We start from the raw sequence: 115,343 nt of genomic DNA on the forward strand, positions 1-115,343 counted from the left end.
GTCTTTACAACTATCCTTTCTACTGCCACCCAGCTGGATAGCCAGAAAAACTCTGTGCCTATGCTTATCCTTTGTGGCAATAGGACCTAATCCTAGCAGAAATCGACATTCTTTTTCAGAAAAAAAAAGCGCTTATGTAAGAAAAATAAGCGCTTTTTTGCCCTGTGCAACACTGGTGTATCCGGTAAACTGGCGTAAACGAGTTGTATTTTTAGAAAACAAGCTTAAGCACCCTGCCCCAGGCTTAAGGATAAACCTCCATCCATAAAGTAGCTGGAGCCTGTAACGTAATCAGAATCTGAAGAGGCCAGGAAGAGGGCTACTTTGGCTATTTCTTCAGGCTTACCGGCTCTTTTCATCGGAATGTTTTCTTCGCTTTCCTTTCTGGCTTCCTTATCGTCCATCGCCTCCTGGTTCATGGGGGTCAGGATCATGCCGGGAGCTATGTTGTTTACATTGATGCCTTCTTCGGCCAGCTCCATGGCGAGTGTTCTGGTAAAATTACGTACCGCTGCTTTGGAGGCGCAGTATTCGGCAGTGCCGGCAGCTACTACTTCTTCGTGTACCGAGCTTACGTTGATGATCTTGCCCTTGCCGCCCTTTTCCCTGCGGTGCCTGATGAAACGCCTGGAGCAAAAGAAGGTGCCGTATAAGTTGGTGCGGATGCATTTATCAAAAACTTCAGTATCCATATCGGCCACCATAATGCCTTTACCATTGAGGGCTGCATTATTTACAAGGATATCAACAGTACCAAATTTTTCAATGGCCTGGTCAAAAAGCTTTTCCACCGACTGCTCATCGCTGATGTCTACCTTTAGCACCATACCTTTGGCACCTTCCTGCTCCACCTCTTTCAAGGTTTGCTCCCCGCCCTCTTGGTCGGAGTGGTAGCAAACAACTACACTGGCGCCCTGTCTTGCAAATTCCAGCGCCGTAGCTTTGCCTATGCCTGAGTCTGATCCGGTAATCAGCGCAACTTTTCCTTTTAGCTTCTCCATAACCTCTGTTTTATGATAGATTGATCTCTTCTGAAAACATTGATCCCGACTCTTGCAGCCTGCAGGAGACCGGGTAAAATAGATACTCGGCAGCGGTATTAATGTTTGTGACCAGCCGGTTGTATTTCTTATGTTATCAGCAGAAGAGCTGTGGCAGAGGGGGCGTGTCTGAACAAAGGCTTATACTTCCGGAACGGCATCAGTAATCAACCGGCAGCTGTTTCATATAGTCGTTAAGCACCATATGCTCACTTTTTCTGAAGGGCTGGCCGGTAGCCTTAACATGGCGGATGCGCGATACCCTGAAATCGCGGTACTCCTGCCGCTTATGGCACCAGGCTATCAGGTGCCAGTTAAGGGCATAAAAAACAAGCCCGATTGGCTCTACCTCTCGTATGCTGCTCTCTTCCTGCTTGTTTACATATTCGATTTCCAGGAGCATTTTTCCGGAAATAGCCTGCTGCAATATGGAGAGATAATCGAAGTTAAGCACAAAGCAGGAGGGTACCTGTAGCCTGATGTTGTTGTTCAGGAACTCTAGGTCTTCTTTCTGTGAGTGCCGCAGGCCTGCCTTTACTTTGGTTAGTGCGTTGGAATAGTGGGTTTGGATAGACTTATCGGCAAAGCCATAGACCAGGGTTTCCATTAACAGCAGTGCATTGGCTTCTTCTGTACTAAAAGATACCGGGGGCAAAAAATAGCCCTGCACCACGTAATAGCCTCTGTGTGGTTCAAAGCTTACAGGAACCCCCTGCTCACAGATCGCTTTAATGTCGCGGTAAACGGTGCGGATACTGATCCCAAACTTTTCTGATATCTGTTCAGCAGTAAGGTATTTTTTAGACTGCAGCAGGGTGAGTATTCCAAAAAGTCTGTCGATCCTGTTCATGCCCCTGGTGTTTGCTCCTGTTAAAAAATTTTAAAGCAGCATCAATTTAGCCTGAATTAAGCAGAAAGTCCATACCACAGCGCCAGGGGTGCAATCATTGGGGATCAGTCTATGTGCAGTTTTTTTGAAGCCTGAAGAATGGCTCTTTCAGTTAGCAGTGCCAGTGCTATGCCTGTTGTGTAGGTCATGGCAGTATACCAGAAACCAATTGTAGGGCTGATGGTGATTAAGCTGCCCTGTTGGGATGGATCTGCAAAGGAGATGAAGGGGGCTATTTCATAGGCAGATGACAGCAAGAGTAAAGCTGCACCTGCAACAACAGGCTTTACATTCCAAAAGGCTTTAATGGCAGCATACTGCATCACTATTAAAATAATGTTGCTCAGGGTAGCCTGTAAAAAAGGGTGCGTTATGAAAAGATCTGTACCTGTCAGTGCCAAAAGCAGAAATACAAGCACGCTTATGTAACTCCTGTTAAAACTAAACATGGGGTAAAAGTTTATTTAAGTTATATGTACCGGTAAAAAGTTTGAGCCTTGCAGCGCCAGCAAGGGCATTCTTTAGCATGACCACAGCCGGGCCAGAAGGGTTGGTCAGGAGCTGCAATATATTTTTCAGGAAAATATTTGGGGCAGCAACATTATTTGCCCTTTTTCAGGATTTATTCTTCATATTTGGTAAGAATGATGGTAGTAATATGCAGCTGCTTTTATGCTGGTAGCAACAGGTTTCTGTTTGTAACAAGTCGCATACCAATCAACGAATAACATATATTTTATGAAAGCATTTACGTATGCAGGGCTTCTGCTGCTGTTTATGTGCCTCGGTATGCATGCCTATGGGCAAACTGCAGGCAACTTGAGCCAGGTAGTAGTGCAGGGCAACAAATTTACCCTTGCCGATGGAACCCAGGTTGTTTTCAGGGGGCTTAATGCCAGCGACCCCGACAGGCTGTACAGGGCAGGTAAGTGGGAAAAAAGATACTTTGAAGAAATGAAAAAATGGGGTGCTAACCTGGTGCGGCTGCCCGTACACCCTACTGCCTGGCGCTCCAGGGGCAAAGATGAGTACCTGAAAATGCTGGATAAAGGTGTGGCCTGGGCCGGCGAACTGGGTATGTATGTGGTAATAGACTGGCACAGCATTGGCAACCTTAAAAATGAAATGTACCAGAACCCCATGTATGAAACCACCCTTAAGGAAACTTACGAGTTCTGGAGAACCATGTCCGATCATTATAAGGGTAATACAACGGTAGCCTTTTTTGAGCTTTTTAATGAACCAACCGTAATGGATGGCAAACTGGGCAGCTGCAGCTGGCAGGAGTGGAAAGCGATTATGGAAGAAGCCATTACCATTGTGAGGGCAAACGGAGCCCGGGCTATTCCGCTGGTGGCTGGTTTTAACTGGGCCTATGATCTTACAGAGGTAGCCACAAACCCTATAAACGCCGAGGGTATTGCTTATGTAAGCCATCCGTACCCCATGAAGCGCGAAAAGCCATGGGAAGATCAGTGGACCCGGGACTGGGGCTTTGTGGCAGAAAAGTATCCGCTGGTACTAACAGAAATAGGCTTTTGCGGACCCGATGAAAGGGGAGCCCACGTGCCGGTAATCTCTGATGAATCTTATGGCGATGCCATTACACAATACAGCAATGATAGGGGTATCTCCTATGTAGTGTGGGTATTTGACCCGCAGTGGTCGCCCATGCTTATCCAGGACTGGAACTACACTCCAACCAGGCAGGGCAGGTACTTTAAAAGTGCCATGCAGCAATATGCAGCCGAAAACAAAAAGCAGCAATGATACAGCTGATTTGTAAAGGAAAGTGCTAAACACAGCAGGAGCCGTACCCGCTAAATGGGTACGGCTTTTTTGTGCTGCTGCTAGTTTGCCGTATGTAAAATATTACCAGCCCTATTCAATAATTTTCATTTGCCAGCAGTCTGTTCCTGTAAATCCTATTGTGTTTTTGGGGTGTTGCAGGAGGGGCGTTCTCCCATATAGGCCATCACACACCAGCCTGACGACATCTGCCGCGGCAGCCTGTATATTATTCGATGTGTAGCCAACAATTGTGCGTTGGTTGTTGTTATAACATAATTTACACTACTCAACTCTGCTGCTTTCTAATATTAAAAAATAAATAGTTGCAGGAGAAGCCCGTGCTATCGCCTTTTTATTTATTGCTCTGTCCAGATGCCTGCGCCTGCACATAAGAACAGTAAGAACAGATAGAGAACATCATGAGGAGACTCTACCAGTCAGTAAGAGAACCAGTATCTTCAATCCTGATCGAGCCCGGTAATTCTACAGCAAAGCTCAGGTATAAGGAGTTATTCTATGCCCTGATTCTTGTGCTGCCTGCGCTGCTTCCCTTCCTCCTGATTTCGCAATACAACCATCCTTCTGCCGATGATTTCTGCTACTCCCACCGGTCCAGGGATTTCGGCTTCTGGACGTTCCAGGAATACCTTTACACCACCTGGACTGGTCGCTACGGGGCTACAGCCCTGCTGTCGCTGAGCACCATTGATCCTGACAGCCTCCTGTTTTACAGGCTTATGCCTATCCTGCTGTTTGTTTCTTTTGGTGCTTCTATTTACCTGTTTCTTAAAAAGTTATTACCGGCGGCTGCCGCCACAGACAGGCTTGTGCTCTCCCTGCTGATATTCTTCCTGTACATCGTCAGGCTGCCAAACATTGCAGAAGCATTCTACTGGATTTCAGGATCGCTTACCTACCAGCTGGCCTCCACACTTTGCCTGCTGTTGTTTGCTCTTATCCTTCATCTCCATGAGCAGCATAAACAGCATAAAAGAGTCTTCTACACCATCCTGGGCAGTATTATTTGTATTGTAATTGTGGGGTTAAACGAAACCTCCATGCTGTTGCTGTGCTGTACTCTGTTTTTATGGCTGGCCATCCGCAGCTATAGGCAGCGCGGGCTTGATAAACCTTTACTCGTGCTGCTGCTGGTAACGATTGCCGCATCGCTGGTGGTAATTCTGGCGCCGGGCAATGCAGTTAGAATGTCTGCCAAACCCCAGAGGTTTGATGTGTTTTTATCTGTTTATGGGCCTATCAGGTATAGTATTACCTACATTGTACACTGGCTGCCTTTTTCAGTGCCCCTGCTGCTGCTGTTTTCAGGGCTGTTAGTGCGCATTGCCGGCAACATCAGGCAGTACTACAGGTTGCCGGTCGTAAGCAGAAAACACCTTTACCTGCTGGCTGCAACGGTTCTGGGTTTCATAGCCCTGGGTTTTCTGCCCAGTTTTTGGGGGCAGGGAGGAGCACCTCCGGCCAGAACAGTCAACCTCATCTATGTAGTATATATTTTTGGGGGGCTGGCCCTTGTTTTAGCCTTTCTGGTCTATTTACAAACCAAACATATCAGCATTCCCCGCCTATCTTCTGTTCAAAGGCTAATGCTGGCAGTGCTGCTATTAGGCATGCTGGTATTCTGGGGCAACAGGGTAAGCACAGCCTATCAGGATCTGGCAAAGGGCACTGCCCGTGCCTACAGCCAGGAAATGCAGCAGCGATACAGCCATATCCGCAGCTGTACAGCAGAAGGATGCATCGTTCCTTCGCTGGAGCACAAGCCTAAAACCATCTATGCCTACGATCTTGCCCCGGCCCCCACAGAGAAAACCTACTACTACAACCAGTGCTTATCGCATTTTTTTCATAAAAAGGACATCGGTATACTCTCTGAACAGACAGAAATGGATTTAAAAGAAATACATGCACAAACACAGGCTTCAGGCAGCGGTAGCCGGCATCCATGGGAGCTGGCCCGCCTGGAGGTGGTTTATGGCCTGTCAGAAAAGTATCTGGCGAACACCAGGAGTGCAGAGGTACGGGTGCTTGACATAGGCTGCGGAGACCTGTTTTTTAGCAGCACACTTGCGCAAAAGCTAAACGGGGGGAGGATCATTGCAGTGGACACAGCGCTAAAGCCCGAGGCACTGCCGGGCATTAACAGCAGGTACAGCGGTAGCAACATCCAGGTGTTTCAAAACCTGGAAGAGGCATCCCGCACTTTTCGTGAAGCAGGGCTAGTCTTTTTGCTCGATGTGCTGGAGCATATACACGATGATGCAGCCTTCCTGGAAGACTTGCGACTTTTTCCTTTCATCACAGAAAATACGGTACTGGTTATTACCACGCCAGCCTATCAGTCACTTTTCAGCTCTCACGATACCTTTCTGGACCATTACCGAAGGTACAGCAGCAGCTCACTTAGCGCTGTGTTGCAAAAATCAGGATTCAGCATTGTGGATAAGGGCTACTTCTTTTTTTCGCTGCTTCCCATACGTTTTATGCAAAGCATGTGGGAGAAACTGTATCCCCGGGCAGCGCAGCGTGGAGGTACCGATGCTGCCGACTGGCGGGGTGGTAGGTTAAGCACCAGGCTGTTTCAAAACCTGCTGCTCCTGGATTATAAGCTAACGTCCCTGCTGGGCAGGACAGGAATCAAAATCGGAGGACTATCAACCTATGCCATATGCAAAAGATCTGTATCATAATACCCTGCTACAACGAGCAGTTTCGACTGCCACGCGATGAGTTTCTGGAGGTTTTCCAGAGTACCAATTTCTTTTTCTGTTTTGTGAATGATGGCAGCAGCGATAAAACTCAGTATGTGCTGGAAATGCTTAGAAGTGGTAGAGAGGAGCGGGTGCAGGTAATAAGCCTGCCCAGGAATAAAGGTAAAGCAGAGGCTGTGCGAACAGGAGTGCTCAAAGCCCTAAGCTGGCACGACTTTAGTTATATCGGCTACTTTGATGCAGATTTTTCAACCCCGATCACAGAGGCTTTGCACCTGCTGGAAGAATCGGGAGAAGATAAACTGCTGATCATGGGCTCACGCGTTAAACGCCTTGGCGCAACCATAGAGCGCAATCTGGCCAGACACTATTTTGGCAGAATATTTTCTACCGTAGCCAGCCTTACTTTAAAAATACCTGTGTACGACACACAATGTGGGGCAAAGCTCATTAGCACAAAAGTTGCCCGGCAGCTTTTTACTGCTCCTTTCTTAACCCGCTGGCTGTTTGATATGGAAATTCTAGCCCGTTGTATTGAAATGTTTGGCAGAAAAGAAACCTGCACAACCGTGAGCGAAATACCACTAAAGGTGTGGAAAAGAAAAGATCACTCACATCTAAAGATCAGCCACATGCTGAAGGTGCCCTTTGAGCTGTATAAGATCTACTCGCACTATAAGCTGGAAAGCAGCGGAAAAACCAATCTGGTACCAATCCTGGCATCAGACTCCTGCATGGGTGCGCCAGGCATCAAAGATCAGCCACAGCACTAATTATCGGCAACCAAGCCAGGGTTTAGCAGCTTAACAATCTTTTGCTTCCTTACCATTTTCCTCCAGGAATTACAGCAGTTTAAACTGATTGCAATCCATAAATCATGTTAAATTAAAGACTGCTGTTCTTTGTTAGGCAACTTTGCTGCAAGTGAGTTTTTCAAGAAGGCAGGCAGGAGAGATGCCCGCCCTGTGCTGCCTTATTACTGATCCCTTTGTCCGCTACATCATCAACCTTATTTGTTCCGATACCGGAGCCTCCACTTTTACAGCATATAGTTAGACTTTACCGTGATTTAGATTTTTATGACTTCTAAATCTGCTGCTTTCTCACAGAAAAAGCGGGTTTTTCTTTATTTTAGATCTAAATACTAATTAGAAGGTATAATGGCGATTTATAAGCTGCAAATAAACGGACAAACATACCAGGCCGATGTAGAGCCGGATACGCCGCTACTATGGGTGCTGCGCGATCATCTGGGGCTGCTGGGCACCAAGTTTGGCTGCGGAATAGCTGTCTGCGGGGCATGTACAGTTCATTTTAACGACCAGGCCGTTCGCGCCTGTGTGTTCCCGGTATCTGCAGTGGGCAGTGCCAGCATCACAACCATTGAGGGACTGTCGGAGCAGGGTACTCACCCGGTTCAGCAGGCCTGGAACGAGGTAGATGTTGCCCAGTGCGGCTACTGCCAGGCCGGCCAGATCATGACCGCTGCAGCGCTCCTTAAGCGCAACCCTAACCCCAGCACCGAAGAAATAGATGCCGGTATGAATGGCAACATATGCCGCTGCGGAACCTACCACCGCATTCGTGAAGCAGTAACCCTTGCAGCAGCCAAACTAAAATAGCCATGTCGAGCCAACCTAATACAAGCAGACGGAATTTTCTTAAGCAGTCGCTCCTGGCAGGGGGCGGACTCCTGATAGGCTTTAAACTTTACGGTGCCGGCCTGGCACCTGCTGGCGAAATAGAAAATGCAGCGCTGGCTGCCGGGAGTGTAGATTTCAACAGCTTTTTATCCATTGCCACCGATGGTACCGTAACCATTTTCTCCCCTAACCCTGAAATAGGGCAGAATATCAAAACCTCCTTTCCCATGATTGTGGCCGAAGAGCTTGATGTGGACTGGAGCAGGGTAAAAGTGGTGCAGGCAGCCCTTGACAGTAGCAAATATGAGCGCCAGGTAACGGGAGGCAGCGGGGCAATTCCGCACTCCTGGAAGCGCCTGCGCGAGGCTGGTGCCACTGCCCGGCAAATGCTTATGGAAGCAGCTGCCAAACGGCTAAAAGTGCCTGTTGGCGAACTTAGCACCCAAAACAGCCTGGTGATGCATAAAGCCAGTGGCCGGCAGCTTGGCTATGGAGAACTGGCTGCCGATGCAGCAAAACTGCCTGCTCCGGCTAATGTAAAGCTGAAAGACCCGAAAGATTTCAAGCTGATCGGCAAGGCAATCAACAATGTTGATAACGGGGACATCATCACCGGGAAGCCACTTTACGGAATAGATTTTTACCGGGAAGGTATGCTCACGGCTATGGTTCAGCGCCCGCCAGCTTTTGGTATGAAAGTTAAATCTGTTGATGCCGCCGCTGCCAAAGCCATGCCGGGCATTGTAGATGTGGTACGCTTTGATGATAAAGTAGCAGTAGTGGGCAAAAGTACCTGGCAGGTAATGAAAGCCCGCAAAGCACTGAAGGTGGTGTACGAAAAAGGGGCAGCCCTTGAAAGCAGCACAGACCACGACCGGCTGTTCAAAGAGCTTTTAGATAGTAAGGAGGCAAGTGTGCGCCGGCAGGATGGCGATGTGGAAGCAGCTTTTAAACGTGCGGCAAAGGTGGTAAAAAGTGAATACCAGTGCCCCTTTCTGCCACACAGCCCGCTGGAACCCATGAACTTCTTTGCCCATGTACGAGCCGATGGTGTTGAGCTGGTTGGCCCCACCCAGACACCGGACCGTGCCCGCGGGGTAGCTGCCCAGATCACAGGCATTGCCCCGGAAAAAATTACCGTGGAGATGACGCGCATGGGCGGCGCCTTTGGCCGCCGTCTAATGGCTGATTATGTGGAAGAAGCTGTACAGGTATCGAAGCTGGCGAAAGCCCCCGTTAAAGTTATCTGGACCCGGGAAGACGATATGACAGGAGGTAATTACCGCCCGGCGGTTCGCTATCGTTTCGAGGCCGCACTGGATGCCAGCGGCAACATGATTGGCTATAAACTACGTGGTGTTGGTATTAACGCAGGCAACCCTACCCGGGAGCACAATTTCCCCTCCGGCTCGGTAGAGAACCTCCTGATTGATTCCGTTGAACATCAGTCGCCCATTACCACAGCGCCTTGGCGTGCGCCCATTACTAACTTTCTGGCTTTTGCAGAACAGTCTTTTATCGATGAGGTGGCCCAGGCAGCAGGCAAAGACCCTGTGCAGTTCAGGCTGGAGCTGATGGAAAAAGCCAAAAAATCGCCTGTTGGTAATATTGGCTACGATATAGACCGGATGCAAACTGTTACCCGTATGGCTGCCGAAAAAGCAGGCTGGGGCAAAAAGCAGGGGGTACACCAGGGCTTTAGTGTTTACTATTCTCACCGCTCCTATGTAGCCCAGGTAGGAGAGGTGGCGCTGGAAGGCGGCAAGCCTGTGCTTAAGAAAATATATGCGGTATCGGACTGCGGACAGGTTGTAAACCTAAGCGGTGCCCGCCAGCAGGTAATAGGGGGTATTGTAGATGGTCTGGGACATGCCATGTACGGTAACATGACCTTCAGGGAGGGCGCTCCCGAGCAGCAGAACTTCAACAACTATCGCCTGATTCGCCTGAAGGAAGTTCCGGAGGTAGAAATCCATTTTGTAGACAATGGCATAGAGCCTACAGGTCTGGGAGAACCTGCACTTCCGCCTACCGGTGCAGCCGTGGCCAATGCTATCTTCAAAGCAACCAGCAAGCGTATGTACAACCAGCCATTTCTCGAGCAGGATGCCATGAAAGGGCTCTCTCAATAGTAACTTTGTTTGCAGTAGTCTAAAACTATGTCTGGAGAGAACTGGCCTCTCCAGACATAGTTTTTTTTCTGTTGTAGTCCAGGTAAAATACCTGCAGGCATTCCGGTTAGGGTTATTTTAGTGCTGCTCTTTCAAATTCAAAAGGAATTTCCATACTGCCTCCTGAAATTACAGCCTTGATCTTATTCCCAGCTTTAGCATATACTATTTTCTTAGGGAACTCATTTTCCTGATTTTCACAGGCAAAGCTTTCCCTCTCAACATTTGTCAGTTTAAATACTGTTGGTTTGGATTCTCCTTTTCCTGTTACTTCAAAATTCCAACCAGTCTCTGATTTAACCAGCCGCACATGTTCCTGCCATACAGTATCGTTGTTCTGCAATGTGAAGCCGAACCCCTTATACTCGGTATCATTTTTCATGTTCCAGGTTTCAAAAGTTTTTCTATCCTCTTCTTCATTAATACTTTGCCAGTTTCCTACCAGCCAATCAAAGTTTTCGCTGGTATTTAGGGTTGCCTCATTAACAGCTGTAGAGGTAGAGGTATCCTCATTTTTACAGGAAATTGTAAAAGCAATCCACATAACTAAAACTAATCTTATCATGGTATTTTTAAAGCTTGTAGGGGGCTCGTTCATTCAGAGAAACAGTGGCTATTTACCGCTGAGTCTGGCCAGACGATAAGTTAGAGGTTTGCTTGTTCAATGGCAAAGAGCTGTTACAGCCTTTGCATTATTTATTTTCTAACTGAGTGTCGGATGTTTAACAGCATTTAGCGCAAAACCTATCTCAAAGTATAAATAAGCGCATAGCAGTACTGGCTATCCTATTTACCTTCCCAACCTTTACCACCGTCTGTGTTTGTTTCATAATACGGATAATCCAGATGCCGATCTTTATCTTCAACCTAACCTCTTTGAGAAAACTGATGCCAAAAAGCCACATTATTAGCTTTGTTGAATATAATTGTATTTTTTACGTTTATATTTAGAAAAGCAAGACCGGTAAACTAAGGCTGCTTAAACACTATCAGCACAAACAAAATGAACCACTTTAAATTTTTAAAACTTATCCTGGTATTAACGCTCATTTTCAGTGGATTGGCGGTAAATGCGCAGAAGCCGAAGAAGAACCAGTTCAACAACCCATTGGCCTTGCAAAGGGCAGATCCACATGTGACGAAAGCTGCTGACGGTACTTATTATTTTATTGCCACAGTACCTGAGTACGACCGCATTGAATTACGCAAGTCAAAAACCATCAATGGCATAAAAGAAGCAGAACCGGTGGTAGTATGGCGCAAGCATGATACAGGCCCCATGGGTAACCACATCTGGGCTCCCGAACTGCATCGCATAGATGGAAAATGGTATATCTATTTTGCAGCTGGCTCGGCCGAGGACAAATGGAAAATACGCATGTACGCCTTGTCGAACGAGTCGGAAGATCCAACAAAGGGCGAATGGAAAGAGGAAGGACAGATTGTGGCCAAAAGAGATGAGTTTTCCCTGGATGCCACCACCTTTGAACATAAGGGCCAGCGTTACCTGATATGGACTGACAGAGCATCGGATACGGTGGTGAACACGGGCATTTATATTGCAAAGATGACCAGTCCTACCACCTTAGATGACAAACAGGTAGTGATTTCACAGCCTGAATATGAGTGGGAAATCCAGGGGCACAGAGTAAACGAGGCTCCTGCAGTACTAATCCGCAAGGGGAAGGTTTTTGTGACCTTCTCTGCCAGTGCCACCGATGCCAACTACGCCATAGGATTACTTTGGGCCGATGCAGACGCCGACCTTCTTGATCCTGCCTCATGGAACAAACTACCTGAACCTGTTTTTTCTACCAACGAAAGCCTTAAACGGTTCGGCCCCGGGCATAACAGCTTTACAGTGGCTGAAGATGGCAAAACTGATGTGATGATTTATCATGCCCGCGACTACAAAGATATTGATGGAGAGCCTCTGTACGATCCCAACCGCCACACACGTGCCAGGGTACTGAAATGGACCAAAGATGGTATGCCTTATTTTGGCCAGGACCTGGGCGACAATGAAATGGCATCAGAAAAGGGAAAAAAGTAAAGAAACAATAGCATTTTCAGGCTTTTACAATAGGTGTTGAGCCAATATTGGGGTTCAGGGGGTGCTCCTGAACCCCAACTCATTTTAGCTTTCCTGTTAAATATGTTGGTTGCTTTCCTGTTAAATCGTTTGGTTATTTGAACAAACAACTGTGAACAGCTGCATGTGATTGCCAAAGGTTAAATTCTTTGTAGCTCGTTCAAAATCAATACCAAGGGTGTTCCTTCAGCTTAATGACTTACTGGCCTATTCAATTGTGTGCTGGCTTTTATTTAAATAGTAACTGTGAAAAATCAACCAGATTACGTCTCCAAACCATCCAGGTGTGCTGGCCGGGGGTAATCACTTCATCGAACTCCACGCCAATAGATTTTAACCATAACTTATATTCCATAGAAAAAGCAAATTCTCCGTCCCGGTCTCCGGTTGCAATCCATAGTAGTTTAATCTTATTATTGATGTTGGCATCTAATTCCGGGAATACTTTTTTGAAAAGTGGTGCATCTAGCAATAACTCCGGTTGTTGAACGGTGCTGCGGTCCCGGTTCATGCCATACATCACCACCGCTGAACTAAAACCGCCAATGTAAGCAAACACATCAGGGTTATTCAATCCAATAAATAAGGATTGTCCGGCGCCCATAGATAACCCGGTTATGGCTCTATCTTCAGCTTTACTTCCAACATTATAATTCCTTTCTACAAAAGGAATTACTTCAGTTAACAATGATTTTGTGAATGTTTCAAAGGCTCCTCCATAACCTTGTGTGATATTTTCAGGATCTCCATAGCCCAACGGGCATACGATGACCATAGGAGCTATTTTGCCCTGTGCAATTAAATTATCGAGAATGAAATTAGCCTTTCCGGCTGTAAACCAGGATTCTGCATTTTCGGTTAAACCGTGCAAAAGGTACAGGGTTGGATATTTCTGTTTGCGCTTTGGGTTATAGCCAGGAGGGGTATAAATGTAAAAATCGCTCTGATCGCCAATGATGGCAGATTCATAAAAGTGTCTCGTGATTGCACCGTGAGGCACATTGGTTTGTTCCCAGGGTTCTGGATTTTCTGCTGGTATTTGAACTATACTGTTTCCAACCCTCATTTTGTAACCGGTAGTAATTTCCGGATTTACCGGATCCGGTACATTCAAGCCATCTATTGAAAAGCTATAGGGGTATACATCCGGAGCAAGGGGAGACGTTGTGACCGACCACATGCCATCAACTTCTTTTTCCATGGCTACAGGCTTCAATCCTGAAATATGTAAGCTTACTTCTTCTGCCTTAGGGGCGTCTATTCTGAATGTTACGCTGTTATCCGGATGTACCTCGGGCGAAATAGCTAAAGTTCTGCCAAAGAATTGCATGCGGCCTTCTTGTGGAGCTTTATTGTTGTTCAGCATTTCAACACCTCCAATCCAGGCCATTGCATCAGGACCTTCAAAGCCAGTTATTTTTCTGGTGATCTCCAGGGTGGTCAAATCAATTTCGGTAATAAAGTTTTCGTTGGTTGTTCCAATAAATATGTGCTTGCCATCAGGATTGATAAAAATGGGTTCCGTTCCTGCACCTAGCTGGAAGTTCTTAACGGTTTTATGTGTCTTTGTATCTACAATAACAGCATTACCTTCCCGGGAGCCAGCTGCTACTACATATTTTCCGTCTAAGGTGAACTGCAGTCTTGCAATTCCTCCTATTTCGGGAACATCAAACTTTTCTGTCACTTTTTTATCGGCTATATCCACCACAGCTATTTCTCCTTTTCTGCGGAGGCCAATCCAGGCTTTGGTGCCATCCGGGCTCAATGCCACACCCTCCGGGCTCTCACCGACTGATAGAATGGTATGTTTCTATGAACCGCCTTGTAAGGGATCCTCACCCTGTAAATCATAAATGGAGACAGTGCCGGAACCCCTGTTCGTGGCAACTATATGTTTGCCGTTATCCGTAATCACCAACATGTGCGTTTGGTCTTGTCCGGTTCCGTTAATCCAGCTTAGTTTGTCCTTTTCGGGATCGTAGGCACCAATTACTCTCGATCCTTCTGCTGTAAAATAGAATAAGCCCTTGTGGTAAACTGCCCCGTGCGGATTCCAAAGATTCCCTAAATCTATCCTCCGGATTTCCTTCTGTTGGGCAATGTCAATCAGGGATAGGGTATTGCTGGGCTCACGGTAGCTCCCGGTATTGGTAACGAGCGCGTACTTTTTGTCTGTAGATACAGCTACTTCATGAGGTTCATTTCCAACTGGAATTGTTTTTAAGATCTTGCCTGATTTGGAATCTAAGAAGGCTAAACTTCCCGGGAAATTACCATTACTTTTGATTTTGTTAACCACTAAAACATCCGGACTTTGCGCGATGGCACAGAACGGTGTTACTATCAGCAGCAGTAACAGTCTGACGATGTCTTTCTTCATGTTGCTTTGACTGTATTTTCTTTCAAAGGTTTAATTAGCTTTAGATACAGTTCGGAAAGTTGTTATAGTCCTGGTATGCACACAACTGAATACTGCCGGTGAGCATACTCCGGCTGATCTGTAAGCATGCAATAGGATTTTCAGATATCCTTGAACGAGCTATCGAAAGGCTGGATTTCAGAAGAGCCAGGTGGGTGAAGAAAAAATGATCCTCAACGGTAGAACCAGTGTTTGGCCACCATGGAATGGCACCCTGATCAACTACATGGGCCTGTCAAAAATCAACACCAGGGGCATCCTTTCAGCTGATAAAAAGATGCTCATGGCAGCAGCTGCCTATAACCTCAAGAAATGGATAAACTTCTGTTCCATTACCAGGCCGCCGGAGCGGACGAAAAACAGCCGCTTTGGTAGCCCCTGTAGTGGCTGTGCCGGCTGTTTTTTGTGAAACTTGATCTGGCGGGAAAATTTAGAAGTAGTTGGCCTTAGGAAAATGAACAGTAAGCCTACTTTCATAGAGTTTTGCAATAGTTGCTGTTGTTAGGCGTAGTGTCTTTTTTATTGTAAATGCCTGGGTTTTTGTTTTTGGCCTGCATGTTCTACTATTTCAATGATTCGTTTTTGTCTTGTCTCTGAACGTTTAGCAAGTACAAGCCACTGCAAAATTGATTTTCTGACTGATTTACTTAAGCTTAGGAAAAAGTCTTTTGAATTTGGTTTTTTTTCAAATTCCACCTCTAGGTCTTGCGGAATAATCAGTTCTTCAACTTGGTCCAGGATTGTCCAGGAGCCATTTTGTTTGGCAACTTCAATGCTTTTGCAACCTGCTTCTGTCATCAGGCCACTTTCAATGAGTTGTTGAACTTTTCTTTTGTTGATTTTTGACCAGGTGCTGTTAGGTTTTCGCCTGCTGAAAAACTGATGTGATGTCTCTTTATCAATCTTTATTTTTTTACTATCTATCCACCCAAAGCATAGAGCTACATCTACCGCCTCGCTCCAGGAGATAGATTTTTTATCTGAACTTTTATTATAGAAAACAAGCCATACAGCTTGTTTGGAAAGATGGTTTTTTTCTAACCATTTTCGCCAATCTGTACGGCTTGCCGGATAAAATATTTCTATCTCGCTTTGTTGCATATTACCTCACAACGGTGGCTTCAAGCTCTACTGTTAAAGTTGCAAAAAGTCCTTTCACTTCAAGTAGTGTAGTAGCCTGTTGGATTCCGTGCTTATGAATAAACGGCACATAAACATCCATACAGGTAGTAAAAAATTCCTGCGTAGAGGTTGTGTACACATTCAGTCTTACAATGTTTTTGCATTCATAGCCCGATTCGCTGATCAACTGTTCTACATTAGCAATAGTTTGTATCAGTTGTGAACGCATATCGCCCTGGCTTGGAACGCCCGTGGCATCTATTGCTACTTGTCCTGAACAGTATAGTGTGCCTGATGCATTTCTTACTTCAACTGCCTGTACCGAATTAGTGTTTTTTCCCCAGGCCCAGGGATCGAATGTTTGTTTTTCCATTTTGTATTGTTTTAAAATCTATAATACAAAGATGGAGCAGGGTAGTGACAGCCTTATGTCAGGGGTTGAAATGCATCAATGGAATTTATCAAAAAATTCCTGTAATGTCATTTTATGTTGTTCAAACTTCTCCGGTAGAATTTCCATTTTTGTTATTCTATCTAAACGGAAATATCTGAATGCTGAACGTAGACGGCACCAGGCGATGAGGAGCCAGTTCTCAGTTGTGCTTACCAGTGCAAATGGCTCAATTTTTCTGCTGGTTTTTTCGCCTTGTTCGTTGGTGTAATCAATTTTTATCAGGTAAAAATTGGTTAGCGCGAATTGCAACTGTGAAACATTACTGCTGTTTCTTTCTCTGTTGATGTTCTGTTCAAAGCGGGTTCTGTCGGCCAGCAAATTTGCTTTGTCTTTCTCCGATTGACGAAGTACCGCTTTTATTTTGTCGATTGCTTCCGTATAGTCCCTGATAAAAGAAGTGTCTTTGTTCTTCAAAACCAATTGTTCGGCAAGAATCAAAGCATTTGCCTGGGCTTCTGAAAACATAACAGGCGGAAGCTTATAACCTTCCATTAATGTATAGCCTTTTCCGTCTTCTGTGATGATAGGAATGCCTGCTTGTTCTAAAGCCCTAATGTCACGGTAGATTGTTCTTACGCTAACATTGAATTTTTCTGCCAGATCAGTCGCTGTAGAAAGTCGTTTGGTTTGCAGTTGTGTTAGAATGGCAGTCAGCCGTGAAAGTCGCTTAGTGTCATTATCTTTCATTTTTCTGTCTGACCTATGGAGAATTGCATGATTTGTGGCATTAAGCCTAAGGTATTGGGTATTGCCGCAGTTAGGGATTAAACGCACTTACGCTAAATACAGCACCAATGTACAAAAAATAGGGCTGACGAAGATGATAGCATGTTAAACCCACTGCAGCAATACCTTGTTATGAGTTGCTTTTCTTTTACCAGGGAACCTCGCCAGTTTCAGGATTGGTTTCTTCGCTAAAGTATTTTCCTGTTGGTCCGTTGTTGTCAATTAAAGCATATTTCACAACACGGGCTGCAGCATCTTCAATCGTTCCTGTTCCCTTATGATGATTAAAATCGGTTTTTGTATATCCTGGGTCAATCGCATTGACTTTAAAAGCCGTATCACGTAACTCGTAAGCCAATGTAACAGTGTACATATTCAAAGCCGCTTTTGAGGAAGCGTATACTGCAAATTTCGCATAGTGGTAAAATCGCCAATCCGGGTTGCTTTGAAGGGAAAGGGAACCGACACTTGAACTTACGTTGACAATTCTTGGCTCGGGCGACTTTCGCAACAAATCAAGAAAAGCTTGTGTAACGCTTACAACGCCATACAAATTTGTGTCGAATACATTCTTGAAATTGCTAATGTCGGCATCTAAAGCACTTTGTGGTAAGGTTCCGCTAATGCCGGCATTGTTGATAAGCACGTCTAATACGTCTGTTTTTTTGCCTAATTCAGCCCGTGCAGCATTAACTGACTGCTGGTCGGTTACATCCAGCTGTATGACTTCAACATTGGTAAACCCTTCGGATTTGAGTTCTTTTAAAGCATTCAAGCCATTCTCCAGACTTCGGCTTCCCAGGTAAACATAATAGCCTTTTTGTAATAATTGCCTTGCCGATTCTAAGCCGATGCTTTTATTGGCCCCTGTAATCAATACTGATTTACTCACTTCTTCAATATTGTTCTCCTTGTGTTCGTGATTGTTTGATTTCATATTTGTTGTTTTTAATTGTACAGTGCAAATATGCCCCGCTCAAATATGAAATCATTTGCCATTTGGCAAATAGCAAATCAGTGGATGTTTTTTCTGATTCTGCTTAGCGAAGAGTGTGTAATTCCCAAATAAGATGCTATGTATGAGAGCGGAACGCGGTTTGCAATGTTTGGATATATCTCCAGAAACTTCAGGTACCGCTCGGTGGCATCTACTGTAACTAAAGGACTTCTCCGTTCGATCTTTTGGATTAATGCTTTTGAAATTATTTTATGAACAATAGTGTCCCATCCAATGATCGTATTCAAAAGTTCCTGCCAATCCTTTTTATTAAAACAAATGAATTTACAGTCAGTCAAAGCCTGCACATAGGCAGATGAGCAGATTTCATTATCAAAGCTCTCTATATCTACAACAAGATTGTTTTCATCAATGAAGTATTTGGTAATTTCATCGCCCTTGTTATTGTAATAGCATACCCGGGTAACGCCTTCAACGATAAATCCAATCTGGCGCGAAACTTTCCCTGCTTCAGAGAAATAGTCGTCTTTATGAAGCTCCAGCTCAAATGCTTTGCTTTTGATGAGGTCTATTTGCTGCTGGTTTAAATTACCAAACTGCAGTACGTATTTTATAAATTCCTTCATATTGCAATTTAGCAGATGTGATTTGCTAAGTATTTGTCATTTGGCAAATAAGCTCTATATGTGTTAACCTTATAGTGACGTCCGTTGAATAAAGCAGTCGCTGCTCACCGCCGCTTCATGATCCGCCGCAAAGTATTGATTTTGTAGGCAAATGGCAAAGAGCTCTGACAGCCCTTGCTTTATTCTGTTGTGTGCGCCCGGTATGGGCATCTGGTACCTAAGGTATCAAATTATTCCAGGGGGTGCAAGTCCCCTACAGGCGAGTTGGTGAAGCCTGTTAGCAAGTGGCAAGCTGGTTTGGGGTGACCCATGCAGTGAAGAAAGTCAAACGGCAAAATCCGGTACTGACGAACAGAAACGGCATACGGAGGCTGGGAAGAGAGGGTAAGGCAGCACATGATGTCAACGCCCCTGGCCAACAAGCTCTTTTCAGTAGATGCCGCAGGGATCGGAGGAAGGAATATGCCCTTACCCGGGGAGGTCTCCTGGTGTCGTGTACATTGGGAGAAGTCACGGGGCCGCCCGGCGGCAGAGGCCATAGTAGTTGGAGGTAACGAGCTGCCAAGAAGATGGCAGAGGTCTCACAAACCAATGAAGGGCTGAACGTTAAGTTGCCCGAAATTCGATAGGGAGGTTTAAACTTCGAGTTTTCTAGCCCTATCTTAAACTACGGCTAAGCCATAGTCGGTGTAAAGAGCAACTATGGTATGCTTAACGAACCGCCTGGTACGAGACCCGTACGCCAGGTGGTGTGAGAGGTGCACCGGTGAGCTTAACGGCTCATCGGCCGCCTACTCGATTATGTACTGGTTATTTTTTAATTTATCCTTTTTTCAAAAATAACTGATAATTCTCCCTTATCTATTTGATACGTAAGTCTTCCATTATCATCATAAAAATTACACTTAAAGGTGTATATGCAATTAATTTATTTTTAGGAAGAGTTCTTATTTCAATCAATTTTATATTGTCAAATTCACTCTTTTTGGATCTATAAGAGTTTTTATCCATAGTTAATACTAAATGATAATCTTCATCGATTCTATAATCACCAATTCTAAAAAAGTTATCAAAGTCAATCTCTCTAATATCTTTTGTAATAAGAGATATTCTATTTATGTTATTAAAGACTTGAAAACTATATCTCACTGAATCATTGAAAGCTGAATGATCAACTAAACCTTGTTGATAATTATATTCTGGTAAATTCCATATTTCGGTCTCACCTCCTATAATTCCAGTAAAATAAGCTGGTCCTGAGTTGCCATTTTGAAAACTTATTTCATCCATTTGACAACTAATAGCAATTGTCAAGAATACTATTAACAATCCAGATTTTATTGATTTTAATATCATATGAGTAATTTTCGATTTGTTATTAACTTGTACATAACTATTGGCTAATTGCGGTATCTACTATGTATCTGGTCATTATCGCATTTTTGGGTATTATGTTGCTGGTGATAGAAGTTATAGCAGACTCTGCTCTAACATAACACACAGGCAGCTCAAAAGCAAATGGAGCGGGAGGCGTATCAGGTGGTGGTAAGTTTTTAATTATGTACCCGGCGGCAGCTGTCTATATGAGTATTTTCATAATATTTTCTTTCTTCCGTTCCGGCAACGTTTTTCTAACGCATTTGAAGCCATTACAGCTAAAATTTAAATTTCAAGCCCTTCTTAAACAAATTTCTTCTATATCTTATGGCACCATTAGCGTTCAAACATACGTTCAGACTACATGAAGAGGATTTTATTACCCCTACTGGCGGCGGCTGCCCTGCTACTGCAGCCGGCACTGGCGCAGGAAAACTTCCCCGTGAACGGGGTAAGCGATAACCGGCCCCAGCGTTACGCCTTCACGCACGCTACGGTCGTGCAGGATTACCAAACCAGGATTGAAGATGCCACCCTGCTTATCGAAAATGGCAAAGTGGTGGCTGTTGGCAAAAACGTTACCATCCCCCCAGGCACCACCGTGCACGACCTCAAAGGTCGCTGGATCTATCCTGGCCTGGTTGAACTTGATGCCAGCTATGGACTGCCCCCGGTGGAGGAGAAGCCCAGGGCTTCCCGGGCAGATGGTCCGCAGATGGAAACCAATACCCCCGGCGCTTATGCCTGGAATGAGGCCATCAAAGCAGAGTATAGTGCCGTTTCTGATTTCAATGCCAAAGACAGCGAGGCCAAAGCCCTGCGCGACCTGGGCTTCAGCACAGTACTCACCCACCGCCACGATGGCATTGCCCGCGGTACTGGTGCCCTGGTAACACTGGCCGATGATAAGTCACACAATGTGATTATCAACCCCCGCGCTTCCGCACACCTCTCGTTCGATAAAGGCAGCTCCCGCCAGGATTATCCCGGCTCGCTGATGGGTGCTATTGCCCTGCTGCGCCAGATTTACCTGGACTCCCGCTGGTACACCAGCCAGCAGGAGAAACCTTTTGTGGACCGCTCTCTTACTGCTTTCAATGAGCAGCAGCGCCTGCCGCAAATCTTTGAAGTAAAAGATATGCTTTCGGTGCTGCGTGCCGATAAAATTGGCGATGAATTCGGACAGCAGTACATAATCCGGGGTGCAGGTGATGAGTACCAGCGCCTTGATGCTATTAAAGCAACAGGGGCCAGGCTGATTATTCCACTTAACTTTCAGCCAGCCTACGATGTGAGCGATCCGCTCGATGAAATGAACGTGAGCCTGGCCGATATGAAACACTGGGAAATGGCTCCCTATAACCCAATGCTGCTGCAGCAAAAAGGGATTGAGTTTGCCCTTACTACCGATGGCCTGAAAGAGAAAAAAGACTTCTGGACCAACTTGCGCAAGGCAGTAAAATATGGCCTGGACAAACAGACAGCCATTAAGGCACTTACCCATACTCCCGCCCAGCTGCTTGGTGCCGGAAACAAAGTAGGGGCACTGCGTGGGGGAATGCTGGCTAACTTTATCATTACCTCCGGCGATGTGCTGGAAGATGACGCAACAATCTACGAAAACTGGATCGGCGGCAAGCGCTATGAACTGAAAGCCATGCCTGCCCAGGAACTGGCTGGTATGTACCGGCTCGACCTGGGAGGCAATACTTACAATATTGAAATTAGCGGCCCCGCAGATAAGGTAAAGTTCAGGCTGATGGAGTCTGATACGACCGGCCATGATATGAATGCCCTGGTAGGGGAGAACCTGATCAACCTTACCTTTAGCCCTGCTCCCAAAGATACCAGCCGCACACAGCTGGTACGCCTTAGCGGCTGGTGGGACGGAAGGAACTGGAAAGGCCTTGGCCGTAACGAACAGGGGCAGGAAATGCCTTTTACCCTAAGCTACACCGGTCCGGCAAAAGAGCGCAAACAGGCGGATAAAAAGCCTGCCGCTGCCCTGCCCAAACCAGGCGAAATACCACAGCCTTTCCTGGCCTACGGGCAGGTAAAACCACTGGAAGCTAAAAGATACCTGATCAAAGGTGCTACCGTATGGACGAACGAAGCCGAGGGCATTATGCAGAATGCCGATGTGCTGGTTGAAGACGGCAAGATCAGACAGATAGGCACAAACCTTTCTGCAGCAGGTGCAGAAGTGATAGACGGTGCCGGCAAACACCTTACCTCTGGTATTATCGATGAGCACTCCCACATTGCCATCCAGGGTGGTGTGAACGAAGCTTCACAGTCGGTAACTGCCGAGGTGCGCATTGGTGATGTGATCAATTCTGAAGACATCAACATTTACCGTCAGCTGGCGGGTGGTGTAACGGCAGCGCAGCTGCTGCACGGTTCTGCCAACCCGATTGGCGGGCAGTCTGGCCTTATCAAGCTCCGCTGGGGTAAAGCGCCGGAAGAAATGAAGATACAGGGTGCCGATGGCTACATTAAGTTTGCCCTGGGTGAGAACGTGAAGCAGGCAAACTGGGGCCCTCACTATACCGAGCGCTTTCCGCAAACACGCATGGGCGTAGAGCAGGTAATGGTAGATGCCTTTACACGCGCCAAAGCCTACGAGCAGGCCTGGAAAGATTACAACGGCCTCTCCAGAAGAGCTAAAGCCAATGCAACAGCACCACGCAAAGACCTGGAGCTGGAAGCCCTGCTGCAGATACTGAACGGCGAGCGCTTTATCACCAGCCACTCCTATGTACAATCGGAGATCAACATGCTGATGAAGGTGGCCGAAGATTTTGGGTTTACCATCAACACCTTCACACACATTCTGGAGGGTTACAAAGTGGCCGATAAAATGGCGAAGCATGGCGTGGGTGCCTCTACCTTTGCCGACTGGTGGCTGTACAAAATGGAGGTGCAGGAGGCAATTCCCTACAATGCAGCCCTGATGCACAACCAGGGTGTGGTAACGGCCATCAACTCCGACGATGCCGAAATGGCCCGCCGCCTGAACCAGGAGGCTGCCAAAACCGTGAAGTACGGCGGCATGACCGAAGAAGATGCCTGGAAAATGGTGACACTGAACCCGGCTAAACTGCTGCACCTCGATGGCAGCATGGGCTCTATCAAGGCTGGTAAAGATGCCGACCTGGTGCTCTGGAACGACAACCCGCTTGCCATTTATGCAAAGCCGCTGAAGACTATGATAGATGGCGTGATCTATTACGACCTGGAACGCGATGAGCAAATGCGCCGCGAACTGCAGCAGGAGCGTGCCCGCCTGATCCTGAAAATGCAGGAAGAAAAGAAGAATGGCGGTGATACCAAACCTGTAGCCGTGAAACAGCAAAAGGTATGGCATTGCGAAGACCTAAGCGGTCTTAACCATGTACACCACAGCGAACACGAGGCTCATTAATCTATCATCAAACATCACTCCCCTGAAAAGGGGGAACTGTTAGCTAAAGCATGAAAAAACTAATTTTATATACAGCCTTACTAGGCTTGCCGCTGCTAAGCCAGGCACAGGCACCTGCGCCGGCACCAGCCCAGCAACAGCCCATTGCCCTCATGAACGGGATTGCCCACCTGGGCAATGGCCAGGTAATTCAGAACAGCGCCATCCTGATCAGGGACGGTAAGATAGAGAATGTGGTGGATGCCACCAACGCTCGCCTGGCGCTGGATGGCTACGAGGTGATCTCTGTAGAAGGACAGCACGTTTACCCGGGTTTTATCCTGCCCTACACCAACCTGGGCCTGCGCGAGGTAGATGCCGTTCGCTCTACCATAGACGATGCCGAGGTAGGCGATTTTAATCCTAACGTACGTTCCCTCATTGCCTACAACACCGATTCAGAGGTAATCCCTACAGTGCGTACCAATGGCATTCTAATGGCCCAGGTAGCGCCACGTGGTGGCCTGATCTCCGGCTCTTCTTCTGTTGTGGCCCTGGATGCCTGGAACTGGGAAGATGCCGTGGTGCAGGAAGATGATGGCCTGTGGATGAACTGGCCCTCCATATACCGACGTACCGGCTGGTGGGCAGAGCCGGGCCCAATCGAAAAGAACAAGAACTACGACAAGCAAAAGGCCGATATTGAATCTTTCCTGGGCAGTGCCGTTGCCTACAGCCAGGGTGGCAAACCAAAAGAAACCAACCTGAAGCTGGAGGCGATGAAGGGACTTTTCGATGGCAGCAAACGCCTCTATATTACCGCTAACTATGCCAAGGAAATAGTGGAGGCGGTAAAAACAGCCCAGAAGTATGGCGTTAAAAATATAGTGGTGGTGGAGGCCGAAGATGCCCTTTATGTTCAGGACTTCCTGAAGGAAAATAACATACCCGTGCTGGTGGCTAACCTGCACCGGCTGCCCGACCGCCCCGAAGATGATGTGGATTTGCCTTATAAGCTTCCTGCCCTGCTCCAGAAAGCGGGTATAACGGTAGGCCTGCTCTATGATGACCTAAAAAGCAGCCGTAACCTGCCATTCTTTGCCGGTACAGCTGCTGCTTATGGTGTAGAAAGGGAAGAGGCGCTTAAAATGATCACCTCCAACACAGCCAAAATTCTGGGTGTTGATGATAGGGCCGGTACCCTGGAAAAGGGGAAAAGAGCAATCCTGTTCGTATCGCAGGGCGATGCGCTGGATATGCGCACCAATAATGTGAGCATGGCCTTTATCGATGGTCGTAAGCTAAACCTCACCAGCCGCCACATTGAGCTGTACGAAAAGTTTAAAAACAAGTACGAAGCACAACCCGGACAGTAAAACTTACAGATATGAAAAAAGAAAAGCGGCTCTGCATGGGGCCGCTTTTCTTTTTGTATCAGATCCTGAAATATATCTGGCAGGAGAGCTGCTTTGATCAATATAGGTTTAGGTTAGCGGGCTAGCTGATTTTTAAGCACCTGGTTCTCCTGCTGCATTTGTGCAAGTTCTGCTTCACGCTGTTCTATGAGTTGCTGGTACTCGCGGGCCTTTCTGCCCATTTCTTCCTGGGTGGCCTGCAGCTCTTCCATGTTCTGGCGCATTTCTTCTTCCTGGGCCTTCATTTCTTCCGACTGGTACTGCAGGTTTTCCATGAGGCCTTTCATTTCGGTAGAGGAACGCAGGGTAATAATGGCCGAGGCTATGATCTCCCCAATCTTCTGCAGGAAATCAAGCTCATGTGGTGCAAAGGTCCTGAAAGAAGCAATCTCCAGGATTCCCTCTACCTGGTCATTGAACTTCAGGGGTACTATTACAATGCTGCTGGGGTTGGCTTCGCCCAGGCCAGAGGTAATGGTTACATAGTTTTGCGGAATATGGGTAAGGTAGGTGAGCTCTTTCTCGAGGTAAGTCTGACCAACCAGTCCTTCGCCGGGCTCCAGTGTTTTGTGCAGGTACTTTTTTCTGTCGTAGGCATAGCAGCCATAGAGCTGCAGCACCACCTCTTTATTGCCTTTATCTTCCACAAAGAACAGCGAGGCCTGGTTGGCGCCCAGGTATTTCACTACCGTAGAGGTTATCTTGTCAGATAGTTGCTGCACATCGTCCTGGTGCTGGCGTACCAGCTCTGCAAACTTAGAGATGCCCTCGGTAGCCCACATCCTCATCTGGTCTTCCTGCTTAACCTTTACCATCTGCTCCTTCATCAGCAGGAGCTCACCGGCAAGATTTTCTTTGTTTGCGGCCAGGTTCTCTTCGTTCAGCCCTTCCCATTTAATATCAAAATTGCCTTTGGCAATGCCGGAAATAAAGCTTGTGGCCTTTTGCAGATTTGTGATCAGCAGGGCTATTATTTTCTTTTCATCCAGTTCTGCGGCTTCTTCTCCGGATTTGAACAGGTATTTGTTATTGTTTTCATAGAGCTCCCGGAAAAGCCTTTTTCTGCTTTCCCGCTCGCGCTTAAGCCGGATCAGCACAATGAAAACAGTAGGAATACCCAGTAGAAAGAGCAGCGCTTTTACAATCGTGGATATAAACATCAGTCTTTCGGTGCTTGCGTGGCTTGCATCCAGAATGGCCTGTTCTTTCTTGTCCAGTGCCTCGTTAAATGTTTTATAAACAATCCACACGTCGTAGCCGGGATCTTTTTCAATTGTTTCCCTGATGGCATCCAGGTTATCCTGCTTACGCCACTCAATCATCTGGTCAATTACCTTGTAGTAGTTGCTGAAAGCCGTCTCCACTGGCAGGATCTCGTCGGGGTTAATGCCCTGTCTGGCCATAATGGTCCTGACTTTTTTAAAGTGCTGGGGCAGGGAGTCGAGTGCCTCCGTATAGGGGTTTAGTAACTTTTCATTGGGCATAATATAGTAGCCCCTGAAACCCAGGTCGCAGTTGTTAAGGTTTCTGATAATGATGCCCATGGTAAGCTGAACAGCTTTGACATCCCTAACGGCAGCCTCGCTTTGTTCGAACACCATTCTGTTGTAATAGTCCAGTATGCCGTTGCTGGCAATAAAGAACAAAATGAAATAGAGAGAGAAGGTAATGGAGTTAGCCTGAATATTCTTTAGCCACTTCATAGTATTATTAGTTTTGGATATCCTCAACAGGCAAAGCTATTTCAAATCATAGTGTTATAACATTTATTAGAGCCCTGAATCTTACACAAGTGAATTTAACAGCCTTAAATAACGCATAGCGAGCATTGCAAAAAGTAATAAAGACAAGTGGCTTGATGTGAGAATTTTAAAGAACCGCTAAACTGATACTTTGAGGCCAGCGCCGGAAAATAAGCCGCAGATGCTAACGGGGCGTATACAATTTCTTAAAAAATATGCTAAAACAAATGTGGTGGCCAGTGCCTAAAGCTTTGGCAGTGCTTATCAATAGCTGGTCAGGGGGCTGTAGCAGACAGCAGTTAAACCACTTATGTTTTATGCGTAAACCTACTCCTTTTTAAGCCCCATTCTTTATGCCACAGCCTGTTTACAGGATGCCACAGCCTGTTAACAGGCTGCGGAACCTTTTAATATAAAATTACTGATGCCAGGCTTATGATAACCTTGTTTGTATAAAGTAGTTCTTCTAAAGTAGTTCTTCCGGGGTAGATTAACCTGCTGTTTATCAATACCTGAAGAATAACATGAAGATTAATATTTAGGATGAGGAATAGATTTTTTTCGATAGCAAAAAGAGTAATCAAGGATACCATTCAGAGGTTTTCGGCGGCAGACCCTATTGTATATAGTGCTGCTATTGCTTTTTTCACCATTTTCAGCATGCCTTCCATCCTCTTTCTTGTTGTAAAAGTGGCCAGTTCTTTAATAGGGTCGCAGCGGGTGCTTGATGAAGTGTTTGCACAGGTAGAGGAGAAGGTTAACAGCGAAAGTGCCCGGCAGATACAAACAATTCTGGAGGCAGGCTTTGAGTGGGGGTTAACCTCTTTCAGGGGGATAATTAGTTTACTCCTGCTGCTGTTTACAGCAACAGTTGTTTTCAATTTCATAAAAAAAGCGCTCAACAGTATCTGGAATGTAAAGCCAAAGCCCAGAAAAGGGGCCCTGAAGTTTGCCGTCGACAGGCTCTTCTCCCTGATGCTCATACTGGTGCTTAGCATTGTAATGGTAGCCAGCCTGTTGCTGGAGTCGCTTATCGCTGTATTTTCAGATGAGTTCAGCAACGAACTGCTTGGTCTTACACCCTACCTTACCCAGCTCCTGCACACGCTGGTATCGTTTGGGCTGATGACAGTTATTTTTGCGCTGCTTTTTAAATTTCTGCCAGATATACGCTCTCCCTGGAAACCCATCTGGGTAGGAGCGCTTATTACTTCAGCCTTGTTTACCTTGGGCAAGTTTGTCATAGGCCGTATCATCAGCAGTACCGATATTACTACTACCTATGGTGCTGCAGGTTCACTGGCAGCGCTTTTGTTGTGGGTTTTTTACTCCTCGGTAATTGTGCTGCTTGGTGCTATCTTTACTAAAATCTACTACCTGAGCAAGGGTTACCAGGTGCGCCCTTCAGAAAATGCAGTAGCCATAGAAATACGAGAACTGGAAAGAGAAGACGTAGGAGAATCAGCCACAGATATGAACTAAGCTTGAAAGGCGTCTGATTTTTTTACAAATTACTGCCCAATCTTTTCTGCCTTGAATATTAAAGCTCTTGTTATTGCCCTGCTGGCAACAGTTATACTTGCCGCTGGTGGTTTCTGGCTGTACCAGCGCTATTTCACAAAAACAGATTTTCCATTACGTGCACTGGTGCCTGCAGATGCTGTGCTGGTATATGCCAGTAACCAGCCAGATGAGGCCTGGGATGGCCTGCGGCAGCATGCTTTTGGAGAGCTGCTGAAGGATATGCCGGCCATGCGCCGCTTTGAAAGCTACGAGCAGGAGCTAAAGCGCCTGCTACCTTCTTATGCAGCCCTGAAAAACCGAGAATTCCTGTTTTCGTTGCACATTACAGAGCGCAATAATTTCGATTACCTGCTCCTGATGCCCCTGCAGGGCGATAAAGACCAGCGCCTGCTCAGGGAGCTCCGTAAAGAAATTGAAGACAGCCCAGGCAACTACCGGCTCGACGAACGCCTGTACCAGGGTACTACAATCTGGGAGATCAGGGATCTGAACGGGGGCAGGACCTTTAGTTTCTTTGCTGATGAGGGCGTACTGGCAGGCAGCTTTACCTCCTTTTTAGTGGAGGGTGCCATTCGCCAGAAAGCTGCGGCAGGCACTGCCATTGTACCGGCCTGGTTACAGCCATCTGGCGGGGCTTCTTTTGAAACACTGGGCAGCCTGGCCGTTAACCTGCAGCAACTGCCTGCTTTTCTGCGTGTTTTTTCCCAAACCGATAGCCTGGTGCAGGAGCTGGTGCCACGCCTGCCTTATTACAGTCAGCTGGATGTTGCTGCTGCAGAAGAGGGATTGCTGGTGTCTGGCTTTATAAAACCTGAAAATCCGGCGGAGGCAGACTTTCTGTGGGCCCTGCACGGGCAAAAACCACAGCCCATGCGGCTCGATTTTCTGGTGCCGCAACGTTCGGCCAGCCTTATATTTGTTGGCCTTAGCAACCCGCAGGAATGGCACAAACGCCTGCGCACCTATTGGGAAAGAAAAGCCCCCGGGCAGTGGGAGCGATGGCAGGTGCTCGATGCAAAAGCCGGAAATGCACAGGAACTGGCTGCCACCATTGGTAGGGAAGTGGGGCTGGCAACCATTCCCACGGCAGGCGCAGCACGGCCAGATCGCCTGCTGCTGCTGCACCTTAGCGACAGCAGCAGGGCTGCAGGCCTGCTTGCCGAAATGTCGGCACGGGTGGCCCTGCCGGATACCCTCTACAACGAGTTGTTTCTGCGCAGGCAGCTGCAGGAACTGCCCTACGATGAGTTTCCTGCCTCCCTGCTGGGCAGTGCCTACCTGGGGTTCAGGGGCTCTTCTTATTATACCATCATAGATGACTACCTGGTGGTGAGCAGCTCCATACCAGCCCTGAAGGAGATGCTGCTGGATATGCAGGCAGAAGAAAGCTGGCAGCGCTCTGTGAGGATAAACAAGTTTATGTCGCGCCTGGATCCAGAACAAAACTATGCGCTCTACCTGAATACCGCTACCCTCTGGCCCATGCTTTACAGGCGCCTGGCAGCACCCTGGAAGGAGTTCTGGGATAAGCATAACCTGGCGCTGCGGCAAATAGACCTGCTGTCGCTGCAGCTCTCTTCTGCAGAGGGTGCCTTTTATACCAATCTCTTTCTGCACCTCGACCGGCGGCCGGAACGACAGCTGGAGCAGATACAGCTGGTGCAAAAGGCCGCCAGCCAGCTGCAGTCGCCTGCGGTGCATGCGCCTGTTGGAGTATCGTACAGGCAGCAGCGCTCCGGCCACTGGCTGGTACAGGATTCTGCCCGTACGCTTTACCTGCTCAACAATGCCGGCGAAACCGTGCAGTCTGCCCCCTTGGGAGGGTACTGGCAAACACAGCTGACCGAGCTGGACCCGCAAAAGAACAACAGCCCGCATTATTTTCTAAGCACAGCTGATAGTGCCTACCTGTTCAGGCCAAATCTGCAGCCGCTCCGTCCTTTTCCGCTGGCACTGCCGGGGAACGAAAAAATACAGTGGACCAGCGTAGTAGACTATGATGGCTCCCGCCGTTACCGCTTTTTACTGGCTTCTGCATCAGGTAAGCTGTATATGTACGATCTGGATGGCATAAACCTGGAGGGCTGGCAGCCGGCAGATCTAAAGGGGAGCCTTAGTGCTGCTCCCGGCCACCTGCGCGTTCGCTCTAAGGATATTATCTATGCTTTTCAGCAAAAGGGTGGCGTGCATGCCTTTACACGCCGCGGAGAGTACCTTAAGGGCTTTCCGCTCTCGTTAAGCGATAGCCTGCTGGGGCCCGTGCACATACGGCAGGGCTCCGATTTCAAAAGCACCCGCTTTATTACCGTAACAGCTTCGGGATTACTGTTCGAATGGGATCTGGAGGGGCGTATCATTAACAGGAAACAACTCTACCGCCCCGATGCAAGGGCGCGTTTTTACCTGGTGCCCGATGCCAAAGGCAAGCGTTTTCTGATTGCGCAGCAGGATCGCTTCAGGCTGCGCCTGATGGATGAAAACGGCAGTGACCTGTTCGAAAAAGACTACCTGGGTGCAAGCAAACTGGAGGTGCAGTACTTCTCCTTCAGCAATGCAGCGGCCCTGGTAGCGGTTACAGACCCTGATCAGGAGTTTACCTACTTGTATGATTTAGGCGGGAATTTAATGCAAACGCAGCCCCTGAACAGCTGCTGCCCTGTAGGTTTGCAGTTAACAGGTGCAGGAGACTCTCTTCGTTTAGTGAAAGCTTACAATGCTGCTGTTGAGCAGCATGTAATGCCCGTCATCAATTCGTCAAAATAAGACTGGGCCTGTAGCCTTGCGTTTGCAGCGTAACCTCTGGCTCACGGTAAGCGTATATGAAGTACAATTTAGCTTCTGCAGAAGCAGAAGTGGTGTAAGAGCAATTAGAAAATTAAAGGATTTAATATGATGATAATTGCTACCTTAGCCCTTAAACAACTCCTCTTCTCCATGCTCCGGAAATTTTTATGGATGGCTCCAGTTTTGCTCTTATGCCTGTCTGCGCCAGTATATGCCCAAAGTGAACATCCCCTGGCACGCGCCTTTAGCAGTGCCATCAGCCAGTCGGATATGAACAGCCTTACTGCTCTTTTAGATGATGAAGTGGAACTGCAACAGCCCGGACACAACGGGACCTGCAGAAAAAATGTAGCCAGTGGCAAACTGGCTGACTTTCTGCGCCAAAATCCTCCGCAAAGCTTTATGCTCAAGCACCAGGGTTCTTCTGCCGATGGGCAGGTTTACGCCATTGGTCAGCTTACTACCCGCTCGGGCAGCAATTACAAAGTGCTGCTGCGTGCAAAGCCAAATGGCAACCAGCAGGGGGGAGGGCAGTATAAAATATTTAAGCTCGATTTTCTGCAGAGTATGTAATAGCCGCTAGGGCAAATACACATAGGCCGGTGCTTTTGTACCGGCTTTTTTGTTTTTCCAGCTTTCTGAAATCCAGGTTTCATCCGGGTAACAACTAACAGCAATTAGGTTTTCATTTGCCGATTGGATGCGGTATTTTTGCAGCCTGAAAGCAATCTTTCAAATCCCTATGAAATTATTCAGATCGCCCTTGGTGCTGGTATTGCTGTTTATAGCATCAGTAGCAGGCGCGCAGGATGAGCCTCTTAGCTACGCCAACCTCAGTTCTCCCTATTTTGCCGTTAAAACCCACCTCCAGTTTCTTGAAGAAGATTCCTATAAGCCCGAACAGGCTGCCAAGGTATTCAGGAGCCAGGGCCGTAAAGAATCGGAAAGAAAGCAGCTGGCTATACGCCTGCAGCAGATCCTGAATGGTGAGGGTATATACATAGATGTAGAGGAGCTGCCCCGGCAGAAAAACTACCTCGACAGTGCCTCAGGCCAGCATAAATATGTGCTTACCGCCCGCCACCCCGAAATTTACCTGGTAAGGGGCACAGATGGCCGCTGGCGTTATTCCGAAACCACTGCCAACGCCATAGACGAACTGTATAAGCAGGTGTACCCCTTTGGTGCACATAAGCTGCTGGACCTGCTGCCCCGTCTGGGGCCCAAAAAGTTTTTTGGCATTCATCTCTGGCAGTATATTACTATTTTGCTGATTGTTGTGCTGGGCTCTGCCTTCCACAAGCTCATGACCTTCCTGTTCCGCCGCGGAATTTCTGGTTTGCTCAGCCGCATGGGCTATGCAGAGCTGGCCAAGAGGTTTGTGCTCCCGGTGGCGCGCCCGGCTTCTCTTTTGTTTGTATTTATGCTGCTGGGTGTGCTGGTGCCGCTGGTACAGCTACCGGTGGTGCTAAGCAAATGGATTTTTCTGGTGATCAGGGCGGCCCTGCCATTCTTTGCTACTGTGGTATTTTACAGGTTAGTGGACCTGGTAGGCATCTACATGGAGCGTCTTTCGGATAGCACCGAAAATACCCTCGACGATCAGCTGGTGCCCCTGGTGCGTAAAGTACTCCGCACCTTTGTGGTGATTGTAGGAGCACTCTTTATACTCGATAATCTCGATTTTAATGTAACGGCCTTCCTGGCGGGTCTGTCAATCGGTGGTCTTGCCTTTGCCCTTGCAGCACAGGATACCATCAAGAACTTCTTTGGCTCCCTCATGATCTTCATTGATAAGCCTTTTCAGATCGGCGACTGGGTTACTTCAGGAGAAATTGATGGTACGGTAGAAGAGGTTGGCTTTCGTTCTACCCGTATCCGCACCTTCCGCAACTCGGTTACCTATGTGCCCAATGGCAAGCTGGCCGATGCCGTGGTAGATAACCACGGGCTGCGGCAGTACCGCCGCTTCAGCACAAAACTGGCCCTTACCTACGATACTCCGCCACAGCTGGTTGAGCTTTTTGTAGAAGGGCTAAGGCGCATAGTTGTTCAGCACCCGCACACCCGTAAAGATTATTATGAGGTGCATTTAAATGAGCTGGGGGCGCACTCGCTGGATGTGCTCTTCTACGTGTTTTTTACAGTGCCTACCTGGTCTGAAGAGCTTAAGGCCAGGCACGAGATTCTGCTGCAGATCATGAAACTGGCCGAAACCCTGGGCATACGCTTTGCCTTCCCTACACAAACACTGCACATGGAGACATTTCCCGGACACCCAAGCCTGATGCCTGGCTACAACCGCACAACAGAGGAGCTGCGGGCCGAAATGGACAAGCTTTTGTCGGTAAATGGAGGTGGCGTAGCAGTAAGGGTGTAGTGGGGCAGGGGCGAAAGGCCTGCGGGGGCACTTGGAGATGATCTTTGAAACCCCGACCTTTGAATACAGTTTTTTTAACTTTATTAACAAAAATTTTAGCTGAATGAAATTCGGAACCAAAGCCATACATGCCGGCGTAGAGCCAGATCCAGCCACCGGCTCCATCATGACGCCCATTTACCAAACCTCTACCTACGCGCAGGAGTCGCCGGGCAGGCATAAGGGCTATGAATACTCCCGAACCCATAACCCCACCCGCACAGCGCTGCAAAAAAGCCTGGCTGCGCTGGAGAATGGCAAGTGGGGCCTGTGCTTTTCTTCCGGCCTTGCTGCAATAGATACCCTGCTGAAGCTCTTCAAAGCAGGTGACGAGATCATCAGCACCGACGACCTCTATGGTGGTTCCTACAGGATCTTTAAGCGGGTGTATGAGGATTTTGGCCTTAAGTTTCATTTTGTGCCCATGCAAGACATGGATGCCATCAGGTCAAAGATCAACGCCAATACCCGTATGATCTGGGTGGAAACGCCTACCAACCCCCTGATGAACATTATCGACATTGAAGCATGTGCCAAACTGGCGAAGGAGCACAACCTGCTGCTCGCAGTAGACAATACCTTCTGCTCGCCTTACCTGCAGAGGCCCCTTGATCTGGGAGCCGATATTGTAATGCATAGCGTTACCAAGTACATTGGGGGCCACTCCGATGTGGTGATGGGAGCCCTGGTGCTGAACGATGATGCTATATTCGAGCGCCTGTCGTTCCTGCAGAATGCCTGCGGCGCAGTGCCAGGCCCGCAGGACTGCTTCCTGGTGCTAAGGGGCATTAAAACGCTGCACATACGCATGCAGCGGCATTGTGAAAATGGCAGAAAGGTAGCTGAATACCTGGAGCAGCACCCTAAGGTAGGCAAGGTGTACTGGCCGGGCCTGCCAAATCACCCGAACCATGAAGTGGCCCGGAAGCAAATGCATGATTTTGGCGGCATGATTTCCTTTACGCTGAAGGGTGATGTAATGGAAGATGCGATTGGCGTGCTGGAGCGCTTTAAGTTTTTCACACTTGCAGAATCCCTGGGAGGCGTAGAGTCTTTGTGCGGACACCCGGCCACCATGACCCACGCCAGCATACCGCGTGCCGACAGGGACAGAATAGGCCTTAAAGATTCGCTCATCAGGCTGAGTGTTGGTATCGAAGACATAGAAGACCTGCTGGCCGATCTTGAACAAGCCATCGGATAAGCGACTAACACCGGATAATTGAATAAACAAAACAGCCACCGCAGCCGGGTGGCTGTTTTGCTTATGGTCTTTTGAACCAAAAGACCGGTGAGTACTATGCTGTATAAGATATCGATATAGAAAAGTAGAGCTCGTTTGTTGCTGATTAACAGTGTATTGCAGCTTTGTATAACCAGGGTTCCTGCTTCAGAAGCTGCCTTGGTGCCAGGCATGGCGGCGGCTGTTGCATATCTGCTTTATTTTCAGTAATATACTTCCATAAAAGGAATACTATTGAATTCAGCAAAAATCTGTTTGGTTACTTTTTGTTTTTCCCTTTCAACCTTTTGCCCCGCTGGTGTGTCTTTTAAACATAGAAATGCTTAATGTACAGCGACAAGGAAATCGTTGAGGGATGCCTCCGTAACGACCTCAAAATGCAGCAGGCGTTGTACGACCGTTATTCCGGCCGCATGTTCGTTGTGTGCCTCAGGTACGCATCGGGCCAGCTGGAAGCGGAGGATATCTTACAGGAAGCATTTGTGAAAGTGTACCGGAAAATGGACACTTACCGTGAAGAAGCATCACTGGCGCAGTGGATCAAGCGTGTTGTTGTAAATACAGCCCTTAACCACCAGCGCAGTCGCCTGTACATGTACCCAATGGTAGATGTAGAAAATCTTCATGGCCTGGCAGACCAGGAAACTACACTTTCCGGATACAGTTATCAGGAGCTGTTAGAGTTTATCCAGGAGCTGCCCTCGGGCTGCAGGGTAATCTTTAACCTCTATGCGATTGAAGGGTACGGGCACAAAGAAATTGCTGAAATGCTGGGAGTATCAGAAGGCACAAGCAAATCTCAGTATGCCCGGGCTAAAAAGTTGTTACAACAACAGTTGGCAGAATCGGAGAAACGTGTTTATGGGCGACGAATTCAATAACCCGGGAGCGTGGGAGGACGCCTGGCAACAGGCTTTTGAGGACTCAGAGCATACCCCGCCTAAAAAGGTTTGGCAGGGTCTTGAGAACTCCCTCATGGAGCAGCAGTTGCGGCGCTATAAGCGTAAGCTTTTTGTTTACCAGTGGCTTGCGGCTGCCTCTGTACTGTTTTTAGGTTTATGGGCAGGCTGGTGGCTGTTGCTCGAAAAACCACAAAATGAACAAGATCAGCTTTCTGCAGAAAACACATCTCAAAGTGTTACGGCACCTGTTTCCGCAGATTTTACTGAAGAAAATACTTCGGCCGAAGGCGCAGTAAATAACCGGCAAAATGTTATTCGGGGTGCTGAGCAGGAGTCGGCTTCTGCTAATAGTACTTCGGCTGCCGGCATTTCAGATTATATAGGGTTGCCTTTCTCTGGCATCGCTTACAGCCCCGGCGGTTCTGTGGTTGGCAGGTCGGATTTGTTTTCTCCTTACCAGCCGGTGGTTGGTATTATAGATTACGCCAGCTTTGGTACCGGTGCCTACACTGCTAGTCCCGAAGAGGAAGAAACCCCTGTTATATTATTAAGTGAACCCCAGATTTCTGCCCTGGAAGCCAGGCTAAAGCTTAAAGATGGTTTGCTTCGGAAAGAGATCAGGGTAGTGGCTGCCAGCCGCAAGCGGCCAGAAAAGCAATCGGTAAGCCTGATGAATGGGAATGTATGGCTGGGGGCTTCGCTGTCCACTACTTTCTTCGATCCTAATATGAGAACCGAAGAACGCTATAACCTCTCCTCATGGGCAGAAAGTCCGCCAGCAGGCAAGGGTGGAAAGGAGGTTTATACCGCCAATGTATCTACCTGGGACGAGCGGGAAAAAAGTTTGCCTTCGATTGATTTTCAGCTGGATGCCGGTTTTCGCCTAAGCCCTAAGTGGATGTTGCAAAGCAGCCTGCAGTATGGAACTTATAAGGTAAATACCCTTGGGGGTACCTTTACCGATGCTAATGATCAGAAGAGCTACCCCCTCTACTACAGTAATTTCAGCTATGAGAGATTACAGGTAGTAAATGCCAGATCGCGCAGTGCCATGCCTGTTGATGCACTTAATACCTACCGCTTTTTTAGTGTGCCACTGACTGTAAGTTATGTGCTTACCGAAAGAACAGTGGGTTTTGCTGTAAGAACAGGGGTATCGTCTGATTTCTTTCTGGGTGGAGAGATCAATGATGAAGACAACAGGCTAAGTGAATACAGCATTGAGGCCGGGCCGGGTTCGCCTTTTCAGCGGGTACATTTCAACGCGCTCTTTGGTGCACAGCTTTTTTACAGGGCTGGTCCAAATTACCTGATCACGCTGGAGCCAACTTACCGCTATGCCATCTCCGACTTCAATAAAAAAACCAGCTTCTTTAACAGCAGGCCCACCCAGCTTGGGATAGCAGCTGGTTTCAGATTTATTCTCAGATAATTGAGAAAAATAATTGATCTCATTCCAACCTTCTTTATAAAAGCTGTGTCAGGTAAGTAAATGCAGCTACTGCTAATGTTGAATTTTGCTGCTTATCCTGCAGATGCAGGCATCAAGATATTTCCTTTTATCAGAAATAAAAGGGTGTGAAGAGGAGGAAAGCCCGGCTAAGTAAGCCGGGCTTTCTTTTTGACCTGATATTTTTCTGATCATGCACGCTCACATACCTCATACCTAGGCAGGGTTAGTGCCCCGCTCGCGCTTAAACCAGCTGCCAAAAACATTCAAACGGTTAAAGAATTCTTTACGAGGCACTGCAATAATGCTGAAGATACGCTTTCTGGCTTCTATAAAGCTTTCCCGGCGTATGGCTTTTCTGTTAATGGCGTGTGTTGCACCGCAATATTTTTGTGTGATCAGGCCAATACGCAGTACCATTAGTCCATTAAAGGTGCCCTGCACAATGCTTTCCACCACATTACCCAAACCAGGTATAATCTTGGTTGCCCGCGCCCCAACAGATGCTGTTGTTTCTGCCCCCTGGCTGGCTAACTCATCAATAAACTCCTGTATGTTTTCTTCCATGTACTGATCCAGGTTATCTTCCAGCAGCTTGGCGCCTATTACAATCAGGCCAATCTGGCTGTAAAGATTAAGGAGCTGCCTCAGGCTGGTTCGCTGCCAGTATATGCGGCTAACCCTGTAAACAGTGTTGATGGAGAAATACAGCACAATCATGCTGTCGAACATGCCGTTTTGAGAAATAGCGGTGCCTGCAAAGGTGCGGATGGTATTGTACTGAATGAGTTTGTCTGCATGGCGGTTTAGCATATCTACCGCAGCAGGAATATCCTTCTCTGTTTCTACTACCAGCTTTTCGCGTTGTAGTATTTTATTCTTGTTATAACGCTTTACCAGAGAAGCTCTGTAGGCAGCAACTTCCTCCGGATTATCGGTTTGCGGGGGTAGTTTTGCCTTGGGTAAAGTAAGGTAGGTATAGAGAGGCACCAGCACCAGTCCGAAGATCAGGCCTGTTAGCCCATACAGTACAATATCGCCAAATAAAGGATCGTAGCGATCGGCCAGTAACACCAGGTTGGCAATCTGGGCGATCAAAAAAAGCACAAAGCCAAGGATAAACAGTAAGGACAGGGGTATCAGGATGAGTTTGACAGTACGCATGGAGATACAGTAAATGCTGGTAATAATTAATCCTTAAACGTGAGCCAGGGGCGAAAGGCTGTGTTTTGTGCATGTTCTTCTGCTGCTGACGGTGCTGGCAACAGGTGCTGTGATCCGAAAAAGGTGCTTTAGAAACTCTATATCAAAGTAAATACACCAGGTTATTTTACAAACTAAGTTAGCGGAAGAGATTTGCCATAGCGCGGGAATGTTCTGGCTTCCCAGGGGTAGAGTTAGTTCTTCGGGCCACATCTGATATATTCCAGGGGCTGTTACAGGCTGCGGAAGTCTGGCAACCCGGGGGGATGTAAACTGTTCCCGGTATAACTTCCAACATACTGATGGCAAGGAAAGAGGATGGTTGAAGTTAGTCAAAATCATACACGGCATAATAAGCTGGCAGCCTACAGGCAGGAATTTGAAAATATTCACCTACTTTTGTTGAATCTTTTTCTATCAGTATATTCATTGTAGCAGCCTTTAATTGATTTTGTGTGAAGCTTAGCTCCCAGGTAGCAATATCAAATTCAGATACCGAACAGGAAAAGCGGGTACTGGAAGAGCACGTAAAGGCTCAGGAAGAGATGCTTGCCCGTACCACAACTTATCTGATGCAGGTGCAGGAACAACTCGAGGCATCCAGGAAAGAATTGTTCGAACAGAATAAAAGCCTGGAGCGAATGGTTGACCGGCGCACTGCTGAGCTAAAACAGGCCGTTGCCAAGCTGGAAAAAGAAGCACAGCAGCGCGAAAGCGCGCAGCAGAGCCTCTATATTGCTAATCACGAGCTTAATACGCTCCTATACCGCTCATCGCACGATTTCAAAGGACCTGTCAGCACGGCTTTTGGTCTGCTGTCGCTGATCGGCGACAGAATTGAGAATCCTGAAGTAAGGGAATATGTGCAAATGCTGCAGCACCCGCTGCGAAAGTTAGAGCAGCTAACCAGAACCATTACCACCATTGCAGACATAAGGCAAAGCCAGGCAAGCCTGGAGCAAACAGATCTTACCCCATTGCTGGACAAGATCCTTGCAGGTTTCAGGCAACAGCAGGCTGCGCAATATCCGGCACCGGATCTGTCAATCAAAGGCAGTGCTGTTCTTCGTACAGATGAATATCTGCTGGAAAATATTCTTCAATGTGTACTGGATAATGCCTTCAGGTACAGAAAACCCGCTACAGAGCACAAGGTGAATATACATGTGCAGCCTTATTACAAGCAGCTAAAAATTACTGTTTCTGATAATGGCACAGGCATTCCACAAAATTTACAGCACAGGGTATTCGATATGTTTTTCAGGGGCAGCGAACAGTCAGTAGGTAGTGGCCTGGGCCTGTATCTTTCAAAAATAGCGGTAGATAAACTTGGGGGTAGAATAGAAGTTAGAAGTGAAGAAAGTATGGGCACCAGTGTTTGCATTCTTTTGCCCGGATTATAATTCATTGATGTTATGTCGGCCTTTCAACAAGAAATTGTAGATCAAAACCTGCAACAGGTATTTAGCAACGATTATGTTGCTGTTTATACAGACGCTTCAAAAAGAGTACTGGTATGCCAGACACTGGCATCATATATCCCAATTCATACTTTTAAAGCCTCTTTCCTGCAATGCTCCGGTTTAATTGCAAAAGAGGGTATTGAGCGATTTATCTTCGATAAACGGAGCCTGCGGGCTTTTCACCAGCCTTCGATGGAATGGTATTTCGTTAACTGGAAACAGGAAATGTATCATGAGCATGGGCTGCGCATACACCGTAAAATACTGCCGCAGGAGCAATGGTTTCAAAAATGCGTGGAAGCAGGCAGGCATGAAATAGAACAAAGGCATCCGGAAAATATTTTTAGTAAGCTTGATATTACCTATACCGGCAGCATTGCAGAAGCCCTCCATATATAGTTGAGATATGAGATAGGCGGTACGCAGCATCAGTACTTTAGGGTCTGCAGTTGCATATGTATAAGCATAAATTATAAGTGTATAGAAGCAATAGATTTGATCTATTTATGGGCTGGTGTTATTTTTGTACAAGACCAAAGCATCAGACAATATAACTTATGAAAAATAACAAGCATACCGCTATAGGCCTTTCTACAGCCGGATCTGAACAGCTTGCAGAATTATTAAATGGTCTGCTGGCTGATTTTCAGCTTTATTACCAGAACCTGCGTGGTTTTCATTGGAATGTACGGGGCCAGCACTTTTTTGAGCTCCATGCTCGTTTTGAGCAGTTGTATACCGAAGCCCAGGAAAATATAGATTCCATTGCAGAACGTATTTTAACCCTAGGCTACACCCCGCTGCATACTTTTGAGGATTACAGGAAAGTATCTGACATACCTGCACACCGGAACCTTACAGATGGTAAGGCAACTGTAAAAGCACTGGTGGAAATACTGCAGAGCCTGCTGATACGCGAAAGAAAAGCACTGCAGCTGGCACAGGAAGCTGCCGATGAGGGTACTGTAGAATTGTTAACGGGCCTGATCTCTGCACAGGAGAAGCATGTATGGATGCAGCGAGCCTGGCTTAACGAATAGAAAGAATAGCCGCCTGTTGCTGTTGTAAGAGCCGCTATAGAGCCACGAAAAAGTATGGCAAGCGGTGCTTTAATAAAATACTGAATGGACCATCTGATAATTACACCAGTGTAAAACGCTGCTACTATAGATGTTTCGCTAAAAATAAATGTTGATTGAGAGAAGTAAAAATGAAAAGGCCACCCTCTGGGGTGGCTTTTTTTATCTAACAAACACCCACTCATCGCCAGTGGATTGCGGTTCGCTGTAGCTGTAGCCTTCCTGGTTAAAGCCTTTGATGTCTTCCGGCGCCTCCAGGCGGTTGCGCAGAATATAGTCGGTCATCAGGCCGCGGGCACGTTTGGCGAAGAGGGCCACTGTGCTGTATTTGCCATTTTTGAATTCCTTGAACTGCGGGGTAATAATGCGACCCTTGATGTTTTTCGGCTGCACTGCCTTGTAGTATTCATTCGAGGCCAGGTTTACAAGCACTGCTTCTTTTTGCTGCTGCAGGGCATCATTCAAGCCTTCTGTAAGGCGGCTGCCCCAGAATTTGTACAGATCGGCGCCCCTTTTATTCTTCAGCTTTATTTTCATTTCCAGGCGGTAGGGCTGCATCAGGTCGAGTGGTCGCAGCAGCCCATAGAGGCCTGATAAAATACGCAGGTGTTCCTGGGCATACTGCAGCTCTTCATCGCTGTACTCTTCTGCAGGAATACCTGTATATACATCTCCTTTAAAAGCAAAAAGAGCTTGTTTGGCATTTTCGATGGTAAAGGGAACCTGCCACTCCTGGTAACGGCTGTGGTTGAGTTCCGCCAGGTTATCACTGATGTCCATGAGCTCTCTAAGGGCTGCAGGCTTTTTCTTTCGGAGCTCTGTTACAAGTTTGCTGCTTTCATCCAGAAAATGCGGCTGTGTGTAGCTGAGGCTGCGGGGCAGAGGAGCAAAATCCTGCGTTTTAGAAGGAGATATGATAATAAGCATGGTATTACAAATTGGTGCACGAAGATACTTGCTGCAGGGTAGGGAGGCAACAGTAGCTGCGTTAATTCAGTCATCTGCCGGTATTACTTTTCAGTAGCTACTCCGTTCATCACCAGTATCCAGCCTGTTTGTTCCACGCCACAGGCAGTAAGGGGCCTGATTTTATAGTAGTAGGTGCCCTGCATAAGGCCCTGGCCCTGCCAGTTGTTTTTATAATCTGCAGCAGCATACACCAGCTTTCCCCAGCGGTTGTAGATCTGCAGGCTTATACTGCCCTGCAGTTCCCGTATTTCAAAAAATTCATTCCACTGGTCGCCATTGGGAACAATAACATTCGGAATTTTATAGGCTGTTTTCTGACGAATGAGTACCTGTACAGTATCAGTTCTGGAGCAGTGGCCATTGGAAAAGGTTACAGTATAGCTACCGCTTTCCTTTACACTGGTAGAGGGGCCCTGGGTGCCGTTAGACCAGCTTATGATGTAATCATCCGCATGCGTATCCAGCACCAGGGGAATACTTTCGCATACGTCGTATACCCGCTGGAAGGGTAGCTCCGGAATACTCATGTCTGTTACAGTAACGGAATTGGTAGTGCTGACGCAGCCAGCCCTGTTGCTTAGCTGCAGTGAATAACTTCCGGTCTGCTGCACCTGCAAAGTGCTGCTGCTAGCACTGGCTACAGGATTTCCGTTGTGGAACCACTGGAATTCCTTTCCATCAGCAGCACCATCATAACTAAGCAACACAGATTCGTTTTCACAGAGCACCAGGGGGCCCTCCGGGGAGATCTGCGGGTTGATCAGCAGGTTTTCATCCAGGAAATCAGACTGGATATGATCTGAGATACCCGCCGAGAGCCTGCTGGAAACATCAATTTTTGAAATGGTGGGATTGTCAGACCCGGGATTATCAACGACTATAACCTGGCAGCCTTCTATTTGTGTGATGTATAGGCGCCCGTCCTTTCCCAGCTCTATCTGACCCAGCCCTTCCATCTGTCCGCTGCAGCCTGTATTTGTGTTGCTGATGCTCCAGGCTTTGGTAATGCCGGTGCTTAAATCATAAGAAAAGAGGTTATTGCCGGTTAAATTCCCAAAAATATCGCGGTTGCTGAGGTCCGTTACCCACACCTTGCCGGCATCAGGAGAAAACTCCAGCCCGTAGGTGCCGTTCCTGGCAGGAATGCTGATATTTCTAAGGTTGGTGGCCACGCCACTCTCCGGGTCAAAATCTGCTACCAGGCACTGGTTACTGAAGGTGATGGCATAGCCCAGCTTTCCCCCATGATAATCAAGCTCACCTCTGCCACCGGTGTTGAGGCTATTGGCCAGGAACAGCTCTCCGGCAGAAATACCTGCTTCATCTATCCTGAAGCGTGTTAAACCCTTGCCGCACTCATTGGCAAGGAGCCAGTAGTTTCTGCTGCAGGGAATCCTTACCACCTCAAGCCCCTCTGCAAAATTCTCTCCAGGTGTGATGATTGTATTGAGACTAACCACATCGCCCTGGCCATTTCGCAACGCCATGTCTACCACAGAGTAGTAGAGGCTGGAGCAGAGCTGGTTATTGTAAAAGATGTAGTAGCGGGAGGGATGGTTAGGGAAAGGAGCTATTACAATTTCGGTAGAGGAGGGGTGGGCAAAAATGCCGGATGAACCCGGCATCAGATTATTATTTTTATCATAAACACCGCTGGCGTTTACCCAGAAGATAATTTCTCCCTGCTCATTTTCGGCATGGGCTATGCCTTCACCAATGGTGGCATTGGCCCTTTTACCCGTATAAAATACCTCTGCAGCTGCCGGATTACTGAAATCCAGCCCAATGATCTGGTCTGTGCTGTTAAAGATCAGGTTATTGATCCTGGCCTGCCCGTAACATTCCAGGCTTCCTGTAGTGGCTAAGCCGCCCAGCACCACTGCCAGGATCAGGAGTATCTTCTGCATGGCCTATCTTAAAACCTGAATTGCACCCTGGAATTTGTTTAGCTGGTAGTTCATGCGGTAGTAGTAAACACCCACAGGAAGAGCGCTGGCATCCCAGCGGAAGTCTGCTGCTTTGCTTTCGTAGACCTGCTTGCCCCAGCGGTTGTAGATCCTGATGGAGATAAACTCGCCCATACACTCCCTGCCTTCGAAGTCTTTCACATAGTAGAGTTGGTTCTTACCATCACCGTTAGGGGTAACCACATTGGCGATGTAGGCTTTGGCAGGATCGAAGTGTTTGGCTGTGAAAACCACTTCTGCAGGCTGGCTTTCGCAGTACTCACTGCTTTGGGTAGCCCAGTAACTGCGGGAGCTTTTATCAGCAGGAGAGAAGCTATCTCCCTCTGCCAGGAGCTGCTGTTTGCCAGCATCGGCATACCAGCGAATGGTGCTGCCCTGTGCAGTAAGCACAGGCGGCGCTACCTCAACACAAGCTTCTACCGGAGTAGTTACAGGAGGCAGCGGCGGCTCATGCACCAACACAGGTACCACAGTAGCAGCACTGCTGCAGTGCTCATTTCTCTGGATCACATAAAGCGTTTCTGATTCCTGTCCTGATGGCTGGTAGGTGTTGCCCTTCAGGGCCAGTTGGGTCAGTGCCTCATCGCGGTACCATTCAATGCCTTCGCCGGTAGCTGTAATGGCAGGGTAGGTGTCGCCCTGGCAGATGTATTCAGGATGCTGTACCTGTGGCTTTTCAAGAGGCTGCTCCCGGATAACAGTTACTTTGCTGCTCACCACCTGGTCGCAGTAGGTAACAATCCAGCTGAACTCATTCTCACCAAAGCTAAGGTTGGTGGCAAGGGTCTGGTGGTTGAAAGGATCTGCCAGTACTGCTGTTCCTTTGCTTACTTTCCACATGCCCCGGCCATTGACTGGAAGCTGACGGCTTAGCTGGTAGCTACTTGCACCACCACATAAAACTACTGCTGCATCTGCTTCCTGCTGAAGATCTATTCTGGTGTTGCAGTTCTGCACCAGCACTTTTTCTCCTGCACTTGGCTCTGGCAGGCCAAGGGTGTTGAATACCTCATTGGTGATGATGGGGCTGTTGTAGTCAAAGTAAATATCAGCCTTATTCCTGATGATGGTACCTTTAGGCAAGCCTTCTTTGGGACTGATCTTGAACTTGACAAAGCCATGCGATGCCCGCTCATTGGTAGTGCTGTCGGGCAGGTTAATCTTCTTAAATCGCCAGATGATGGAGGGCTGGTTGTCCCTGCTGATTTCCCACTGTACCGGGTGTGAGGCAATGCCTACTTTGAGGGTAGAGATATCCAGGTGCTCGCTTAGCGGATCTACCACCACTACTGTGTAGGCTGTATCGGTGCCGGTATTCTGGAAGCGGATGGTGTACTCCAGCTGGGAATCTTCGGCAATGTTGTTAGTAGCAGTGATACCTGCTGGTGCTACCCTTTTATCATTAGGGTCATAGCTGTCGATGATGGGCAGGCAGAGCATTTCTATGTTTTCTGCTTCATCGTTCTGGGGGAACTGGTTTACATAACCGCCGTTGATGATACCTGCTCCGCCATTATTGCAGCCTTGTATGGTGATGGAAACTGTTCTTTTTTCAGGATGATGCGGGGTAAGCTGTGCTTCCAGGTGCAGGGGCTTGCCATTGGCCAGCAGGTTGAGACTTAGATCTTCACCTGCTTTTAGCTTATACTTTCCGCTATAAACCTGCTGCTGGTCCAGATGTATGCTGAAGCTGGCACTGTCGGCCATACTGCCCTCGCCTGAATTCCTGAAGCCTACCCGCACAAAGCCATTGTCTTTGCATACTGCAGTGAGCTCAACATCAGAGCCATCCCAGTCAGGATGTGTGTTAAGGGTTGTGTTAGGCGGCAGTATATACGCTTTTATGCACTGGGTCAGGCCGCGGATGGATTCATTTCCACAGATAACAGAATCTTTCAGGGTGATGGTCCTGCAACTCTGTGCGGCCATTGCTCCAATCTGGAAGGTGTACTTATTTCCTGTTTTAGAGGTCCAGGGAATGCTGCTGGCAATAGGGATCACATAATCAGGATACTCCAGCACCAGCTCTACATTCCGGGCATCGGCATAGCCTTCGTTGCAGTACTCCACCTTTGTGGTGTTGGTAAAGCAGCGCCTGAAGCGGGTGGAGGTAACATCTACAGAAAGGAAAGGTGATACTTTTACATCATTGGCAAAGTCGAAGCCTGATGTGTCTACCTTTGTGGAAGAAAGCTTTAGCACGTAAGGCTGACTAGGAGCTGTCTGTTTGACGAACCTGCCTTTGAGGTTAGGAATGATTTGTTCTAGGGTGTAATCACCCTGCTGAAGATAGAATTCATAATTGCCGTTCTGATCCGATTTAGTGTAAAGTGGTCCAGGCTCTGATTTGATGATGTGATCAGCAATGGGTTCATCTCCATCGTCGAACCTGCCGTTTTTGTTTTCATCAAAAAAGGTTTTACCTCTTACAACATGCTCGTTGTATTTGCTTGTAGGATCGCTGACTTTAGCAAGGAAAATATTTGTGGGGCCTTTTGCCTGAAGCAGATTACCATTTAACAACAGGTTATTTGTGCTTAGCTGACCGTACAAAAAGAGATGGTTCTTCACTCCTTTAGCAAGAAATTTTGCTGCATAATTATCATTGGTCACTCCGGGTATAGAAAAGCTCCATGAGAGATTTCCACCTGAATCAAACTTAACCATGTATAGTTCAGATTTGTCAGGTGCTCCTTCAAGTGAAAATTCTCCTAGTTTCAAATTTTTTTTCGATCTACCCATCAGGATGGTATGTCCAACTGAATCTACCAGTATTTGCTGACTCGGCCACTCGTCTCCAGTTTCACCACATCTTACCCATTCCAGCCTTCCAATGGGATTGATCTTGGCATAAAAAATACCACGATTACCTGGTTGTACGTAAAAAGCAGTGCTGGTATCAATAGATAAATGAAGTTCAAATTGTCCCGTAACATACACATTGCCCTGAACGTCAGAAGTAATGTCCGTAATGTTTTTAGCATTTGAAAAGCTTTGTACATAATCACCAAATTGCGTCCCCCATATTGGCATTCCATTCTGGTTTAACTTTAGCACCACAAGTTCACTAACACCACGGTTATATAATTTTAGCTTTCCGACTTCCAGAATATGGTTAAATGAACCTGAAAGGTAAAACTCTCCGTTTTGATTGAGCTTAAAAAAATCAAAATTCGGAGGATAAGTTCTGAGCCATTCCTGTTCAAATGCTGAATTATATTTATAAATGATTCTTGTCTCATTGGCAAATTTAGAGAGGTAAAGGTTGCCAGCCTGGTCAGTTTCAAGTTGTATACGCTCCACTGTACTTGCGCCTTCTATGTGCTTTGCCCACTGAGTTGTACCGGCAGCATTATATTTTACCATAATACTGTTCCTTAATGTTGGGGGAGGAGGTGGTTTTATACCAAAACCAAAATCCAGATCACCAGCCTTATAGCCAAATTTATGCCAATAGCTGACCACAGCATATACATTCTCCTGGTCATCTACAGCTAGCGTGATACCACTTCCAGTCATATCAATTGTAACTTTCTCCAGATGCGTGGCAGACCGTACCCAAAGAAACTTGCCATCTGCAGTGTATTTTGCCAAAAAATAAGATTCCTGAGTTTGAGATATCAAAACAGAATCTCCAAAATTAACCATGCCACTAAAGCTACCGGTAACATATACATTCCCTTTTTTGTCAGTAGCCATGGCCTTAGGGCTGTCTGTAAAAGAGCTTCCAAGGCTTTTTGCCCAAGATATGCTTCCTATGGCAAGCGCAGTTGTGGGTGCTTTGTATTCCTCACTTATTTTTAATAGTCCCTGATCAGTACCCAACCACACAACTCCGTTTTCCTGATCGACTGCAATATCAAAAATTTCATAATCCGCACCCAAATCTATAGCATGTGTTGTGATTGATATTTCCCCTGCAGCTGTGTAGAAAAGGCCCTTGTCGGTGCCAATTAGCATAGTTTCACCATAATTCTTTATAGCATAGACAGCAGTATCCTGTAAAGCACTGCCAATTTCCCTGAAACAGTCCTTGAACCGTATTTTTAATCCCTTTGAATGTCCTGCATAGACCGTGACAGGCAAATTTGGATACCCGTTGAAAGCAGCTATTGCATGAAGATCAGATAATTGGTCTAAATTGAAAGCAGCAAGAGAGATTTCTCCGTTCTCTCTGATTAATACCCTTAATGCATTTGTGATACTACCAGCACATATCTCATCTCTCACCGGATAAGCTATTGCAGAAGTGCCTCTGTGTTCAGAAGAAACCCTCAATATGCGGGCACCGTCATATTGTAATGGGTTAAATCGTACATTGTCATAGGTCTCCTGATATCCGTTATCCATTGCGAAATAGCTATATCTTACTGTGCCAGCTATATCATTGATTGTACTACTCCTTACTCCATAACTTTCATCCAGTTGGGTAATCTTACCCTTATCGTACAGGAGCAGGTAATTACCCCTGGTGGCAATCATGGCACTGTCTCCATACTTGCCAACAATTCCGGTTAGGGGTACAGTAGTGTTTATTCTGGAGGTATAATCATGTTCTATACCTTGCATATCTAACTTGCCAACCCCTGTACTGTCCTGCCCCTTAACGACCCACACAGCATTATGGCCAACACTTACCTTGCGGATTACCTCTCCCTGGAAATAGAGCTGTTCGGGAGCAAAGGCTTCCTGTGCAAAAAGGGATGTTCCAGCCATAAGTATGGCCACAAAAGATAGGCAGAGAAGGGTTACCCGCTGCATAAGAGGTGATTATAAGCTAAAAGTAACAATAATTACATCAGGTAGAATTGAGATGTAAGGAAGCTGCGAGAAATAATGATTTTCAGGCGGGCAGACACAAAAAAGGGAGCCTTATGCTCCCTCCTATCATCATTTTAGTACCCTAACCTTTGCTCCCTCTTCCCAGTCTTTATGTTCGCTGGTGTAGTATAGGTAGGCGCTGGAGGCAGATGCCTGGTAGGTGCCGGGAATCTCTGCCCGCAGGTCCAGGGAGATAACCCGTTTGTCTTTAGGGGCCATTTCTCGGTAGTAGAAGACTACAAAATTGCCCTGTACTTCATAGAAATCAAAGAGTCCTTTTTCCTGGTACTCCTTGAGCTGCCAGGGCTGCAGGCTGAGGCCTGACGGTATGCCTACAATGGCTACCGTTTGTGGTATACCACTGGCGGTTCTGTTTGTTAGAGTAGTGGTTAAGCGGACGGTTTCATTCAGCTTTACTTCGGCAGCAGAAAGCCTGGTGCTAAGCTCTACCCGGCAATCTTTGCTGGAGGCTGGGGTGTAGCTGGTCCAACGGGCGTTAAAGGAGTAGGGCAGGGCTTCTTTGGTGTCATCAAATACAAGCCTGAAGCTCTGGCTGCCAGCTGCCATGCCTTTCTCCAGGCTTGCCAGCAAAATTTCTTCCCGCTGCTCTTTTTCATAGCGGGTGCTGGCCAGAGGGGTGCCGTTCAGATAGAGGGAGATCAGGCCATCGTCCTGGGTTTTACGTGAAAATTTAGCATAATCTGTAAGAGCAGTCAAGGCTAAAATGGTGCCCTGGGTGGAGCCAAAATAGCCGTGGGTGCGGGTTCCTACCAGGTAGTTGATGGCTTCCTGGAGCTGCAAGAGCTGCGGCTGCGCTTCTTTCATCATGGCCATGGCAATAAGAGAGGCAGTTTCTATCTGCAGCGAATTGCCATAGCTTCTTACCAGGGAGTGGTCTGCCTTTAGCTTGCCCCAACCTTCAGCTTTAAGCTGCTTTCTAAGGCCCTGCATGAGCCTGGCAGCCTCAGGCTCCTTCCTGAGATTAAAGGCTGCATTAGCCATAAGCGCCATGCGGTAGGCATCGCCACTTTTCAGCGCCTCCTGGAGGGCAAGCTCAAACTCTTTCTGGATGGGTTTGTCTACCCCACAGGCCGAAAGCGCATACACAATGTAGGCATTGGTTACTTCCCTGCTGGCACCGGAAAAGCCATACTTGCCCCTGTCCTGCTTAAAGTTACCGTCGCCGGTGCGGCGGTCAAGTAAAAACTCTCTCGTTCTGTTCAGCAGTGGGGTGCTCACACCATCCCACACCTCTTTCATCTCTGTGAGCTCCAGCAGACCAAAAGCAGTGAGGCCTTCATGAGGAGGGGTATCGCCATACCACTCAAAACCCCCTGCACTGGTTTCGTAGGCGGCCAGTCGCTTATAGCCATCTTTTATGTAGGCAATTGCTTTTTTCTCAACGGCAGGATCGGCACTATTGGTCTCCCGCATAAACTGCAGGGCCAGTACGTTAGGGTAGGTGCTGGAAGATACCTGTTCAAAACATCCGTGTGGCTGCTGAAGAATGGAAGCAATGCCGCCTAAAAGGTCGCCCACTACGTTAGGGTAAGCGGTAAAGCCTGCAGAAACAGAACCAGGTACCGGATCTTTGATCAAGAAAGAGAAGGCTTTTTCCAGCTCCTGACCTGAAAACGAAACCTCTACCGGAAATCCTTTTGGCAGCACCTCGATAGTCTGCGCCACCTGGTCCTTAAACTCACTGTTTTCAAAATTAACCTGCAGCGTAAAATCGCCTGCTTCGTTCTGCACCAGGGCATCGAAATAATAAGTGGCGGTGGAGTTTGCTGCCACCTCCACGGCAGGTTTCCAGCTGCTGCTGGCTTTCAGAACAGAAGGCGCTACCACCTCCAGCCTGCCTTTTATTGCTTTGCCGGTGTTGTTGGTAAGCTGAATGGGTATGGAAACCCTGTCTTCGAAGCTTAGATAAGCCGGAATCTTAGCCTCTACGCTCAAAGGAAGGGTGGTGCTGTACACCCATTCCTGGCGGCCTGCATAGCCATTGGCGCCAATACCTTCGGCAGTAACCCTAAAGGCCGTGGTAGCATCGGAGTTGTAGAAGCTCACCCTGGCTTCACCCCTGCGGTCGGTCTGCACCAGGGGGTTCCAGTAAATGGTTTCCCTGAAATCCTCCCGATTCTCCACGGGCGCCTTTTCTGCATATTCGGGGCTGTAAAATTCCCGTACAGGGGAAAACCTGCGAGGCTCAATATAGAGGCTGGCAAAGTTGTTAGGATACCTGGACTCATAATCTGCACCATAGTAACGGCCCGATTTGGTGTTGATCAGGATTACCCCATTGGTGGCCCGGCTACCATAGATGGCTGTTGCTTCAGCAGATTTTAAAACTGTAATGCTGCGGATATCGTCGGGCGACAGAAAACCGAGTGCTGCCTGGCTGTTTCTGCCATTGCCCTGGATTGGGAAGCCATCTACCACATACAGTGGCTCTCCGCTGGCAATGCTGCTGCTACCCCTGATGCTGATGCTTGCCGAGGCTCCGGGGGTTGATGAATTCTGTGCAATCTGTACGCCGGCAACTCTTCCCTGCAATACCTGCTCAATGGTCTGGCTGGGCAGGCTGGCAATTTCCTCTTTCTGAATGGAAGTAACGGCATAACCCAGGCTTTTTCTTTCCTGGATGCCATAACCAACTACCACCACTTCCGAGAGCTGCTCTACATCTTCCTGCAATACCACAGCCTGGCTGGTAACGGGCATGGCTTCCACATCAGAGAAAGATAAATCACTTTCAATTTCTTCCTCATCGGACACTTCAATAATTTCTACAGTGCTCCAGTCAGCCATCTCAAACATCTCCTGTACTGGCGGCATACCGCCTGTTTCTACCAGAAAGTCGTAGTAGGGAGAGACATCTTTATCCAGCACCAGCTGCAGGTTTTCTTCTTTTACCCCACTGCCCCTGGCAAACAGCTGCACGGCAGCAGCAGGATCTACCTTCAGGAACAGGAAGCTGCCATCGGGTTTGGTTTTTAGCTGGGCAGCACGGCGGCGGTTGCTTACCTCAACCAGGGTAACGGTGGCTTCTGCGGGCTTGTTGGTGGCAGTGTTGATCACCCTGCCGGAAACAGAACCCAGCTTTTCGGGATATAAGCCTATTTTATTGTTTCGCTCCTGCACCTCCTGCCAGCTAAAGCGGCGCCAGGCCTGGGTCATCAGCAGGTAATCGAGGGCTTCGGTGGCTTTAGGTTCCCGGGGGTCGAAGTAAAAGGAGGGTTCTTCAATTTTGCCGCGTACATCGCTGCTCAGCAGGAGGTACGATAAAATATTATCCTGCTTATCATCGGCAAAGCTAATGAGCTTATCATCTACCACTGATATGGAAAGTTTTGCCGGTACCGGCAGCTGGTGTTCGTCGTAGGTGCGAATGTTGAGCTCCACTTTTTCGCGGGGCTGGTAATAGTCTTTATCGGCCGTAATATCTACACGAAGTTTGCGGTGCTGGTTAACAAACACCAGTCGCTCACAGCGCTCGAGCTGCTGATGGTCGAATAGGGTAAACTGTGCTACCCCGATAGGGAAACTATCCAGGGGAACTTCTATTGTATTGTACCCTTTGGCGGGCAGTATTTCTTTGGTGTAGTAAATTTCGCCCCTGAGTTGCCCCACCAGGTAGAGGGGCTTCAGCAGGGGACTGTAAACTGTAACCTGCAGTACGTTGTCGTTCTTTTTCTCTATGCCAAGGCCCCAGCCATTGGGCATGGCATCGGGCAGGGGATATCTTTTTGCCAGCTCAACCGGTTTGGTGACTTTTGCGCTGTACTTCCTGCCGCTTTCGGGGGTAAAGGTAAAGGCACCCATGCCTTTGTGAAAGCTTTTAAAAACCAGAACTTCTTTACCGGCATCATCGACTACCACGCCTTCCACATCGGCAGCTTTGCCCCACTCGTTCAGGGCTTTAAAAGCTACTTTGCTCTGCATGCCACTTACGAGATCGCCTCCTTCAGGGAAAAACTGCAGGTCTATGTTATGCAGCACTATTGGTATGGAGCGGGAGATTGATTCTGTTATGCCTTTGTGCGGAACAATAATGTTCAGCAGCCCGTCGGAGCTGCTAAGGGTATCGGGCAGGCTGAAGCTCAGCACTACCTGGCCATCTGCACCGGTAGTAGCTTTACGCTGCATCAGCTGCTTTCCGGCCAGCTGAACGCTGTAGCTTACCTCCTGGCTGGCAATGGGCAGGTTTTCCAGGTCGCGCGCCTTTAGGGTAGCCACTACTTTTTCTGATGGACCGTAGGCATCACGTTCAAAATCAAGCTTCAGGAGCAGTTTAGGGTTAATGATTTTCTGCACCTGGAATTCTTTGGTGAAAAATGTCTCTTCTCCAAAGTTTTGCATCCACTGGGTGTAGGCCCTGATCTTATAGAGGCCTCCTGGTGCAGCGGTACCAAGGCTAAAATCTCCGCGGGCGGTACCCTCATCTGCTGCGAGGGTAAGCTTTTGCTCAACATTGCCTTTTGGATTGATCAGCTCTACATAAATCACATTGCTGATGTTGGAGGCTTTATGATGATTGGCATCTACCAGGTAAGTCTGGAACCAGATGTCATCGCCCGGTTTATAGAAAGGTTTATCCAGCTGCAGGTATACCTTTTCTTCCGGCATCTGCTTGTGGTACTGCTGCAGGCGGCTTTTAAGCATCCCAAAAAAGCTGTCGGAGAGGAGGGGCGCATCTAGCGAAAGCAGGCCCAAACCAAAAAGCAGGGGCAGTGCTGCGCGGAATTTAAAGGCTTTCATGGCTTATAAATTTAGTGTTAGCGAAAATCCGTAACTCTTCACATTAGGCTGGTTGAACAGATCGAGCCCCGCGGCCTGCTGGTAGCCAAACAAGCTGCCGGCAGGATCTATGCCTGAGTAATTAGTGAGTACAAACAGGTTTCTGGCTATCAAGGCTAGCTTTAGCCGCTGCAGATGGAGTCGCCTGGCAGTTGCTGTTTTCAGTTGATAGGAGAACTGTATTTCGTTGAGCCGCAGCCATGAAGCATCTTCTACCGCTTCTTCGGCCACGCCTGCAGCACCATAACGCACCCACCGATTTTCCGCAAACGCATTGGCCGGATTATAAAAGTCTACCGGCTGCCGGTTGGGCGCACCTTCTTCGTTAACACCTGTAAAAATATAGCCCCGAACGTGCCTTTGTTCGGCTGTGTACTGAGAACGGCCATAGTAGTTTAAAAATTGTTGGGTGCCATTCCAGCTATCTCCGCCTTTTTTAACCTCCAGCGCAAATGCGAAACCAAAGCTCCCCATATTGGCAGTTCCCCAGACGCTGCCCAGCCAGTTGGGATTGGGGTTGCCGATTATGCCAGCCTGTGCATCAACAATCGGGAAACCATCCCTTCCTATCACAAGCTGTCCCTCATTATTTCTGCTAAAGCGGCTGCCCCAAAGCACGCCATAAGGCTCGCCTTCTATGAGGTTTGTGGAAATGGTGCTGAAGCCGGCAATGGGTAAGCTTTCCTCCCCATGATAGAGTTCTTTAACATAAGGGCGGCTGCGGCTAAAGGTTGCACCTGCTTCCCACCTGCCATCACTGAAATAACCATGTGTTTTCAGGGCTACTTCCAGGCCCGGGCTAATAAGCTTTGCACTGTTTTTCAACTGGTACTGCCCTTCCACAAAAACTGGCACCAGCAGCTGGTCGGTTATGTTGAAGAAGTACCTTGCCTGGAGGTTAAGCCTGCCTCTAAACAGCCCGGCATCCACGCCTGCCTCCCATTTTTTCAGCTGTTCCGGTAATAAGCCAGGCGGGCTAAAAAGTTCTTCTGTTTCGTAATACTGCCTGTAGCTTTCCGGAGTGTACTGCAGGGAATTAAAGTGCCACTGGTTGTACAATAGCGGGGCTTCCCTTAAGGTACTGGCGTAGGTGGCGTAGGTTCTTAATTCAGAAAGAAAGTCGCTGTACCTGAAAAGCTCCAGCTGGTGCAGGTTAAAGCTTAGGCTGGCAGTAGGTAAAAAGAACCTGCTGTTATCGGGTGCCAGTGTGTTAGAAATGTAGATCTGGTTGGAAAAGGCCATCTGTGCTATTCGCAAGCCATTTACATTCCAGTGAAACATGCCTTTGGTGATAATTTCATGTGTTCGCCTGTAGGGGCTGCTTATCCGCTCCAGTCTTTCGGCGGCCTGATCAAGGCTGTAAGCAGCACCAGTGCTGAAGCCGGCGCCGTCGAAGCGGTTTAACTCCTGCTGATCGTAGCTAAAGTTATAGGTGGCAAGGAAATCAGCATTCCAGCTGTTGTTGTAGGGATGCAATGTATAATTGGCATTGAGGCTGGAGGTAAGGGCTGTAGTGTTTAACCTTCTGTCGGTAAGCCTTGCCGGTGCATGTACAGCTGCAGTAGCGCCGGCTGCACCGGGGGGTATGCCAAAAAGGGAGTGGTCTTGTGCTTTATCCAGCAAGAGGTTGTACTGTAGGTCAACAGGCCAGTGGTTCCTGAACATCAGTTCCATTCCGTATAAAGCCTTTTGCTCCTCCTGCTGATCGGGTAGTGTGTTGAGCAGCCAGTAGGGATGATCTGCCAGTCCGGGAGCAAAGCTACGCTGGCTGCCATCCCCATTCAGGTAAGCAGCCTGCTTATTCCATGGCTTGCGGAAAGAGGAACCATTCATCAGGTCGAAGGTTGGAGGGGTGGTATAGAGGCTGCCCAGTACTGCAGCACCATTGGCACCTCTTAGCGGCAGCTTTTCTCTGGCCCCGGAGTACGATATGAACAAGCGTGGTTGTAAAGGCCCCCATTCGGCATTGGCAGAGAAATCAAGTGCATGGTGCTGGTAACTATTTACAGGGAGCGTGCCCGAAGAAAATTTGTTGCTGTAGCCCGTTTTGAAGGTAAGCCTGTCGATGCTCGTAAACAGCTGCAGGCGGTTGTTAGTAGCAAATCCTGTCCTGAAGGCATCATACGGATTGTACGCAGTTGCCGCCTGCATGCCCTGCTGCCGCGGAATTAGCTTGCCGCTGCCATCATAAGAAAGTTCCTGCAGGGGCGGTCCCCAGCTGTGGGGGTCACCCGCTGCCGGATCACGGGCCACCAGCTCACCTTCTACAGCTCTTCCCTGTGCATACTCATCCTGGAGCGCTGGTAGCCTGTTTACAATGCTGCTGCTTAGGGCAGTGCTGAATTCCAGCCGGAAATGTGGTTTCTGTTGCCGGGCGTAGTAGGAGGGAACAAGAACCCACTCATTTCTTTTCTGGCTAAACCTGATTTTAGCTAACGGTCCATGTATGCGGTTTTGGTAGAGGTTGTTGTTTCCCAGCACTTTAAAGCCTGCGGCAGAATCAGATAATACGGCTACGCCTCTTTCTTCAACCGGGTTGCCAGGGTCAGGCATGGTTTTAGGGCTTTGTTGCCTGCTTTTTCTCTTTGAGCGTTTGCTGGCTGGCGCTGTACTTTTTGAATCCTGTACAGTACCTGAAGAGACTCCAGTCTGAGCTGATCTTTGACCGCCAACAGGAGCTGAATTTTTTTCTGTAACCCTTACCTCATAGGAGCTATACCCTATGAAAGAATAGACCAGTACCGCGCCCAGAGGTGCCTCTATGCGGTAGGCTCCCTCCATATCTGTTACGGTACCCGTAGTGGTGCCCTTTATTACAATGCTCACCCCTGGTAAAGGTTCCCCCTGCGGGGAAAGCAATACACCACTTACTATTCTTTTTTGAACATCCTGCCCCAGCAGTGTGGCTGATGCCAGTAAGCAGAAACATACGGAAAGGAGTAATGCTTTCTTCATAGCAGAAAGTTTAGGGCTTAGGAACTCATTTCAGGTGTGGCTAAAGGGCTATTGGGTGTCGGTATGGTAATGACACAGCTTAGCAGGAAATGGTTGTAACTAGTGTTAAAGTTGGTGCCGGGCAAAAAAAAGGAGCCGGCACTGGGCCGGCTCCTGATCAGTCTAATATGTGTCTAGTACTTAGTACATCACAAAAATGCTTCCGTAAACCTTCTTGGTATCCCTGTCATCTCCGTATTTGTTCTGGTAGAGGATCAGGTACGGATAATTGCTCATAGGAACAGTTTTGCCATTAGGGCCTATTCCTCTCCATTCGAAAGCTGCTTCGGTACTGCGGAAAATTACTTCTCCCCAGCGGTTGTAGATCAGAATCTCGAAATTCTCTATGTTTTCCAGCATTTCGGGGTTCAGAATCTTGAATACATTGTTCTGGCCGCCCACCCTGATGGCATTGGGCAGGAACAACTCAGGTGTACAGTCAATGTCTACCCTGAAGCGGGCTGGGTCTACACAACCTTCTACCTCTACTTCGAAGGTGCCGGCCTCATAAATAGTAAGGCTGCTCAGGTTATGGATAGGTACCCGCTGGCCACTGGTTGTGTTATACCAGGTAATCTCCGTATAGCCAAAGCTGCTAAGATCAATAGTTACACTGCTGCGTGCAGCTATGCTGGAGCAGATGGTATAGCGCGAATCTATGACTGACTGTGGTGACGGAATGCTAATTACCTCTTTTTCGGCATCCTTGGTAGCATCATTACAGCCTTCGTCGGCCCTTGCCACCACGCGGTAGGTACCATCGGGTACATAAATAGTGGCATCATCAAAGCTAAGCCTGCTGGCATTGCCATTGGTAATGCTGTACCATTCGTAGGTAATACCTCCGGTATAGCTGGTTACCGCTGTTACTTCATTCAGGGGCTGCATACCCGGGAGGCGGCACCCCGGCTTCACATCAATGGTAAGATCCTGTATGCCATTGAGTACATCTACAACCAGCTCGGCAGAGGTGCCGGGGCAGTCGGCTCCGGCATCAGAAACCTGTACTGTATAGGTACCGCTTTCCGTTACGGTAATGGTGCCTGTGGTATTGCTGCCTATGCTGGTGGTACCCCTGAAAAACTCATAGGTATAATTGCCGCTGCCACCCCTGGCTGTAGCCACCAGATCTGTGCTGCCGCTGCAATTGTTGTTGGTGGGGCGTAGGGTAACAATTGGAGCTGCCGCTATGCTAATGGTAAGGGTATCTGCTTTTAAACAGGTAGCACCCGTTTCGCCCGGCCTTACCTCTACCACATAACGGTAGGTACCTGGCTGGTTCACGTTTACATCGCTAAGCGACTGCCTGGAAGTTGTGTTGCCCAGGTTGTTGAACGGACCACCATTTACTGAACGCAGCCACCTGATGAGCGAATTGGCAGGGGCACCGGTAGCCACCAGTTCGTTTCTGGGCAGGTCTTCGCCCACACAAAGTTCAATATCATCGCCAAGATCTGCCTCGGGGCGGGAGTCGGCAACCTGGATGTACACAGGATCTGCAGCACAACCGGTAATGATGTTTACTACATCCAGTCTGTAAGAACCGGCTTCTGTTACCAGCTGGTTGGGTGAATTACCCATCACCATGCCGGTTAGTTCGTTCGTCCAGGTAAAGAAGTAATCAGCAGGATTCTGCGGCTGGCCCTCCACCAGTGCTTCGCCCTCCAGGGTGATGCCCTGGTCTTCGCAAAGCGTAAGGATCTCTCCGGGGTTGGCATCATCGTTTTTGATGTTGGCCTCCGGTTGGGCGCCTACCGAGAACAGGGCAAAAACCTCGGGTTCGCCACTGTAGTCTGTTGGGAAGGTTAGATCACAGGCCACCAGCTCCAGCTCCACCCGGTAGTCGCCGGGAGGCAGGCTGAATGTAGCAAGGCTATCCTGCTGAGGACCCATTTGCTGGTATACCGTATTAAGGTTATTTGCCTGGTACACCTTGAATACATATTGCTCATTATTATAGCGGCGGGTACCAATAATCTCCACCTGGCCATTGCCGGTAGCATCTGCGCAGACACTCATGGCAGTAACCGTAGCATCGGGCACCTGGCGGCCAATGTTATCGGCAAGGTTTGGCAGGCCTAACAAGCTGGTGCCTGAGAGCGCATCCTGCAAACCATCCAGCCTGAATGCATCGGCAGCATTGGTTTCTGTAAGGCTGTCAGACGGGCTTTGTATCAGGCCCAGGTTATTCGCGCCATTACGTGCCATATAAATGGCTCCCTGTGGGCTTAGCTGGAGGGCACCCCATACTTCATTTTCTTCGGCTACCAATACACGGGTCTCTTCAATGCCTGCCTGGGTAAAAGCACTGTCGATGCTTAGCTGGTAGAGCTGCGACTGTGGACCACTAAGGGTGTAGAACAGACGTTTGCTATCGGGAGAAAAGGCTACACCATATACAGGGGCGCCATTTCCTTCTACAGGAATCCTTACAACATCTGTGCCACTCACCCGGCCGGTGGTAGAGTTAAACCTGAAGATTTCGATGTTACCGCCAGAGCCGCCATCGGGGAGTGCAACAGCCAGCAGGCTGTCGTTTGGCGAGAGCACCATATAGCCTTTTGACTGCTGCTCGGTAACAACGCTGCCCGCCAGTGAAAATACCGGTGAGCCAATACCCTCCTGTGTTACAGGATAGCTGATAAAGCGGTTATTGTTCAGCTCGTGTGCAATTACCCAGCCTGTACGTGAGGTACCTGCAAGTTTTTCGGCCACCTGCGGAAACAGCAGGCGTGCCTTTACAAACTCCTGCGAAGATTGCGCCAGCTCCACGTCAGGAGCCACCGCAGCAGGAGGGGTAGTAGTATTTCCTTTTAAATCAGCAACCGTATAGCTTAAAGCTTTATTGAAGGGTACATCCTCGTTAGAGATGGTAAAGAGATAATGCAGGGAAGGATCGCTGGGGTGTGGAATGAGCAGAGAGTTCTGGCTTGCATTTCTGCTGCCACCTAAATCATTGCCATTAGGAGCCCTGTCATGGGCATCATCTGCATCGCCGGAGTCGCGCGTCCAGAGCGTTTCGCCATTGGTGTAAAACAGTGGTTCAGAATTGCCATCTACGGAGATAGTCGTTCCTTCAAAGGCTTCATCCGGAGATCTCATCTGGCTGTCGTCTATTGGCGTAGGAGGGTTGGTATTAAAATTAATACCTGCGCCATTGCCAAAGTACCAGACATTGGCTTTCGAGAACTCATCGTTATACACCACCACCTCAAAGGCCGCATATAATTCGCAGCCATTGGCGTTAACTACTACATAATAGGTGCCGGCTTCTGGGAAGGTACCATCATCCAGAGTATCACTTAAATAGGTGGCAACTGTTATTTCTTTAACTCCTACTTCTACAGGGTCTTTACCTACTTCCTTTACCGTCTGTGGCTTGTACCAGGTGATGTTATTAACATACTGATCAGTGACTTCATTTCCCTGTGCATCATTGATCACCAGGGTAATAACCGAATCTGCATCAGGGCATATGATATATTCCTGCTCTATCTGCAGTTCCGGAGCTTCGTTAATGGTTATCTGTTTGCTAACACTTTTTACAGTGCCCGGAAAGAAAGCCCTCATCTCTACAGAAATGGTGCTGGCCTGGTCAAATGTAAAGTAGGGTTGCAGCACATCTGATTCTTTTTGACCATTGATATGCCACTCTACCTTTTCAGGACCCTCGCCCTGGAACTTAGGGTAAAAGTAAACAGGGGCTTTGGTACAGGCTGCGCTGTAATCAAAGTCAAAGGGAGGGTTCGGTACATAGGAAGGAAAAGCAGAACGTGAAAAGCGGGTACCGTTAAAGTTTGTAGTGCCTGTTACAGCAGCTACAAATCCTGGGCTGTCGCCTGTAGGGTTTCTTACACGGCCCACCTGTGCGGCACCACCTGCTGAACTGCGATATAGTAAGTATACTTCCCCGTTAGGGGCAGTACGTAAATCAAGATTTTGAGCAAAGGCAGCGCCGGGGACCGCATCGCCGGTAGGTAGGGTCAAAGGATCTGCAGGGTCAAAATCTGTAAAATCGTAGTGGTAGAGGTTGCCACCACCTGCTGCTGTTTTAGATACGTAGAGGTGATCGCCAGCCCAGGCCAGGCCATTGGTGGCTGCGGCAGGATCTACATCAGTAAGTGCACCCACTGCAGCCAGCTGCGAAGGATCGGGCTGGCTGGGGTCAGCTGCAAAAGAATAGACAAGTACACCGGTATCTGAACCGGAAGCAGCATTGCCTACTGCCAGCAGACCGGTTTCTTCGGAGTAGGCCAGGGAAACCGGGTTAAAATCAGGCACATTGTTGGTAACTGTTACTACTGTTGATGCAGGTGCACCGCTGCCGTTTACACGCACCAGTGCAAAGCGGGCGGCATTGCCCTGCAGTGGCACCACCAGCCAGTATACATAACCATCGCCTGTAGAGCCTCTTACTACCTCCATTACGCCGGAGGCGGTGCCACCAATGTTCAGTGGCTGGAAGTTTAAGGTTGCTGTAGGGTTGGTAGCATCGTAACGGGCCCACTGCAGCTCCCGGGCTGAGTTAAGTACAAATATGTTGTATGCATTTTCCACTCCCGGTACGGGTGTAGCATGCACAGGCTGGGGCAGCGCAGGGTCACCAGGCAGGGTGGCAATGGGGGTATTATCTGGGCCAATCAGCTGGTTACCGTCGGAATAAAAGATTAGGTCGCCGGTTCTGAAATCAGTAGCAACCACACTGCCTGCTGTGCCGTAAGGGGTATGCTGAGCCGGGTTAGTAACAACGCTTGCACTGCCGCTTCCAAAATTAAGCCAGGGAGCAGAGTTACCAAAATACCACCTTGTATCCGAAAGGTCCTGTCCTAAAGCACAGAGAGGTAGCTGCCCAAACGCAATCAGCAACAGGAGCCAAAAGTACCGGGGCAGAAAATTCTTATATTGTTTCATGTAAGATATGAGTCCGTAACCAATTAACGTTATAATTTACAAAAATGCTGTATCCGCCTCGCATAGAAAAATGCTTTTGTGGATCTTGCATGAATTTTATTATTACTAATAGCGCTAATTGCGTAATTTTAAAAACGCATAAAATTTAAGAATATTTATTTATTTTATTCCCAACACTTGCTCCTTTGCATTTTATGAATAAAAGTTTCCTGATCATTGTAGGGCTGATGATGCTGTGCTGTACCACTTTGCTGGCGCAAGACCCACAGTTTTCGCAGTATTACGCCAACCCGCTTTACCTGAATCCTGCCCTTACAGGTAACTTGTCGAATGCCAGGGTTGGGGTAAACTTCAGGCAGCAGTGGCCCTCCATAGATGCTACTTTCACAACTTATACGGCTTACTTCGATAATTATTTTGCAGATTATAACAGCGGTGTAGGTGCCATACTGATGCACGACCGGCAGGGTATTGCAGGCCTTGCCAGCACCAGTCTGCATTTACAGTATGCCTATCAGCTGCCCTTAACCCGCAAAATAACCTTCAGGCCGGGCATGAGCCTGGGCGTTATTGAGCGCAGGCTCGATTACTCCAACCTGCAGTTTGCCGATCAGTTTAATGGTACCGGCTTTAATGGTATACGTGCCAGCAGCGAAAGCCTGGCAGATATGAATCCCTTTTACCAGTTCGACCTGAACTTTGGCGGTATGATCTATACCCCCAGGCTTTTTGCCGGTGTATCGGCCAGCCACCTGAACCAGCCCTATTTCAGTTTTAATGAAAATGGCGAGGAAAGGCTGCCTGTTAAATACTCCTTTCATGGTGGTTACCGCATTGCCCTTAAGGCCGATGAGATCAGGAACGAGTACGACCGCTATGGCCGGGAGCGCAGCATTACCCCAACGGCAGAGTTTAAAATGCAGAAAGAGTTTAAGCAGCTAAGCCTGGGGGCTTACCTTACCTACGAGCCACTGGTGGTGGGGCTGTGGTACCGCGGTCTGCCTGTCACAAAAGTAGAAGGGGTGCGGAATAAAAACGAATCGGCTGTTTTGCTCATCGGCCTCATCAGGGGAAACATGAACATTGGCTATAGTTTTGACTATACCCTTAGCAGCCTGAGCATGGCCACCGGCGGTGCCCATGAGGTAAGTCTTTCCTATACCTTCGACTGGATCAAGAGCAAAAGACCTCCAAGAAACGTAAGGCAAATTCCTTGTCCTGAATTTTAAGACTGGTAATACCAGTCTTTTTTTATGCTTAGCCCTTAAATATTACTTCAATAATTGCTTATATGAGCTTATCACCCAACGCCTTAAAACTATTGCTGGTTGGCCTTGTGAGCTTTGGCTACCTGCTCGAACTGCTGCTCGACTGGCTCAATTACACCTATCTAAAAAAGCCCTACCTGCCGCAGCTTTCAGGCATCTTAACAGAAGAAAAATACCACCAAAGTGTTGCGTATCAGCAGGAGCGCAAGCGCTTTGGCTTTATTACCGCCACCTACAGTTTTTTGCTGATGCTGGTGATGCTGCTAAGTGGAGGCTTTGGCTGGCTGGATGATCAGCTACGGGCCTGGACCCAGCACCCTATTTTGCTTGCGCTGCTTTATTTTGGTGTGCTGATGCTGGCTTCTGATCTGCTTAGCCTGCCTTTTCAGCTGTACAGTACCTTTAAAATTGAAGAGCGCTGGGGCTTTAATAAAACAAATGCGCGCACTTTCTGGCTCGATAAGCTGAAGGGCTATGCCCTGGGTGCCCTTTTAGGCGGTTTACTGCTCTCTTTGCTGCTCTGGCTGGTGCTGCAGCTGGGGCAAAACTTCTGGCTCTACTTCTGGGGCGTATTGCTTCTTTTTATGCTAGGGGCAAATGTATTTTATACCAGCCTCATTCTTCCGCTCTTCAATAAGCTGCGCCCCTTAACGGAGGGAGCCCTTAAAACAGCGCTCGAAACATACAGCCAAAAGATAAATTTCCCGCTTAAAAATATCTATGTAATAGATGGCTCAAAAAGGAGCAGTAAAGCCAACGCTTTTTTCGCAGGTTTGGGGAAGCAAAAGAAGATAGTTCTTTACGATACCCTCATAGAAAAACATACCGAGGAAGAAATTGTGGCAGTGCTTGCGCACGAAGCAGGGCACTATAAAAAGCAGCACATCCTGAAGGGCTTTGTGCTGTCGGTGCTGCAGTCGGGTCTGATGCTGTTTTTGCTAAGCCGCTTTATTGGCAGCGAAACACTCACACTGGCGTTGGGCAGCACTCCGCTGGGCGGTACCCCGCTGGGCGGCAATCCGCTGGAAGGGGGACTGCTCCCGCTTCACCTGAACCTGATTGGGTTTGGACTGCTGTACTCGCCTATTTCGATGTTGCTGGGCCTTCTGATGAACAGCCTTAGCCGCAGGCACGAGTACCAGGCCGATGCCTATGCAGCACAAACCTATGGAGCCAGGCCTCTGCAGGAAGCGCTGCGCAAGCTGTCGGTGCTGAACCTTAGCCAGCCCCTGCCGCATCCCTGGTATGTATGGGTACACTATTCGCATCCGCCTTTATTGTACAGGCTGGAGGCACTGGAGAAGCAAAAACAAGTGTAATAAGCATGCATAATCGTTACAGGTTTAACAAGATGTGGAAAAAGGGGGTGGGTGCAGGTTTACTGCTCTGCCTGCTCTCTGTGGGAGCGGGCGCACAGCAACAGTCGCAGACACTCTATCGTGCAGAGAAACTTTTTGAAATTGGCAATTATTCCGATGCCCTTAAGCACTACCAGGAAGCCATGCAGGCAGGAGAGTCGTCTCCATACTTGCACTACAAGGCCGGGCGCTGCTACCTGGAGAGCAAACAATATTCCGAAAAACTAAAAGCGCTCCCCCTGCTGAAACAGGCTGGTGCAGGGGCCGATAAACTACCCGCAGAATATTACCTGTATCTTGGCGATGCCCACCATGTAGCTGCACAGCCACAGGAAGCCCTGCTTGCTTTTGAGCAGTACCAGAAACTGGCCGGTAAAACTCCCGATAAGCTTAAGACTGTTAAGGAGCGTAAAGCAACAGCTCAGCTTGCACAGGAGTTTATGGCCAATGCCAAAGCTGTAAGCCTGCGTGCCCTGCAAAATGGTATTAACACAGAATTTACTGAGTACAACCCGATTGTAAGTGCCGATGAGTCGCTGATGGCCTATACTCAGCTTAAACCTGCCGATAGCCGCAGCAGCCAGAAAAGCATAGAGCAGATCATGCTGGTAAAAAAGGAGGGAGGCAGCTGGTCGTCTCCACAACCCCTCAAGATCAGCAACTTTAACGCAGGAACAGCGGGGATGTCGGCCGATGGGCAGCAAATGATCATTTACCTGCAGGATAATACCGGCGGCAACCTGTACCTGCTGCAGCGGAAAGGCGATGCCTGGGGGCTGCCACAGGAAATTAAAGGCGATCTGAACTCGCGTTACCTGGAAACAACCGCCAGCATTACCCCCGACGGCAAAGCTATATTCTTTGCCAGCAGCCGCCCCGGCGGTTTTGGCGGGCTGGATATCTATAAAACAGAACTGCAGCCAAATGGCAGCTGGGGCAGGGCCGTGAACCTGGGGCCTGGCATTAATACCGATGCCGACGAAGATGCCCCCTTTATCCATCCCGACGGACGTACCCTTTACTTTACTGCCAATGGTAAAGGTGCTATCGGCGGCAACGATGTGTTCCGGTCCTTTCTAGTGGCTGATAAATGGGCTAAGCCCGAGAACCTGGGCTACCCCATAAATACGGCAGCAAACGAAAGCTACTTTACCCTTACTGCCGATGGCAGCCGTGCCTACTTCTCCTCCGACAGGTCTGGGGGAAATGGAGAGCAGGATATTTATACTTTCAATATGCCGGAGCAGGACAGGAATATAGCCCTCACCATGATCAAGGGCCGCATTCTGGCAGGCGAGAATGAAGAGCCTGTTTCTACCCAGATCTTTGTGGTAGACGTAAAAACCGGTAACAAGCTGGATTATGTGTACAATCCCGATCCTAAAACAGGTAACTACCTGATTATTCTGCCTCCGGGCCGCAACTACGACCTGATAGTAAAAGCAGACGGCTACCTGCCCTATTCAATCAACGTGAACATCCCTAACCAGGATTATTTCTACGAGCTTTTCCAGCAGATCTTCCTGCGCCCCATCAAGCAGTTCGATGTGGTGGTTGGCCAGGAGGTAAAGGTGCAGAATGCTTTTTACGATACCGGTCAGCCACTGCACCACGATCTGAAAAAGATCAAGGAAAGCAATATGGTAAAAAGCGACAGCATAGATGTGTATGAAATGATGGAAACCATTATTGGTGCCGGCGATAAGGAGGCATATGATTATATGCTGGACCTGATGTTCACCATCAACCCCATCGAAAATGTTGATTTCAGCAATGCTAATGGCAAAATGGTAGAAGATGCAGAAGCCGTTTACTACTACGAGGAGAACGATAAAACAAAGCTGGAAGCTAAGAACATAGGAGGCCAGGTAATTTACACCCTGCCAACCTTAAAAGTTACCGAACAGGCACAGCAGCAAAAGCTGGTGAGCAATGCAGCCTATAGCCAGGAACTGCTGAAGCCGGTGTACAAGATCTATTTTGATGTAGACAGCAAAGTGCTGAAACCCAAAGATGAACAGTCCCTGCAGGAAATAATCCGCCTGTTTGAGAAGCACGAGCAGCTTGGTGTGGAGATCAGCGGCTATGCCTCTAAAGATGGTAACGCCGATCACAACCGCAAGCTTTCAAACGAGCGTGCCACAGCCGTGCTCGATTACTTTAACAAACGTGGCGTAGGCCGCCGCCGCATTGTAGCCAAAGGCTTAGGAGCAGCCGAAGGTCTGGAGGGTAATGCACAGGAAGGCCGCCGGGTAGAGGTACGCATCATCGACCTTACCCAGGCCAGGAAATAGCAAGTAATTTCTTCATCATAAATACAGCACAGCCCCGGATGAAAATCCGGGGCTGTCTTTTTTTGTAGCTTGGGAGAAAGTACAGAGGGGACAGCCAGCACTACCACCGCCTGGCACAAGCATCTGTTTGTGCCCTGTTTAGTCTTTGCCCTGCACCAACATTAAGTTAACCTGCTGCAAAGGTACAAGCCGATGCTTGCGTCAGGGAATATGTAGCTAATCAGACCGGTGTGAATTAAGACCAATGCTTATGCTCACCACCTAAGAATCGTTTTCTCTTTATCGCCTTTTTTAGAGCGGAGCCTGGTGTGCTGTGGAATGAAGAAACTGATGGAAAGGTAAAGCCTGTTCGCGTCTACCTCAGGGTTAGTGAAAAGATTATACCCTAGCTGGCCGTGAAAGCCCAGCAGCCTGAAACCGGCCGAGGGGCCAATGCTTAGGCTACCCTCATCGAAATCTGTAAAATAACCGCCATGCAGGCCATAGGTAAACTTTAGGCGGCCGTGGCGCTGCCAGTAGGCAGCTTTCAGGCCCAGCACATTGTTGAATGGTGCATACTCCAGAAAGGCTTCCGTTGCCCTGATCACCGGCTTTTGCAGCCTGATTTTTTTCCAGTTGCTGTGGTAGCCCACCTGTATCATATCCATGCGGCCACGTTCGTAGCCAAGCAGTACCCCTCTGCTGCTCTGGTATAGCTTTAACCTGTCTTTCTTATCCTTCTCGTTCTCATCTTTTTTGAATGGCCACTGTGCATGGCAGAGGAGGCTGGTTAGAAGCAGCGCCAGGAGCAGGGAAGTCTTTTTGATCATGGGGATATGATTTTAGCTTTAAACGTGCACTTTGTATAAAAGAGTGTGGCAGCACATTAAAACAGGAGCCTGTTTTAGCTGCTTTGTTTTTGTAGCCACTGCAAATACTGTTCCAGCACCGGCACATCGGCAGGGCACCAGTTGAGGGGGCGCAGGGCCGCGGGAGCCAGCCACTGGCTGGCGGCATGTTCTTTTAGCTGCAGGCTGCCAGCTGTAAGGCGGCAAACCAGTGGAATCAGCCTGATATGTTTATCCGGGTACTGGTGGTCAGCAGGCTGCAGAAGGGCGTAGGGAGCTATCTGCAGCTCAAGCTCTTCTGCTATTTCTCGAATGATGCACTCCTGCGGGCTTTCATCCTCTTCCAGTTTGCCACCGGGAAATTCCCATAAGCCAGCCTCTGCTTTATGGTATCCCCGCTGAGTTACCAGTACCTTGTTCTGGTGCTCTATGATGGCGCAGGCTACAAGAATCATTTCTTAAAGATGAAATAAACAGCCAGGATTAGAAAAGCAAAGCCAATCAGGTGGTTTAGCCTGAAGCTTTCTGTACGGAAAAAAATGGTGGTAAAAACCACAAACACCACCAGGGTTATTACCTCCTGCAGTACTTTTAGCTCTACCAGGGAAAAAGGGCCACCCGTACCCTTAAAGCCTAGCCTGTTGGCTGGTACCTGAAAGCAGTACTCAAAAAAAGCAATGCCCCAGCTTATCAGAATAATGCTGATGAGTCCCAGGTTTTCGGCCCATTTCATTTCCTTGAACTTTAGGTGGCCATACCATGCAAACGTCATAAAGGTGTTGGAGCAGACTAACAGCAGAATAGTCAGGAATGATTTCATGAAAGTTTATGTAAACGAGTGCCGAATTTAATCATTCCTGCCGTAACTATGCTATGGGACTATGCAGGAGATACAGCTTCTTTATTTTTAGATTCGTAGAGGTACAGCCCCAGGAAGTAAGCGCCAACACCGCTAAAGAAGTGCCAGAGAAAATGGGTGCCCATAGGCAGCACTGCAGCAGCGTTATGGTCTATTTGCCTGAACAGCAGGCTTAGCAATAAAAAGAAAATTGAAAGGCCAATTGACCAGGCGCCCTGCCACCTGGTACGGGCCATGTAAAGCAGTATGGGTACAAAGAAAGCAATGCCTGATAAAGCATAAGAGATATTAATGCTCTGGTGCGAAGGAAACACCCGCCACACATTCATTCTAAGCAGGAACACGACCAGCAGCAGTGGCACAGCCATCCATTTTCGCGGTAGTACCTTCATCCAGAAGAAAAGCCCCAGCAGCAGGGTTAAAATGGCAGAAGGGGTAATATCCAGCAGCAGCCACAGGCGGTGGCTGCGAAAGGCATGGAAAATAGTGCTGCCCAGGCCCCCAAGGAACAGGAAGGGCAGGCAGATGGTAAGAAAGGAGTATTTCCGGTAACTATGGCGGATACGGATGGCCCAGTAAACGGCAGGGAGTAATATGGCCAGTGAAGAAACTGCATTCCAGGGCTCAACAATGGTTCTTGCAAAGTTGGTTTCGGCGTATATGGGGCCGCCATCTTCCGGAAGAACTACAGGAGTATATTGTTGCTGCTGCGGAGCACCTTGCTGCTCTTGGGCCATAGGATTATTATCTTTCTACTTTTATAGTTTCATAGCTGTCTATACGGCTACGAATATAATCGGGTAATGGTAAAGGCCTGCCAGATTTAAAATCTACATGCACGAGCACAATCATGGCATCTGCATATATCATATTGATATGATCCTTTTCCGTGATCACAACTTCCTGTGTAATGGAGCTCTGGCCCAGTTTGCTGCTGCGTATCCATACGGTTGGTTTATGATGAAAAAGAATTGGTCTTCTGTAATTAATGTCAGTTTTTGCCAGTACCAGGCCCAGCTTGCTCCAGTCCCACTGGCAGGCGGTAGTCAGGTAACCCGAGCGCGCTTGTTCAATGTAGGTAAGGTAAACCGCATTGTTCACGTGCTGCATGGTGTCGAGGTCGTTATAGCGGACCTCTACTGTTTTACTGAACTTAAAATTTTGCATATCCAAAGACTAAAATATTAGGACTGGAGGGTCAGGACCATCTGTAAAAAAAGAGCAGGTTTCCAGCGCATTTAGTATGGTGGCACTGCTATTTTCTGCCGGGTTCAGGGCTTATACCTGTGGCCGTTCATACACCTGCTACAGGCAGTTGCATGGTTTTGTTTACCATGCGCAGGATAGAGGGGTTGGCAGCTGTCAGCTGCTCTACATCCTGTAAAGTTATCCAGGCAAACCCCTTGCTTTCGCCGTTAGGCGCAAGTTTTTCATTCGGGTTGGCTGTTAGCAGGTAACGGATATCGTAGTGGTAATGCTCTTTTTCGTTTCCCCTGGCAGGAATGGGATGGACATCCACATCAAAAATATCGGTTCGCAACAGGCGCAGGCTAGTAAGGCCGCTTTCTTCGTGGGCTTCGCGCAATGCTACACCTGCCAGGTTGGTATCGCCATCGGCATGGCCACCCGGCTGCAGCCATTTGTCGAGCTTGCGGTGGTGCATCAGCAGTACCTGTTGCAGATCTGGTGATACCACCCAGCCTGAGGCAGTAAAATGGCCATCGGCCCGGCTGCGTAAAAAGCAATCACTTTCACGCTCCAGCAGGCTGGTTATTTTTCTTAAATGCTCCTGTTCACGCTGGCTGTAGGGTTTGTACAAACGTAGCTCTGCCAGTAAATGGTTTCGCGTCATGCGATTACTGCTTATTCAATAACAACATTGATTTTATTAATGCGGCTGGCCTGTAGCGTATCTGTTTGTATGCCACCACCAAAGTTGTTCATATCGCCTTTGCGAACATCTATAAAATAAGATTTAGGTTCCAGCTCACTTATTTTGGCTATGCCTTTGTTGTTGGTGACTGCCTTAGGTACAACCGGGTTTTTAGAGCTGCGGTAATCACTTTCGTTACCATACAGCAGTATGCTGGCACCCTCTACCGGGTTCCCAAGCTCATCGAGCACCGTTACCCGTAAGCTGGTTTTCAGAATCTGCGATGGTGCACAGGCCAGCAATATGCAGGCAGTAAAGAGGAGGAAGAAATAGTTCTTTTTCATAATTGCTTGTTGAATTCAGTACCTAAACGCAACCTGACAAATTTCTGCGAAAAAAGCACCCAAAAAAAATGAAACTAGCACATAACCTTTCAAACAGGGTGAAATAGCTTAAGTTGAAGTTTTTACCGGCTGCCTGCAGCGTTCAGGACATTATATACATCTCTAAATTGTATCTGTGATTACTAAACACAAGAACCTCCTGTCAGGAGGCTCTGTTTACAAATCTTCTGGTTCGGGCTTGGAAGGTATATGCAGATTGGCCACATAGCTGGCAGGCATGTGCTCATACTGCTGTATGATACTCGGATCGGGCTCCAGGTTGGCGCCTGTCAAGCCGCGCTGCGGAAACTTTATCTGCGAGAGCACATAGCGTATTGACTCCAGCCTGGCTTTTGCCTTGTCGTTGCCTTTCAGAATTACCCAGGGGCTGTATGGTGTATGCGTTGCTTCAAACATAAGCTCTTTGTAGCGGGTAAATTCATGCCACTTTTGCTGCGCCTTCATATCTACCGAGCTGATCTTCCACTGCTTAAGCGGGTTGATCTGCCGCTCTATCAGCCTGCGCTTCTGTTCTTCTATATCAATGCTGAACCAGAACTTGATGAGCTTCACCCCATCTTCTATAAGCATCTGCTCTACATGGGGCACCTGCTTCAGGAACAGCTGGTACTGTCCTTCGGTGCAGAAGCCCATCACTGGCTCCACCACAGCACGGTTGTACCAGCTACGGTCAAAGAACACAATTTCACCTGCATTGGGCAGCTCTTTCAGGTAGCGCTGAAAGTACCATTGCTCTTTCTCGAGCTCGGTTGGTTTGGGCAGGGCTACAATACGCATAGCCCTGGGGTTAAGAAAGTGTGTAAAACGGAAGATTGCACCCCCTTTACCAGCTGTATCCCTCCCCTCAAAGATAATCAGCACACGCTGATGTGTTTCCTGTACCCAGCGCTGCATCCGCACCAACTCAATCTGCAGCTTACGTAAGTCTGAGGCATATCTTCTGTCTTGCATAGATGAGCAAAGCAGATTTTGTTTAGAAAATATATTTAACTGAAAATTTGTGCTGAATTTAGCATTTCTTCTAAAACAATGCCCCTTGCCGTAATAAAATTGTTTGTTTTTAGGTATGGGGTATGAGGTACCAAGTGTGAACTTGGCCGGTAATAACTGGAACCTGCCTGGGTGAAGGCAGGTTTATGATGAATAAAGTGTAGTAAGTTAAAAGAGCCTACACTGGAAACCCCGCACTAGCCAAGCCCATACCTCAAACCTCATACCCCACACCTCTCTAATACTCCACCTCCAGCTCCCGTAAATCTACCGGCACTACGCGTGAAACGCCCTGCTCGAGCATGGTTACGCCATACATAATGTCGGTGCTGGCCATGGTGCGTTTGTTGTGCGTTACAATGATGAACTGCGACTCCTGCGAGAACTTGCGGATGATGTTGTTGAACTTGTCGATGTTGGCATCATCGAGCGGAGCGTCTACCTCATCGAAAATACAGAAAGGAGCCGGCTTCAGCAGGTAAATGCTGAAGAGGAGAGAGGTGGCGGTAAGTGTCTTTTCACCACCCGATAGCTGGTTAATGGTAAGCGGCCGCTTGCCTTTGGGCTTGGCTATGATATCGATGCTTGTTTCCAGCGGGTTATCAGGGTCGGTTAGCTTAAGGTCACAATCATCTTCTTCGGTAAAGAGCGAGCGGAATACGCGTATAAAGTGCTCTTTGATCTGGTAAAAGGCGCTTAGGAAAGCCTCCTGGGCGGCAGAATCCAGCTGGCCCATGGTTTCCATCAGCGATTCCTGTGCGGTTACCAGGTCGTCGCGCTGGGCTGTGATAAACTGGTGGCGCTCCAGGATTTCCTGGTAAGCCTCCATGGCCATAGGGTTAATAGGACCGATCTTGTCTATTTTCTCCCGCACCGAACGCACCTCCTGCTGCAGTTCTGCCTCGCTTAGCAGCTCTTCTTCGGCCGACTGCTCCATAAGCGCTTCGGCATCCACATTAAACTCTACCGACAGGCGCTCTTTTACACTGGTGAGCTGCAGCTTATACTCGTTCTGGCGGTTTTGTAGCTCCATGATCAGGGCCTGGCTGCTTTCGCGGCGGCGCTGCAGTTCCCGGGCTTCTTTCTCCAGGGTATCGATCTGGCCACGAACCTCGTAGTAGTGACGCTCTGCTTCGTTCACACCTGCTTCTATAGATTCTTTTTCAGCATACATGTTCAGCAGCTCCTCATCGCCCAGTTCGCTGCGCTGCATCAGGCCTTCTATTTCTGATTCTGTATCGGCGAGGGCGGTGCTGTTACGGGATATGCGCTCCTGGCTGCTCTGCAGCGACTGCTCCTTAAAGCCGATCTCCTGCAACAGCGAGTTAAGCTTGTTTTCCTGCTGGTGAAACAGAATGTTCTGCTGGTTGAAGCGCGATGATTTTACGGCCAGTGCTTCATTTTGCAGGTTCAGGTCGTCCTGGAGTTGTATGCTGCGCTCCTCCAGTGCCTGCAGTCTTTCTGCTACTGAGCTTGCTTCCGGGGCAATGTCGGCTATTTCTTCCTGCAGCAGCTCCATTTGCTGGCGCATATCTTCCTGGCGGGTAGCCTGGTTGCTCAGTAACTGCATAAGCTGCTCGTGGCGGGTACGTACCTGCACCAGCTCCTGCTGCAGAATGGACAGCTCGCGGCTGGTGGTCTCGATCTGCTGGCGCCGCGTGCTGCTTTTGAGTCTGCCAAGCTCGGTATGCTGCTCCTGCTGCAGTTTCTCCAGCCGGCTAACCTCTACCTGCAGTTGTTGAATCTCTGTCTGCAGTTTTTCCAGGTTTTTGGCCCGGCCAATCCGTTTGCCCTCGAACATACCAACAGAACCACCCAGCAGGCTGTAGCGACGTTTTATTAAGCGTCCGCTTTTGCTGATAATGGAGTAGCTGCCATTGCTTAGCTCAAAGCTATCGTCGGTAAGGGTAATAAAGGTATCTGTAAAAAGATGAGCGGTAAGGGCAGCATATTTGGCATCGGCCTCTACCACCGAGAGTGCTGGAATACAGCCTGCCGGTGCATTTTCTGCGGTAGCCATTGGTGCTGCAGGTGCCACCTGTTGCAGTGCATCCAGTACAAAAAACTGGGCCCTGCCCCGGGCTGCTGAATTCAGTAAAGCGGTAGCTTCCAGTGCCTGCTGCCAGTTATCCACTACATAGTGGTTCATCCAGGGTTCCAGGAAGGTTTCTACGGCAATCCTGTATTCCTCAGAGCAGGCAATAATATCCGATAGGAGGGGCACATTTTTGCCCCAGTCTGTTTTTTTCTTCAGGTAGCGGATGGCCTCGGGGAAGCCCTCCAGGTTATCTACCAGGCTTTTGGTAAGGCTGTATTCATTCTGCTTTGCATCGAGCTGGCGACGGTTGTTTGCCAGGAGCTCCCTGTTTTGCTGCAGGCTGTTTTCCAGTGCTGCCAACTGCTGCTGCAGGTCGGTTTCTTCGCCCTTAAGCTTGTTTAAAAGCTCTTCTTTCTCCACCACCTCTTCCTGTACATCGGCCAGTTTATCTTCGAACTGCGAGAGGCTGCTGCTATGCTGGCTGCCTTCCTGCTGGGTTTTTTCCAGCTCCTGTCGCAGGGAGGAGTACTGTACCTGCTTTATCTCCAGCGATTTGTTAAGCTTAAAGGTCTGCTCCTGTAGCTGCCGCTGCTGGTTCGTAGCCAGACTGGCTTCCTGGCGCAGGTTATTGGTAATATTCTTTTGCTCCTCGTAGGCTTCCTTTAGCTCATCCAGGAGCAGTCCTGCTTCTGCCACCAGTTGCTCGGCAACGCTGCGCTCCTGGCTAAGGCTGCTGATGCTGAAAGCGGCACGCTCGTGACTTTGTTTGTCGTTTTGCAGCTGCTCCAGCAGGGAGTCGCGCTTATCGTTCAGGAAACGCAGGCGCTCATTCTTGATCTTTTTATCGCTCTCTACCTGACGTATTTTAGCCACATGTTCGTTGAGGGTCTTCTGCCGGCTGCTTAACAGTTTTTCGCGGCTGATAAGGCTGGTTTTGGCTTCCTCGCCCAGGGCTTCTTTTTCTGCCAGCTGGGCATCCAGGGCTATTTTTCTGTCCTGCTCATCCTGCAGCTGCCTGTGCAGGCCCAGGAACCTGTCGGTATACTGGCTGATGGTCTGTCGGCCCAGGCGGAGGCTTAGCTTTTTGTATTCTTCCTTGAGGGCAAAGTAGCGCTCTGCCTGCTTGGCCTGTCGCTCCAGAGACTTTAGGTTTTTTTCGATCTCAAACAGCAGGTCCTTTACCCTTTCCAGGTCGGCATTGGTCTCTTCCAGCTTTTTGAGTGTTTCCTTCTTGCGTTTTTTGAATTTGGAAATACCGGCAGCTTCTTCGAAAAGGGCACGGCGGGAGCCTTCCTTATCATTGAGAAGCTCGTCTACCATCTTCAGTTCTATAATGGCATAGCTGTTAGAGGCAATACCAGTGTCCAGAAAGAGGTTGTTGATATCTTTTAGCCGGCAGGGTACGCCGTTGAGTTCGTACTCACTTTCGCCGCTGCGGTAGTAGCGGCGGGTTATGGTTACTTTGGAGTACTCGGTTGGCAGGAGGTTCTTGGTGTTGTCGAAAGTAAGCGATACTTCCGCCATCTGGCTGGGTTTGCGGTTTTTGGTGCCGTTAAAAATAACGTTCTCCATTTTATCGCTGCGCAGGGCCTTGGTTTTCTGCTCGCCCAGCACCCAGCGTATGGCATCCACTACATTAGATTTACCGCATCCGTTAGGGCCCACAATTCCTGTGATGCCTTCATCAAAATTGATAACTACCTTATCGCCAAAACTTTTAAAGCCTTTTATTTCTAACCGGGTAAGCCGCATGAAATCCTCTTCTTTCTTCCCAACGTATGTGTTTACTTATGGATGGTGTTTTTGTAACAGGCTGCTGCCCCTGACGGGGAGGCGCTGAAACAGAAACGCCGGTAGCGCCAGAACCTTGCCCTTCTTTACATTTACTATTGTTCAGGCTAAATGCAAGGTTCCTCTGTGCTTTCTCCGCTACACAAACAGGTAAATTTAAAAGGATTTTGGTAATTTGCTGCTATGGAAGATCTGCAGGTAATCATTTATATCATCTTTGGTATTATCTATCTTATTTTCGGCGCCCTTAAAAAGCGGCGGAAGGAGCAGACAGGCACACCACCCATTTTCGATGAGGAGCCGGAGGTAGATCATCGTGAGGCTCCGCGGGTGCCCCATCACCAAGAGGCAGGATCTTTAGAGGAGCTGCTTGAGCGTTACGACCAGGCAGCACAGCGGGCAAAACGAAGGGCCTCAGAAAAAGTAGAAACCATGCAGGAGCAGGTGGATGATGAATTTATTCCTGTAGCCCCCCGGCAGCCTGTAATCAAAAATATGGAAGCAGAGGCACTGGAGCAGATGCAGCGCACCGAGCACCTTAAATCCTTACAGGAGTCGCTACCGGCTAAAGACCGGGCCGAAATACTGGACCGTACCAGATCTGAGGCCATCAAGCCTAGGGTTGCAAGGCCTAAGGCAAAGAAAAAAGTAAAGGCAAAAGCATCGGAAAGAAGGTTTAAGCCTTATGATACCAGAAAGGCACCGCTGCCCCTTTCGCAGCAACTGAGGAAACTGGCGCACAGCAGGCAGGGAATGAAACAGGCTATTCTGATGGCCGAGATCCTGAATCCTAAACATTTCTGAATAAAAAGCAGCTCACACTCCCCGAGCTTTAAAATGCATTATCTCTGATAAACATGAAACATACTAAGTTTTAAGATGCCAGGATTTCTAATAAGAATGGCCTCTGGAGATCTCCAGAGGCCATTCTTATTAGCAGTACATTATTTGCGAACGCAGCGAAGCGGAGTGGGGGCGGACCATTTCGTGGTGCCTCCCGGGCCTCGGTAGCTCGCAAAAACTAACAGCTTGAAGCAAAAACAGCCTTGGGATAGTACCCAAGGCTGTTTTTGCTTATTTAATCCCAAATTGAAATACGGGATGGCTTATGCTTAGAGATCTTTTACTAAGGGTAGTATATTTTAATTCCTACTATTAGTTATTGTTTGTGTTGCCGCCTCCGGTATTGTTGTTGTCGATATTGGTGTCACCGCTGTCAGTTGGAACCGAACCTCCGCCGCTATTAGGGTTTACAGCATCGGGAGTGCCGTTGAACTGGCTGGTATCCTGGTTGCTGGTGTCAATATCTTTTACTGAAGGCTGGCGTGATTCATCTACATCGGCGCCATAGCCGTAATTACCATCTTCATTGATATTGCCTCTCTCATTATCACTGCCGCAGGAACTTAGCAGCAGCATAGCTGTTACAGCACAAATTCCCAGCAGGCTGTTTAGCTGGTTCCTGAAATATTTTATTTTGATCATCATATGCTTCGTTTAAAAAATCTCTCAATCTGTTTTTAAAATGCAACGATCTGTTGCATGGATGTACAACCTGTAAAGCGCAGATTTGTTAACATTTGGAAGTGATTTTTAGGAGCATGTGCCCGGGGCTGCTGAAAACAGGAATAGCCGGCTTATAGCCGGCTATTCCTGAAGGTTGTAAATAATCTGGTTGTTGCAGTGCTTCAGTTGCTGAAGATGCCCCGGGTTTCAAACCACCCTTGTTTTCAGGCAGCTTTTGCCTTTAGGCAGCTTATGCCCTTAGGCAGCTTTTGCTTCAGAAACCCTGTTCTGTTTCATTGGAACTGTTTTAGGCCTCATCCTGATCACTTTCAGGAAACTAAGCACTTTAACAGCGGGGAAAATAGGATCTACTTCATACCACTTAACACCAAAGTTTGCGCGGTTTGGCAGTTTGTGGTGGTTGTTTTGGAACAGCTCTCCCAGCATCAGGAAATCAACTACCAGCGAGTTTCTGGACTTATCGTTGTTATCGAAATTAGAATAGCCGTATTTATGGCCGCTCCAGTTTACAATGGCACCATGAACCGGGCCGATCAGGAAGTGTACCGGCAGTAAAGCATACATGGCCCAGTGTGTGCCGGGTAATTCAAATACACTGATGCACAGCACATAAAACACTACATAGAGCACACCCCAGGAGATCCTGCTCCAGCGGCTGCCGGCAAAACGGTCAAATGCCGGCCAGTCCGGAACATCCCTTACAAAACGTTCTTCCACTTTGGTGGTCTGCTCATAAATTTCATTAAAGATCTCTTTTGTATGCCACATCATGGTAAACACATTTTTGGTGTGATGTGGTGAGTGCGGATCTTTTGGGGTATCGGAATAGGCATGGTGCATTCTGTGCAGAATTGCATAGGCCCGCGGGCTCAGGTAGGAAGAGCCCTGGAAGATCCAGGTGAAAACATAAAATGCACGCTCCCAGAAGGGGCTCATGGTATACATTTTATGTGCTGCATAACGATGCAGAAAGAACGTCTGGAAGAAAAGCGACAGATACCAGTGCGCTATAAAGAATAAAATAATGATCACTGTGAATTAATTTTAGTACTGTATTATGCAATAGGTTGTTTACCCGGGTTCCACACTGGGATACTACACCCGGCATACTTATGACAAGCACAGGGGTGAGATTGTGACAAAGTGTAATAATTTTTTTTTGAAAAAATTATTCGCGGGTAAATACATAAGACAGAATGTTGGCTCCCATCTTTAGAGCCTGCTGCCGTTTCTCTTCCGGATCATTATGCACCGTCTGGTCTTCCCAGCCATTGCCAAGGTCACATTCATAAGAATAAAAGCACACCAGCCGGCCCTCGTAGAACAGGCCAAAGCCCTGTGCGGGTTTGCCGTCGTGCTCATGCACTTTAGGCAGGCCCTTGGGAAATGAAAACTGCTGGTGGTAAATAGGATGGTTAAAAGGCAGCTCTACAAACTCCAGCTCCGGGAATACTTTTTTCATCTCCAGGCGCACATATTTGTCGAGGCCGTAATTATCATCAATATGTAAGAAGCCGCCTGAGAGCAGGTAGGTACGCAGGTTTTGGGCTTCCTGCTGTGTAAAAACCACATTGCCATGGCCGGTCATGTACACGTAGGGGTAGGAGTAAAGCTCTGGGCTGCCCGCCTCTACTACTGCATCGCGCTGCGAGATGCGGGTATTCAGGTGCTGATTGGCAAAGCTGATGAGGTTAGGCAGGGCAGTTTTGTTGGCATACCAGTCGCCACCGCCGCTGTATTTTAGCTTGGCAATTTGCAGGCCGGTGCCCTGCTGGGCCCACGATAGAAGGCTTGTCAGGCAGATCAGGAGGGTAAAGAAAATCGGTTTAATGAGCTTCATCCAGTATGTTGTTCAGCAAATTATTGTTTATTGTTTCAAATGAACTATGTATCCAACGTACCTCCGTCTGAGCTAGTTCCTCGGCTGTGTGTGTAGTTGTTAAGGCTACTACCTGCATGCCTGCACGCTGGCCTGCAGTTATTCCGGCCATAGAATCCTCGAAAACTATACAACGGCCGGGAGGCACATTTAATACTTTAGCGGCTTTCAAATATATATCGGGGGCGGGCTTGCCATTTTTAATATCGGCGCCGGAGCTGTCCACGAAAGCGTCAAAATAGTGAGAAATCTCCAGCCCGTCTACTGTGTAGCGCAGATTTTCAGTTGGGGCAGAGGTAGCCACTGCAAGTAACCAGCCACTGCTTTTTAGCTGGTCCAGCAGTTTGAGCAGCCCGGCTACCGGTGCCATGTGTGGCTTGTAGAGTGCTCTGTACAGTTCTTCTTTTTCGTCTGAGAGTTGCTGTACTTTCTCTTCCGATATATTGTTGTCGTACATATAGCGGATCACACTTTTGGTGGTCTGGCCGTTTACATGCTCATCAAATTCTTCTTTGCTTAAAAAGCGGCCATGCTTTTCACCATATGCTTCCCAGGCTTTTACATGATAATCATGATTGTTTACCAGCACGCCGTCCATATCAAACAGTATGGCTTTGGGAGAGTCTTTGGTTTTGTCTGTCATGAGTCAATTATCTTTGTAGAGATGTTTTGTAATTCAATGCGGCATACAGAAATATAGCACCAAAGGTTGCCCAGATTGTAATTATTTGCACGAAAAGCCAGTCGCCATACCAGAGCGAAAATACTGTGAACACCAGCAGGGCGATCAGCTGTGCTGCTTTTACTCTTACTATGGAAAGTGGCGCAGTGGTGGCATCTGCAGTGCTTTTTACCTTTTTTAGCTGTCGTGAAAAGAGGGCAAAGCCGGTAGCCAGGGTAATAATGCTGATGTTGATCCACATGGACAGCTCATTGGGCACTCGCTGGGCAGGATAATGCATGGCAGCCAGCACAGTAAGCAGGGCTATTGCCAGAGCCAGGTATTTATGGTATGCTTGTGGGTTTGGCAGCCTGCCATTGCTCCAGAGGGCCAGGGCTGCAAAAGCACCAGCAATCAGTTGCTCTTCATACAGCAGCCAGGCTGTGAGCAGCAAAATCAGCAGCACATCCGGAATTTTTGCCTCAACACCGGTGCTCCTGTTAATGAGCCTTAGCAGCAACAACACCAGAAAGAAGAGCTTCAGGTGAGGATAGGGCCAGAACCAGAGTCCTGCCGAAGCAAGTCCAACTGCAACAATGGCAGCCCAGGGCTCATCCGGATCAAGCTCACGGGTTATAGCCCAGCTGAAAAATACAGCAAAAGTAATGCGCAGGCCAAATACTGCAGCGCTGTACAAGCCATCCTGAACTTCTGCCAGGTGCATGCCTGCTGCTATCAGAAAGGCAGCAGCAAGGCATATAAACACTAATCTGTGGGTAAACCATTTATGAGAAAGGGGGCGGCCAAGGCCAGTCCAGGCATAAAGTTGTTGCATAGCCATAATTTTTGCCTATGTTGAAACAAAGGCTAATTCTGTTATAAAGTAATGAACTAAGTGTGTAGTTGTGCTGTATATTTGTTTATAGTTTATGTATAAATACTGCACATGCCAAAGGTAAAACATCAGCGAACCAAAACGCTCACCATAAAATCAAATGACCGCTCGTCTGATTTTGTTACACCTAATTTTATCTATGGCTGCCTGGGCGGTTGCAGAAATTCCTATTGCTATGTAATGCGGTACAACTATGATACTGTTTACATAAACGATAATCTCGATGATATTTTACTTAAACTGAAACAGCATGTAGAAGCACTGCCTTTTCCAAAGCCAGCCAACCAGGTAGATCCGCAGTACTGGACATATGACATTGGCTGCTCTACCGATATCAGCCTGCACTGGAAGCATTACGACTGGCAGCGGGTGTTCGATTTTTTCAGGGATCACAGCAGGGCCAAGGCCACCTTTGCTACAAAATATGTGAATACTGCCCTGCTTAACTATCAGCCCAAAAAAAAGATAAGAATACGCTTTAGCCTCATGCCGCAATCGGTTAGCTCACTGCTGGAGCCCAATACAACAGCCATCAGTGAAAGAATTAATGCCATTACTGAATTTTCCAGAGCCGGCTATGAGGTACATCTTAACTTTTCACCCATAGTAGTGTATGAAGGCTGGCTGCAGGAGTACCGGGAATTGTTTAGGGCTGTGGCCGCTGCTGTGCCCCCGGAACTGCGGCAGGAGGTAGCTGCTGAATGTATTTTTCTTACCCATAACCCCTGGCAGCACGAGCGTAACCTGGAGCGCGGCTTTGTGCAAAGCGAAGCCCTGTTGTGGCAGCCCGAAAAGCAGGAGGCAAAACAGAGCCAGTATGGCAGCCAGGCTGTACGGTACCAGCTTCCGCTAAAGCGGGAATACATTAATCAGTGGGTAGCGCTGCACGATGAGATTATTCCCTGGAACAGCATCAGGTATATTTTTTAGGTGCCTGTGTTTTTCAGTCGCCGGCTGGTTTTGAGCTGTAGTTACCCCTAACTCCTAATGCGCCGGCGTAACCATAAGCCCGTTTTACTAGTTAGATTATTAAAGAGAATTAATTACAGAACTTAAAATTTTTTCAGATATGGGTAATAGCAACACAGGAAGAGATAAGCACGTGAACGAGTCGGAAGTGAAAAGTGGTGAACTGAGGGATAACATCAATCCTAATGTAAAAGGCGAAAAAGCTCCGAACGTACGTACAGACAGAATGGGTACTTCCGAAGTACCTGCCACCCGCCAGAAGAGCATATCTCCAAAAGGTAAGCAGGAAAATCAGGACGGCGACGCAACCTGAAAAACCCTTGTTAATTAGTACTGGCCCGGCATTTAAAATGGTCTTATTCGTGAGAAACGAGCAAAGGCACATTTGTATGCCGGGCTAATTTTTTGGTGTGGCTGCTGTGGAACATACCTTCCAGCAAACCATAGTGATGAGAAACAGCCATTAGCCAGTCTGGTTTCTGTTTTTCTGAAAAGTCCAGTATGCCATCCTCGGCATCATCGGCCTCGAGCCATATTACCTCTGGCCTGAATAGGGAAAGCTGATCCTGCAGTTGCGCCAGCTCCTCCCTCTTTTTACTGCTTATGCTTTCTCCCGGCGGGTGTACATGCAAAAGTTTCAGGGAGGCTCCCAGGTCTGCAAGTATAGCAGCCAGCCTGTATAAAGGCTCCCTGTTTTCGAGCGGGCGCAGATCTGTGGCAAATACAACAGAGCGGGGTAGCGCGGGGGCTGTTAGTTCAGGAACAAGTAAAACGGGTGCCTTTGCATGGCGAATGGCCTGGGTGTACAAATTGCCAAAAAAATTATCAAGCTCATTGGTCTTGTAGGTGCCCATCACCACCAGGTCAACACCATTGTTTTTGATGGTGTCATTTATATCGTTCATGGCCGGGCCGGGATGCACCAGGCATTCATAGTTAACGCCAGCTGTTTTCAGTGAGCGCTCCTCGAGCAATTTCATTTCTTCTGTTGCCCGCTGCCGGCTTTGTTCCATCCAGATGGCCTGGTCTACCACATAATCTGTTTCTATGGTGTTGATGGGAACGTAATAGCTGTTCAGCACATGCACGCTTGCTCCAACGTTTTTAGCAAGAAAGAGTGCATAATCCAGGGAAGCCTGGGCTTGATCAGAAAAATCTGTTGGCACCAGTATATTGCGTAGTGACATATTTCTGATGTTTTACTAAATAAGTATGGCCGGGGTTCAAATGTTTTATCCTGAACGGCAAACTTAGTTTGCAGCAAGAGCAGGCTCCAGAATGTGTTTTTTTAGCCATTAATTTCAGTGCCGGTTCTATGCTGTTAACAGGGGAATGATGACCAAACAGTATTTTTTAAGGATGAAAAAGAGCAATACTAAATTTTTTAGGACTAAACTGTGTTTTTGTCTTAAATTCGCCGGAGCATGTATGCGATTATAGATATAGAAACCACCGGTGGTGGTATTCGCTGGAGCAGGATTACAGAAATAGCCATATTTGTACACGATGGCCAACAGGTGCTGGAGAGCTTTAGCTCGCTGGTTAACCCTGGTATGCCCATACCGTACTTTATCAGCCAGCTAACAGGTATTACCGATGAGATGGTGCAGCATGCACCCACTTTCGAGGAGATAGCACCACAAATAGAGCGCCTTACCAGCAACTGCATTTTTGTAGCACATAATGTGCAGTTCGATTATAATTTTGTTCGCCAGGAGTTTGCCCGCATGGGGGTAACTTATGAGCGCGACCGCCTTTGCACAGTAAGGCTGAGCCGTCATTTTCTGCCGGGTATGCTCAGCTACAGCCTGGGCCGCCTGTGCGAGGAAATAAACATACCCATTAGTGCCCGCCACCGCGCTGCCGGCGATGCAGAAGCAACTGTAAAACTGCTGGAGCGCATGCTGCTGCAGTCGGGTACAGAGCAGATCAATGCCTTTGTTAGTTCGGGTAGTCCTTTTGAGCAGTTAAATAAGCGTTTAAAAAGCGTTAAACTGGAGGATGTTCCCCAGAGTTCCGGTGTGCTTTACCTGCTCGATGCCGATGATAAACCCCTTTTTATAGAAGGTACAACCAACCTGCGGCGCAGGGCTGTGGCTTACCTGAAGAACAAGGCGGGCAAGGTTGGCAAGACCATATTACCTAAAATTGCGGATATCTGGTTTGAAGAAACTGGCAGTAACCTGCTGGCAATACTGCTGGCAAATGAGCGGATTTTCAAAGAAAAGCCTGCGCACAACAAAGCTCCTGCTGCTGCTCCCATTCGCTGGAAGATAACAGCAACAGAAGGTGCGGATGGATTTTTGTACCTGGGTGTTGCCCGCAGCGGCGAAGGCGAGTGGGGGCCGTTTGCCACCCGAAAACTTGCGCAGGATAAATTAGGACAACTGCTCGGTCAGTTCTTTCTTTGCAGGCGGTACAGCAATTTTAAGAGTACCGCATGTGCTCCCGCAAGCTGTCTGAAGGCCTGCCAGGGCAGTGAGCAGTCAGATACCTACAATAAAAGAGCACTGGCAGCCATTACAGCAACAGGTTCGCAGGCTGCCGGCAGGCTGCTGATAGATAAGGGGCGCTATGGAAACGAGCGGGTGGTAATCTTTGAAAAGGAGCAGGGTGGTGTTTCCTGGGGTTATTTTGAGGGCAGCACCAAGGGGTACACCGAAGATGAACTGGCTGCTCAAGCTGTGAACCCGTTTAAATCTGGAAATGCTACAGCGATACTGCGGCGTTTCATGCTAAAGAATTCAGTACAAAAGGTTTTTTCTTATGGCCAAAAAGTCGTTGCTGCAGGATTTTAAAGAGTTTGCCGTTAGGGGCAATCTGTTAGACCTGGCAATTGGTATCATCATTGGTACCGCTTTTACCAGAATTGTTAATTCACTGGTGCAGTCGGTAATTATGCCAGCCCTGGGTATGATTGTAGGTAACTTCGACTTCAAACACCTGCAGTGGGTACTTAAACCGGCAGAGGTAGATGCAGCCGGTAATGTTGTGGAAGAGGCTGTTATTGTTAAGTATGGCGAGTTTATTCAGGCCATGACAGATTTCCTGATTATCGCCATTGTTGTTTTCATTGTGGTGAAAATGCTCAACAGCTGGAAGAACAAGGCAGAAGATCCTAAAAACCCAGAGGTGAAAACGCCTAAGGATATACAGTTGCTGACTGAAATCCGTGACCTGCTGAAGGAGCGGAACAGCAAGGCAGGTTAATTTTTTTCGTTATTTACCTCCTTATCTGCTTCTTTGTCTTCATCGTCTTCTTTCTTTACCTGTTTGTCTTCTTCTTTCTTTTCATCTTCCTGGTTTGGTACCGGCCATACATATTTTCTTTGAAAACGCATGGTTGTGAGCCAGTTGTCGAGGGGGTCGGTGCTCTGGTAGTCTTCAATAGTACTCCAGTCCCATCCCTGGCTGTAAAGTAAACCGCAAAGCAGTTTTCTGCGCAGCTGCAAACCATCGTCGGTTAATTGTTTGAAAGGCTTTCCATCCAGCGGAAGTCCGTTTGCAAGTAGGGGTCTTAGGTCTGGGGCGGGGGGCTCTTTTTCCGCAGGTGTAATAAATGCATTCTGAAGGGTTTGCAGGTAAAAAGTAATGGCACTGCGCAGCGAATATAGCTTGGGCAAGCTGGGTTCTATCTCTCTTGGTTTGTAAAGGAGCAAAAGTGTGAGCGCTTCGTCCAGGCAGGCTATGTTTATTACCAGGCTTTGCGGTCTGCGGGTGGAATGGAAATTGTGTAATACAGGGTACGCCTTATGGTTCTGGGCCACCTCCAGTATTTGCTCTGCTAAAGTTGATAGATCATCTTTAAGCCTGTCGAATCCTTTGCCATCCCAAAAACGCAGCAGAATTTCCTGTGGAGTGCCCCCGGTATGATAAATCTGCAGGCTTACTTTGCGCCGCTTGATGTCGTTGGTTACCACGCTATACAGATACGTAATGGCAATGGTAACGATGATAAAGCCACTAAAGGAAATAAAGCCGCTGTAGAGCTGCCAGGGAGATTTGTAAGGTATAAATTCTCCGCTGCCCAGGGTGGAAAGGGTGTAGCTGGTAAAGTACATTTTTTCCTGCCAGGTGGTAGAACGATGCGTTGCACCCGCTATAACAGAGTCCGGATCTGAAATAAAAAGCAGTGAGTTGCCCAGCCAGAGCAGGATTAACCAGCCAAAAAGCCAGGCTACCACAGATATCGGGCCTGCATAATTTAATATTTTACTGCTACCCTTTCTGCCGGAAATCTTTAAAAAAAAGCTCCACATCCACCTGCGCAACTTATCGGTAAAAATGCCGGATCCTGTGGGTGCAAAAGTAGTGAGTATCAGATCAGTCACTACAAAAATGATGATCAGTACTCCAAGGCTGAAATACAAAAAATTCATGTACAGTCTTAACTTGACAATTCGTTCCTGATATTTGTATAAATACTTATGTAGCCCCAGGATAGTTTTGGAAACCTACCAACAACCCGCTAATATACAGGAGCGTGTAAGTCCGCTTATGGCCCGTGCATACCTGATCAGGCAGGGCGATGCCGAAAACCAGGCGATGCTGAGCGAAAATTCCCTGCAGATAAAGCACAGAGGTAAAAGCAGAGCTTTTTCTCTGCAGTATGTGCAGCGTTTGGCGCTGGAGCACAGAAAGTTGTGGCTGCCGCTGATTGGGGGAGGCATAGTAGCAAGCCTTTGTTTGCTGGCACTCCTGCACACCTTTACCATGCCCTACCGCTTACTAACCGGTGCAGCTATAGGATTACTGGGGGTATGGTGGGGCTATAGAGGCTCCATGGCACTGGTTGTGTATGAACAGCGCCATCATTCCGATTTTTTGATTGCCCGTACAGAAGCGTCGCTACCTGTTTTTATAGCCTTTGCCAACAGGTACATCAGGCGTTATCCGCAGCCCCTGGAGCAATACTGTGTTCGCCTGTCTCTGGAAGAGTGGCAGCAGCTTAACCTGCAGGGATCGCTGGCATTAAACAAGCCAAGACTTTGTGTACAGCAGGAGGCTGCCTTACGCCAGGATCCCGGACCTGATGCCATATGGGCTGTTTTTAGTCCCTTACAGCTGGCTAACCGCCTTCAGTGGTCGCTGCAGGGGCAGGAGCTGGTGGTGCATGTAAAGGGTAGTCTGCATGTTCAGGAACTGTTGTTGCAACCCTAAGCCGCCCGTGGCATTGGCATAAACGCCTGCTAATATGTTTGAATTTGAGTAAGCAATACCAGCAAACTGCTTTGGTAGGGAGTGCTCCGTATTATGGCAGCTGCCCCTCTTCAGGCAGCAGGCTCTGCAGTATCTCCTGCAACAAATTATGCCTGAATAAGCAGAATACACTATAAAAATTGTATATTTCTACGAATGCAGCAGAAGACATTTTTAGGGTGCGGGAATTTGTGTGCAGGATCATTAACCAACATTTCACTATTTGGGCAGTTAATTGAATCGTCTTCTAAATCATTTGTAAATACAGCAGGCAAATCATAGAGAATTAGCGGGTGCCGGAGGGAAATGAATTTTTTTATGAATAAAAGCCCTGCTAAATTGCGGACTACTTTGCTTAAGGGTTATACAGAATAGCACATTACCCTTAAAAAATATTTTAAGCTGTATGCAGCCGAAACCAGATTCAATAGAGTACTCTAAAAAAACATATAAGCCGCTTATTGCCAGGGCTGAATACTGGCCCGTAATGCAGCTGAGTCGTAACCGGCGTAGCTTTATCGAAGAGGTTACAGAAGCTTCAATAGAGCGAATTCTGGAGGCAAAGCCCAGCAGGGCTGCCCTGGTTGAAGAACTGGAGACGACGCTTCACCGTGAAAAACTTCGTATCAAAGGCAACCCCTGGGCGGTAGATCCCGAAGATGATGCCCAGTACTGGGGGGAGGTTCAGCGTATTCTGGTAAATATTTCCAGCGATACAAACGGAAAAACTGCAGGCCAGGAAAAGGAGCTGCTCCGGAGCATTATTAACCGTTATGCCGAAGAAATAGCCGGAAGCTTTCAGCACAGCTCTTACCGCTTTGCACGACGGGCCATTACCTTTGGCTTTTCGCGCCTGCTCAATGCCTCCAGGGTTAAAGGTTTCGGTTCGCTGTGGAGCAACCAGTACACGCTCCAGGATAAGCTACACATTGCCGGTGAAACCGACCACATCAGATCGCTTGCACAGCGTGGGGTAGTGGTAATGGTGCCCACGCACTTCAGTAACCTCGATTCCATCCTGATTGGCTGGGTAATTCATGTACTTGGCTTGCCCCCCTTTATCTATGGCGCAGGCCTTAACCTCTTCAACATAGGGGTAATAGCTTATTTCATGAACAGCCTGGGGGCCTATAAAGTAGACAGGCGCAAGAAAAACGTGATTTACCTGGAAACCCTGAAGACTTACAGCAACCTTGCCATTCAGAGCGGTTGCCACAGCCTGTTTTTCCCGGGTGGCACACGCTCACGTTCCGGAAAGCTGGAGAAACGCCTTAAGTTGGGCCTCCTGACCAGCGCCATGGAAGCTCAGCGGGATATGTACCAGAAACACAGCGGTACCGAGGCTAAAAAGATCTTTATTGTTCCGGTATCCATTAACTATAATTTTGTGCTGGAAGCGCCCAGCCTTATTAATGAGTACCTTAAGATTAAAGGGCAGGAGCGGTACTATGTAGAGTCTGATAAGTACAGCAATTCCTATAAGATCCTGAAGTTCCTGGTGAAGTTCTTTACCAAGGGCTCAGATATTTCGGTGTCTATCGGCAGGGGCATGGATTTGCTGGGCAACTTTGTTGATGATGAGGGCAACTCTTACGACAACAACGGGAAATTAATCGATACCCGGGATTACTTTGTATCTAACGGGGTAGTGAATAAAGATAAGCAGCGGGAGCAGGAGTACACCCGCATGCTGAGCGAAGCCATTGTAAAAGAGTACCACCGCATTAACAGGGTTTTCCCAAGCCACCTGGTTGCTTTTGTTGCTTTTGAAATGCTGCAGAAGAAGTACGAAAAGCTTGATTTGTTCAGCCTGTTGCGCTTATCAGACGATGAGCTGATTATCCCTTACGAAGAATTTAAAACTACCTTTGAGCGCCTGCGCAATGCAGTTGTAGATTTGTATCATCAGAATAAAGTGCATGTAGACCCTAAACTCACAGGCGACGTGGATAAGGTTATTATGCATGGGCTTAAGAATGTGGGCATGTACCACAGCAAACGTACCCTTAAGCGCAACAAGCAGGGCGATATCACAACCGAAGACATGAATACGCTCTTCTACTACCATAATCGCCTGGTAGGCTACGATCTGGAACAACACATCTGAGCAGCAGTTAGAAATGGGAAAAGGCGATAAGGCAATTGGTGTGATAGGGGCAGGTAGTTTTGGTCTGGCCATGGCAAATATGCTGGCAGAAAAAAACGATGTGCTGCTCTACGCCCGTCGTCTGGAGTCTGTGGAGCATATGCTGCAGCACGACTCCTATAAAGGAAAGCCGCTGCACACCCGCATCAGGGCTACCAATAACCTGGAGGAGCTGGCTGGTCAGTGCAATGTTATCTTTCCTATAGTGCCTTCCTCCAGCTTCAGGAGCATGATGCAGGACCTGGCACCTTACCTGCATCCTTACCATATCCTGATCCATGGCTCCAAGGGGTTGGACATCTGTATGCCAAAAGGAGTGGACCCGCGCAGCAATCCCTCTAAGATTGACCGCAGCTGTATTCGCACCATGAGCGAGGTAATCAGGGAAGAAAGTGTGGTGGTGCGCATTGGCTGCCTGGCCGGGCCTAACCTGGCAACAGAACTGATACAAAAGCAGCCGGCGGCTACTGTAGTAGCCAGCCATTTTAAGGAAGTGATCAACGAAGGCATCAGGCTGCTGCGTACCGACCGTTTCCAGGTATATGGCAGCCCCGACCTGGTGGGAGTAGAGCTGTGCGGTGTACTTAAAAACATCATAGCCATAGCCTCCGGTGCTATCAGTGGCCTGGGGCTTGGATCAAACGCGCAGGCCCTGCTCATCAGCAGGGGAATGGTAGAGATGATATACCTGGGACGGGCCCTGGGTGGCGATGTGCATGCCTTTATAGGACTGGCCGGTGTTGGCGACCTGGTGGCGACCTGTACCAGTAAGCTAAGCCGGAATTTTACCGTTGGCTACCGCCTTGCCCAGGGCGAGACCCTGGAGGAAATCCTCAGCTCAATGGAGGAGATCGCAGAGGGTGTACATACCGTTCAGATCATGAAGAGCCTGGCAGAAAACCTTAAGGTTAGAGCTCCCATCACGCAATTGCTTTACAAGGTACTTTTCGAAGGTATGAAAGTAGAGGTGGCCCTGCAGTATCTGATGAAATATCCCTTCAATATCGACGTTGATTTTCTTTAGAATCCACCCGCTCAACTCACTCTGGCTATTATACGTTTAGTAGTGCAGAAGCGCTCCTATGTGTTATAGTATCAGTAAATTTGCACTTTTTGGCGTTATAGCTGTTTTGTTCGTCCTGCTGGGCAGTCCCTGCCGGGCCAGGCCATTGCCTGTTGATGAAGATACCACCCGGCGCTTTAACCCACGGCTGGTGCTATTGCTTACCGATACCAGCGAAGAGGCTCAACTGCAGCGTACGCAGCTTTTCTATGATGAGCTGAAGACCAAATTCTACCGTTACGGCATTACGAGGCAATTGTACAACCTGCTTTTTACCAAACCATCACGGCCACGTGTGCCCCAGGCAAAGCAGCAGGATGATATCGAGTACTTCCAGCAGTTTGAGGGTAAGCTTATCCAGGAGCTGAGCATTAAAAAATTACCCCTCTTTGGCCCTACAGTAAATGATACCACGCCTAAGTCTACCAACTGGTTCAAGAGAGCGGGTAATACAATTCATATTCAAACCAGGGACTGGGTAATCAACAAAAACCTGCTTTTTAAAGAAGGAGAGAGGGTTAATGCTGAAATACTATATGATAACGAAAGGCTCCTGCGCAGCTTGTCTTACATCAGGGATGCACGCATACTTATAACCGAAGTACCGGATAATCCGGATGCTGTAGCCATAGAGGTAGTAACACAGGATTTTTTTCCGCTTAGCTTCAGAGCAGGCAGAGCGCCTTTCTCAAGCTATACGCTGGGGGTTCAGAATAATAATATTTTTGGCATCGGGCATCGCTTTACCAACGAAGTACTGTATCGCAGCGGCGGCACGCCAGCCATTGGCTATGAGGGTACTTATATGGTAGAAAATGTAAAGGGCAGCTTTGTAAATGCCTCCGTCTCGGGCTCCTATACCGATGTTCGCAGGGGCGGGGGCTTTAGTCTGCAGCGCCCGTTCTTTACGCCTGATATTCGCTGGGCAGGTGGGCTGGACCTGCAAAGGATGGAGCAAATGAGCTATGTGCTGCACCGCGACCGCGAAAAAGATACGCTGGTATGGCATGCCAGTGACTTGATTGATGGCTGGATTGGGCATGCCATTCCGCTGAACAGTGCAAAGCCACACCCCAGGGGCAGGGAGTCTGTTGTGCTGGCAGCCCGGGGGCTAAGGATTAATAATCATGAAGTACCCGGAGGGGAGCTTTACGACAGTGACTTTTTCATTAACCGTAAGCTTTGGCTGGGAAGTGCAGGCTGGGTGCGCCGTAAGTACCGCAGAGATGCATACATTTTTGGCTTTGGCCGCACAGAAGACGTGCCCCTCGGTGCCCTTGTAAATGTAACGGGAGGCATTGAAGAGCAGGAGCAATTACAATACTACGGACAGATCAATGCCGCCTGGGGCGCCTATCTTCAGAAATTAGGTTACCTGGATCTGCGTATGGCCGTAGGCCAGTACTTTGGAACAGATAAGGAGGCCAGCCGCAGGGTGCGCTATGGCAGTCTGAACTGGATTAGCCCCCTGATGCCCCGGGGGCGCTACAGGTTCAGGCAGCTGCTTACGGTAGATTACCTCTACGGGGATAAACGGCACAGCTATGAATTTGTGTCTGTTAGCTCACAGGAGATCAGGGGGTTGCGTGGGGTGGACTTTAGAGGCACACAAAGATTAAATGTTTCGCTGGAAACCATTGCCTTTAGCCCGGTGCAGCTCCTGGGTTTCAGGCTGGCAGGCTTTGCCTTTGCCGATTATGCCGTACTGAATTCTGTACCGGCATTGAATTTAAAAGGCCGCAGCTTGCAGGGGTACGGGCTGGGCCTTAGGGTTAGAAACGAAAACCTGGTGTTTAAGACCTTTCAGCTGCGCCTGGCGTACTATCCCGGTCCTGGGGGTGGCTTTAATATTAGCGTGCTGGGGAGGCCTAACAGTACATTCCAGGATTTTTTAGTGGGCAGGCCACAAACCCAGCCATATCGTTAGTGCTAAAACTTTTCTTTTGTCAGACTTATTTTTTAAACGTTTGATTCAAAATGCGTGACTTTTTAAATGTTCTTCTCTTGCTGGTGTTGGTGATGAGTGCAATCCTTGCTTTTATTTTTCTTGCAGATTTACTGGGCGTGTGGGGGCTGGCGATTCTGGAAATCATCATCACCGTTGTTATAATTCTGCTGGCAATCCGGTATATAAAGCCCAGGCCTTAACCCAGCCTTCACAAATCCAGGAGAAGCCTCTGTTTAGGTAGAAGTTGCTGCCTGCCGCATAAAAAAAGGCTGTGCAAAACTGCACAGCCCCATATTATTAAGCTAAAGAAGTTATTATTATCCCAGAGACTGGTTCTCTCTTGAGGCAAGCTCCAGCATCTTCTCGTATTCTTCGGCATTCAGTTCCTGGAAGAAGAAGTTCATTGGGTTTACCTTTTTGCCGTCCTTGATAACTTCGTAGTGCAGGTGTGGTGCTGTAGAGGCGCCTGTGTTACCCACATATCCAATTACTTCACCACGTTTTACTTTCTGCCCTTTTTTAGCCTTAAAGCTGTCGAGGTGGGCATATTTGGTAATGTAGCCATAGCCATGGTCTATTTCCACTTCGTTGCCATAGCCGCCGTAATGCGATTCTTTTTTGATTACTACGCCATCGCCGGTTGCATAAATGGGCGTACCGCGGGGAGCAGAAAAGTCGCAGCCCGCATGCATGCGGCGCACCTTGTAAATGGGGTGCACCCGCATACCAAAGCCTGAGGCCATGCGGTTAAGTTCTTTGTTGGAGATGGGCTGAATGGCAGGAATGCTGGCCCACATCTTCTCCTTGTTCATTGCCATCCGCTCAATTTCATCGTACGACTTGGTCTGGATGTACATCTGCTTCTTCAGCTGATCGATCTTCTTAAGGTTGCTCAGGATCAGATCTTCGCGGGAGAGACCTTTTTCCAGCAGCTTTTTGTAGCGTTCCGCGCCGCCAACACCCGCCTGGCGGATGGTGGAGGGGATGGGTTCTGCTTCAAAGATTACACGATACACGTTATCGTCCCTGTCCTGCAGTACCTCTACCATGGCAGCAAACTGCTCCAGGTCTTTCTCTACCATTTCCTGGTAAAGCTTCAGTTCTTCATTTTCTTTGCGCAGAATGGCTTCTTTCGGGGAGTCAAAGAACTCCATATAAAAGAGTACCAGTCCTACAGCAATAACGCAGGCTACCATTAATACGCCCAGGGTGTTGAGGAACATTTCCCAACGAGATCGTTCAATCCGCTCGTAGCGGCAGGTTTCGGTGTCGTAGTAATATTTTATCCTTGCCATCCGGGTATGGTCAATATTTTTATAATTTTGCGCTTGTTCTTATTATATTCAAACAGACGATTTTCAAGCTGCTCCGGGTTGGATCTTGAAAACGCAATATAACAAAGTTTACAAAACCGGAGCACCTTCTTATAACACGCTATGATGGACGCCAAGCATATCCGAAGTACTTTTCTACAGTTTTTTGAATCAAAGAAGCACCGTATTGTGCCTTCTGCTCCTATTGTAAACAAAAACGACCCAACCCTTCTGTTTACAAACTCAGGTATGAATCAGTTCAAGGATTTTTTCCTGGGTAATAAAAAAACAGAATTTACACGCATTGCCGATACCCAAAAGTGCCTGCGTGTATCGGGTAAACATAATGATTTAGAGGAGGTAGGCATTGATACCTACCACCACACCATGTTTGAAATGCTGGGCAACTGGAGCTTTGGCGACTATTTCAAACAGGAGGCTATTCACTGGGCCTGGGAGCTGCTTACCGAGGAGTATAAGCTGCCTAAGGACCGCCTCTACGTAACAGTTTTCGAGGGTGATGCCAAAGAAAACCTGCAGCCCGATGAGGAGGCTTTCCAGTTCTGGAGGGCCTATGTACCGGAAGACCGCATCTTGTACGGCAATAAAAAAGATAACTTCTGGGAGATGGGCGATACCGGCCCCTGCGGCCCCTGCTCTGAAATTCACGTAGACCTGCGCCCACAGGAGGAGATCGACAAAGTTCCCGGACAGGAGCTGGTAAACAACGATCACCCCCAGGTAATAGAGATCTGGAACCTGGTGTTCATGCAGTTTAACCGCAAGGCCGATGGCAGCCTGGAATCCTTGCCAGAGACTCATATTGATACTGGTATGGGCTTTGAACGCCTGGTAAGGGCTATCCAGAATAAAACTTCTAACTACGATACCGACGTTTTCCAGCCCATGATCAGGCAGGTGAGTACCGATTCAGGTATTGCCTATGGTACGGCAGAGAAAACCGATATTGCCATGCGCGTAATGGTAGACCACATCCGTGCCATTGCTTTTGCCGTGGCCGATGGACAGCTGCCTTCCAATACTGGTGCAGGTTATGTAATACGCCGCATTTTACGCCGGGCCGTGCGTTATGCTTTTACCTTCCTGAACCTGAAAGAGCCTTACCTCTATAAACTGGTGCCGGTGCTGGGCAGCGAAATGGGCGATTTTTTCCCGGAGCTCCTCCAGCAGCAGGATTTTATCATGCGGGTAATCCAGGAAGAAGAAGCTTCTTTCCTGCGCACACTCGATATAGGATTACGCCGCCTCAATGAGCTTATCAGCAGCGGTGCACGTGCCGTAAGTGGTGCCGAAGCATTTGAACTGTACGACACTTTTGGCTTTCCGCTGGACCTTACTGCCCTTATTGCCCGCGAAAGAGGCTTAACGGTAGATGAAGCTGGCTTTGCAACCGAAATGGAAAAGCAAAAGCAGCGCTCCAAGCAGGCTGCCAGCTCCGAAACCGGCGACTGGATTACCGTACATCCATCCAAAACCCCTACGGAATTTGTAGGCTATACGGAGCTAAGCACCAAGGCAAACATATTACGGTACCGCCAGGTAAAAGAAAAAAATAAAACCCGCTTTCAGCTGGTGCTGAACCGCACACCTTTCTATGCCGAAAGCGGTGGCCAGATAGGCGATACCGGCTACATTACAGACGGGCAGGAGCGCGTGCGCATAGTAGACACCAAAAAGGAAAACGACCTGATTGTACACTATGTAGAGCACCTGCCTAAGAACCTGGAGGCAACTTTTGATGCCCTGGTAGATACCGATAAGCGCTACCAGACCCAGAACAACCACACAGCCACCCACCTGCTGCATGCCGCCCTGCGGCGTGTGCTGGGCGAGCACGTACAGCAGCGTGGCTCCCTTGTAAATGAAAAAGGCCTTCGTTTCGACTTCAGCCATTTTGCCAAAATGACCGACGAAGAGCTGCAGAAGGTAGAAGACCTGGTAAACGAAAGAGTGCGCCAGAACATAGCCCTGCAGGCCGAAACAGATGTGCCGCTTGCAGAAGCAAGAGACCGGGGTGCGATGGCGCTCTTTGGTGAAAAGTACGGCGACACCGTAAGGGTAATTACCTTCGATCCTGCCTATTCTGTAGAACTTTGTGGTGGTACCCACGTACCTGCCACCGGCCAGATCGGTTTGTTCAAGATTATTTCTGAAAGCTCTGTATCGGCTGGTGTGCGCCGTATAGAGGCCATTACCGCCCGCACTGCCGAAGCATGGGTGCGCCAGCAGCAACTGCAGTTAGAGGAGCTTCGCCAGCTGCTGAAGAATCCCAAAGACTTAACAGGAGCGGTACAAAGCCTGATGGAAGAGCGCCAGCGCCTGCAAAAGAATGTAGAGGAGATGCAGCAGGAGAAAGCCTCAGGGATGCGGAATGAGCTTGCACAAGCGGCTACGGATATTAACGGCATGCAGGTAATAATACAGCAGGTAGAGGTGCCTAATGCAGAGGTACTCCGTAATCTTGCCTATGAGCTGCGGCAGAAGTTTGACCGCCTGTTCCTGGTGCTGGCTGCAGATATTGAGGGTAAACCACAGGTTGCTGTGATGTTCTCTGATGCACTGGTGCAGGAGCGCAGCCTTAATGCCGGCAATGTAGTGCGTGAGCTTGCCAAAGAAATAAAAGGCGGTGGCGGTGGCCAGGCGTTCTTTGCTACGGCAGGTGGTAAAGACATAAGCGGCCTGCCAGCAGTGGTAGATAAAGCCCGTGCACTTGCACAGCAGGTATAAATTTTAGCTTATACACCACAGAACAGGCTTAATGCCTGTTCTGTGCGTTTTTAGCAGTCTATGTGTATATTCGCTTTCACGTATTGTGGTAGCCGACTTAAAACGATGAGTGCTGATTTATGCTTTCAGAAGACCTAAAGAATAAATATACTGTTGTTATAGGGCTGGAGGTTCATGCCCAGTTGCTTACTGAAAGCAAAATGTTTGCCTCTGACGCGGTGGCCTATGGGGAAACACCCAATAAGAACATCAGTGTAATTACCCTGGCGCATCCGGGTACACTACCGCGCATCAACAAACGTGCGGTAGAATTTGCCATTCGCATGGGCATAGCCTGCCGCTCCCAAATCAGCCGCTACAATATCTTCGACCGTAAAAACTACTTTTACCCCGATCTGCCCAAGGGCTACCAGTTAACTCAGGACCGTACCCCCATTTGCAAGGGTGGAGCGGTAACAGTCAAAACATCTGAAGGGGCGCGTGCCATTGTTCTTAACCGGGTTCACCTGGAAGAAGATGCAGGAAAAAGCCTGCACCTGGCTGGCGAGGCCGATACATTGGTGGATTTTAACAGGGCAGGTACCCCGCTGATCGAGATTGTTACCGAACCTGTGATCCGGAATGCCGATGAGGCTTCATCCTTTCTTACAGAAGTACGTAAACTGGTGCGCTACCTTGATATCTGCGATGGCAATATGGAGGAAGGCTCGCTGCGCTGCGATGTGAATATTTCACTGATGCCAGCGGGTAGCACGGTTTTTGGTAAAAAGGTAGAGGTTAAAAACCTGAACTCCTTCAGCAATGTAAGACGCGCCATAGAATTTGAAACTGAGCGGCAGGCCACCATGTTGGAAAGGGGAGAGGCTGTTGCATCAGAAACACGCACATTCGATGCCAATACCGGTACCACGGCTGCCATGCGTACCAAGGAAGAACTTAATGATTACCGCTATTTTCCGGAGCCGGATCTAAGTCCATTGATAGTATCTGAAGAATGGCTGCAGCGTATAGAAGCCCAAATGCCCAGCCTGCCGGAAGAGCTTTACCAGCGCTTTACTGCAGAATATGGCCTTTCTGATTATGATGCCCAGGTGCTGACGGACAGCAAAGGCATTGCGCTGTACTTCCAGGAGATTTGCAGCAAGACTCAAAATTATAAGGCTGCTGCCAACTGGATGAACGGCCCCATCAAAGGTTCTATGAATGAGCGTTCTATAGAAATCGAAGATTTTCCGCTGGCACCGGAGCAGATTGCCGCGCTCATAGCGCTTGTAGATAGTGAAAAGGTGAGCTTTTCAGTTGCTTCGCAACGTATTTACCCGCTGTTGCTGCAAAACCCAAAGCTTACACCACTGGCCATTGCCGAGCGCGAAAACCTGGTGCAGGAGAGCAACCAGGATGCGCTGCTGCCTATTATTCAGGAGGTGATCACTGAAAATCCGGCAAAAGTAGCAGAATACAGAAAGGGTAGAAAAGGAATTATTGGTATGTTTATGGGTGAGGTAATGAAAAAGAGCCGTGGCAAGGCCGACCCTAAAGTGGCAAACAAGCTGCTGCAGCAGGCCCTTGAACAATAAGCATATAAGTTGCACCATTTTGTGCAGCTTTTTGTTTTCATCACCAAAGGAAGAATTTAAAGAAAAACATAGGAATGACACAATTGCGTCAATTAGGTGTGCTGGTACTGCTAGCCTGCGCTGCTGTAGCCTGCTCTAATAAAGGAAGTGGAAACGGAAGTGCTACTGCTGCCAGTGATGGATCGGTGCTGATTACCGGCAAAATTGAGAATGCTCCTGCCGAGGGCCATATTGTGCTGGAAGAAATTCAGCAGAACCAGGTAGTGCCGCTAGATACTTTCCCCCTGGAGAACAAGGCTTTCAGTGAGCAGGTAAAGGTAGAAGAACCTGGTTTCTATCGCCTTAATCTCTATAATAAGCAGTTTGTAACGCTGGTGCTCAATGATGAGAATGTGCTGGTAAATGCCGACCTGGCTGGCGTGCCCGGTTCTGCCACAGTAGAGGGTTCTACCGACACCCGTTACATGGAAGAGATCAACAAGATTGTGCAGCAGAAGCAACAGGAGGTAACAGGCCTGGAGCAGCAGTTCCTGGAAGCCCAGAACCAGGGAAACAGCGCCAGAATGGAAGAGCTTCGTTATGCGTATATGCAGACTGAAAAAGAACTGCGTGAAGATATTAAGGCGAAGCTTCGCAATATGGAAAGTTCTGTAACGGCCATCTATGGCGTTAACTATCTTAATAAGGAAGATGACTTTACCTTTCTTGATTCACTGGCCACCCGCCTGCGCCAGGATTTGCCCAATAGCCGTTACGTAAAAGATTTTGCACAGGGTGTTGAGCGTATGCGCAGCACTACCATGGGGCAGGTGGCACCAGAAATTGCTTTGCCTAACCCCCAGGGTGAAGTTAAAAAACTATCAGACTTACGCGGTAATGTGGTAATGATCGACTTTTGGGCAGCATGGTGTGGCCCCTGCCGTCGTGAAAACCCAAATGTGGTAAGGCTGTATAATAAATACCACGACAAAGGCTTTGAGATTTATGGCGTATCGCTGGATCGCAGCAAGGATGACTGGGTAAAAGCAATTGAAAAAGATGGACTTACCTGGACGCAGGTAAGTGACCTGAACTACTTTAATTCAGAAGCTGCACAGACCTATGATATTACAGCCATACCAGCTACCGTGCTCCTGGATAAAGACGGTAAAATTATAGCCCGCAACCTTAGAGGTCAGGCCCTGGAAGATAAGCTGGCTGAAATCTTCGGAGAGTAATTGAGAGTTTAGCCCAGAGTGTTATAAAACAGAGTTATTCTGAAAGCATAGTCTTTTGCCGGGAGCAGGAGACTATGCTTTTTTTATTGTATATGTACGCTTTCGTATGAATTGACTGTGCTGTTTACTGCTTTGTAAAGCGTTTGCTAACGATGCCCTGGTTCGTGTTGATCCTAAGGATGTAGGTGCCGGTTGCCAGTCCTTTTGTGCTTATCTCCAGCTTTCTCCTGCCTTTGGCATTGTGCAACTTAAGCTGCCTGCCCTGCACATCAAGCAGGATCACCTCGCTGAATGTTAATTCCTGACCGGCCTCCAGTGTAATTTTTGTGTTAGTAGGGTTTGGGTATAGCTTCAGGCTTGCTTCCATTACCTCGGCCTGGCTTTCTACTACAGGTGTGGGGGAGAGCAGCCACAGTTCGGGGTCAAGTACAACTTCTGCAACTTTAAAAGGTATTTCTGCCTCAAAATTCTGCTCCTGTTCGCTATGCTGAAAAACCTTGATCATCTCCTGGCTTCCTGTGCTGTCGCGGAACAGAACAGGCACGGGCATTTCGAAGAAGGATACTGAGGCGGGTACGGAAGAGGACTGGCTAAGTGAAAGGCTTACGTGATCGTCATTCTGCTGCCAGATAAGCCTGTACATAGGATACCCTTCTCCATAATACCAGTCGTTAAAGAATTCAGTGAGATTTTTGCCGCTGCTGGATTCCAGATGTCTTTTTACATCTTCAGCCCTGGCAAAACCATAGGCCAGCGCCGGATCCTGCAGGTAGTTGTTGATGCCCCTGTAAAAGGCCTCGTCGCCCACCACCCAGCGTAACATGTGCAGCAGGTAAGCACCTTTGTTGTAGCTAAGCCTGCCGCTGAAGAGCTCGTCTATGCTGGTAGTATCCCGAACCCACACAGATCCGCCCGGGTATGCTGTAACAGAAAGTATTTTTGAACGCTTCCAGTTATACCAGTCTTCGGGGCTGCTGAGGTGCTCTTTGGTGAGGCCGGTCAGGTAGGTAGCAAAGCCTTCATTCACCCAGATGTCCTGCCAGCTGCCGCAGGTAACTTTGTTGCCAAACCACTGATGTGCAAGTTCATGTGCCATCAGGTCATAGTTTAAATTGACCATAAAGCTCATGGTTTGGTGCTCCATGCCGCCACTCCAGCCAAACTGTGCATGTCCGTATTTTTCATCAGCAAAAGGGTAGAGGCCAAACAGCCTGTTGAAGAGCTGCATCATGCCAACTACATTCTTTGACTGTTGCCTAAAGCTTGCCTCCGACTCCGGATACACATAGTTAAGTACCTCAATGGCGCTGTTGTCGTAAGGAACCAGGTCTGTGAACGCAACATAGTTGGTAACAGCTACAGCAACCAGGTAGGTAGCAATAGGGTAGCGGTGGCGCCAGTGGTACACTTTGTCGCTGCCCTCTTCAGTTTCACTTACCAGCACACCATTGCTGGCAGCGCGGTTTCCAGCAGGAGTACGAACAACAATGTCTATTGAATCTATTTTATCGGTTAGCGACTGTTTGCAGGGCCACCAGTCTTTTGCCCCATAAGGTTGCGAGAGTGTCCAGATGATGGGAGCACCACTGTGAGAGCGCTGCACAAAGGAGCCGTAGCCGGTATTTGGTGGTGTGCCCTGGTAATACACGGTAACAGAATCAACTGTATTGGTAGCTACTGCGGCAGGCAGGTCTATGCGCAACAGGTCTTCTTCGGTTTGCTGAAAGGGTATTTTTGTTGAATGGTAGAGAACAGAATCTACAATGAGTGCATTATCCAGGTTCATCCACAGCTGGTTTAGTGCAGCCCCGCCTGGCCTGAAGTGGGAGGTAATAGCCCCGCTGATGTAACGTACTGCAGGGTTGATGTTCCACTCTGCCCGCTGATAAATCATATCGTAGGTGCTGGTTTGCGCTGATGGGGTAAACGAACGCAGGGAAGCATGAGCCCTGGCCTCCCTGGCTGCAATTGTTTCAGTAGATTGTGCATTGCCAGCAAGGTGGAGGAAAAGCAGAGAGGCAAGCAGTAGTAGAATAATAGCACGCATAATTTCAGATACCGGTAAGCTGAAGGCTTGGTTAAACCCTTAATTTCCAAACTTTGTTGAAAGAAGGTCTAGTCAGGGGCTTAGCAGAAAACGGATAGGGTTTAATTTTCTTATAAATACGAAAGGTGCCTGCTTGCAGACACCTTTTGAAATTATTTTAAAGCTTGTTTAACCAGTCTTCTGCTTCTTCTCTGCTTGCAAAGTGCCCAATCAGCTGGGGATCGGTTCTATTAGTGAATTCTTCTACTGCTAATTTTGCAAAAAAGCTCTTGGGAAGTACAAAGGCAGCTCTTTTAAGGCCATTTTTAATTAGTTCAGGCATTACAGAAGCAGCATGTTCGGCCCCCTCTTTCGCCAGTACCGCCTGATCTGTAGTATCTGATAGTATGGTGTTAATATCGTACTGCCTGAAGTATTCAACGCTTAGATCAATGGCTGCAACAAACTCATCAACAGTTAAATAGCCCTTCCAGGTCTGGTATAGGCGTTTCCTGCTTTTATCATAACATATATTAACATTTTGTTTGTCCAGTACCACTTGCATGCTTAGTGCGATTATGCTTTAGGCTGCAAAATAAGCAAAATCTAATTAATTCATTCTTTTAGCAAACATGAAGCGGGTATCATAATAGCCCTCCAGCTCACTTACTTTTACCCCACCGTTAGAGGAAGAATGAATAAATGTAACAGGTTCGCCCGGATCAGAGATCACAATACCAACGTGGCCTACGCTTCTTTCTTCCGGATTGGTGCCCGTAAAGAAGAGCACATCCCCGGGCTGCACTTCCTCAACTGCTACTTTATTGCCCTGGATGCTTTGGGAGCGGCTGGACCGGTTTATATCGAAACCAAATTTTGAAAAAATATGGTACACATAGCCAGAGCAGTCAAAACCTTTTGGGGAGGTACCACCATAAACATAGGGTGTACCCATAAAGCTGCGGGCATAAGCGATAAGCTTTGCGGTTTTAGATTTAAGCTTATTTGATTTTTTTTGAGCAGTGGGCTTAATATTCAGGGTAGTATCCTCTAATGGCTCACTGGCTGGTGATGCTTTTTCCAGATGTGGAAGGTCTTCATCGGTGTTTTTGGCTGGTGCAGGAGGGATATCTGCAGCCACTGTGGGGGAAGATACGAATGCATCTTCTTTTGTGGAGGGTACATCTTCTGGTCGTGTATTGAAGGCTGTAACCGTGAGGAACACCATCAAAGAGGCAAACCAGGTAAACTTTTGGCCGGCAATGTGCTTGAAGAATTGTATAATTCTTTGTTGCTGTAGATTCATCCTTAGGCTTTTTGGTCTAAAGCCTAAACGAACACCTGCTTTAGTAAGTTCCAGAGCTTCTTTTTGCTGCCGGTATCGTTGCGGATGTCGGAGAGCTTATCTGCCTGTATGAGCAGGCGGTTTTCCCAATTCCGGAGCTCATAAAGGCCATTCTGTTGTGTAAAGGTGAGCTCGGGGTGATCCACCCCAAAGATCAGTGCATGCTGCCAGGATAGCTGCCGCACATACTCCCAGTCGGCAGAAGTTTTGCAGCGGGAAACGTTAAGTGTGGCAACTTCCTTGAAGTCAAAACCTACGGCTTTTAGTACTTCAACAAGAAACAGTCCGTCGGGCCGGTCCATGAGCGGATGGGCCGGATAATCTACCAGAATTAGTACGCCCCGCCTGAGAGAGCCCCAGATCAGATCGGGCTGCGGGGCCACGGGATTTGCCTGCGTTTCTTGCCGGGGTGCAGGAACCTCAGCTGCTGCCTGGGATTGCGGCCCGGCTGCCGCATGCCTCTCCTGCAGGGCAGGGGCCTGAACATCTGTCTGTTCCTGCCTTTGCTGCGCCAGATCTGCCGGGAGCAGGTACAGCTCGTCGGTGAGCAGCAAGGGCCAGTAATTCTTGTTGTTTTCGGGCTGTAAAGGCATCTTTTTGCTGCAGCTTTAGGTTAGCGCTTATTTCTTCTTTTCAGATTCTCCGGCAGACACATTTTCAGTAAAAAAGAGAGAGCGTAGTTCTGTTGCTTCCTGAGGCTTCATTCTTTTTGCCAGCACCAGGCGTAGCTGCCTGCGGCGCAGTGCACTTTCATAGAGTTCTTTTTCTTCGTCGGTTTCAGGAACTACCTCGGGTACATCTATTGGCCTGCCGCTCTGATCAACAGCTACAAAGGTAAAAAATGCCTGGTTAGTTTCAACTTTACGCCCGGAGGGTATATCTTCTGCCGTAACCATAATGTGCACTTCCATAGAAGAATTAAAAGAGCGGGTTACATGCGCCTTTAAGGTTACCACATTGCCCAGCTGTATGGGATGGCCAAAGGAGATGCTATCTGCCGAGGCAGTTACCACCACACGGTTGCTGTGCTTCTGTGCCGAGATGGCAGATACTATGTCCATCCAGTGCATCAGGCGGCCACCCATCAGGTTGTTAAGGGTATTGGTATCATTTGGCAGTACCAGCTCCGTCATGGTTACCAGCGACTCCCTGGAATATTTCTTCTTCTTACTCATAAGTTCTAAAAGTATTGGTATGGTGCTCCTGCATCAGGAGTTTTTGGCAGGTGTTAGGGCATGGCATCCCAGCCCTGTGCACCTCTGAGTTTCACAAAGCTAAACCCGCTGAACTCTTCTTTGCGGATTTTGGTGTCACTTTCTTTGGTGAGCCGCAGCATTTTTTGCTGCCTTTCGTCGCCAACCGGTATTACCAGCACGCCGCCAATGCGTAACTGCTGCAGCAGCGCAGTAGGTACTGTAGGTGCGCCGGCAGTTACAATGATTTTATCGAAGGGAGCATAGGAGGGCAACCCACGGGAACCATCGCCATGTACATACACTGCACCTTTGTAGCCCATGTAGGTAAGCATGGCTTTTGCACGTTCGTGCAGTTTCTGGATGTACTCAACAGTGTATACCTTAACACCCATTTCAAGTAAAACACAGCACTGATAACCACTGCCAGTACCAATTTCCAGCACCTTATCGCCGGGCTGCAGGGCCAGCAGCTCCGTTTGAAAAGCTACGGTATAGGGCTGTGAGATCGTCTGACCCTCACCAATAGGAAAGGCTTTATCCTGGTATGCCTGTTCCAGAAAAGCTGTTTCGAAAAAGAAATGCCTGGGTATGCGCATAATGGCATCGAGCACCCTGGGATCGCGTATGCCTTTGTCGGTGAGTATTTTGGCAAGGGCCCGACGCATGCCCTTGTGCTTGTAGCTATCTTCCTGTACCATATTTGTGCTGCAAATATAGGGTAAAAGAAGGGTGCCTAAAAGCTTTTTAATCCCTCGATGGTACAGGGGGTACAAACTTCCGGAAGCTGTTGGCTGTTTAAAATTTGTACTTACATTTGCCTTATTTGTTATTATATGTTTACCGGAATTATTGAAGATATGGGCCGCGTAGTAGATATCAGGCCCCGGGGAACCAACCTTACTTTTGAGATCCAGAGCAGTTTAGCCCCTGAGCTTAAGGTAGATCAGAGTGTGGCCCACAATGGTGTATGTCTTACTGTAGTGGCTGTTTCTGGCGACCGTTACCAGGTTACAGCAATTGATGAAACACTAAAAAAAACTAACCTGGGAGCACTGCAGCCGGGGCAGTATGTTAACCTGGAGCGCTGTATGTCTGCCAATGGCCGCTTTGATGGTCACTTTGTGCAGGGCCATGTAGATGAAACAGGAATCTGTACAGGCAAGGAGTCGTTGAATGGGAGCTGGCTGTTTGATTTCGAGTATAGCCCGGAGAGTCAGCACCTGACGGTTGAAAAGGGCTCAATCTGCATAAACGGCACAAGTCTTACCTGCTTTAACAGCGGGCGTAACACCTTCAGGGTAGCCATTATTCCATACACCTATGAGCACACCACCTTTGGCTTTTTAGAGCCGGGCCAGCGCGTGAACCTTGAGTTTGATGTGATTGGCAAGTATCTGCAGAAAATTATGGCAAATCAAAAGCAGGGGTAACCCAGTGCGTAGCCCGAAGATGGGTACTCCTTAACTATCCTTTATTGCAAGTATGTGTGATTTTATTTTTGATTATGCAGGTTTTAGGCGAAGAAAGTATGCAGCGCTTACCTGTTAAGGCGGGGAAAGTATTAAAAAAAGGTTAAAATTAAGGAGTATAGGCAATTAGTAGTTTTGGGGGAGCCTGTATTTATGTCTGAAAAAATAATTTTTGATGATGTAAGAAATTTTAAAAAATTTAATTAATTTTAAGGAGTACGAAATTCAGTATCAACTATATTATTTTTTAAGTCATGAATAAGCATTTGCGCCTGTTTCTGTTATTGGTAGTTGCTGTTTTAGCAGTCGCACTGAATGTATTCGGTGTTATGCCGGTAAAAGCAACACAGGTATTTTTGAACACCCTGCTGGTGGGATTCGGACTGATTTTGTTTGCTGATATGCTGATCAACACCCGTCTTGGGGAGCGCTCTTAATTGGCTCCTGCTGAGGGTTTTGTTCTGGCTTAGGGTTATGAAAATACATGCATTGAGCGAGCGTAGTAGTTTATGCGGTCCTAAGCCGTTTTTCTTCTTCTAAACAATTCTTTGGCTGGTGGCAGTTTAAATTGTGCCCACAGCCACAGGCGGCATATTGCCCATCCGCTGATCATGCCCACAATTGCCCCAATGGTAATGTCTGTAGGGTAATGTACGCCCAGGTAAACGCGGCTATACGAAACCAGTACAGCCCAGGGAAACAGCAGTGCCATGGCTTTATAGTACCTGCCGAACAAAGTCCAGAAAAAAGCTGCTACCCCAAAAACATTAGCGGCATGCGAGGAGGCAAAGCCATATTTGCCGCCACAACCGCCTATAATGCGCACCAGGTGTCCAATTTCAGGATCGTGGCAGGGGCGGGGTCGCTCAAAAAACGGTTTCATAAAGCCTGAAGTAAATCGGTCGGCAACTGTTACCACCAGTGCAATAGAAACCAGCAGATACACCGTTTGCCATTTTTCTTTCCAGATGAGCCAGGCAACCAGGCCAACATAGAGCGGCAGCCAGAAAAACTTGTGGCTCACCAGGAGCATAAGGGTATCCAGCCAGGGCAGGTGCAGGCTGTTGAGCCAGATCAAAAGATTTTTATCCCACTGGTCTATCTGTTCTATCATCTTTTATCAAGTATTGCGTAATCAAATACCGGGTTATTTAAACCTATTTTCACAGCAGGGTCTTTAAGCCCTACAGGTTTAAGAACCTGCCAGGTTTGGTGTGGTCGCCAGCAGTTAAACTAAGCGACCCAGTCTATGCGACCCATTCTAAGCGAACCAATCAATATCTTTTTTAAGTAGCGCCAGGGTATTAGCCTCTGGGCTGCCTTTTTCGGGTTGGTAGTTGTATACCCAGTTGGCTTGTGGAGGCATGCTCATCAGGATGCTTTCGGTGCGGCCTTCTGTATCGAGGCCAAACTTGGTGCCCCTGTCCCAAACCAGGTTAAACTCCACATACCTGCCCCGGCGCAGGCGCTGCCAATGCTGTTCAGCCTCACCAAAAGGCAATGCCTTGTTCTTTTGCATCAGTTGGGTGTATATGGGGGCAAAGGCCTCACCAATATCCTGTACAAACGCAAAAAGCTTTTCTTTCGCATCAGGTGCATCACCCGTTTGCCTGTCGAAGAAGATGCCGCCTACACCACGGGTTTCGCCGCGGTGTGGAATGTAGAAGTAGTCATCAGCCCATTTTTTAAAGGAGGGGTAGTAGCTGCTGTTATGTTTGTCGCAGGCCTGCTTTAGTTGCTCATGGAACCAGCGGGCATCAGCAGCATCAATGTAGTGAGGGGTAAGGTCTATGCCGCCACCAAACCACCAGGGCCCGTTGCTCATTTCAAAATAGCGCACATTCATGTGAATGATGGGAACCATAGGGCTGTTTGGGTGCAGCACAATGGAAACACCCGTAGCATAAAATTCAGACTCGGCTAGTTGAAGGGACTGCAGAATTTTTTCAGGGGTTTTGCCCCAGACAGCAGAGAAGTTAACGCCACCTTTCTCAATAACGGCGCCCTTGTCAAACACACGGCTGCGGCCGCCGCCGCCACCTGGCCGTTCCCAGGCATCTTCTTTAAAACGGCTGCCGCCATCGGCAGCTTCCAGTGCCAGGCAGATCCGGTCCTGTAAACCACCGAACCATTCTGCTATATTTTCTTTTGTGGGCTTCATGGCGCCCAATTTACATTAATTAAAGTTATCTTGGCTAACCGTCTTGCTCTCAAGAATGACGTTAATTTCATGAACTACCTTATCCAGCTCATGTGCAGACTCGTTCAATCGGTCCAGGATGAAGTGAAACTCGGTTTGATGTTCTGCTTTTGGCAGCAGGTTAACAAGTCCTAAAATTCTGGCTAGCGGGCCCCTGACTTTGTGGGCATTGAAAAAAGCGTACTGAATAAGCTGCCGGTTTTGCTGGTTCAGCTGGCGGGTGCGTTCCTGAATATTTCCCTCCAGCTCAATATTGTGCTGCCTGATTTTATCGTAAGCCTCCTCAAGTTCTTTTGCCTGTGCCTGTATGGCGGCATGCATTTGTTGCAGCCTGTCGTGATTTCGCTTGCTCTGGTGGTAGTGGTACAGGAGAAACACCATTATACCAATCAGCATGATTACAGCAATAACAGAGGCAAATGTAATTGCCAGTTGTTTCTGATGATTGGCCAGTGATGCCTTCAACTCAAGGTCGCGGGCGGCTACGTTGGCCTTTAGCAGCCGGTTTTCGTTGATATTCCGTTCTGCTTCCAGTAAATTAAAATAGTGTTGCTGCTCGGAGTGCTGCGCCAGCATGCTGAGGCTGTCGCTGAGTTTGCTGTATTCGCGCTGGTAGCTAAGTGCCTGTTTGTAGTTTCCATTTTGGGCAGACAGGCCGGAGAGCTGGGTGAGGATTGTTTTAGTGGCGTTATTATCTGTTACCTGCCTGCTGAGTGCCAGTGCAGCTTGTAAAAGATTGTTGGCTTCTTCATTATCCTGTAGTGTGCTGTACACTTTAGCAAGCCCCATCTGGGTGTAGATTTTACCCTGCGTATACCGGATCTTTTCTGCCAGTGCCAGCGCATTTTTAAAATGATATTGGGCAGAGTCATGCTGATTTTGCCGGTAATAGAGATCTGCCAGGTTCAGCAGGTTCAGGCAGGTGCCTTCCATTAGCTTAAGCTCCCGGCTAATGAGCAGGCTTTTTTCCAGATACTCTTTCGCCTGTGTGTAATTAGCCATGTGGCTGTGAACCATGCCAATGTTGCCCAGGTTGCGTGCTTCCAGTTTTAGATTGTGGGAGCGGGTGCTAAGCTTAAGAGATTGCTGGTAATAGGCCAGGGCATGCTTTAGGCTGTCTTCAAAGTAATAAACATTGCCTATGTTGGTTAAGGCCTGTGCTTCAAAATCCAGCCAGCTTTTTTCTTTGCTAAGCGCCAGTGCCTTGTGGAAATTTTCGAGTGATTTGGTATAAAAGCCTATGTTGAGGTAAATAGAGCCCAGCTGGTTATAGCCTTTGCATGCATGCATGTAGAGCTTGTTCTCAAGGGCAAGGGTCTGGGCCTGCTCAACGGCTGTAATGGCGGTAGCTACATCATGTAAACGAAACTGGTTTGCAAGGCTTTGCAGAGAATCGATCCTGGCGGAAATCCTTTCTTTTTGTGCATGGGAAGCCAGCGGATAAGCAAGCAGGATAAAGAAAAACAGTACGTGGCAACGCCGCATAAACATTATTCTCTGCAGTTCGTGTACAGTAAAAGTAAAAGGAAGAATTGGTTAAAGTGCCAAAATGTAATTTTCGGGTAAGCTTTTAGTAAAAACTAAGTTAACAATACAACGTTTCTTTGAATCATCAGTTTTACTAACGTTCGTTCGCTTTTACGTAAAATTAGTTACCTTTGCAGGTACAGAAACAGAGTTGCTATGTCAGAAGAAACTGCTTCCACAGATATCCGTACCACCCTTGATAAAGCCCTTTATCGTAAAGCATACCGCCTTATGTGCATGGCTGGCCGTATGGCGGCACTTTATGAAGAGCGGCGGCAGCTGAGTAGCAAATATGTGCACAGCACTTCCCGCGGACATGAGGCCATACAACTGGCAGCAGCATTTCAGCTTACTTCGGTAGATTATGCCGCCCCTTACTACCGCGACGACAGTATGCTGCTGGGCATTGGTATGCAGCCTTACGAATTAATGCTGCAACTGCTTGCCAAGGCAGATGATCCCTTCAGTGGCGGACGCACCTATTATTCGCACCCCAGCTTAAAGCGGGAGGGCATGCCCACCATACCGCACCAGAGTTCTGCTACCGGCATGCAGGCCATTCCCTCTACGGGTATGGCACATGGCCTGCGTTACCTGGAAGGCCGTAATCTTCTCCAAAGCAGCGGAGAGCAGGGCAAGCCGGTGGTATTATGTTCTCTTGGCGATGGATCTGTAACGGAAGGAGAAGTTGCCGAAGCTTTTCAGATGGCAGTGCTGAAAAAGCTGCCGGTTGTATACCTGGTGCAGGATAACAACTGGGGTATTTCTGCTACAGGCGCAGAGATGCGTGTAATGAGTGCTTACGAATATGCGGCTGGTTTCCCTGGCCTCGAGCGCATTACAGTAGATGGCGCTGATTTTACAGAATCTTATGTGGCCATGGAGCGGGCCTTTAGTTATGCCAGAAAAGAGCGGGCTCCCGTGCTGGTACATGCCAGCTGTCCGCTATTGGGGCACCACACCTCGGGAGTGCGTAAAGAATTTTACCGGGAGCAGCACAACCTGCAGCAGCATCAGCAAAACGATCCACTACCCAGGCTTAGGAGCTTTTTGCTGGAGGAGCAGCTGTTTACCGAAGCAGAACTGCTAAGGTTGGAGGCACAGGCCGTACAAACAGTAGAAGAGGCTTTCGAGAGGGCATTGCAGGCGCCAGATCCTAAGCCCGAAACGGTGATGGAGCATGAGTTTGCTCCTACCCCTGTTCAGGCAGAGCAGGGCGAACGTGCCCCTGCCGGTGCCGAAAAAGTATTAATGGTAGATGCGGCACTGCATGCCATCGACGAGATCCTGCGCAAGCATCCGGAATCGCTGCTCTACGGGCAGGATGTGGGGGCTCGCCTGGGAGGTGTTTTTCGTGAGGCAGCAACCCTTGGTGATAAGTATGGAAAAGACCGTGTGTTCAATACACCTATCCAGGAGGCTTACATTGTAGGCTCAACGGTAGGCATGTCGGCGGTGGGCTGCAGGCCAATTGTAGAAATACAGTTTGCTGATTATATATGGCCGGGCATGAACCAGCTGGTTGAGGAGCTTAGCAAAAGCTGCTACCTAAGCCGGGGGCAGTTCCCTGTTTCCTCTGTGATCAGGGTTCCAATTGGAGCTTATGGCGGCGGCGGGCCCTACCATAGCGGCAGCATAGAAAGTACCCTGCTGAACATACGGGGTATTAAAGTAGCATATCCCAGCAACGCTGCCGATATGAAAGGCCTCATGAAAGCTGCCTACTACGATCCTAACCCTGTGATTATGCTGGAGCACAAGGGCCTCTACTGGGGTAAAGTGCCAGGTACGGAAGAAGCAAAAACACCCGAGCCTGCAGAAGATTACATTATACCGCTGGGTAAGGCCCGGGTAGTGCAGGAGGCCAGCGAAGAAAAACTAGCTGAAGGTGATACCTGCGGCATTATTACCTATGGCATGGGCGTACACTGGGCCAGGGCGGCAAGCAAAAGCTTTGCCGGCCAGGTAGAAATACTGGACCTGCGCAGCCTCAACCCACTGGACTGGGATGCCTGCACAAGTCTGGTTGAACGGCATGGAAAACTGCTGATCCTTACCGAAGAGCCGCTGCTCAACAGCTTTGCCGAGAGCCTGGCGGGCCGCCTAAGCCTGCACTGTTTTAAGCAGCTGGATGCCCCTGTAATGACCATGGGTGCCTTACCACTGCCGGCCGTACCCCTGAATGTAGCCCTTGAAAAAGCCATGCTCCCCAGTGCCGAAAAGGTAGCCGCCAGGCTTGAAGAGCTGCTGGGGTATTAAGCGGTAAAGACTGATTGCTGAATATGTAGTTTTATGAGCAGCAGCTCTCCAGGATGACTTGCTCTTGCGGATGCACTTTTTGATAAGAGCTGTACCTGGAGGGGTGTGTCAAGAGATACCATAGGCTGGTTTGTAAGGCGATTTTTTAGCTCTAGCGGAAGGTAAATGCCAGATAAAAAGACTTTAAACCGTTCGTAACATCCTTCTGGCTGCTTTAATAGTAACTGTATACCTTGCTGAGGTATAGCAATCTAATATCTGCTATTGTTAAAGTATATGGTATCTGGTAAATTTTTTATAGTGCTTGTTTTTTCAGTTGTATTTTGTGCACCTTATCTGCTTCACGCACAAAAGTTAAATGTTGCTTTGGTTGAGGAAGGCGTTATCAGTACTCCTGGTAATGAGTTTAACCCCAGCTTTACTGCAGATGGCAGAACTTTATACATTGTTCATTCCCTGCCAGGGTTCAAAGAGTCAAAGATTATGACCTCCAGGCTGGAGCATGGTAAGTGGACGGAGTTGGAGCGTATCAGCTTTTCAGATGATCGTTACCGCGATTCAGACCCAAGCATTACACCAGATGGTAAAACATTGTTTTTCATATCTAACAGGCCGGTAGATGGAGGAGAGCTGCCTAAAAAAGATTATGATATATGGCGCGCAGAGCTGGTTCACGGGCTGTGGTCAGCACCACAGCCGGTTAAAGAGGTGAATTCACCACAAATGGAGCTTGGAGTGGAATATATTAAAGGATCGCTGTATTTCAACTCAACAAGGGGGGGCGAAGCTACCTCATCAGATATTTACTACAGTACTTACCAAAATGGAGCTTTTACAGCGCCAGTAAGCATTGGACCTCCTGTAAACACCCCTGAATTTGAGGCGGATCCAGTACAATCACCAGATGGTAATTATCTGGTATATTCAGGTTGGGGCAGAGCCGGCGGTTTTGGCCAGGGAGATCTGTACATCTGCAGAAAAGAAGGTGAAGCATGGTCTGCTCCCATAAACCTGGGAGACCAGGTGAATTCTAAATTCTTTGAGTTTACGCCTTTCTTTTCTGCTGATGGAAAAGATTTGTTCTTCTGCTCAGATAAATATGACGATACACAGGCGCAGTTAGATGAACAGGTATTGAATGGGAAGTTTAATGTTTACAGAGTTTCAGTAGAGGAATTACTTAAGAGCCTTTCTTTTAAATCAATCTAAATACGCTCCCCCCCAATTTATTAGATCCTTTTTTCCTGTCAGCATAATAACACGATGCCTGTACACTTTTGCCTGCTGTTTGTGAATTAACGCCCCCTTTTTGGCGTAAACCCAAACAGTTAGCCTGGGAGTTGTTGCAGGAATTGCTTTGCATATTAGTTCTTAGGCGGGTTGATCATGATGTGGGCACCGTGGGTGCCGGGGTACATGATCCAGGGCATGCCGGGTGCTTCTGGTTTTAGTGGCAGGCCGGTACCTTCGGCAGTGGCGTAGGGAATGTACACTACATAGCGCAGGTAGGCATCTTTAACCTCTCCGGTAGCTGCATTGTAGTTTTCTTTTGGTGCATTCAGTACAAACAGGGTGGAGGGTTGTGCAGGCATGCGCAGCTTACCGCTTTTGGCTTCCTGCTCCCGGGTGTCGAAAATCTGCTGAAAGTTCTTGCCGCTCTTTTTCAGCTCGCGCCCCCTTGCCATAAAAGGCTCAAGGTCTTTGTGATAGCAGGAGGCGGAGAAGCCTTCGCTGTTGGGGTCGTCGGCCAGGCACACCATTTCATTGGTGCCTTTGCGCAGCATTGTAAATTCACCATTCTGGTTGTAGCCCCATACTGCGGCACCCGCCTGCTTATCGGCAGGGGCAGCCAGTACAGCTGATTTTATTTGTGCCTCGGCAGGGGGTATGGAGGTAGCTGTTGACTGCGCACTGCTGTTTAGTGCTGCCAGCAGCAACACGCCAAGCGCAAAGGGTTTTTGTAATGGATGCATGGCAAAAAATAAGGATGGTGATGATACAAACAGTAGTACAGAAAAATAGTCATATTGTCTTCGGCTTACAAGCTGCGCCGGTTATAAAGTGATTTAAGTGTCAGTAAAAGTTAAACTGCTGGCGTAATTAGGTTTAATGTTGTATCATCAGGAAAAAAAGCTTTGTACATGAATCAGGCAAAGGCAGCACTACTTTTTGTTGGCACCTTATTAACCATATTTTTACCCGGGGCTGGTACTGCACAAATGACAGATAATAATTCAATAGTAGCCAAAGGCGCAAAGCTAGAAAAGCTGGGTGCTGGTTATACTTTTACAGAAGGACCGGCGGCAGATCGTGTAGGAAACGTTTATTTTACCGATCAGCCAAACAACGAAATCATCCGTTGGGATGCTGCAACAGGGCAGTTCTCTACTTTTTCTGATGAGGCGGGTCGCTCCAATGGCATGTACTTTGATAAAAACGGTAATCTCATAAGCTGTGCCGATGAGCACAACCAGCTCTGGATGTGGGATATGAAGGGCAATTCCACCGTTCTGCTTACAGATTACCAGGGCAAACTCCTGAATGGCCCTAATGACCTCTGGATACATCCCGGGGGAGGAATGTATATTACAGATCCACTCTATAAGCGGGAATACTGGGAGCGTGATGCGGCCATGCAGCAGGATGGCCAGCATGTGTACTACCTAAGTCCTGACAGGAGCCGTTTCTTTAAGGTAGATGAAGCGCTGGAACAGCCAAATGGCATTATAGGAACCCCCGATGGTAAAAAGCTATATGTGGCCGATATTGGAGCCGGTAAAACCTATGTGTACGATATCGGAGAAGGGGGAGAGCTCCGGAATAAAACCTTGTTTGCACCGATGGGGTCTGACGGCATGACGATTGATGAAAAAGGGAATGTATACCTTACCGGAAAAGGCGTAACCGTATTCGATAAATCTGGTGTGCAAATAGCCCATATACCTATTGATGCAGACTGGACAGCCAATGTTACCTTTGGGGGCAAAGACCGCCAGATGCTATTTATAACAGCCATGGATGCTGTTTATGGCCTTAAAATGAAGGTGAAGGGCGCCAGGTAAATGTTAGCTTTTCTGTCTGAAGCTCCTTTTTATCGTAACCCCTGCAACAAACAGATCCTGCTATCTCATCAGGTGCTACTGTAATGAAAATTGCCGTACTCATTCTTGCGCATAAAAACATAGAACAGCTGGAGCTCTTGATTGAAAGGCTGTATGGTAGTTTTGAAATCTTCATCCACCTGGATAAAAAGTGGCACATCCGGCCAGGCCATTTCAGCAAATATCCGGGTGTGCAAGTAATCCAGAAGTACAGCATCAGCTGGGCAAGCGCTAAAATATCGAGCGCAACCCTGGATTTACTGAGGCTGGCACACAAGCAACAGTGCCATTATTACCTGGTAATCAGCGGGCAGGACTTTCCCATTAGGAGTAACGGGGAGATCAGGCATTTCCTGGAAGAAAACAGGCATTTAAACTTTATGGAGTACGCGCCATTGCCCATAGCAGGCTGGGGCCCCAGTGGCGGGTTTCACAGGCTGCAGCTCTACTGGCCGGAAGAAAAAGAGGGAGTTTGGGGAAAGCTGGTAAATAAGTTTGGCAGAAGTATCAGGAGGCTGCAGCTTAAACATAACTACATGCGCAAGCTTCAGCCACTGGCATACTATGGCGGCTGTAACTGGGTAAACATCAACCACGCTACCTTAACCTATATATTAAATTACCTGCAGGAAAACCCTGCCTATCTGAAGCAATACAGTGAAACGTATATATCTGACGAAATATGGCTGCACACCCTGGTGATGAACTCTCCCTTTCGGGATGCCACCATCAATGACTGGTTGCGCTACATCGATTGGGGTGCAGGGGCCAGAAACCCAAAAACACTGGGTATGGAAGATCTGGATAAGATCCTTGCCAGCAGAGGTCTTTTTGCCCGAAAGTTTGATGTAAGCTATGATGCGGAAGTACTCAGGCGCCTAAATGCCTTCCATGGAAAGCCAGATGCTGGTTTTAGTGCTAAGCAGGGAAATAAGTAGTCAAGCCTGTTTTTCTTAAACTCTTACGGCACTGCCTGGTTCAAACAGGAAGGCCCCATGGCTGGTGGTCTTTTCCCAGAACCTACCGAATCATGAAGAAGTCTATTTATTTTTTTAAATGCAGCGGTTTTTTTTTGCTGATGCTGCTTAGTGCCTGCTCTTCTGCCCCTGTAGAGGTGGTATCAGCCCTGCAGCTGCCAGATGTGGATTATACCTCTTACCAGACCTTTAACTTTTTGGACGTTACTCTTAAAAACGATAGCATGGCAGATGCAAACAGCGAAGCAATACAGCTGCTTAAAAATGCCATTACCCGTGAAATGGAGCAGCTGGGGTACAGTATGGCGCCAGATCCGGACCTGTGGGTGAATATTGGCATTGTGGTGGAGGAAAAAGTGCAGACCCGCCAGACAGATATACGGGAGGCTCCTGTTTACATTGGCCAGCGCAGGTACCATTGGGAGGCCGAAGAAAGAATTGTACGCCGCTATGAACAGGGTACTGTTTCAATAGACCTGATTGATGCCGAAAGGCGTGAAAGAGTGTGGGAGGGCGTTGCCACAGGTACGCTTACAGATAATCCCCGCAGGCTGGAAAACAGAATCAACGAAGCAATGGAGAAGCTGTTTAACAGGTATCCGGGTAATGCCCCTGAATAAACACAGCTGCTTATACAGGACGGCACAGGCTTTCCCTGCTACTCACCCATTGATGCCTGTTTAAAGATATATGCTGGCCTGCTTGAGTATTAGCGGTTCTTATCGCACAGGCACAGCAATCCGAGGCAGGGCCTGAAAAGAGGAAGGATTGCCCGGTTCTATACCACACAAAAAGCCCCTGTGCTTTTAACTTACAGCATTTAATGCTATTTTGATTGAAGAAACCCCCATGCTCTAATGAAAAAAGTATTATTATTCTGTGCCCTGTCAGCTGTTTATGCAGCCTGTGGGTCATCGGCTGAGCAGCAGGTGGTCACCGATGCTGCAGAAGCAAGCGTGGCTGCAGAAGAAGTGGTGCCTGCACGCCTTATTCATTCAGAAGATGTGCAAACACTAGCTATAGGAAGCCAGGCTCCGGACTTTAGCCTTCCGGGTATAGATGGCAAAACCTACAGCCTGCAAGATTTTAACGACAGCAAGGCCCTGGCGGTAATTTTTACCTGTAACCATTGCCCAACCGCCCAGGCCTATGAAGACCGCATGATTCAGCTGGCAAAAGATTATAAGCATAAGGGAGTGGCTTTAGTGGCGGTATCACCTAACGATCCGCTGGCAGTGCGCCTCGATGAGCTGGGCTACAGCGATATGAACGA

The 115,343-nt window shown here is 48.2% G+C and carries 91 protein-coding genes (1 of these 91 running past the window's edge); 44 read left to right on the top strand and 47 right to left on the bottom strand.

Annotated elements, in window-relative coordinates:
- Window positions 1-224: 224 nt before the first annotated feature.
- The 3 genes from KWJ01_RS16530 to KWJ01_RS16540 form a co-directional block, all read right to left on the bottom strand.
- Entirely contained in the window at window positions 225-1,001 is a 777-nt protein-coding gene (locus KWJ01_RS16530; RefSeq protein ID WP_224997914.1) for an SDR family NAD(P)-dependent oxidoreductase, read from the bottom strand.
- A gap of 199 nt (window positions 1,002-1,200) precedes the next feature.
- Window positions 1,201-1,890, bottom strand: a complete 690-nt coding sequence (locus KWJ01_RS16535) for a YafY family protein (RefSeq protein WP_224997916.1) — start codon at window positions 1,888-1,890, stop codon at window positions 1,201-1,203.
- Window positions 1,891-1,994: 104 nt separating this feature from the next.
- Window positions 1,995-2,378, bottom strand: a complete 384-nt coding sequence (locus tag KWJ01_RS16540; RefSeq protein ID WP_224997917.1) for a hypothetical protein — start codon at window positions 2,376-2,378, stop codon at window positions 1,995-1,997.
- Between the two features lie 289 nt (window positions 2,379-2,667).
- Here KWJ01_RS16540 and KWJ01_RS16545 point away from each other — a divergent pair, with 289 nt between their 5' ends.
- The 5 genes from KWJ01_RS16545 to KWJ01_RS16565 all read left to right on the top strand — a co-directional run bounded on the left by KWJ01_RS16545 (window position 2,668) and on the right by KWJ01_RS16565 (window position 10,224).
- Window positions 2,668-3,699, top strand: coding sequence for a glycoside hydrolase family 5 protein (locus KWJ01_RS16545; protein WP_224997918.1), 1,032 nt, complete (start codon window positions 2,668-2,670; stop codon window positions 3,697-3,699).
- A 440-nt stretch (window positions 3,700-4,139) separates the two neighbouring features.
- On the top strand, window positions 4,140-6,428 hold the full coding sequence (locus KWJ01_RS16550) for a DUF6056 family protein (RefSeq protein ID WP_224997919.1): 2,289 nt from the start codon (window positions 4,140-4,142) through the stop codon (window positions 6,426-6,428).
- On the top strand, window positions 6,407-7,222 hold the full coding sequence (locus KWJ01_RS16555; RefSeq protein ID WP_224997920.1) for a glycosyltransferase: 816 nt from the start codon (window positions 6,407-6,409) through the stop codon (window positions 7,220-7,222). Before KWJ01_RS16550 ends, KWJ01_RS16555 begins: the two co-directional genes overlap by 22 nt.
- Window positions 7,223-7,609: 387 nt before the next feature.
- On the top strand, window positions 7,610-8,071 hold the full coding sequence (locus KWJ01_RS16560; RefSeq protein WP_255651118.1) for a (2Fe-2S)-binding protein: 462 nt from the start codon (window positions 7,610-7,612) through the stop codon (window positions 8,069-8,071).
- Between the two features lie 2 nt (window positions 8,072-8,073).
- Complete coding sequence (locus tag KWJ01_RS16565; protein WP_224997921.1) at window positions 8,074-10,224, top strand: xanthine dehydrogenase family protein molybdopterin-binding subunit; 2,151 nt, start codon at window positions 8,074-8,076, stop codon at window positions 10,222-10,224.
- Between the two features lie 112 nt (window positions 10,225-10,336).
- Here the strand turns inward: KWJ01_RS16565 and KWJ01_RS16570 are convergent, their stop codons facing one another.
- Complete coding sequence (locus KWJ01_RS16570) at window positions 10,337-10,828, bottom strand: DUF6265 family protein (RefSeq protein ID WP_224997922.1); 492 nt, start codon at window positions 10,826-10,828, stop codon at window positions 10,337-10,339.
- 438 nt (window positions 10,829-11,266) lie between these two features.
- Here KWJ01_RS16570 and KWJ01_RS16575 point away from each other — a divergent pair, with 438 nt between their 5' ends.
- Window positions 11,267-12,316 (top strand): family 43 glycosylhydrolase, encoded by a 1,050-nt coding sequence (locus KWJ01_RS16575; RefSeq protein WP_224997923.1) that lies wholly within the window; start codon window positions 11,267-11,269, stop codon window positions 12,314-12,316.
- Window positions 12,317-12,584: 268 nt separating this feature from the next.
- Here KWJ01_RS16575 and KWJ01_RS28360 read toward each other — a convergent pair whose 3' ends face one another.
- Complete coding sequence (locus tag KWJ01_RS28360; protein ID WP_224997924.1) at window positions 12,585-14,063, bottom strand: alpha/beta hydrolase-fold protein; 1,479 nt, start codon at window positions 14,061-14,063, stop codon at window positions 12,585-12,587.
- A gap of 105 nt (window positions 14,064-14,168) precedes the next feature.
- Window positions 14,169-14,738 (bottom strand): YncE family protein, encoded by a 570-nt coding sequence (locus KWJ01_RS16585; protein WP_224997925.1) that lies wholly within the window; start codon window positions 14,736-14,738, stop codon window positions 14,169-14,171.
- 190 nt (window positions 14,739-14,928) lie between these two features.
- Here KWJ01_RS16585 and KWJ01_RS16590 point away from each other — a divergent pair, with 190 nt between their 5' ends.
- Window positions 14,929-15,186: a hypothetical protein gene (locus KWJ01_RS16590; RefSeq protein WP_224997926.1), complete on the top strand. Its 258-nt coding sequence runs from the start codon at window positions 14,929-14,931 to the stop codon at window positions 15,184-15,186.
- 110 nt (window positions 15,187-15,296) lie between these two features.
- On the opposite strand, the gene KWJ01_RS16595 is transcribed toward KWJ01_RS16590, so the two are convergent.
- The 5 genes from KWJ01_RS16595 to KWJ01_RS16615 all read right to left on the bottom strand — a co-directional run bounded on the left by KWJ01_RS16595 (window position 15,297) and on the right by KWJ01_RS16615 (window position 18,663).
- Window positions 15,297-15,878 carry a YdeI family protein gene (locus KWJ01_RS16595; RefSeq protein ID WP_224997928.1) on the bottom strand — a complete coding sequence of 194 codons (582 nt, stop codon included), beginning with the start codon at window positions 15,876-15,878 and terminating at the stop codon, window positions 15,297-15,299.
- Between the two features lies 1 nt (window position 15,879).
- Complete coding sequence (locus KWJ01_RS16600; protein WP_224997930.1) at window positions 15,880-16,272, bottom strand: RidA family protein; 393 nt, start codon at window positions 16,270-16,272, stop codon at window positions 15,880-15,882.
- Window positions 16,273-16,347: 75 nt separating this feature from the next.
- Entirely contained in the window at window positions 16,348-17,040 is a 693-nt protein-coding gene (locus KWJ01_RS16605) for a YafY family protein (RefSeq protein WP_224997932.1), read from the bottom strand.
- Between the two features lie 187 nt (window positions 17,041-17,227).
- Window positions 17,228-18,016, bottom strand: coding sequence for an SDR family NAD(P)-dependent oxidoreductase (locus KWJ01_RS16610; protein WP_224997934.1), 789 nt, complete (start codon window positions 18,014-18,016; stop codon window positions 17,228-17,230).
- A 77-nt stretch (window positions 18,017-18,093) separates the two neighbouring features.
- Window positions 18,094-18,663, bottom strand: a complete 570-nt coding sequence (locus KWJ01_RS16615) for a Crp/Fnr family transcriptional regulator (RefSeq protein ID WP_224997936.1) — start codon at window positions 18,661-18,663, stop codon at window positions 18,094-18,096.
- A 396-nt stretch (window positions 18,664-19,059) separates the two neighbouring features.
- Between KWJ01_RS16615 and KWJ01_RS16620 the strand changes: the two genes are divergently transcribed.
- Complete coding sequence (locus KWJ01_RS16620) at window positions 19,060-19,266, top strand: hypothetical protein (RefSeq protein WP_224997938.1); 207 nt, start codon at window positions 19,060-19,062, stop codon at window positions 19,264-19,266.
- Window positions 19,267-19,524: 258 nt separating this feature from the next.
- Here the strand turns inward: KWJ01_RS16620 and KWJ01_RS16625 are convergent, their stop codons facing one another.
- Window positions 19,525-20,019, bottom strand: a complete 495-nt coding sequence (locus KWJ01_RS16625) for a hypothetical protein (RefSeq protein WP_224997939.1) — start codon at window positions 20,017-20,019, stop codon at window positions 19,525-19,527.
- A gap of 385 nt (window positions 20,020-20,404) precedes the next feature.
- On the opposite strand from KWJ01_RS16625, the gene KWJ01_RS16630 reads away from it, so the two are divergent.
- Together KWJ01_RS16630 and KWJ01_RS16635 are read left to right on the top strand one after the other, a co-directional pair.
- A complete protein-coding gene (locus KWJ01_RS16630; RefSeq protein ID WP_224997940.1) occupies window positions 20,405-23,464 on the top strand; it encodes an amidohydrolase family protein in 3,060 nt (1,019 codons plus the stop codon).
- Window positions 23,465-23,514: 50 nt separating this feature from the next.
- Complete coding sequence (locus KWJ01_RS16635) at window positions 23,515-24,819, top strand: amidohydrolase family protein (RefSeq protein ID WP_224997941.1); 1,305 nt, start codon at window positions 23,515-23,517, stop codon at window positions 24,817-24,819.
- A gap of 113 nt (window positions 24,820-24,932) precedes the next feature.
- On the opposite strand, the gene KWJ01_RS16640 is transcribed toward KWJ01_RS16635, so the two are convergent.
- Window positions 24,933-26,561 carry a GAF domain-containing protein gene (locus tag KWJ01_RS16640; protein ID WP_224997942.1) on the bottom strand — a complete coding sequence of 543 codons (1,629 nt, stop codon included), beginning with the start codon at window positions 26,559-26,561 and terminating at the stop codon, window positions 24,933-24,935.
- Between the two features lie 582 nt (window positions 26,562-27,143).
- Here KWJ01_RS16640 and KWJ01_RS16645 point away from each other — a divergent pair.
- The 7 genes from KWJ01_RS16645 to KWJ01_RS16675 all read left to right on the top strand — a co-directional run bounded on the left by KWJ01_RS16645 (window position 27,144) and on the right by KWJ01_RS16675 (window position 36,904).
- On the top strand, window positions 27,144-28,082 hold the full coding sequence (locus KWJ01_RS16645; RefSeq protein ID WP_224997943.1) for a YihY/virulence factor BrkB family protein: 939 nt from the start codon (window positions 27,144-27,146) through the stop codon (window positions 28,080-28,082).
- 51 nt (window positions 28,083-28,133) lie between these two features.
- Window positions 28,134-30,887 carry a hypothetical protein gene (locus KWJ01_RS16650; protein WP_224997944.1) on the top strand — a complete coding sequence of 918 codons (2,754 nt, stop codon included), beginning with the start codon at window positions 28,134-28,136 and terminating at the stop codon, window positions 30,885-30,887.
- 126 nt (window positions 30,888-31,013) lie between these two features.
- Entirely contained in the window at window positions 31,014-31,481 is a 468-nt protein-coding gene (locus KWJ01_RS16655; RefSeq protein ID WP_224997945.1) for a DUF4783 domain-containing protein, read from the top strand.
- Window positions 31,482-31,650: 169 nt separating this feature from the next.
- Window positions 31,651-33,288 (top strand): mechanosensitive ion channel family protein, encoded by a 1,638-nt coding sequence (locus tag KWJ01_RS16660; RefSeq protein WP_224997947.1) that lies wholly within the window; start codon window positions 31,651-31,653, stop codon window positions 33,286-33,288.
- A 103-nt stretch (window positions 33,289-33,391) separates the two neighbouring features.
- Window positions 33,392-34,531, top strand: coding sequence for a cystathionine gamma-synthase (locus KWJ01_RS16665; protein WP_224997948.1), 1,140 nt, complete (start codon window positions 33,392-33,394; stop codon window positions 34,529-34,531).
- A 365-nt stretch (window positions 34,532-34,896) separates the two neighbouring features.
- Window positions 34,897-35,451 carry an RNA polymerase sigma factor gene (locus KWJ01_RS16670; RefSeq protein WP_224997949.1) on the top strand — a complete coding sequence of 185 codons (555 nt, stop codon included), beginning with the start codon at window positions 34,897-34,899 and terminating at the stop codon, window positions 35,449-35,451.
- Window positions 35,432-36,904 carry a hypothetical protein gene (locus tag KWJ01_RS16675; RefSeq protein WP_224997950.1) on the top strand — a complete coding sequence of 491 codons (1,473 nt, stop codon included), beginning with the start codon at window positions 35,432-35,434 and terminating at the stop codon, window positions 36,902-36,904. The genes KWJ01_RS16670 and KWJ01_RS16675 overlap by 20 nt, the downstream gene beginning before the upstream one ends.
- 234 nt (window positions 36,905-37,138) lie before the next feature.
- Here KWJ01_RS16675 and KWJ01_RS16680 read toward each other — a convergent pair whose 3' ends face one another.
- Window positions 37,139-38,086 carry a hypothetical protein gene (locus KWJ01_RS16680; protein ID WP_224997951.1) on the bottom strand — a complete coding sequence of 316 codons (948 nt, stop codon included), beginning with the start codon at window positions 38,084-38,086 and terminating at the stop codon, window positions 37,139-37,141.
- A 494-nt stretch (window positions 38,087-38,580) separates the two neighbouring features.
- Here KWJ01_RS16680 and KWJ01_RS28365 point away from each other — a divergent pair, with 494 nt between their 5' ends.
- The 3 genes from KWJ01_RS28365 to KWJ01_RS16695 all read left to right on the top strand — a co-directional run bounded on the left by KWJ01_RS28365 (window position 38,581) and on the right by KWJ01_RS16695 (window position 40,628).
- Window positions 38,581-39,528: a HAMP domain-containing sensor histidine kinase gene (locus KWJ01_RS28365; RefSeq protein ID WP_224997952.1), complete on the top strand. Its 948-nt coding sequence runs from the start codon at window positions 38,581-38,583 to the stop codon at window positions 39,526-39,528.
- Between the two features lie 12 nt (window positions 39,529-39,540).
- A complete protein-coding gene (locus KWJ01_RS16690) occupies window positions 39,541-39,987 on the top strand; it encodes a hypothetical protein (RefSeq protein WP_224997953.1) in 447 nt (148 codons plus the stop codon).
- A gap of 158 nt (window positions 39,988-40,145) precedes the next feature.
- The gene (locus KWJ01_RS16695) at window positions 40,146-40,628 is read left to right on the top strand and encodes a Dps family protein (protein ID WP_224997955.1); all 483 of its coding nucleotides are present in this window, start codon (window positions 40,146-40,148) and stop codon (window positions 40,626-40,628) included.
- Window positions 40,629-40,829: 201 nt separating this feature from the next.
- Here the strand turns inward: KWJ01_RS16695 and yaaA are convergent, their stop codons facing one another.
- The 6 genes from yaaA to KWJ01_RS16725 all read right to left on the bottom strand — a co-directional run bounded on the left by yaaA (window position 40,830) and on the right by KWJ01_RS16725 (window position 61,126).
- Entirely contained in the window at window positions 40,830-41,594 is a 765-nt protein-coding gene (yaaA, locus tag KWJ01_RS16700; RefSeq protein WP_224997956.1) for a peroxide stress protein YaaA, read from the bottom strand.
- Window positions 41,595-41,677: 83 nt separating this feature from the next.
- Window positions 41,678-43,543 carry a gliding motility-associated C-terminal domain-containing protein gene (locus KWJ01_RS16705; RefSeq protein ID WP_224997957.1) on the bottom strand — a complete coding sequence of 622 codons (1,866 nt, stop codon included), beginning with the start codon at window positions 43,541-43,543 and terminating at the stop codon, window positions 41,678-41,680.
- Between the two features lie 3 nt (window positions 43,544-43,546).
- The gene (locus KWJ01_RS16710) at window positions 43,547-48,319 is read right to left on the bottom strand and encodes a gliding motility-associated C-terminal domain-containing protein (protein WP_224997958.1); all 4,773 of its coding nucleotides are present in this window, start codon (window positions 48,317-48,319) and stop codon (window positions 43,547-43,549) included.
- A 174-nt stretch (window positions 48,320-48,493) separates the two neighbouring features.
- On the bottom strand, window positions 48,494-53,182 hold the full coding sequence (locus KWJ01_RS16715; RefSeq protein ID WP_224997959.1) for a TonB-dependent receptor plug domain-containing protein: 4,689 nt from the start codon (window positions 53,180-53,182) through the stop codon (window positions 48,494-48,496).
- Window positions 53,183-53,185: 3 nt separating this feature from the next.
- A complete protein-coding gene (locus tag KWJ01_RS16720; protein WP_224997960.1) occupies window positions 53,186-56,176 on the bottom strand; it encodes a carboxypeptidase-like regulatory domain-containing protein in 2,991 nt (996 codons plus the stop codon).
- A gap of 180 nt (window positions 56,177-56,356) precedes the next feature.
- Complete coding sequence (locus KWJ01_RS16725) at window positions 56,357-61,126, bottom strand: gliding motility-associated C-terminal domain-containing protein (protein ID WP_224997961.1); 4,770 nt, start codon at window positions 61,124-61,126, stop codon at window positions 56,357-56,359.
- A gap of 194 nt (window positions 61,127-61,320) precedes the next feature.
- Here KWJ01_RS16725 and KWJ01_RS16730 point away from each other — a divergent pair, with 194 nt between their 5' ends.
- The 3 genes from KWJ01_RS16730 to KWJ01_RS16740 all read left to right on the top strand — a co-directional run bounded on the left by KWJ01_RS16730 (window position 61,321) and on the right by KWJ01_RS16740 (window position 66,046).
- Window positions 61,321-62,355 (top strand): type IX secretion system membrane protein PorP/SprF, encoded by a 1,035-nt coding sequence (locus KWJ01_RS16730; protein WP_224997962.1) that lies wholly within the window; start codon window positions 61,321-61,323, stop codon window positions 62,353-62,355.
- Between the two features lie 62 nt (window positions 62,356-62,417).
- On the top strand, window positions 62,418-63,713 hold the full coding sequence (locus tag KWJ01_RS16735) for a M48 family metallopeptidase (RefSeq protein WP_224997963.1): 1,296 nt from the start codon (window positions 62,418-62,420) through the stop codon (window positions 63,711-63,713).
- A gap of 5 nt (window positions 63,714-63,718) precedes the next feature.
- Complete coding sequence (locus KWJ01_RS16740; RefSeq protein WP_224997965.1) at window positions 63,719-66,046, top strand: OmpA family protein; 2,328 nt, start codon at window positions 63,719-63,721, stop codon at window positions 66,044-66,046.
- 254 nt (window positions 66,047-66,300) lie between these two features.
- Here the strand turns inward: KWJ01_RS16740 and KWJ01_RS16745 are convergent, their stop codons facing one another.
- From KWJ01_RS16745 to smc, 9 genes are all read right to left on the bottom strand, one after another.
- Entirely contained in the window at window positions 66,301-66,855 is a 555-nt protein-coding gene (locus tag KWJ01_RS16745) for a hypothetical protein (protein WP_224997967.1), read from the bottom strand.
- Between the two features lie 74 nt (window positions 66,856-66,929).
- Window positions 66,930-67,328 carry a (deoxy)nucleoside triphosphate pyrophosphohydrolase gene (locus KWJ01_RS16750; RefSeq protein WP_224997968.1) on the bottom strand — a complete coding sequence of 133 codons (399 nt, stop codon included), beginning with the start codon at window positions 67,326-67,328 and terminating at the stop codon, window positions 66,930-66,932.
- On the bottom strand, window positions 67,325-67,693 hold the full coding sequence (locus KWJ01_RS16755; protein WP_224997969.1) for a DMT family protein: 369 nt from the start codon (window positions 67,691-67,693) through the stop codon (window positions 67,325-67,327). Before KWJ01_RS16755 ends, KWJ01_RS16750 begins: the two co-directional genes overlap by 4 nt.
- A gap of 59 nt (window positions 67,694-67,752) precedes the next feature.
- Window positions 67,753-68,469, bottom strand: a complete 717-nt coding sequence (locus KWJ01_RS16760) for a hypothetical protein (RefSeq protein WP_224997970.1) — start codon at window positions 68,467-68,469, stop codon at window positions 67,753-67,755.
- Window positions 68,470-68,476: 7 nt separating this feature from the next.
- Window positions 68,477-68,899, bottom strand: a complete 423-nt coding sequence (locus KWJ01_RS16765; protein WP_224997971.1) for a thioesterase family protein — start codon at window positions 68,897-68,899, stop codon at window positions 68,477-68,479.
- Window positions 68,900-69,026: 127 nt separating this feature from the next.
- The gene (locus tag KWJ01_RS16770) at window positions 69,027-69,584 is read right to left on the bottom strand and encodes an NUDIX hydrolase (protein WP_224997972.1); all 558 of its coding nucleotides are present in this window, start codon (window positions 69,582-69,584) and stop codon (window positions 69,027-69,029) included.
- A gap of 11 nt (window positions 69,585-69,595) precedes the next feature.
- On the bottom strand, window positions 69,596-69,949 hold the full coding sequence (locus tag KWJ01_RS16775) for a carboxypeptidase-like regulatory domain-containing protein (protein ID WP_224997973.1): 354 nt from the start codon (window positions 69,947-69,949) through the stop codon (window positions 69,596-69,598).
- Window positions 69,950-70,165: 216 nt separating this feature from the next.
- The gene (gene ppk2 / locus KWJ01_RS16780; RefSeq protein WP_224997974.1) at window positions 70,166-70,960 is read right to left on the bottom strand and encodes a polyphosphate kinase 2; all 795 of its coding nucleotides are present in this window, start codon (window positions 70,958-70,960) and stop codon (window positions 70,166-70,168) included.
- Between the two features lie 277 nt (window positions 70,961-71,237).
- The gene (gene smc, locus KWJ01_RS16785; protein WP_224997975.1) at window positions 71,238-74,789 is read right to left on the bottom strand and encodes a chromosome segregation protein SMC; all 3,552 of its coding nucleotides are present in this window, start codon (window positions 74,787-74,789) and stop codon (window positions 71,238-71,240) included.
- 222 nt (window positions 74,790-75,011) lie between these two features.
- Between smc and KWJ01_RS16790 the strand changes: the two genes are divergently transcribed.
- On the top strand, window positions 75,012-75,632 hold the full coding sequence (locus tag KWJ01_RS16790; RefSeq protein ID WP_224997977.1) for a hypothetical protein: 621 nt from the start codon (window positions 75,012-75,014) through the stop codon (window positions 75,630-75,632).
- A gap of 351 nt (window positions 75,633-75,983) precedes the next feature.
- Here KWJ01_RS16790 and KWJ01_RS16795 read toward each other — a convergent pair whose 3' ends face one another.
- The 5 genes from KWJ01_RS16795 to KWJ01_RS16815 all read right to left on the bottom strand — a co-directional run bounded on the left by KWJ01_RS16795 (window position 75,984) and on the right by KWJ01_RS16815 (window position 79,730).
- Window positions 75,984-76,316, bottom strand: coding sequence for a hypothetical protein (locus tag KWJ01_RS16795; RefSeq protein WP_224997979.1), 333 nt, complete (start codon window positions 76,314-76,316; stop codon window positions 75,984-75,986).
- 276 nt (window positions 76,317-76,592) lie between these two features.
- Window positions 76,593-77,387 carry an acyl-CoA desaturase gene (locus tag KWJ01_RS16800; protein ID WP_224997980.1) on the bottom strand — a complete coding sequence of 265 codons (795 nt, stop codon included), beginning with the start codon at window positions 77,385-77,387 and terminating at the stop codon, window positions 76,593-76,595.
- A gap of 136 nt (window positions 77,388-77,523) precedes the next feature.
- A complete protein-coding gene (locus KWJ01_RS16805) occupies window positions 77,524-78,195 on the bottom strand; it encodes a DUF4159 domain-containing protein (protein ID WP_224997982.1) in 672 nt (223 codons plus the stop codon).
- Complete coding sequence (locus KWJ01_RS16810; RefSeq protein WP_224997984.1) at window positions 78,182-78,877, bottom strand: HAD family phosphatase; 696 nt, start codon at window positions 78,875-78,877, stop codon at window positions 78,182-78,184. Before KWJ01_RS16810 ends, KWJ01_RS16805 begins: the two co-directional genes overlap by 14 nt.
- Before the next feature lie 7 nt (window positions 78,878-78,884).
- Complete coding sequence (locus KWJ01_RS16815) at window positions 78,885-79,730, bottom strand: hypothetical protein (RefSeq protein ID WP_224997985.1); 846 nt, start codon at window positions 79,728-79,730, stop codon at window positions 78,885-78,887.
- 111 nt (window positions 79,731-79,841) lie between these two features.
- Between KWJ01_RS16815 and KWJ01_RS16820 the strand changes: the two genes are divergently transcribed.
- Both KWJ01_RS16820 and KWJ01_RS16825 read left to right on the top strand, forming a co-directional pair.
- A complete protein-coding gene (locus tag KWJ01_RS16820; protein ID WP_224997986.1) occupies window positions 79,842-80,720 on the top strand; it encodes a spore photoproduct lyase family protein in 879 nt (292 codons plus the stop codon).
- 139 nt (window positions 80,721-80,859) lie between these two features.
- Entirely contained in the window at window positions 80,860-81,072 is a 213-nt protein-coding gene (locus KWJ01_RS16825) for a hypothetical protein (protein ID WP_224997987.1), read from the top strand.
- Window positions 81,073-81,115: 43 nt separating this feature from the next.
- Here KWJ01_RS16825 and KWJ01_RS16830 read toward each other — a convergent pair whose 3' ends face one another.
- A complete protein-coding gene (locus tag KWJ01_RS16830; protein WP_224997988.1) occupies window positions 81,116-81,946 on the bottom strand; it encodes a universal stress protein in 831 nt (276 codons plus the stop codon).
- Window positions 81,947-82,183: 237 nt separating this feature from the next.
- On the opposite strand from KWJ01_RS16830, the gene KWJ01_RS16835 reads away from it, so the two are divergent.
- Both KWJ01_RS16835 and mscL read left to right on the top strand, forming a co-directional pair.
- Complete coding sequence (locus KWJ01_RS16835) at window positions 82,184-83,557, top strand: exonuclease domain-containing protein (protein WP_224997989.1); 1,374 nt, start codon at window positions 82,184-82,186, stop codon at window positions 83,555-83,557.
- A complete protein-coding gene (gene mscL / locus KWJ01_RS16840) occupies window positions 83,526-83,969 on the top strand; it encodes a large-conductance mechanosensitive channel protein MscL (protein ID WP_224997990.1) in 444 nt (147 codons plus the stop codon). The genes KWJ01_RS16835 and mscL overlap by 32 nt, the downstream gene beginning before the upstream one ends.
- On the opposite strand, the gene KWJ01_RS16845 is transcribed toward mscL, so the two are convergent.
- A complete protein-coding gene (locus KWJ01_RS16845) occupies window positions 83,966-85,138 on the bottom strand; it encodes an ion channel (RefSeq protein WP_224997991.1) in 1,173 nt (390 codons plus the stop codon). The genes mscL and KWJ01_RS16845 overlap by 4 nt on opposite strands.
- 67 nt (window positions 85,139-85,205) lie before the next feature.
- On the opposite strand from KWJ01_RS16845, the gene KWJ01_RS16850 reads away from it, so the two are divergent.
- The 5 genes from KWJ01_RS16850 (at window position 85,206) to KWJ01_RS16870 (ending at window position 91,315) form a co-directional block, all read left to right on the top strand.
- Window positions 85,206-85,919: a hypothetical protein gene (locus KWJ01_RS16850; protein WP_224997992.1), complete on the top strand. Its 714-nt coding sequence runs from the start codon at window positions 85,206-85,208 to the stop codon at window positions 85,917-85,919.
- Window positions 85,920-86,364: 445 nt separating this feature from the next.
- Window positions 86,365-88,065, top strand: coding sequence for a 1-acyl-sn-glycerol-3-phosphate acyltransferase (locus KWJ01_RS16855; protein WP_224997993.1), 1,701 nt, complete (start codon window positions 86,365-86,367; stop codon window positions 88,063-88,065).
- A gap of 13 nt (window positions 88,066-88,078) precedes the next feature.
- Window positions 88,079-89,128: an NAD(P)H-dependent glycerol-3-phosphate dehydrogenase gene (locus KWJ01_RS16860; RefSeq protein WP_224997995.1), complete on the top strand. Its 1,050-nt coding sequence runs from the start codon at window positions 88,079-88,081 to the stop codon at window positions 89,126-89,128.
- Between the two features lie 58 nt (window positions 89,129-89,186).
- Window positions 89,187-91,094, top strand: a complete 1,908-nt coding sequence (locus KWJ01_RS16865; RefSeq protein WP_224997997.1) for a hypothetical protein — start codon at window positions 89,187-89,189, stop codon at window positions 91,092-91,094.
- A 50-nt stretch (window positions 91,095-91,144) separates the two neighbouring features.
- On the top strand, window positions 91,145-91,315 hold the full coding sequence (locus KWJ01_RS16870) for a hypothetical protein (protein ID WP_224997999.1): 171 nt from the start codon (window positions 91,145-91,147) through the stop codon (window positions 91,313-91,315).
- A gap of 117 nt (window positions 91,316-91,432) precedes the next feature.
- Here the strand turns inward: KWJ01_RS16870 and KWJ01_RS16875 are convergent, their stop codons facing one another.
- Entirely contained in the window at window positions 91,433-92,410 is a 978-nt protein-coding gene (locus KWJ01_RS16875) for a M23 family metallopeptidase (protein ID WP_224998001.1), read from the bottom strand.
- Window positions 92,411-92,554: 144 nt separating this feature from the next.
- Here KWJ01_RS16875 and alaS point away from each other — a divergent pair, with 144 nt between their 5' ends.
- From alaS to KWJ01_RS16890, 3 genes are all read left to right on the top strand, one after another.
- Window positions 92,555-95,176, top strand: coding sequence for an alanine--tRNA ligase (alaS, locus tag KWJ01_RS16880; RefSeq protein WP_224998338.1), 2,622 nt, complete (start codon window positions 92,555-92,557; stop codon window positions 95,174-95,176).
- A gap of 119 nt (window positions 95,177-95,295) precedes the next feature.
- On the top strand, window positions 95,296-96,753 hold the full coding sequence (gatB, locus tag KWJ01_RS16885) for an Asp-tRNA(Asn)/Glu-tRNA(Gln) amidotransferase subunit GatB (protein ID WP_224998003.1): 1,458 nt from the start codon (window positions 95,296-95,298) through the stop codon (window positions 96,751-96,753).
- A 74-nt stretch (window positions 96,754-96,827) separates the two neighbouring features.
- Window positions 96,828-97,970 (top strand): TlpA disulfide reductase family protein, encoded by a 1,143-nt coding sequence (locus tag KWJ01_RS16890; protein ID WP_224998004.1) that lies wholly within the window; start codon window positions 96,828-96,830, stop codon window positions 97,968-97,970.
- A gap of 124 nt (window positions 97,971-98,094) precedes the next feature.
- Here KWJ01_RS16890 and KWJ01_RS16895 read toward each other — a convergent pair whose 3' ends face one another.
- From KWJ01_RS16895 to KWJ01_RS16920, 6 genes are all read right to left on the bottom strand, one after another.
- Window positions 98,095-100,017 carry a M1 family aminopeptidase gene (locus tag KWJ01_RS16895; RefSeq protein WP_224998006.1) on the bottom strand — a complete coding sequence of 641 codons (1,923 nt, stop codon included), beginning with the start codon at window positions 100,015-100,017 and terminating at the stop codon, window positions 98,095-98,097.
- Between the two features lie 157 nt (window positions 100,018-100,174).
- The gene (locus KWJ01_RS16900) at window positions 100,175-100,561 is read right to left on the bottom strand and encodes a hypothetical protein (RefSeq protein WP_224998008.1); all 387 of its coding nucleotides are present in this window, start codon (window positions 100,559-100,561) and stop codon (window positions 100,175-100,177) included.
- Between the two features lie 45 nt (window positions 100,562-100,606).
- Window positions 100,607-101,302, bottom strand: a complete 696-nt coding sequence (locus KWJ01_RS16905) for a C40 family peptidase (protein ID WP_224998010.1) — start codon at window positions 101,300-101,302, stop codon at window positions 100,607-100,609.
- 23 nt (window positions 101,303-101,325) lie between these two features.
- Window positions 101,326-101,934, bottom strand: coding sequence for a hypothetical protein (locus tag KWJ01_RS16910; protein WP_224998012.1), 609 nt, complete (start codon window positions 101,932-101,934; stop codon window positions 101,326-101,328).
- Window positions 101,935-101,961: 27 nt separating this feature from the next.
- Window positions 101,962-102,516 carry an acyl-CoA thioesterase gene (locus KWJ01_RS16915; protein WP_224998014.1) on the bottom strand — a complete coding sequence of 185 codons (555 nt, stop codon included), beginning with the start codon at window positions 102,514-102,516 and terminating at the stop codon, window positions 101,962-101,964.
- Window positions 102,517-102,569: 53 nt separating this feature from the next.
- Complete coding sequence (locus KWJ01_RS16920) at window positions 102,570-103,235, bottom strand: protein-L-isoaspartate(D-aspartate) O-methyltransferase (protein WP_224998016.1); 666 nt, start codon at window positions 103,233-103,235, stop codon at window positions 102,570-102,572.
- A 135-nt stretch (window positions 103,236-103,370) separates the two neighbouring features.
- Between KWJ01_RS16920 and KWJ01_RS16925 the strand changes: the two genes are divergently transcribed.
- Both KWJ01_RS16925 and KWJ01_RS16930 read left to right on the top strand, forming a co-directional pair.
- Window positions 103,371-103,967, top strand: coding sequence for a riboflavin synthase (locus tag KWJ01_RS16925; protein ID WP_224998018.1), 597 nt, complete (start codon window positions 103,371-103,373; stop codon window positions 103,965-103,967).
- 293 nt (window positions 103,968-104,260) lie between these two features.
- Complete coding sequence (locus KWJ01_RS16930) at window positions 104,261-104,443, top strand: hypothetical protein (RefSeq protein WP_224998020.1); 183 nt, start codon at window positions 104,261-104,263, stop codon at window positions 104,441-104,443.
- Window positions 104,444-104,523: 80 nt separating this feature from the next.
- Here KWJ01_RS16930 and KWJ01_RS16935 read toward each other — a convergent pair whose 3' ends face one another.
- The 3 genes from KWJ01_RS16935 to KWJ01_RS16945 form a co-directional block, all read right to left on the bottom strand.
- Window positions 104,524-105,120, bottom strand: coding sequence for a phosphatase PAP2 family protein (locus KWJ01_RS16935; protein ID WP_224998021.1), 597 nt, complete (start codon window positions 105,118-105,120; stop codon window positions 104,524-104,526).
- Between the two features lie 147 nt (window positions 105,121-105,267).
- Window positions 105,268-106,167 (bottom strand): oxygen-dependent coproporphyrinogen oxidase, encoded by a 900-nt coding sequence (hemF, locus tag KWJ01_RS16940; RefSeq protein WP_224998022.1) that lies wholly within the window; start codon window positions 106,165-106,167, stop codon window positions 105,268-105,270.
- A 15-nt stretch (window positions 106,168-106,182) separates the two neighbouring features.
- Complete coding sequence (locus KWJ01_RS16945) at window positions 106,183-107,691, bottom strand: tetratricopeptide repeat protein (RefSeq protein ID WP_224998023.1); 1,509 nt, start codon at window positions 107,689-107,691, stop codon at window positions 106,183-106,185.
- Window positions 107,692-107,889: 198 nt separating this feature from the next.
- Between KWJ01_RS16945 and KWJ01_RS16950 the strand changes: the two genes are divergently transcribed.
- The gene (locus KWJ01_RS16950; protein ID WP_224998024.1) at window positions 107,890-109,992 is read left to right on the top strand and encodes a thiamine pyrophosphate-dependent enzyme; all 2,103 of its coding nucleotides are present in this window, start codon (window positions 107,890-107,892) and stop codon (window positions 109,990-109,992) included.
- 276 nt (window positions 109,993-110,268) lie between these two features.
- Window positions 110,269-111,201, top strand: coding sequence for a hypothetical protein (locus tag KWJ01_RS16955; protein WP_224998025.1), 933 nt, complete (start codon window positions 110,269-110,271; stop codon window positions 111,199-111,201).
- 155 nt (window positions 111,202-111,356) lie between these two features.
- Here the strand turns inward: KWJ01_RS16955 and KWJ01_RS16960 are convergent, their stop codons facing one another.
- Window positions 111,357-111,965 (bottom strand): hypothetical protein, encoded by a 609-nt coding sequence (locus KWJ01_RS16960; RefSeq protein WP_224998026.1) that lies wholly within the window; start codon window positions 111,963-111,965, stop codon window positions 111,357-111,359.
- Between the two features lie 168 nt (window positions 111,966-112,133).
- On the opposite strand from KWJ01_RS16960, the gene KWJ01_RS16965 reads away from it, so the two are divergent.
- From KWJ01_RS16965 to KWJ01_RS16980, 4 genes are all read left to right on the top strand, one after another.
- Entirely contained in the window at window positions 112,134-113,054 is a 921-nt protein-coding gene (locus KWJ01_RS16965; protein WP_224998027.1) for an SMP-30/gluconolactonase/LRE family protein, read from the top strand.
- An 83-nt stretch (window positions 113,055-113,137) separates the two neighbouring features.
- Window positions 113,138-114,031, top strand: coding sequence for a beta-1,6-N-acetylglucosaminyltransferase (locus KWJ01_RS16970; RefSeq protein ID WP_224998029.1), 894 nt, complete (start codon window positions 113,138-113,140; stop codon window positions 114,029-114,031).
- Window positions 114,032-114,123: 92 nt separating this feature from the next.
- A complete protein-coding gene (locus KWJ01_RS16975; protein ID WP_224998031.1) occupies window positions 114,124-114,690 on the top strand; it encodes a DUF4136 domain-containing protein in 567 nt (188 codons plus the stop codon).
- Between the two features lie 237 nt (window positions 114,691-114,927).
- Window positions 114,928-115,343 carry the 5' end (the start) of a redoxin domain-containing protein gene (locus tag KWJ01_RS16980; RefSeq protein WP_224998033.1) on the top strand. It continues 775 nt past the right edge of the window, so only the first 416 of its 1,191 coding nucleotides appear in the window; the start codon lies at window positions 114,928-114,930; its stop codon lies off the right edge, out of view.

The organism is Cesiribacter sp. SM1 (assembly GCF_020178975.1).
Classification (GTDB): Bacteria; Bacteroidota; Bacteroidia; order Cytophagales; family Cyclobacteriaceae; genus Cesiribacter.

Coding starts and splice junctions, on each gene's coding strand:
- KWJ01_RS16530 (WP_224997914.1), bottom strand. CDS start 1,001: ATGGAGAAGCTAAAAGGAAAAGTTGCGCTGATTACCGGATCAGACTCA.
- KWJ01_RS16535 (WP_224997916.1), bottom strand. CDS start 1,890: ATGAACAGGATCGACAGACTTTTTGGAATACTCACCCTGCTGCAGTCT.
- KWJ01_RS16540 (WP_224997917.1), bottom strand. CDS start 2,378: ATGTTTAGTTTTAACAGGAGTTACATAAGCGTGCTTGTATTTCTGCTT.
- KWJ01_RS16545 (WP_224997918.1), top strand. CDS start 2,668: ATGAAAGCATTTACGTATGCAGGGCTTCTGCTGCTGTTTATGTGCCTC.
- KWJ01_RS16550 (WP_224997919.1), top strand. CDS start 4,140: ATGAGGAGACTCTACCAGTCAGTAAGAGAACCAGTATCTTCAATCCTG.
- KWJ01_RS16555 (WP_224997920.1), top strand. CDS start 6,407: ATGCAAAAGATCTGTATCATAATACCCTGCTACAACGAGCAGTTTCGA.
- KWJ01_RS16560 (WP_255651118.1), top strand. CDS start 7,610: ATGGCGATTTATAAGCTGCAAATAAACGGACAAACATACCAGGCCGAT.
- KWJ01_RS16565 (WP_224997921.1), top strand. CDS start 8,074: ATGTCGAGCCAACCTAATACAAGCAGACGGAATTTTCTTAAGCAGTCG.
- KWJ01_RS16570 (WP_224997922.1), bottom strand. CDS start 10,828: ATGATAAGATTAGTTTTAGTTATGTGGATTGCTTTTACAATTTCCTGT.
- KWJ01_RS16575 (WP_224997923.1), top strand. CDS start 11,267: ATGAACCACTTTAAATTTTTAAAACTTATCCTGGTATTAACGCTCATT.
- KWJ01_RS16585 (WP_224997925.1), bottom strand. CDS start 14,738: ATGAAGAAAGACATCGTCAGACTGTTACTGCTGCTGATAGTAACACCG.
- KWJ01_RS16595 (WP_224997928.1), bottom strand. CDS start 15,878: ATGCAACAAAGCGAGATAGAAATATTTTATCCGGCAAGCCGTACAGAT.
- KWJ01_RS16600 (WP_224997930.1), bottom strand. CDS start 16,272: ATGGAAAAACAAACATTCGATCCCTGGGCCTGGGGAAAAAACACTAAT.
- KWJ01_RS16605 (WP_224997932.1), bottom strand. CDS start 17,040: ATGAAAGATAATGACACTAAGCGACTTTCACGGCTGACTGCCATTCTA.
- KWJ01_RS16610 (WP_224997934.1), bottom strand. CDS start 18,016: ATGAAATCAAACAATCACGAACACAAGGAGAACAATATTGAAGAAGTG.
- KWJ01_RS16615 (WP_224997936.1), bottom strand. CDS start 18,663: ATGAAGGAATTTATAAAATACGTACTGCAGTTTGGTAATTTAAACCAG.
- KWJ01_RS16620 (WP_224997938.1), top strand. CDS start 19,060: ATGATGTCAACGCCCCTGGCCAACAAGCTCTTTTCAGTAGATGCCGCA.
- KWJ01_RS16625 (WP_224997939.1), bottom strand. CDS start 20,019: ATGATATTAAAATCAATAAAATCTGGATTGTTAATAGTATTCTTGACA.
- KWJ01_RS16630 (WP_224997940.1), top strand. CDS start 20,405: ATGAAGAGGATTTTATTACCCCTACTGGCGGCGGCTGCCCTGCTACTG.
- KWJ01_RS16635 (WP_224997941.1), top strand. CDS start 23,515: ATGAAAAAACTAATTTTATATACAGCCTTACTAGGCTTGCCGCTGCTA.
- KWJ01_RS16640 (WP_224997942.1), bottom strand. CDS start 26,561: ATGAAGTGGCTAAAGAATATTCAGGCTAACTCCATTACCTTCTCTCTC.
- KWJ01_RS16645 (WP_224997943.1), top strand. CDS start 27,144: ATGAGGAATAGATTTTTTTCGATAGCAAAAAGAGTAATCAAGGATACC.
- KWJ01_RS16655 (WP_224997945.1), top strand. CDS start 31,014: ATGATGATAATTGCTACCTTAGCCCTTAAACAACTCCTCTTCTCCATG.
- KWJ01_RS16660 (WP_224997947.1), top strand. CDS start 31,651: ATGAAATTATTCAGATCGCCCTTGGTGCTGGTATTGCTGTTTATAGCA.
- KWJ01_RS16665 (WP_224997948.1), top strand. CDS start 33,392: ATGAAATTCGGAACCAAAGCCATACATGCCGGCGTAGAGCCAGATCCA.
- KWJ01_RS16670 (WP_224997949.1), top strand. CDS start 34,897: ATGTACAGCGACAAGGAAATCGTTGAGGGATGCCTCCGTAACGACCTC.
- KWJ01_RS16675 (WP_224997950.1), top strand. CDS start 35,432: ATGGGCGACGAATTCAATAACCCGGGAGCGTGGGAGGACGCCTGGCAA.
- KWJ01_RS16680 (WP_224997951.1), bottom strand. CDS start 38,086: ATGCGTACTGTCAAACTCATCCTGATACCCCTGTCCTTACTGTTTATC.
- KWJ01_RS16690 (WP_224997953.1), top strand. CDS start 39,541: ATGTCGGCCTTTCAACAAGAAATTGTAGATCAAAACCTGCAACAGGTA.
- KWJ01_RS16695 (WP_224997955.1), top strand. CDS start 40,146: ATGAAAAATAACAAGCATACCGCTATAGGCCTTTCTACAGCCGGATCT.
- yaaA (WP_224997956.1), bottom strand. CDS start 41,594: ATGCTTATTATCATATCTCCTTCTAAAACGCAGGATTTTGCTCCTCTG.
- KWJ01_RS16705 (WP_224997957.1), bottom strand. CDS start 43,543: ATGCAGAAGATACTCCTGATCCTGGCAGTGGTGCTGGGCGGCTTAGCC.
- KWJ01_RS16710 (WP_224997958.1), bottom strand. CDS start 48,319: ATGGCTGGAACATCCCTTTTTGCACAGGAAGCCTTTGCTCCCGAACAG.
- KWJ01_RS16715 (WP_224997959.1), bottom strand. CDS start 53,182: ATGAAAGCCTTTAAATTCCGCGCAGCACTGCCCCTGCTTTTTGGTTTG.
- KWJ01_RS16720 (WP_224997960.1), bottom strand. CDS start 56,176: ATGAAGAAAGCATTACTCCTTTCCGTATGTTTCTGCTTACTGGCATCA.
- KWJ01_RS16725 (WP_224997961.1), bottom strand. CDS start 61,126: ATGAAACAATATAAGAATTTTCTGCCCCGGTACTTTTGGCTCCTGTTG.
- KWJ01_RS16730 (WP_224997962.1), top strand. CDS start 61,321: ATGAATAAAAGTTTCCTGATCATTGTAGGGCTGATGATGCTGTGCTGT.
- KWJ01_RS16735 (WP_224997963.1), top strand. CDS start 62,418: ATGAGCTTATCACCCAACGCCTTAAAACTATTGCTGGTTGGCCTTGTG.
- KWJ01_RS16740 (WP_224997965.1), top strand. CDS start 63,719: ATGCATAATCGTTACAGGTTTAACAAGATGTGGAAAAAGGGGGTGGGT.
- KWJ01_RS16745 (WP_224997967.1), bottom strand. CDS start 66,855: ATGATCAAAAAGACTTCCCTGCTCCTGGCGCTGCTTCTAACCAGCCTC.
- KWJ01_RS16750 (WP_224997968.1), bottom strand. CDS start 67,328: ATGATTCTTGTAGCCTGCGCCATCATAGAGCACCAGAACAAGGTACTG.
- KWJ01_RS16755 (WP_224997969.1), bottom strand. CDS start 67,693: ATGAAATCATTCCTGACTATTCTGCTGTTAGTCTGCTCCAACACCTTT.
- KWJ01_RS16760 (WP_224997970.1), bottom strand. CDS start 68,469: ATGGCCCAAGAGCAGCAAGGTGCTCCGCAGCAGCAACAATATACTCCT.
- KWJ01_RS16765 (WP_224997971.1), bottom strand. CDS start 68,899: ATGCAAAATTTTAAGTTCAGTAAAACAGTAGAGGTCCGCTATAACGAC.
- KWJ01_RS16770 (WP_224997972.1), bottom strand. CDS start 69,584: ATGACGCGAAACCATTTACTGGCAGAGCTACGTTTGTACAAACCCTAC.
- KWJ01_RS16775 (WP_224997973.1), bottom strand. CDS start 69,949: ATGAAAAAGAACTATTTCTTCCTCCTCTTTACTGCCTGCATATTGCTG.
- ppk2 (WP_224997974.1), bottom strand. CDS start 70,960: ATGCAAGACAGAAGATATGCCTCAGACTTACGTAAGCTGCAGATTGAG.
- smc (WP_224997975.1), bottom strand. CDS start 74,789: ATGCGGCTTACCCGGTTAGAAATAAAAGGCTTTAAAAGTTTTGGCGAT.
- KWJ01_RS16790 (WP_224997977.1), top strand. CDS start 75,012: ATGGAAGATCTGCAGGTAATCATTTATATCATCTTTGGTATTATCTAT.
- KWJ01_RS16795 (WP_224997979.1), bottom strand. CDS start 76,316: ATGATGATCAAAATAAAATATTTCAGGAACCAGCTAAACAGCCTGCTG.
- KWJ01_RS16805 (WP_224997982.1), bottom strand. CDS start 78,195: ATGAAGCTCATTAAACCGATTTTCTTTACCCTCCTGATCTGCCTGACA.
- KWJ01_RS16810 (WP_224997984.1), bottom strand. CDS start 78,877: ATGACAGACAAAACCAAAGACTCTCCCAAAGCCATACTGTTTGATATG.
- KWJ01_RS16815 (WP_224997985.1), bottom strand. CDS start 79,730: ATGCAACAACTTTATGCCTGGACTGGCCTTGGCCGCCCCCTTTCTCAT.
- KWJ01_RS16820 (WP_224997986.1), top strand. CDS start 79,842: ATGCCAAAGGTAAAACATCAGCGAACCAAAACGCTCACCATAAAATCA.
- KWJ01_RS16825 (WP_224997987.1), top strand. CDS start 80,860: ATGGGTAATAGCAACACAGGAAGAGATAAGCACGTGAACGAGTCGGAA.
- KWJ01_RS16830 (WP_224997988.1), bottom strand. CDS start 81,946: ATGTCACTACGCAATATACTGGTGCCAACAGATTTTTCTGATCAAGCC.
- KWJ01_RS16835 (WP_224997989.1), top strand. CDS start 82,184: ATGTATGCGATTATAGATATAGAAACCACCGGTGGTGGTATTCGCTGG.
- mscL (WP_224997990.1), top strand. CDS start 83,526: ATGGCCAAAAAGTCGTTGCTGCAGGATTTTAAAGAGTTTGCCGTTAGG.
- KWJ01_RS16845 (WP_224997991.1), bottom strand. CDS start 85,138: ATGAATTTTTTGTATTTCAGCCTTGGAGTACTGATCATCATTTTTGTA.
- KWJ01_RS16855 (WP_224997993.1), top strand. CDS start 86,365: ATGCAGCCGAAACCAGATTCAATAGAGTACTCTAAAAAAACATATAAG.
- KWJ01_RS16860 (WP_224997995.1), top strand. CDS start 88,079: ATGGGAAAAGGCGATAAGGCAATTGGTGTGATAGGGGCAGGTAGTTTT.
- KWJ01_RS16865 (WP_224997997.1), top strand. CDS start 89,187: ATGTGTTATAGTATCAGTAAATTTGCACTTTTTGGCGTTATAGCTGTT.
- KWJ01_RS16870 (WP_224997999.1), top strand. CDS start 91,145: ATGCGTGACTTTTTAAATGTTCTTCTCTTGCTGGTGTTGGTGATGAGT.
- KWJ01_RS16875 (WP_224998001.1), bottom strand. CDS start 92,410: ATGGCAAGGATAAAATATTACTACGACACCGAAACCTGCCGCTACGAG.
- alaS (WP_224998338.1), top strand. CDS start 92,555: ATGGACGCCAAGCATATCCGAAGTACTTTTCTACAGTTTTTTGAATCA.
- gatB (WP_224998003.1), top strand. CDS start 95,296: ATGCTTTCAGAAGACCTAAAGAATAAATATACTGTTGTTATAGGGCTG.
- KWJ01_RS16890 (WP_224998004.1), top strand. CDS start 96,828: ATGACACAATTGCGTCAATTAGGTGTGCTGGTACTGCTAGCCTGCGCT.
- KWJ01_RS16895 (WP_224998006.1), bottom strand. CDS start 100,017: ATGCGTGCTATTATTCTACTACTGCTTGCCTCTCTGCTTTTCCTCCAC.
- KWJ01_RS16900 (WP_224998008.1), bottom strand. CDS start 100,561: ATGCAAGTGGTACTGGACAAACAAAATGTTAATATATGTTATGATAAA.
- KWJ01_RS16905 (WP_224998010.1), bottom strand. CDS start 101,302: ATGAATCTACAGCAACAAAGAATTATACAATTCTTCAAGCACATTGCC.
- KWJ01_RS16910 (WP_224998012.1), bottom strand. CDS start 101,934: ATGCCTTTACAGCCCGAAAACAACAAGAATTACTGGCCCTTGCTGCTC.
- KWJ01_RS16915 (WP_224998014.1), bottom strand. CDS start 102,516: ATGAGTAAGAAGAAGAAATATTCCAGGGAGTCGCTGGTAACCATGACG.
- KWJ01_RS16920 (WP_224998016.1), bottom strand. CDS start 103,235: ATGGTACAGGAAGATAGCTACAAGCACAAGGGCATGCGTCGGGCCCTT.
- KWJ01_RS16925 (WP_224998018.1), top strand. CDS start 103,371: ATGTTTACCGGAATTATTGAAGATATGGGCCGCGTAGTAGATATCAGG.
- KWJ01_RS16930 (WP_224998020.1), top strand. CDS start 104,261: ATGAATAAGCATTTGCGCCTGTTTCTGTTATTGGTAGTTGCTGTTTTA.
- KWJ01_RS16935 (WP_224998021.1), bottom strand. CDS start 105,120: ATGATAGAACAGATAGACCAGTGGGATAAAAATCTTTTGATCTGGCTC.
- hemF (WP_224998022.1), bottom strand. CDS start 106,167: ATGAAGCCCACAAAAGAAAATATAGCAGAATGGTTCGGTGGTTTACAG.
- KWJ01_RS16945 (WP_224998023.1), bottom strand. CDS start 107,691: ATGCGGCGTTGCCACGTACTGTTTTTCTTTATCCTGCTTGCTTATCCG.
- KWJ01_RS16950 (WP_224998024.1), top strand. CDS start 107,890: ATGTCAGAAGAAACTGCTTCCACAGATATCCGTACCACCCTTGATAAA.
- KWJ01_RS16955 (WP_224998025.1), top strand. CDS start 110,269: ATGGTATCTGGTAAATTTTTTATAGTGCTTGTTTTTTCAGTTGTATTT.
- KWJ01_RS16960 (WP_224998026.1), bottom strand. CDS start 111,965: ATGCATCCATTACAAAAACCCTTTGCGCTTGGCGTGTTGCTGCTGGCA.
- KWJ01_RS16965 (WP_224998027.1), top strand. CDS start 112,134: ATGAATCAGGCAAAGGCAGCACTACTTTTTGTTGGCACCTTATTAACC.
- KWJ01_RS16970 (WP_224998029.1), top strand. CDS start 113,138: ATGAAAATTGCCGTACTCATTCTTGCGCATAAAAACATAGAACAGCTG.
- KWJ01_RS16975 (WP_224998031.1), top strand. CDS start 114,124: ATGAAGAAGTCTATTTATTTTTTTAAATGCAGCGGTTTTTTTTTGCTG.